Source organism: Clostridium paraputrificum (genome assembly GCF_900447045.1).
Lineage (GTDB): Bacteria > Bacillota > Clostridia > Clostridiales > Clostridiaceae > Clostridium > Clostridium paraputrificum.
This window is the reverse complement of the sequence record NZ_UAWH01000005.1, coordinates 115,344-230,686: the sequence shown is the minus strand read 5'-3', so window position 1 is coordinate 230,686 and position 115,343 is coordinate 115,344. Positions and strand designations below refer to the sequence as shown.

Annotated in this window: 102 protein-coding genes, 1 tRNA gene, 2 pseudogenes and 1 other annotated feature (2 of these 106 cut by a window edge); of the genes and pseudogenes, 23 read left to right on the top strand and 82 right to left on the bottom strand. The window is 29.1% G+C overall.

The annotated features are described in order from the left end of the window. Positions 1-496: the 5' portion of a class B sortase gene (srtB, locus tag DR024_RS01140; RefSeq protein WP_027097107.1), read on the bottom strand. It extends 278 nt beyond the left edge of the window; the window shows 496 of its 774 coding nt (coding positions 1-496); it begins with the start codon at positions 494-496; the stop codon falls past the left edge of the window. A 35-nt stretch (positions 497-531) separates the two neighbouring features. Beyond that, on the bottom strand, positions 532-1,239 hold the full coding sequence (deoD, locus tag DR024_RS01135; RefSeq protein ID WP_055184076.1) for a purine-nucleoside phosphorylase: 708 nt from the start codon (positions 1,237-1,239) through the stop codon (positions 532-534). A 168-nt stretch (positions 1,240-1,407) separates the two neighbouring features. On the opposite strand from deoD, the gene DR024_RS01130 reads away from it, so the two are divergent. After that, positions 1,408-1,941: a class IV adenylate cyclase gene (locus DR024_RS01130; protein ID WP_111918060.1), complete on the top strand. Its 534-nt coding sequence runs from the start codon at positions 1,408-1,410 to the stop codon at positions 1,939-1,941. Positions 1,942-2,046: 105 nt separating this feature from the next. Here the strand turns inward: DR024_RS01130 and DR024_RS01125 are convergent, their stop codons facing one another. The 12 genes from DR024_RS01125 to cls form a co-directional block, all read right to left on the bottom strand. Continuing rightward, a complete protein-coding gene (locus DR024_RS01125; protein ID WP_027097110.1) occupies positions 2,047-2,880 on the bottom strand; it encodes a prephenate dehydrogenase in 834 nt (277 codons plus the stop codon). Positions 2,881-2,900: 20 nt separating this feature from the next. Further along, positions 2,901-3,914, bottom strand: coding sequence for a 3-deoxy-7-phosphoheptulonate synthase (aroF, locus tag DR024_RS01120; protein WP_055184126.1), 1,014 nt, complete (start codon positions 3,912-3,914; stop codon positions 2,901-2,903). 124 nt (positions 3,915-4,038) lie between these two features. Next, entirely contained in the window at positions 4,039-4,467 is a 429-nt protein-coding gene (gene aroQ / locus DR024_RS01115; RefSeq protein WP_027097112.1) for a type II 3-dehydroquinate dehydratase, read from the bottom strand. A gap of 4 nt (positions 4,468-4,471) precedes the next feature. Beyond that, complete coding sequence (locus DR024_RS01110; protein WP_027097113.1) at positions 4,472-4,987, bottom strand: shikimate kinase; 516 nt, start codon at positions 4,985-4,987, stop codon at positions 4,472-4,474. A 15-nt stretch (positions 4,988-5,002) separates the two neighbouring features. After that, entirely contained in the window at positions 5,003-5,809 is an 807-nt protein-coding gene (aroE, locus tag DR024_RS01105) for a shikimate dehydrogenase (RefSeq protein WP_055184078.1), read from the bottom strand. A 10-nt stretch (positions 5,810-5,819) separates the two neighbouring features. Further along, positions 5,820-6,959, bottom strand: coding sequence for a prephenate dehydratase (gene pheA, locus DR024_RS01100; RefSeq protein WP_027097115.1), 1,140 nt, complete (start codon positions 6,957-6,959; stop codon positions 5,820-5,822). Next, positions 6,947-8,041, bottom strand: a complete 1,095-nt coding sequence (gene aroC / locus DR024_RS01095) for a chorismate synthase (protein ID WP_027097116.1) — start codon at positions 8,039-8,041, stop codon at positions 6,947-6,949. Before aroC ends, pheA begins: the two co-directional genes overlap by 13 nt. Beyond that, positions 8,019-9,317 carry a 3-phosphoshikimate 1-carboxyvinyltransferase gene (aroA, locus tag DR024_RS01090; protein WP_055184080.1) on the bottom strand — a complete coding sequence of 433 codons (1,299 nt, stop codon included), beginning with the start codon at positions 9,315-9,317 and terminating at the stop codon, positions 8,019-8,021. Before aroA ends, aroC begins: the two co-directional genes overlap by 23 nt. Continuing rightward, positions 9,317-10,381 (bottom strand): 3-dehydroquinate synthase, encoded by a 1,065-nt coding sequence (gene aroB / locus DR024_RS01085; protein WP_055184081.1) that lies wholly within the window; start codon positions 10,379-10,381, stop codon positions 9,317-9,319. Before aroB ends, aroA begins: the two co-directional genes overlap by 1 nt. An 18-nt stretch (positions 10,382-10,399) precedes the next feature. Next, entirely contained in the window at positions 10,400-11,413 is a 1,014-nt protein-coding gene (aroF, locus tag DR024_RS01080; protein ID WP_111918058.1) for a 3-deoxy-7-phosphoheptulonate synthase, read from the bottom strand. Between the two features lie 114 nt (positions 11,414-11,527). Beyond that, a complete protein-coding gene (locus DR024_RS18130; protein WP_271804954.1) occupies positions 11,528-11,659 on the bottom strand; it encodes a hypothetical protein in 132 nt (43 codons plus the stop codon). Positions 11,660-11,749: 90 nt separating this feature from the next. After that, the gene (gene cls, locus DR024_RS01075) at positions 11,750-13,183 is read right to left on the bottom strand and encodes a cardiolipin synthase (RefSeq protein WP_111918056.1); all 1,434 of its coding nucleotides are present in this window, start codon (positions 13,181-13,183) and stop codon (positions 11,750-11,752) included. Positions 13,184-13,345: 162 nt separating this feature from the next. Here cls and DR024_RS01070 point away from each other — a divergent pair, with 162 nt between their 5' ends. After that, positions 13,346-14,293: an alpha/beta hydrolase gene (locus DR024_RS01070; protein WP_111918054.1), complete on the top strand. Its 948-nt coding sequence runs from the start codon at positions 13,346-13,348 to the stop codon at positions 14,291-14,293. Between the two features lie 24 nt (positions 14,294-14,317). Here DR024_RS01070 and DR024_RS01065 read toward each other — a convergent pair whose 3' ends face one another. Together DR024_RS01065 and DR024_RS01060 are read right to left on the bottom strand one after the other, a co-directional pair. Continuing rightward, on the bottom strand, positions 14,318-14,860 hold the full coding sequence (locus tag DR024_RS01065) for an NADH peroxidase (RefSeq protein WP_027097123.1): 543 nt from the start codon (positions 14,858-14,860) through the stop codon (positions 14,318-14,320). Between the two features lie 270 nt (positions 14,861-15,130). Beyond that, positions 15,131-15,673 (bottom strand): NADH peroxidase, encoded by a 543-nt coding sequence (locus tag DR024_RS01060; RefSeq protein WP_111918052.1) that lies wholly within the window; start codon positions 15,671-15,673, stop codon positions 15,131-15,133. Positions 15,674-15,944: 271 nt separating this feature from the next. Between DR024_RS01060 and DR024_RS01055 the strand changes: the two genes are divergently transcribed. Further along, positions 15,945-17,273, top strand: a complete 1,329-nt coding sequence (locus tag DR024_RS01055) for an amino acid permease (protein ID WP_111918050.1) — start codon at positions 15,945-15,947, stop codon at positions 17,271-17,273. A gap of 46 nt (positions 17,274-17,319) precedes the next feature. On the opposite strand, the gene DR024_RS01050 is transcribed toward DR024_RS01055, so the two are convergent. Further along, a complete protein-coding gene (locus DR024_RS01050) occupies positions 17,320-17,682 on the bottom strand; it encodes a YccF domain-containing protein (RefSeq protein ID WP_111918048.1) in 363 nt (120 codons plus the stop codon). Between the two features lie 419 nt (positions 17,683-18,101). Between DR024_RS01050 and DR024_RS01045 the strand changes: the two genes are divergently transcribed. Both DR024_RS01045 and leuS read left to right on the top strand, forming a co-directional pair. Further along, positions 18,102-18,998, top strand: a complete 897-nt coding sequence (locus DR024_RS01045) for a TraB/GumN family protein (protein ID WP_111918046.1) — start codon at positions 18,102-18,104, stop codon at positions 18,996-18,998. A 48-nt stretch (positions 18,999-19,046) separates the two neighbouring features. Further along, positions 19,047-19,253: a binding site (T-box leader), on the top strand. A 53-nt stretch (positions 19,254-19,306) separates the two neighbouring features. Beyond that, positions 19,307-21,754, top strand: a complete 2,448-nt coding sequence (leuS, locus tag DR024_RS01040) for a leucine--tRNA ligase (RefSeq protein ID WP_111918044.1) — start codon at positions 19,307-19,309, stop codon at positions 21,752-21,754. A 97-nt stretch (positions 21,755-21,851) separates the two neighbouring features. Here leuS and DR024_RS01035 read toward each other — a convergent pair whose 3' ends face one another. Then, positions 21,852-22,607 (bottom strand): methyltransferase, encoded by a 756-nt coding sequence (locus DR024_RS01035; protein WP_111918042.1) that lies wholly within the window; start codon positions 22,605-22,607, stop codon positions 21,852-21,854. A 208-nt stretch (positions 22,608-22,815) separates the two neighbouring features. Between DR024_RS01035 and DR024_RS01030 the strand changes: the two genes are divergently transcribed. Further along, positions 22,816-23,148 (top strand): HesB-like protein, encoded by a 333-nt coding sequence (locus DR024_RS01030; protein ID WP_111918040.1) that lies wholly within the window; start codon positions 22,816-22,818, stop codon positions 23,146-23,148. A gap of 45 nt (positions 23,149-23,193) precedes the next feature. Here the strand turns inward: DR024_RS01030 and DR024_RS01025 are convergent, their stop codons facing one another. The 13 genes from DR024_RS01025 to yjbM all read right to left on the bottom strand — a co-directional run bounded on the left by DR024_RS01025 (position 23,194) and on the right by yjbM (position 37,712). Next, entirely contained in the window at positions 23,194-24,237 is a 1,044-nt protein-coding gene (locus DR024_RS01025) for a galactose ABC transporter substrate-binding protein (protein ID WP_081663516.1), read from the bottom strand. Positions 24,238-24,264: 27 nt separating this feature from the next. After that, the gene (locus DR024_RS01020; RefSeq protein ID WP_055184086.1) at positions 24,265-25,224 is read right to left on the bottom strand and encodes a substrate-binding domain-containing protein; all 960 of its coding nucleotides are present in this window, start codon (positions 25,222-25,224) and stop codon (positions 24,265-24,267) included. Next, positions 25,217-27,001, bottom strand: a complete 1,785-nt coding sequence (locus tag DR024_RS01015; RefSeq protein WP_111918038.1) for a sensor histidine kinase — start codon at positions 26,999-27,001, stop codon at positions 25,217-25,219. Before DR024_RS01015 ends, DR024_RS01020 begins: the two co-directional genes overlap by 8 nt. Positions 27,002-27,010: 9 nt before the next feature. Continuing rightward, the gene (locus DR024_RS01010) at positions 27,011-28,609 is read right to left on the bottom strand and encodes a response regulator (protein WP_027097133.1); all 1,599 of its coding nucleotides are present in this window, start codon (positions 28,607-28,609) and stop codon (positions 27,011-27,013) included. Between the two features lie 163 nt (positions 28,610-28,772). Next, positions 28,773-28,940: a hypothetical protein gene (locus tag DR024_RS17590; protein WP_155849277.1), complete on the bottom strand. Its 168-nt coding sequence runs from the start codon at positions 28,938-28,940 to the stop codon at positions 28,773-28,775. Between the two features lie 8 nt (positions 28,941-28,948). Continuing rightward, positions 28,949-29,971: a galactose/methyl galactoside ABC transporter permease MglC gene (gene mglC / locus DR024_RS01005; RefSeq protein ID WP_027097134.1), complete on the bottom strand. Its 1,023-nt coding sequence runs from the start codon at positions 29,969-29,971 to the stop codon at positions 28,949-28,951. Positions 29,972-29,987: 16 nt separating this feature from the next. Next, the gene (mglA, locus tag DR024_RS01000; protein WP_055254407.1) at positions 29,988-31,487 is read right to left on the bottom strand and encodes a galactose/methyl galactoside ABC transporter ATP-binding protein MglA; all 1,500 of its coding nucleotides are present in this window, start codon (positions 31,485-31,487) and stop codon (positions 29,988-29,990) included. An 88-nt stretch (positions 31,488-31,575) separates the two neighbouring features. Continuing rightward, positions 31,576-32,610, bottom strand: a complete 1,035-nt coding sequence (locus DR024_RS00995) for a galactose ABC transporter substrate-binding protein (protein ID WP_027097136.1) — start codon at positions 32,608-32,610, stop codon at positions 31,576-31,578. A gap of 241 nt (positions 32,611-32,851) precedes the next feature. Beyond that, positions 32,852-33,508 (bottom strand): hypothetical protein, encoded by a 657-nt coding sequence (locus DR024_RS00990; RefSeq protein ID WP_049179488.1) that lies wholly within the window; start codon positions 33,506-33,508, stop codon positions 32,852-32,854. 63 nt (positions 33,509-33,571) lie between these two features. After that, positions 33,572-34,918, bottom strand: a complete 1,347-nt coding sequence (locus DR024_RS00985; RefSeq protein ID WP_049179487.1) for a vWA domain-containing protein — start codon at positions 34,916-34,918, stop codon at positions 33,572-33,574. A gap of 17 nt (positions 34,919-34,935) precedes the next feature. Then, positions 34,936-36,012 carry an AAA family ATPase gene (locus DR024_RS00980; protein ID WP_049179486.1) on the bottom strand — a complete coding sequence of 359 codons (1,077 nt, stop codon included), beginning with the start codon at positions 36,010-36,012 and terminating at the stop codon, positions 34,936-34,938. Positions 36,013-36,028: 16 nt separating this feature from the next. Next, positions 36,029-36,808, bottom strand: a complete 780-nt coding sequence (locus DR024_RS00975; protein ID WP_049179485.1) for a hypothetical protein — start codon at positions 36,806-36,808, stop codon at positions 36,029-36,031. 109 nt (positions 36,809-36,917) lie between these two features. Further along, entirely contained in the window at positions 36,918-37,712 is a 795-nt protein-coding gene (gene yjbM / locus DR024_RS00970; RefSeq protein WP_049179484.1) for a GTP diphosphokinase, read from the bottom strand. A gap of 135 nt (positions 37,713-37,847) precedes the next feature. On the opposite strand from yjbM, the gene DR024_RS00965 reads away from it, so the two are divergent. Together DR024_RS00965 and DR024_RS00960 are read left to right on the top strand one after the other, a co-directional pair. After that, the gene (locus DR024_RS00965) at positions 37,848-38,522 is read left to right on the top strand and encodes a DUF2225 domain-containing protein (RefSeq protein WP_111918036.1); all 675 of its coding nucleotides are present in this window, start codon (positions 37,848-37,850) and stop codon (positions 38,520-38,522) included. A gap of 84 nt (positions 38,523-38,606) precedes the next feature. Then, positions 38,607-39,569 carry a methyl-accepting chemotaxis protein gene (locus tag DR024_RS00960; protein ID WP_111918034.1) on the top strand — a complete coding sequence of 321 codons (963 nt, stop codon included), beginning with the start codon at positions 38,607-38,609 and terminating at the stop codon, positions 39,567-39,569. Between the two features lie 116 nt (positions 39,570-39,685). On the opposite strand, the gene DR024_RS00955 is transcribed toward DR024_RS00960, so the two are convergent. The 3 genes from DR024_RS00955 to DR024_RS00945 form a co-directional block, all read right to left on the bottom strand. After that, positions 39,686-40,372, bottom strand: a complete 687-nt coding sequence (locus DR024_RS00955) for a metallophosphoesterase (RefSeq protein ID WP_111918032.1) — start codon at positions 40,370-40,372, stop codon at positions 39,686-39,688. A gap of 7 nt (positions 40,373-40,379) precedes the next feature. Next, entirely contained in the window at positions 40,380-40,643 is a 264-nt protein-coding gene (locus DR024_RS00950; protein ID WP_049179480.1) for an EscU/YscU/HrcU family type III secretion system export apparatus switch protein, read from the bottom strand. 64 nt (positions 40,644-40,707) lie between these two features. Continuing rightward, complete coding sequence (locus tag DR024_RS00945; RefSeq protein WP_111918030.1) at positions 40,708-42,576, bottom strand: transcriptional regulator; 1,869 nt, start codon at positions 42,574-42,576, stop codon at positions 40,708-40,710. Between the two features lie 128 nt (positions 42,577-42,704). Between DR024_RS00945 and DR024_RS00940 the strand changes: the two genes are divergently transcribed. Beyond that, complete coding sequence (locus DR024_RS00940) at positions 42,705-43,334, top strand: GntR family transcriptional regulator (protein WP_027097147.1); 630 nt, start codon at positions 42,705-42,707, stop codon at positions 43,332-43,334. Between the two features lie 107 nt (positions 43,335-43,441). Here DR024_RS00940 and tyrS read toward each other — a convergent pair whose 3' ends face one another. The 5 genes from tyrS to DR024_RS00915 all read right to left on the bottom strand — a co-directional run bounded on the left by tyrS (position 43,442) and on the right by DR024_RS00915 (position 49,348). Continuing rightward, a complete protein-coding gene (tyrS, locus tag DR024_RS00935) occupies positions 43,442-44,662 on the bottom strand; it encodes a tyrosine--tRNA ligase (RefSeq protein ID WP_049179477.1) in 1,221 nt (406 codons plus the stop codon). A gap of 143 nt (positions 44,663-44,805) precedes the next feature. Then, a complete protein-coding gene (locus DR024_RS00930) occupies positions 44,806-45,216 on the bottom strand; it encodes a hypothetical protein (RefSeq protein ID WP_027097149.1) in 411 nt (136 codons plus the stop codon). A gap of 400 nt (positions 45,217-45,616) precedes the next feature. Continuing rightward, on the bottom strand, positions 45,617-46,696 hold the full coding sequence (locus DR024_RS00925) for a sensor domain-containing diguanylate cyclase (RefSeq protein ID WP_111918028.1): 1,080 nt from the start codon (positions 46,694-46,696) through the stop codon (positions 45,617-45,619). 134 nt (positions 46,697-46,830) lie between these two features. Next, complete coding sequence (locus DR024_RS00920; RefSeq protein WP_034865805.1) at positions 46,831-47,946, bottom strand: Ger(x)C family spore germination protein; 1,116 nt, start codon at positions 47,944-47,946, stop codon at positions 46,831-46,833. After that, positions 47,927-49,348 (bottom strand): spore germination protein, encoded by a 1,422-nt coding sequence (locus DR024_RS00915; RefSeq protein WP_027097152.1) that lies wholly within the window; start codon positions 49,346-49,348, stop codon positions 47,927-47,929. Before DR024_RS00915 ends, DR024_RS00920 begins: the two co-directional genes overlap by 20 nt. A gap of 93 nt (positions 49,349-49,441) precedes the next feature. Here DR024_RS00915 and DR024_RS00910 point away from each other — a divergent pair, with 93 nt between their 5' ends. Further along, entirely contained in the window at positions 49,442-50,524 is a 1,083-nt protein-coding gene (locus DR024_RS00910) for a GerAB/ArcD/ProY family transporter (protein WP_099313566.1), read from the top strand. A 149-nt stretch (positions 50,525-50,673) separates the two neighbouring features. Then, positions 50,674-50,835, top strand: a complete 162-nt coding sequence (locus tag DR024_RS00905) for a zinc-ribbon domain-containing protein (RefSeq protein WP_027097154.1) — start codon at positions 50,674-50,676, stop codon at positions 50,833-50,835. A gap of 54 nt (positions 50,836-50,889) precedes the next feature. On the opposite strand, the gene DR024_RS00900 is transcribed toward DR024_RS00905, so the two are convergent. Continuing rightward, entirely contained in the window at positions 50,890-51,444 is a 555-nt protein-coding gene (locus DR024_RS00900) for an ECF transporter S component (RefSeq protein ID WP_099313565.1), read from the bottom strand. A 140-nt stretch (positions 51,445-51,584) separates the two neighbouring features. Between DR024_RS00900 and DR024_RS17585 the strand changes: the two genes are divergently transcribed. Beyond that, on the top strand, positions 51,585-51,743 hold the full coding sequence (locus tag DR024_RS17585; RefSeq protein ID WP_172458908.1) for a hypothetical protein: 159 nt from the start codon (positions 51,585-51,587) through the stop codon (positions 51,741-51,743). Between the two features lie 60 nt (positions 51,744-51,803). Here DR024_RS17585 and DR024_RS00895 read toward each other — a convergent pair whose 3' ends face one another. Genes DR024_RS00895 through DR024_RS00885 form a run of 3 tightly spaced genes read right to left on the bottom strand, consistent with a single transcriptional unit; the run spans position 51,804 to position 55,289 of the window. Beyond that, positions 51,804-52,487: a sugar phosphate nucleotidyltransferase gene (locus DR024_RS00895; protein ID WP_099313564.1), complete on the bottom strand. Its 684-nt coding sequence runs from the start codon at positions 52,485-52,487 to the stop codon at positions 51,804-51,806. A 12-nt stretch (positions 52,488-52,499) separates the two neighbouring features. Then, positions 52,500-53,426 carry a DMT family transporter gene (locus tag DR024_RS00890; RefSeq protein WP_394895914.1) on the bottom strand — a complete coding sequence of 309 codons (927 nt, stop codon included), beginning with the start codon at positions 53,424-53,426 and terminating at the stop codon, positions 52,500-52,502. A gap of 12 nt (positions 53,427-53,438) precedes the next feature. Then, a complete protein-coding gene (locus DR024_RS00885; RefSeq protein WP_099313563.1) occupies positions 53,439-55,289 on the bottom strand; it encodes a phosphotransferase in 1,851 nt (616 codons plus the stop codon). A gap of 176 nt (positions 55,290-55,465) precedes the next feature. Here DR024_RS00885 and trpS point away from each other — a divergent pair, with 176 nt between their 5' ends. Further along, entirely contained in the window at positions 55,466-56,470 is a 1,005-nt protein-coding gene (trpS, locus tag DR024_RS00880) for a tryptophan--tRNA ligase (RefSeq protein WP_099313562.1), read from the top strand. Positions 56,471-56,494: 24 nt separating this feature from the next. Here the strand turns inward: trpS and galU are convergent, their stop codons facing one another. Beyond that, positions 56,495-57,361 carry a UTP--glucose-1-phosphate uridylyltransferase GalU gene (gene galU, locus DR024_RS00875; protein WP_099313561.1) on the bottom strand — a complete coding sequence of 289 codons (867 nt, stop codon included), beginning with the start codon at positions 57,359-57,361 and terminating at the stop codon, positions 56,495-56,497. A gap of 236 nt (positions 57,362-57,597) precedes the next feature. Here galU and brnQ point away from each other — a divergent pair, with 236 nt between their 5' ends. Together brnQ and DR024_RS17940 are read left to right on the top strand one after the other, a co-directional pair. After that, positions 57,598-58,842, top strand: a complete 1,245-nt coding sequence (brnQ, locus tag DR024_RS00870) for a branched-chain amino acid transport system II carrier protein (protein WP_099313560.1) — start codon at positions 57,598-57,600, stop codon at positions 58,840-58,842. Between the two features lie 168 nt (positions 58,843-59,010). Beyond that, a pseudogene (locus DR024_RS17940) lies at positions 59,011-59,914 on the top strand (IS30 family transposase); the annotation flags it as partial. Positions 59,915-60,069: 155 nt separating this feature from the next. Here the strand turns inward: DR024_RS17940 and DR024_RS00860 are convergent. The 8 genes from DR024_RS00860 to DR024_RS00825 all read right to left on the bottom strand — a co-directional run bounded on the left by DR024_RS00860 (position 60,070) and on the right by DR024_RS00825 (position 71,699). Next, positions 60,070-61,137: a sulfotransferase domain-containing protein gene (locus DR024_RS00860; protein WP_099313558.1), complete on the bottom strand. Its 1,068-nt coding sequence runs from the start codon at positions 61,135-61,137 to the stop codon at positions 60,070-60,072. Positions 61,138-61,157: 20 nt separating this feature from the next. Then, positions 61,158-62,279, bottom strand: coding sequence for a glycosyltransferase family 4 protein (locus DR024_RS00855; RefSeq protein ID WP_099313557.1), 1,122 nt, complete (start codon positions 62,277-62,279; stop codon positions 61,158-61,160). Between the two features lie 6 nt (positions 62,280-62,285). Continuing rightward, on the bottom strand, positions 62,286-63,770 hold the full coding sequence (locus DR024_RS00850) for an oligosaccharide flippase family protein (RefSeq protein ID WP_099313556.1): 1,485 nt from the start codon (positions 63,768-63,770) through the stop codon (positions 62,286-62,288). Then, a complete protein-coding gene (locus DR024_RS00845) occupies positions 63,770-64,792 on the bottom strand; it encodes a glycosyltransferase family 2 protein (protein ID WP_099313555.1) in 1,023 nt (340 codons plus the stop codon). Before DR024_RS00845 ends, DR024_RS00850 begins: the two co-directional genes overlap by 1 nt. Further along, a complete protein-coding gene (locus DR024_RS00840) occupies positions 64,785-66,200 on the bottom strand; it encodes an O-antigen ligase family protein (protein WP_099313554.1) in 1,416 nt (471 codons plus the stop codon). The genes DR024_RS00845 and DR024_RS00840 overlap by 8 nt, the downstream gene beginning before the upstream one ends. A gap of 13 nt (positions 66,201-66,213) precedes the next feature. Continuing rightward, a complete protein-coding gene (locus DR024_RS00835) occupies positions 66,214-67,029 on the bottom strand; it encodes a LicD family protein (protein WP_099313553.1) in 816 nt (271 codons plus the stop codon). 145 nt (positions 67,030-67,174) lie between these two features. Then, positions 67,175-68,533: a sugar transferase gene (locus tag DR024_RS00830; protein WP_099313552.1), complete on the bottom strand. Its 1,359-nt coding sequence runs from the start codon at positions 68,531-68,533 to the stop codon at positions 67,175-67,177. Between the two features lie 436 nt (positions 68,534-68,969). Continuing rightward, positions 68,970-71,699 (bottom strand): N-acetylmuramoyl-L-alanine amidase, encoded by a 2,730-nt coding sequence (locus DR024_RS00825; protein ID WP_111918026.1) that lies wholly within the window; start codon positions 71,697-71,699, stop codon positions 68,970-68,972. Between the two features lie 223 nt (positions 71,700-71,922). On the opposite strand from DR024_RS00825, the pseudogene DR024_RS18265 reads away from it, so the two are divergent. Then, positions 71,923-72,069: pseudogene (locus tag DR024_RS18265) on the top strand (helix-turn-helix domain-containing protein); the annotation flags it as partial. Then, the gene (locus DR024_RS00815) at positions 72,024-72,530 is read left to right on the top strand and encodes an IS30 family transposase (protein WP_099313550.1); all 507 of its coding nucleotides are present in this window, start codon (positions 72,024-72,026) and stop codon (positions 72,528-72,530) included. The pseudogene DR024_RS18265 and the gene DR024_RS00815, both read left to right, overlap by 46 nt. A gap of 177 nt (positions 72,531-72,707) precedes the next feature. On the opposite strand, the gene galE is transcribed toward DR024_RS00815, so the two are convergent. The 16 genes from galE to DR024_RS00735 all read right to left on the bottom strand — a co-directional run bounded on the left by galE (position 72,708) and on the right by DR024_RS00735 (position 89,726). Next, on the bottom strand, positions 72,708-73,724 hold the full coding sequence (galE, locus tag DR024_RS00810; RefSeq protein ID WP_099313549.1) for a UDP-glucose 4-epimerase GalE: 1,017 nt from the start codon (positions 73,722-73,724) through the stop codon (positions 72,708-72,710). Positions 73,725-73,763: 39 nt separating this feature from the next. Then, complete coding sequence (locus DR024_RS00805) at positions 73,764-74,660, bottom strand: LCP family protein (protein ID WP_172458907.1); 897 nt, start codon at positions 74,658-74,660, stop codon at positions 73,764-73,766. Between the two features lie 124 nt (positions 74,661-74,784). Then, on the bottom strand, positions 74,785-75,891 hold the full coding sequence (locus DR024_RS00800; RefSeq protein WP_099313547.1) for a phosphotransferase enzyme family protein: 1,107 nt from the start codon (positions 75,889-75,891) through the stop codon (positions 74,785-74,787). Between the two features lie 239 nt (positions 75,892-76,130). Next, positions 76,131-77,369, bottom strand: coding sequence for a nucleotide sugar dehydrogenase (locus tag DR024_RS00795; protein WP_099313546.1), 1,239 nt, complete (start codon positions 77,367-77,369; stop codon positions 76,131-76,133). Between the two features lie 44 nt (positions 77,370-77,413). Then, entirely contained in the window at positions 77,414-78,700 is a 1,287-nt protein-coding gene (locus DR024_RS00790) for an O-antigen ligase family protein (protein WP_099313545.1), read from the bottom strand. Next, entirely contained in the window at positions 78,701-80,068 is a 1,368-nt protein-coding gene (locus DR024_RS00785; protein WP_278335503.1) for an oligosaccharide flippase family protein, read from the bottom strand. A 27-nt stretch (positions 80,069-80,095) separates the two neighbouring features. After that, the gene (locus DR024_RS00780) at positions 80,096-81,226 is read right to left on the bottom strand and encodes a glycosyltransferase family 4 protein (protein ID WP_099313543.1); all 1,131 of its coding nucleotides are present in this window, start codon (positions 81,224-81,226) and stop codon (positions 80,096-80,098) included. A 45-nt stretch (positions 81,227-81,271) separates the two neighbouring features. After that, a complete protein-coding gene (locus DR024_RS00775) occupies positions 81,272-82,087 on the bottom strand; it encodes a glycosyltransferase family 2 protein (RefSeq protein WP_143331507.1) in 816 nt (271 codons plus the stop codon). Then, complete coding sequence (locus tag DR024_RS00770; RefSeq protein WP_099313541.1) at positions 82,060-83,208, bottom strand: glycosyltransferase family 2 protein; 1,149 nt, start codon at positions 83,206-83,208, stop codon at positions 82,060-82,062. Before DR024_RS00770 ends, DR024_RS00775 begins: the two co-directional genes overlap by 28 nt. Positions 83,209-83,222: 14 nt before the next feature. Beyond that, the gene (locus DR024_RS00765; RefSeq protein ID WP_099313540.1) at positions 83,223-83,873 is read right to left on the bottom strand and encodes an acetyltransferase; all 651 of its coding nucleotides are present in this window, start codon (positions 83,871-83,873) and stop codon (positions 83,223-83,225) included. Positions 83,874-83,890: 17 nt separating this feature from the next. After that, positions 83,891-84,517 carry a sugar transferase gene (locus tag DR024_RS00760; RefSeq protein WP_278335500.1) on the bottom strand — a complete coding sequence of 209 codons (627 nt, stop codon included), beginning with the start codon at positions 84,515-84,517 and terminating at the stop codon, positions 83,891-83,893. 11 nt (positions 84,518-84,528) lie between these two features. Continuing rightward, positions 84,529-85,668: a DegT/DnrJ/EryC1/StrS family aminotransferase gene (locus tag DR024_RS00755; protein WP_099313539.1), complete on the bottom strand. Its 1,140-nt coding sequence runs from the start codon at positions 85,666-85,668 to the stop codon at positions 84,529-84,531. Between the two features lie 16 nt (positions 85,669-85,684). Continuing rightward, the gene (locus tag DR024_RS00750) at positions 85,685-87,523 is read right to left on the bottom strand and encodes a polysaccharide biosynthesis protein (protein ID WP_099313719.1); all 1,839 of its coding nucleotides are present in this window, start codon (positions 87,521-87,523) and stop codon (positions 85,685-85,687) included. A gap of 77 nt (positions 87,524-87,600) precedes the next feature. After that, entirely contained in the window at positions 87,601-88,365 is a 765-nt protein-coding gene (locus DR024_RS00745; protein WP_099313538.1) for a tyrosine-protein phosphatase, read from the bottom strand. Positions 88,366-88,377: 12 nt separating this feature from the next. Continuing rightward, the gene (locus tag DR024_RS00740; RefSeq protein WP_099313537.1) at positions 88,378-89,037 is read right to left on the bottom strand and encodes a CpsD/CapB family tyrosine-protein kinase; all 660 of its coding nucleotides are present in this window, start codon (positions 89,035-89,037) and stop codon (positions 88,378-88,380) included. 11 nt (positions 89,038-89,048) lie between these two features. Further along, positions 89,049-89,726, bottom strand: a complete 678-nt coding sequence (locus DR024_RS00735; protein ID WP_099313536.1) for a YveK family protein — start codon at positions 89,724-89,726, stop codon at positions 89,049-89,051. A 904-nt stretch (positions 89,727-90,630) separates the two neighbouring features. Between DR024_RS00735 and DR024_RS00730 the strand changes: the two genes are divergently transcribed. Continuing rightward, positions 90,631-91,059 carry a hypothetical protein gene (locus DR024_RS00730; RefSeq protein ID WP_099313535.1) on the top strand — a complete coding sequence of 143 codons (429 nt, stop codon included), beginning with the start codon at positions 90,631-90,633 and terminating at the stop codon, positions 91,057-91,059. A 69-nt stretch (positions 91,060-91,128) separates the two neighbouring features. Here the strand turns inward: DR024_RS00730 and DR024_RS00725 are convergent, their stop codons facing one another. Then, entirely contained in the window at positions 91,129-92,148 is a 1,020-nt protein-coding gene (locus DR024_RS00725; protein WP_099313534.1) for a glycosyltransferase family 2 protein, read from the bottom strand. A gap of 67 nt (positions 92,149-92,215) precedes the next feature. Continuing rightward, the gene (locus DR024_RS00720; protein WP_099313533.1) at positions 92,216-93,808 is read right to left on the bottom strand and encodes a peptide chain release factor 3; all 1,593 of its coding nucleotides are present in this window, start codon (positions 93,806-93,808) and stop codon (positions 92,216-92,218) included. Between the two features lie 109 nt (positions 93,809-93,917). On the opposite strand from DR024_RS00720, the gene DR024_RS00715 reads away from it, so the two are divergent. After that, positions 93,918-94,727: a Cof-type HAD-IIB family hydrolase gene (locus DR024_RS00715; protein ID WP_099313532.1), complete on the top strand. Its 810-nt coding sequence runs from the start codon at positions 93,918-93,920 to the stop codon at positions 94,725-94,727. Between the two features lie 60 nt (positions 94,728-94,787). After that, a complete protein-coding gene (locus tag DR024_RS00710) occupies positions 94,788-95,012 on the top strand; it encodes a hypothetical protein (RefSeq protein WP_027097196.1) in 225 nt (74 codons plus the stop codon). Positions 95,013-95,167: 155 nt separating this feature from the next. On the opposite strand, the gene DR024_RS00705 is transcribed toward DR024_RS00710, so the two are convergent. The 7 genes from DR024_RS00705 to DR024_RS00675 all read right to left on the bottom strand — a co-directional run bounded on the left by DR024_RS00705 (position 95,168) and on the right by DR024_RS00675 (position 109,015). Beyond that, entirely contained in the window at positions 95,168-95,722 is a 555-nt protein-coding gene (locus DR024_RS00705; protein ID WP_099313531.1) for an AAA family ATPase, read from the bottom strand. 91 nt (positions 95,723-95,813) lie between these two features. Further along, positions 95,814-96,578 (bottom strand): HAD-IIB family hydrolase, encoded by a 765-nt coding sequence (locus DR024_RS00700; protein ID WP_099313530.1) that lies wholly within the window; start codon positions 96,576-96,578, stop codon positions 95,814-95,816. Positions 96,579-96,598: 20 nt separating this feature from the next. After that, positions 96,599-97,414: an SGNH/GDSL hydrolase family protein gene (locus tag DR024_RS00695; RefSeq protein ID WP_099313529.1), complete on the bottom strand. Its 816-nt coding sequence runs from the start codon at positions 97,412-97,414 to the stop codon at positions 96,599-96,601. Between the two features lie 109 nt (positions 97,415-97,523). Continuing rightward, positions 97,524-105,902 carry a glycoside hydrolase family 94 protein gene (locus DR024_RS00690; protein ID WP_242983069.1) on the bottom strand — a complete coding sequence of 2,793 codons (8,379 nt, stop codon included), beginning with the start codon at positions 105,900-105,902 and terminating at the stop codon, positions 97,524-97,526. A gap of 108 nt (positions 105,903-106,010) precedes the next feature. Beyond that, on the bottom strand, positions 106,011-106,868 hold the full coding sequence (locus tag DR024_RS00685; RefSeq protein ID WP_027097200.1) for an ROK family protein: 858 nt from the start codon (positions 106,866-106,868) through the stop codon (positions 106,011-106,013). A 15-nt stretch (positions 106,869-106,883) separates the two neighbouring features. Next, complete coding sequence (locus DR024_RS00680; protein ID WP_027097201.1) at positions 106,884-108,260, bottom strand: aldehyde dehydrogenase; 1,377 nt, start codon at positions 108,258-108,260, stop codon at positions 106,884-106,886. Between the two features lie 20 nt (positions 108,261-108,280). Then, positions 108,281-109,015, bottom strand: coding sequence for a DUF3298 and DUF4163 domain-containing protein (locus tag DR024_RS00675; protein ID WP_051195895.1), 735 nt, complete (start codon positions 109,013-109,015; stop codon positions 108,281-108,283). 219 nt (positions 109,016-109,234) lie between these two features. Here DR024_RS00675 and DR024_RS00670 point away from each other — a divergent pair, with 219 nt between their 5' ends. After that, entirely contained in the window at positions 109,235-110,125 is an 891-nt protein-coding gene (locus DR024_RS00670) for a polysaccharide deacetylase family protein (protein WP_034865808.1), read from the top strand. 96 nt (positions 110,126-110,221) lie between these two features. On the opposite strand, the gene rluF is transcribed toward DR024_RS00670, so the two are convergent. Together rluF and DR024_RS00660 are read right to left on the bottom strand one after the other, a co-directional pair. Beyond that, positions 110,222-110,983: a 23S rRNA pseudouridine(2604) synthase RluF gene (gene rluF / locus DR024_RS00665; RefSeq protein ID WP_242829691.1), complete on the bottom strand. Its 762-nt coding sequence runs from the start codon at positions 110,981-110,983 to the stop codon at positions 110,222-110,224. Next, entirely contained in the window at positions 110,970-112,001 is a 1,032-nt protein-coding gene (locus DR024_RS00660) for an anti-sigma factor domain-containing protein (RefSeq protein WP_172458905.1), read from the bottom strand. The genes rluF and DR024_RS00660 overlap by 14 nt, the downstream gene beginning before the upstream one ends. 381 nt (positions 112,002-112,382) lie before the next feature. Here DR024_RS00660 and ispF point away from each other — a divergent pair, with 381 nt between their 5' ends. Next, positions 112,383-112,853, top strand: coding sequence for a 2-C-methyl-D-erythritol 2,4-cyclodiphosphate synthase (gene ispF / locus DR024_RS00655; protein ID WP_099329343.1), 471 nt, complete (start codon positions 112,383-112,385; stop codon positions 112,851-112,853). Between the two features lie 38 nt (positions 112,854-112,891). Here the strand turns inward: ispF and DR024_RS00650 are convergent, their stop codons facing one another. The 3 genes from DR024_RS00650 to DR024_RS00640 all read right to left on the bottom strand — a co-directional run bounded on the left by DR024_RS00650 (position 112,892) and on the right by DR024_RS00640 (position 115,064). Further along, the gene (locus DR024_RS00650) at positions 112,892-114,175 is read right to left on the bottom strand and encodes a Na+/H+ antiporter NhaC family protein (protein ID WP_111918020.1); all 1,284 of its coding nucleotides are present in this window, start codon (positions 114,173-114,175) and stop codon (positions 112,892-112,894) included. Between the two features lie 74 nt (positions 114,176-114,249). Beyond that, positions 114,250-114,325: transfer RNA gene (locus DR024_RS00645), tRNA-Lys, on the bottom strand. Between the two features lie 64 nt (positions 114,326-114,389). Then, positions 114,390-115,064 (bottom strand): hypothetical protein, encoded by a 675-nt coding sequence (locus DR024_RS00640; RefSeq protein WP_099329341.1) that lies wholly within the window; start codon positions 115,062-115,064, stop codon positions 114,390-114,392. A 214-nt stretch (positions 115,065-115,278) separates the two neighbouring features. Between DR024_RS00640 and DR024_RS00635 the strand changes: the two genes are divergently transcribed. After that, a protein-coding gene (locus DR024_RS00635; protein WP_111918018.1) for an HNH endonuclease signature motif containing protein crosses the window boundary here: on the top strand, positions 115,279-115,343 show its 5' portion. It continues 340 nt past the right edge of the window; 65 of the gene's 405 nt are visible here — the first part of the coding sequence; its start codon is at positions 115,279-115,281; its stop codon lies beyond the right edge, outside the window.

Sequence of the window (115,343 nt, the reverse complement as noted above, 5' to 3'; positions counted from 1 at the left end):
TTGCAAATTCACTATCCTTATAGCTATGAAGTGAACCAAACATACTCTTATCCTTCATATAATGTCCATGTATTATTGTATTTTTTTCATTGAAAGGGTCTGGATTATCACAAGATATAAATATTCCTCCACCAGCATTATATTCTTTCTTGAAGTTATGAGTAAGATAATAATCATTATCTTCTCCCTGAAGCACTGGATAATTAACTTTAGTGCCAGGTATCATAATCCATCCTTTAAATTCATTATTTATCTCATAAAGCTTATTATAATCTTCTTCCTTAAATACATATGCTTTAACATCTTCCTTATCTTTAGGATTATTATCATTATTCTCTACTACCTGTGGAGCATACTGTTCAATATCCTTATAACTACTAGCATTTTTCCTATACTCATTAAAAATAGTAAATAGCTCATAAGCTGACCATATAAAAACTATCAAAGCAATAACAAAAATAATTTTTCTAATAACTTCTCTCCATTTTTTACTCATATAAATCCCCCAAAATATCCTTTTATTTATAAATACTATTTAGCTAACTCTAATGCTATCTCCATCATTTCAGTAAAGCTATCTTGTCTTTCTTTTGGAGTAGTTTCCTCTCCCTTAAAAATATGATCTGAAATCGTAAGTATTGATAAAGCTTCTACACCATACTTAGCAGCTAATGTATATAATTCTGCACTTTCCATCTCTACTGCTAAACATCCATAATCTGCCCATAGCTTTATGGATACATCAGTATCATCATAGAATAAATCAGATGATAATATATTCCCTACCTTTACATTTGCTCCCTTACTTTTTGCAATATTATATGCTTCTAATAATAAATCAAAACTAGCTGTTGGAGCATAATCCATTCCATGAAATCTTCTTCTGTTAATTCCTGAATTAGTTGATGCACTTTGCGCTAAAACTATGTCTCTAACATTTACATCTTCATTCATAGATCCTGCTGAACCTATTCTTATTAATCTCTTAACTCCATAAAATCTAATTAACTCATTAACATATATAGAATGAGATGGCAATCCCATACCTGTACCTTGTACAGAAACTCTTTTACCTTTATATGTTCCTGTATATCCATACATTCCTCTAACTTCATTATAACACTTTGCATTTTCTAAATAATTTTCTGCTATAAACTTTGCTCTCAATGGATCTCCTGGTAATAATACAGTTTCTGCTATAGCTCCTTCTTCAGCCATTATGTGTAAATGTTTAGCCATAATAAAATCCTCCTAACAAAAATGTAATAAATTCTTTGTTTTTATTATATCCTATTTTAATATGTAAATTCTAATTCCTTTTAAAGTTAAATACAAGACTAGAAATTGTTAAATTTGAAAAACTATATGATATAATAGTAAATAAAATAATTTAATGGAGAGATTATTATGAAAGAACTAGAAACTAGAATAATAAAAATTGATGTAGCTGCCATTAGAAACACACTTGTTGAAAATGGTGCTCTTAAAGTTAAGGCTGAAAATCAAATAAACGATATATATGACTTTGAAGACGGAAGACTATTAGCTGAAAAAGGATATGCTAGAATTAGAACTGTATCTGATATATTAAATAATAAAGAAGTTATTTACATAACAGCAAAAAAAATGCTTTCCCAAGGTAAATTTAAAGAGATGGAAGAATATGAATTTGAAGTAGATAATAAAAAAACAGCAGAAGGAATGTATGAAGTACTAGGACTAAAATTACATCAATCTATAAAGAAATATAGGGAAAGCTATCAATTAGAAGATGGACTAGTAGAAATTGACATAAACGATACTACATTCTGCCCCTTTCCATATATAGAAATAGAAACTGACTCAGAAGAAAAGTTGAAAAGAATAGTTAGGTTATTAGGATATACTATGGAAGATACAACTTCTAAAACAATATATGAATTAATTGAAGAAAATGAATAATTAAGGTAGAGAAATTGCTAATGCAATTTCTCTTTTTATTTATAAAAACTCCGCAAAAGCGGAGTTTTCACCAAAGTTATTCATTATTTATTTTATAATTATACATTAAAGTTTCTCTCTTCTTTCAGAAGATTTTCTAAAATACTTCATAAGAGTCTCTTTATCGTTATCATGTATAGCCTTTTTTATCAAATCTAACTCTAACTCAAAATTATTGATAGCTTTCAACAAATTATTCTTATTTCCAAGGAAAAGTTCGCTCCATAATTCTTCATTAATATTAGCAATACGAGTTAAATCCCTATAACTATCCCCAATAAAACTTCCTGTATCTCTACCTTCTTCATCACTATTAATTAGAGCTACAGCCATAGCATGTGGTAATTGTGATGTAAAACCTATCATTTCATCATGAAATTCTGGAGTTATCCTTTTTACTCTTTTAAATCCCATTTTCAATGCTATATTTTCTACTAAATCTAAATTTTCTTTTTTATTTCTTTCTATTGGAGTTATTATATAATTTGCTCCTTTAAACACATCATTAGTTGCAAAATCTATTCCCTTTTTTTCTCTACCAGCCATAGGGTGTCCAAAAATAAAATCTACATTTTTAGGTAAAATTTCAATAATGTCTTTTATAAACATTTCTTTTATACCAGTTGCATCTGTTATTACAGAGCCAGGCTTGAAATTCTCCTTATTGTCCTCAATAAACTTCTTAACTAACTTAGGATAAATTGCTAGTATGGTCAAATCAGCTTCTTTAAAAAAACTTTCTCCAGTCTTGCACCCTTCTTTTATTAGCCCTAGACTTTTAGCCTTAGTCAATGTATGTTCATCTACATCGACACCAAATACGTTATTATATCCAGCCTCTTTTAGTCCCATGGCAAAGGAACCACCAATTACCCCAAGACCTACTATAACAATATTCATCTATAATCCCCCTAATAAGATTAAATATCTTTACCTTCCATCTTTGCTATAACCTTAACCTTATCCATTAAGTTCTTAAAGCTTTCAGGCTTAATAGATTGTTGACCATCACTTAAAGCATTTTCTGGATCATTATGAACCTCAATCATTAATCCATCTGCTCCTGCCATAATAGCTGCTTTAGCAAGTGGCTCCACAAGATACCAGTATCCTCCTGCATGACTTGGATCCACTATAATAGGTAAATGAGATAATCTCTTAACCATTGGAACTGCACTTAAGTCTAAAGTATTCCTAGTATATGTTTCAAATGTTCTTATTCCTCTTTCACAAAGAATAACATTTTCATTACCACCAGCCATTATATATTCAGCTGACATTAACCATTCTTCAATAGTTGCTGATAAACCTCTCTTTAAAAGTATAGGTTTATTAGTTTTACCTATTTGCTTCAATAAATCAAAATTTTGCATATTCCTTGCACCTATTTGAATTACATCTACATTTTCTACAAAATCATCAATATAATCTGTAGACATTATTTCTGTTACTATTTGAAGACCAGTCTCCTGTTTAGCTACCTTTAATAGCTTAAGTCCCTCTAACTCAAGACCTTGAAAGCTATAAGGTGATGTTCTTGGCTTGAAAGCTCCACCTCTTAAGAAGTTTGCACCTGATGCTTTAACACTCTTCGCTACTTCTACAATCTGTTCTTCGCTTTCAACAGAACAAGGACCTGCCATTATTCCCAAATGGCTTCCACCAATTTTAACTCCATTAACATCGACTATTGTTGGTTCTGGCTTAAATAATTTATTAGCTTTCTTAAATGGCTCTTGTACCTTCAATACTTTATCAACGCCATCAATTCTAAGCATCTTATCTGGATCTAATATTCCAGTATCTCCAACACATCCTATTATGCAATAAGTCGATCCCTTAGAAAGGTTGGTTTGTAACCCCTTTCCTTCAACTATATTTACCACCTTGTTAATTTGTTCATCTCCACATTTAGGGTTCATTATAATAATCATATCTATTCCTCCTATACTAACCATATTTATTACTACCACCTTTGCTTCATTTAAATTACATATTATAAATTATAATGCCACAAAGGTGTATAAAACAATCCTACTATCCTACATATTAGTTTTTTTACATACTTTCTAATGCATTAATTGCTAGTATGTATCCAACTTCTCCAAAACCAGCTATCTGACCTACACATGCTGGTGCAGTAACTGAAATCTTTCTAAATTCTTCTCTTTTATGTACATTAGATAAATGTACTTCAATAGTTGGTATGTCCACTCCTTTAATTGCATCATGAATGGCATAACTATAGTGAGTAAACGCGCCTGGATTTATTACTATCCCTTCGTATTTTTCAAAATAAGCTTTCTGAATAAAATTAATAATTTCGCCTTCTATATTACTTTGAAAAATTTCTACTTGGTGACCTCTTTTTTCACCTTCATTCACTATATATTTGCATACATCTTTATAATCTTTTGTTCCATAAATATTTTTTTCCCTTATACCTAACATATTTAAGTTAGGACCATTAATAACCATAATCTTCATAACTTTACTCCTTGATTCTGCCATTAAGGCTTTTCTTAATATTATCAATGGTATCTCTTATAAATCCATCATTTAAAACTTTTATATGTGAAGTTTCTTTATATAATTCATATCTTTCTTCATATAGCTTATAAACTTCACCAGCTCCATTTTTTAATAAAGGTCTTGTATTTATGTCTACATCTCCAATAATATTTTCAACAGGTCTATCTATAAACACTACTAAACTATTACTTCTTAGTATTTCTCTATTTATGGAAGTTTTTATCACTCCACCCCCAGTAGAAATTATGCTATTTCTCTTTTTAGAAAGCTCTTTACAAGCTTCTGTCTCCCACTTTCTAAATACTTCTTCACCTTCATTAAACAATTCATGGACTTCTTTTCCTGATATATCTACTATATATTTATCCATATCATAAAATGTATAATTTAGCTCTTTAGCAAGTACTTTACCTATTGTAGTTTTTCCACACCCAGGCATTCCTATTAAAAATACCCTATCCTTTAACATACTCATGAAAATTCTCCTTTTCTAGTTGAATTCACCATTAAGTTCTTCATAAATAATATTTGTTACCTTATTATCTATATTCATGTCTTGCCATATTTCTTGTGCCTTCACTGCTTGACCTACTAACATATATAATCCATCACAACTTTTTTTACCATTTAATTTAGCTAGCCTCAACAATTCTGTCTCTCTTGGGTTATATATTAAATCAACTATAGCTTCAAATCTTTTTATAACATTTTCACCCACAGGAGATTTTCCTACATTAGGATACATACCAACTGGAGTTGTGTTAATAAGTAAGTCACCTTCTAAACTCTGTAAGTCAGAATAATCTATTAGATTAACTTCACCACTCCAATTATTCTTCATCTTATTTCTACTTACTACAAATAGTTCCTTTACTCCTTTGTCTTGAAGATACGTAACAACTGCTTTTGCAGCTCCACCTGTTCCTAGTACTACTGCTCTTTTATCTTTAACTTCAATTTTACTAATATCTAGCATAAGGCCAAATCCATAATAATCTGTATTATAACCATAAAGTTTTCCATTCTCCAAACTTATAGTATTTACTGCCCCAATCTTTCTAGATTCATCCGATATAAAATCTAGCTGATCCATAATTTCTTTTTTATAAGGAATTGTTACATTCATACCCCTTATTCCAAATATCTTTATACTCTCTCCAACCTTCTTCACCTTATCCTTAGGTATAGGGAATAGTTTATAAGCCCCTTCAATTCCTATTAAATCAAATATTCTATTATGAATTTGTGGTGATAAACTATGAGATAGCTTTTCTCCTAATAAACCATAAAACTCCATACTACACTCCTTAGTTAGTTTTTCTTTCATAAGCACCTAACAATTTAAAGTATGCTGAATTTTCTTCTATAAGTCTTAGCGCATTCTTAACTTCTTTACCTTCTATATCTCCTTCGAAATCTAAGTATAAGAAATATCTCCAGGAAGTATCTTTCATTGGTCTAGATTCTATCTTTATAAGGTTAATATTATTTTCTGCAAAATGCCTTAATAATCTATATAATGTTCCAGCTTCATTTTCAAGTGAGAAGACTACACTCACCTTATTTGCCTCTTCTACCACCTTAAGCTCTCTTGATATAACAATAAATCTTGTAAAATTATCCTTTTGATTATTAATACATTCTTTTATTACTTTAAGTCCATAAATATCAGCTGCTCTTTTACTTGCAATGGCTGCCTTTGTATTATCACCAAGATCTTTAATAAGCTTTGCACTTATTGCGGTATTATGGAAAGGTATAAGTTTCCAATGATGATACTGCTTTAAAAATTCACTACTTTGCTCAATACCTTGTGGATGGGAATATATTTCATCTATTTCTTCTACTATAGAACCTTCTAATCCTACTAAGTGCTGTTCAATTCTAATGCATTCCTCACCTAAAATATAGAATCCATACTTTCTTAACAAATCATAAGTATCAGATATTCCTCCAGTTGAAGAATTTTCTATAGGAATAATTCCATAATCTACCTCTCTATTTTGAAGAGCAATAAACACATCTTCAAATTCTTCATAAGCACCTCTTTCACATTCTTCTCCAAAGAACTTTATTAAAGCTTCTTCTGTAAATGCACCACTTACTCCTGGAAATCCCACCTTCTTATTTTTATTAATACTTTCTCTTTCTATATTTATATCCTTAAACTTTTCCTCATCTTGGATTTTTCTTTTTTGCAGCCCTCTGCTTATTTCCATAGTCGCATTCATAAATCTAACTACTTCATCTGAATAGTCTTTATTATTTAATGTATCTACTGCTTTTTGTATTACTTCTGCTTCTCTTCCTTTTTGAAGAACTTCTAATTTATTATCTTTTTTATACTTAGCAACATTAAGTACGACGTTCATTCTTTTTTCAAACAAACTAGTAAGCTCTCTATCTATATCATCAATCTCTTTTCTATAGTCATCTAAAGCTCCCATCCATATCGCCCCTTTACTAAATCAAGAATTCCTATTGCACACACAGCCTCAACTACGGGTATAGCTCTTTGAACTATGCAAGGATCATGCCTGCCTTCAATGATTAAAGATTCATTTTTATGTTCTCTTATATTTATTGTATTTTGCTCCTTTATTATAGATGCAGTTGGCTTTATAGCACATTTAAATATAATAGGCATACCATTTGTAATACCTCCTAATACTCCACCATTATTGTTACTTCTTGTTTTTACTTCCTCATTTTTATAGTAAAACTCATCATTAGCTTCTGATCCATATAATTCAACAATATCAAAACCTAATCCAAACTCTACTCCTTTAACTGCTGGAACTGAGAATAAAAGATGCGATAATGTTGATTCAACTGAATCAAAGAACGGATCACCAAGTCCTGCTTCTATTCCTATGACACCACATTCAATTACGCCTCCAACTGAGTCTCCATTAGATTTAGCTTCCAAAATAACCTTTCTCATTTCCTCTTCCTTTTCAGGCTTTAATAAAGGTAATTCTTTCTTCCTAAGTTCATCTAATAGTTCTCTAGATATGTCGGTATAATCAAATGATTCATCACTTATACTCTTAATTTTCTTTACATGAGCACCAATATATATCCCTTTAGCTTCTAATATTTGTTTACATATAGCTCCTGCAAATACTAAAGGTGCTGTAATTCTTCCAGAGAAGTGCCCTCCCCCTCTGTAATCATTAAAACCAGCGTATCTTATATTACCTGTGTAGTCGGCATGACCTGGTCTCATTAAATCCTTTAACTTCCCATAGTCTTTTGATCTTGTATCTCTATTTCTTATCATTCCACAAAGAGGTGTCCCAGTTGTTTTGCCTTCAAAGAAACCACTTAAAATTTCAGGAACATCACCCTCTTTTCTAGGAGTAGATAATTTGCTTCTACCTGGTGCTCTTCTCTTCATTTCATCATCTACTTTATTTAAGTCTAATTCTATTCCCGAAGGAAGACCATCTATAGTTATTCCTATAGCATTTCCATGAGACTCTCCAAATATGGATACCTTTATGTTATTTCCCCATATGCCACTCATCTAATCTTCCTCCTAGCTTCTTAAAATCTTCAAAAAAGTGTGGGTATGATTTTGATACACACTCATAGTCTTTTATAATAATAGGAGCCTTACATCTTGTTGAAGCAATAGCTAAAGTCATTGCTATTCTATGATCCTTATGACTCCAAACTTCTACTCCACCTTCTAGTTCCCCAACACCTTCTATAATTAATCCCTCTGACTTTTCAGTAACTTTAGCTCCCAATTTATTTAATTCCTGTGTAACTGCTGCAAGTCTATCACATTCTTTAATTCTAAGTCTTCCTGCATTAATAATTTCTGTTTTCCCATTGCTTAATGCTGCCACAGCTGATAATACTGGTATAATGTCTGGACATTGAGATGCATCAATTAATGTAGAGTTTAAATGCTTAACTTGTCCATTCATTCCTAAATTAGTCTTTTCTATTACTACCCCCATTCTTTCTAATATATCAACCACTTCTCTATCACCTTGAAGAGAATCCTCTTTAAGATCAAGTATTGTAACCTCATTTCCTAAAGCATCGGCTGATAAAAAGAATGCACCTTGAGAATAGTCTCCCTCTACTCTATAGTCTCTACTTCTATACCTTTGATTACCTTTAATAATAAATTCTTTATATTCATTATTTATAACTTTTATGCCAAAGTCCTTCATAGCAGAAAGAGTTAAATCTAAATATCCTTTAGATTCTAGCTCTGTTGTAATAGAAATTTTAGAATCTCCATCTAGTAATGGTAATGTAAATAGCAAACCTGTTATAAACTGAGAGCTTATATTTCCTTCTACTTCATAAGTTCCTGCCCTTAATTTCCCCGATATAACTAAATCTAAAACACCATTTACATAGCTATACTCTATGCCTTGACTATCAAAAATATCATAGTACGTCTTTAACGGTCTTTTTCCAAGATTCCCTCTTCCAACAAATCTTGTTACACCTTCAAATGCTAGAGAAATAGGTACTAAAAATCTTAATGTAGATCCAGACTCATTACAGTCCACTACCCTTTCAAAATCTCTATTAACACTTAACTCTTTAGAGTTAATCCCTCTTACTTCTAAACATTCATTTTTCTCCTCAATAACAGCTCCTAAAGCTCTCATCCCATTTATAGTTGCTATTATGTCATCTGAATAATCTATATTACTAATTTTACTTAGTCCATCTCCTAATGCCGCACATATTACGGCTCTATGTGCCATACTCTTTGATGGTGGAATTTTCACTTCTCCATTAAGTCTACTTGGATATACCTTTATATCTGCCACTATCTCACCACCTTAAAGAAATCTGATGTTGTATCATATATAATGCTTTCACCTATACTCTTTAATAAAATTACCTTTAAAACATTTCCTATATTCTTTTTATCTAAAGAAATAGTATCTATAATCTTATTATTATCTTTAATATCAACTTTATATGGAAGGTCATAATTTATAAGAATTTCTTTTATTTCTTCAGCTACACCTTTTTCAGTTATCCCCTCATCTTCGCTTTTTAAAGAAATATTATACATTCCAATAGCCACTGCTTCACCATGACTATATCCAGTGAAATTATAATATTTTTCTATTGCATGACCTAAGGTATGACCAAAATTTAAAAGCATTCTTTCTCCTAAATCTTTTTCATCTCTTTCTACAACAGACTTTTTAATATAACAACATTTATATAAAATATCTTCTATATTATTCATAACTTCTTCTCTTGATTTTAATGATTTAAGCATATAGAAGAAATCTCTATCCTTAATACATCCGTATTTAATTACTTCTGCCATCCCATCTTTATAAAATTTTTCAGGCAAGGTATTAAGTACATCAGGATCTATAAAAACTGCTTTAGGTTGATAAAAACTTCCTACTAAATTCTTTCCCTTTTCCAGGTCTACAGCAACCTTACCTCCTACAGAACTATCTACTTGAGCAAGCAAAGATGTAGGAATCTGTATAAATGAAACTCCTCTTAGGAAAGTGGAGGCTGCAAAGCCTCCTAAGTCTCCAATTACGCCTCCACCTAAAGTAATTATAAGTTCTTTTCTAGTTAGCTTAAAATCTAAAAGTTCATTATATATACTTGGTAATGTGCTAAATGACTTGGTCTTCTCCCCTGGAGCTAAAACCATTTTTCTAGTTTTATAACCGATCTTATCTAATTCATCTTTAACCTTAGAACCATAATACTTATCTACATTTTCATCTGTAATTATAAATATCTTTTCACCAAAATATATATTCTTAAGTTCTTCACCTAACTTGTTTAACAATCCTTTTTCTATTAAGATGTTATAGCTATTTTCTTTTAGATCAACAAATAATTTTTTTTTCACTTATAATCATCCTTCTAATTAAATTTCTCTTCCCACTGCTTTAGCAATAACTCTTAACTCTTCTAGCAAGTTACCATATACATCTGGTTTAATTGATTGTTGTCCATCGCACCATGCATTAGCTGGATCATTGTGTACTTCAATTATTAAACCATCTGCGCCTATAGCTACTGCTGCTTTTGATAGTGGGTCTACCATCCACCACTTTCCTGCTGCATGACTTGGGTCTATTACAACTGGTAAGTGACTTAACTTTTTAACTGCTGGAACAGCACTTAAATCTAATGTATTTCTAGTATATGTCTCAAATGTTCTTATACCTCTTTCGCAAAGAACTATATTCTCATTTCCACCAGCCATTATATATTCAGCTGACATTAACCATTCTTCTATAGTTGCAGATAATCCTCTTTTCAAAAGAATAGTTTTTGATGTCTTTCCTAATTCCCTTAAAAGATCAAAGTTTTGCATATTTCTCGCACCAACTTGAATGACATCAACGTTCTCTTCAAATACATCTATATCATATGGTGACATAATTTCCGTTACTATTGGAAGTCCTGTCTTTTCTCTAGCTATCTTTAGTAATTCTAATCCATCATATTTTAATCCTTGGAATGAATATGGTGAAGTTCTAGGCTTGAATGCTCCACCTCTTAAGAAATTTGCCCCTAATTTCTTAACATCTTCAGCAATTGAACAAATTTGTTCTTCTGTTTCAACTGAGCAAGGCCCTGCTATCATAGCAAGCTTCTTTCCACCTATCTTATTTCCTTTTACATCAACAATTGTTGGTTCAGGGTGGAACATTTTATTAGCTTTTTTGAAAGGCTCTGCTACATGCATTACTCTTTCTACATTTCTATTTGCTTCAATTTGTGTAGGATCTAATCTACTTGTATCTCCAACCAACCCTAATATAATTAAATCTTTTCCTACTACAGGATTAACCTCAACTCCCTTGTTTTTAAGAGCCTCTGTTAATCTGTCAATCTCTTTTTGCTCTGTGTTTGGTTTTAAAATTACTATCATGTTTTTGCCCCCTTAAAATATATAATATTTAATTTTATTTAATAAAAAAGAGAGCCTTTAATGAGCTCTCTCTAATAATTACATATAAAAAATATTCAACCTTAACTTAAATTATTAAATACTCATTTGAAAAGAATTATTTATTTTTTTGCAGAAGAAGTAGCCAGCGCTAAAGTAAAAGCCCCAGAATATAAAGTATATAAAGCTATAAAATTTTGCTACTAATGCTTCTATAATTCCTTTCATAATATCCTCCATCCCATGTGAAAAACACGGTATCTTTTTTCATTAATTATATCAAACTCAATTCCAGTGTCAATATTTTTTTATATTTTTTTACAAAATTGGAGAAAGTAATCTTATTATAGATTCTTTCATTTTAAGCCAGTTGCTCCTTCCATTATATTCTGTTTTAGTAATTAGCTCTGAATCATTTATATCTACAAAAAATTGATTTTCCATATCCCTTGCTACATTTTCATTATATATAAAGACATTAACTTCAAAATTCAACTTAAAACTTCGTATATCCATATTAGCTGTTCCTACACTAGCTACTTGCCCATCAACAACAATAGTTTTAGAATGTATAAATCCATTTTCATAGGTATATACCTTACCACCAGCTTCAATAATATCTCCTATATACGCACTTGCAGCCCATTTCATAAATATATGATCAGGCTTTCCTGGTATTATTATTCTAACATCTACACCTGATAAAGCCGCTAACTTTAATGCTTCTAACATAGGTTCATCTGGAACAAAATATGGAGTTTGAAGATATATATTCCTTTTAGCATTATTAATCATTTTAATGTAAGCATGCTTAATATACTCTTCTTTATGGTCAGGGCCACTTGTAACTACTTGTATTCCTTTATCTCCATCTTTGTAAGGATGCTTTGGATAAAATACTGTAAAATCATCTATTTTTTCTCCAGAAGCATAACACCAGTCTAGAAGAAATCTTTCATTTAAATCATTTACTGCTTCCCCTCTTATTCTTACATGAGTATCTCTCCAAAATCCTATTTTTTCATCTAAATTAACATATTCTTTTCCAACATTAAAGCCGCCAGTATAACCATATTCACCATCAATAACTACAACTTTTCTATGATTTCTATAGTTAATACGGGTATTTATGTGAGGTAATATTCCTGGAAAGAATATTTCAAACTTCCCTCCATTTAGTATATACTTTTTTAAACTTCTTTTGGTAAGTTTATATGAGCCCATACTATCAACTAAAAATCTTACTTCTACACCTTCAGCAGCCTTCTCCTCTAATATTTTTATTATCTCTCTGCCTATACTTTCTTTTCTAAATATATAATATTGAATATGTATGTATTTCTTTGCACCTCTTAAATCTTCTAATAATCTTGCAAATTTATCTTCTCCATCATAATATATTTCAATATCATTTCCTATAGTATATTTAGCTCCTGAATGATTGTAATTCATTCTCATTAAATCTAAATATTCATCGTTTCCAGAATGACCTTCACTAGCCTCAGTAAACTGAATAGATAGTTCCCTTCTTTTATTTTCATCAAGAACTGTTTTTTCTTTAAACAATCTTTCTCTACTAAGATTTTGACCAAGAAGCAGATATATAATAAATCCTATTCCAGGAAGTAATATCATTATTAACAACCATGCCCATGTTGTTGTTGGATCTTTTCTTTCTATAAAAATAAGAGAAAAAGAAAAGACTATATTCATCACTAGAATAAGAACACCTATAGCAATTGCTATTTTCATAATAATTCTATCCTCCTAATTATACTAATTATTAAAATTATATCTTTTTTGAATATAGTAATCAAATTTAAATATATAACTTATGTAAACTTTCCATTAATATTATTGACATATTTTGTAAATTAAAAGTATACTAAAATTACATTATATAGGAGGTTTATTATGATTATTTTATTATACATTCTTTTAGTTTTAGTCATTTTATTAATTATAGGTTTAATATGCGAGGAACTCTTATCCTTTATTGAAAATAAAAATTTGAAAGCTCCTGGAGATATTATAAAGCTAAACACCGGTAATACTCATATATTTTCTAAAGGAAATGGAAATAATACCGTAGTATTTACATCAGGCTCTGGAGTAACCAGCCCTTATTGTGATTACTATAAACTTCAAGAAAATGTATCTAAGTTCTCAAAAACAGCAGTATTTGAACGGTATGGCTATGGTTTTAGTGACAATGTAGAATATGATGCTAATATAGATGACATTGTTGAAAATTTAAGACAATCTCTAAAAGCAGCAAGTCATACTCCCCCATATGTAATAGTTGCCCACTCTATGGCAGGATTAGAGGCATTACGTTTTGCTCAACTATACCCTAATGAAGTAAAAGGAATAGTTATGATTGATGCGCTAAACCCTTGGTTCATAGAACACAAGAAAAAGACAAGCATTGTATCAATTCGCTTTTTACAGATTTTAAAATATACTGGTATCTTAAGATTATTAACTTTGACTCCATATTTTAAAAAGAAGCTTCAGATTAATAATATGGCTGATGAAGTAAATAGAATAAAAAAAGCTTTATTTATAAGAAACTTTTGGAACGAAGATATGATTACAGAACTTAAGAACTTATCTTCTAATTGTACTAAAGTATTAGATAAATCTCAGTCTATTGGAGATATACCTTTAATTATTCTCACAGCAGAAAATGAAAAAAACTTCAGTAAAGAAGAAAAGGCAGCTTGGATTAACACCCAAAAAGACTTGATCACTTGGTCTTCACGGAGTAAGCAGGTATTTGTTAAGGGATCTGATCATTTTATTCATCGTACTCATCAAGATGTCGTTTTAATTGCAATAAAAGAAATCCTAGAAGATTAATCTTCTAGGATATTTTTCTATTTACTAACCGAAATATCTGTTTAATAATCCCTTGAATGCTTGACCATGTCTAGCTTCATCTTTACACATTTCATGTACTGTATCATGAATTGCATCTAGGTTTAATTGCTTAGCTAATGTAGCTAAATCTTTCTTACCTTGGCAAGCTCCGTGTTCTGCATCAACTCTCATTTGTAAGTTAGTCTTAGTATCTGCTACTACTACTTCTCCTAATAATTCAGCGAACTTTGCAGCGTGTTCTGCTTCTTCAAATGCTATTCTCTTATATGCTTCTGCAACTTCTGGGAATCCTTCTCTATCAGCTTGTCTTGACATTGCTAAGTACATTCCTACTTCTGTACATTCTCCCATAAAGTTAGCTTGTAATCCTTCTATAACTCTTGGATCTATATCCTTAGCTACTCCTACTCTGTGCTCATCAGCCCATGCCATATCCTCTGATTGTTCCATGAACTTTTCTGGTCCCACTCCACATAATGGGCACTTTTCTGGTGCGCTTTCTCCTTCATGAACATATCCACATACTGTACAAACAAATTTTTTCATATCTTTTCTCCTCCTATATTTTAAACCTTATATTTTAATCTTATCTAATAAAATCTTTGTGTTATTCTCTACAGTTTTTATTATATAATAATAATTATTACTTGTAAATAGTTTTTTGTTATTTTTTATATTATTTTTCTTTTTTCAATTTCAATTGTTGGTTTAAATTCTTTTTTAAACTTCTTAGGAAATACTCTAATTTGAAGTTAAGGATTTTCTTATTAAAATCAAAAAAGATAGACGATTGGTTCGTCTATCTTTCTCTATTTATTAACCAAAATATCTGTTTAATAATCCCTTGAATGCTTGACCATGTCTAGCTTCATCTTTACACATTTCATGTACTGTATCATGAATTGCATCTAGGTTTAATTGCTTAGCTAATGTAGCTAAATCTTTCTTACCTTGGCAAGCTCCGTGTTCTGCATCAACTCTCATTTGTAAGTTAGTCTTAGTATCTGCTACTACTACTTCTCCTAATAATTCAGCGAACTTTGCAGCGTGTTCTGCTTCTTCAAATGCTATTCTCTTATATGCTTCTGCAACTTCTGGGAATCCTTCTCTATCAGCTTGTCTTGACATTGCTAAGTACATTCCTACTTCTGTACATTCTCCCATAAAGTTAGCTTGTAATCCTTCTATAACTCTTGGATCTATATCCTTAGCTACTCCTATTCTGTGCTCATCAGCCCATGCCATATCTTCTGATTGTTCCATGAACTTTTCTGGTCCTACTCCACATAATGGGCACTTTTCTGGTGCGCTTTCTCCTTCATGAACATATCCACATACTGTACAAACAAATTTTTTCATATCATTCTCCTCCTATATATATAACATTAATTAACTTTTAAAATTCATCTTTTGTTTCTTAATATTTATTCTCTTCTGTTCTACATTTGTTATTATATAATAATAATTATTATTTGTAAATACCTTTTTTTCATTATTTTTTTCTATTTTTATCCTATTATATAATAGGATTCTTATTTTTTGCAAATAATTATTTTAATAGACATCTTTTATATATGAAGATATAATTTTATTGTTAATAAATTAATCATATTAAACTAAGGAGAAAAATATGGAAGATAATAATTTAAAAAGAGAACTTGGACTAACTGCAGCTACAGCTATTGTTGTCGGAAATATGATGGGATCAGGTATTTTTACTTCCCCCCAAAGTCTTGCTCAAGTGGCAAACCCAACAACAACAATTCTTGCTTGGATAATTACAGGAATAGGTTCTGTTCTGCTAGCTCTTTCTTTTGCTAACTTAGGAACCAAGTACCCTGCAACAGGTGGTCCTATAGTATATACCCATAAAGCATTTGGGGAATTTACTGCATTTTTAGTAGCTTGGACATTTTGGATTGGTTCATGGATTGGTAATGCTGCTATAATAACAGCAATAATTAGATATTTAACTCCTTTTTTTCCAATACTATCTTCAAATGGATTAATTGCTTTTTTAGTTTCTTCTGCATTCTTATGGATAATGACCTATATAAATTATAAAGGTGTTAAAGAAGCTGGAATTATTGGAATAATTACTACTACATTAAAATTACTAGTTATACTTGTATTCTTAATAATAGCTGTAATTGGATTTAACCCTGAATATCTTAAGACTTATTCTTCTTCTGAGGTTACTGGATTAGAATCTCTTGCACCTGCAATAGCTGTTACCTTATGGTCATTTGTTGGATTAGAAAGTGCTGTTGTTTCAGGTGGTGAAATAAAAAATCCTGAAGTTAATATTAGAAGAAGTACAGTAATTGGAACAATTTTTGCTTCTATTATGTACTTATTGCTTTCAATTTTAGCTATGGGTGGATTATCCCAAGCAGACCTTGCTTCATCTAATGCACCTTTATCATCTATAATAAACAATATAACTGGAGGCACTTGGGGTGGAGCATTTATATCTATCGGAGTAGTCATTTCAGCCGCTGGAGCTTGTTCAGGTTGGATAATGACAACAGCAAGAATGGCTTATGCAGCCGGTACTGATGGATTATTTCCTAAATTCTTCAGTAAATTACATCCAAAGTTTAAAACTCCTGTAGTAGCTTTATTTATATCCTCACTTTGTACTAACATACTTTTAATTGCTAATTATGTTTCAAGTTTAACTTCAGCTTTCGACTTTATGATAAATCTTGCAACTTTATCATTTATTCCAGCCTATGCTTTAAGTGCTTGTGCTGAAATTATCCTTACATATAAATCAGGAAATAGATTAAGCTTTGGTAGATTTATAAAGCATGCCTTCTTTTCCTTATTAGCATTTGCATATTCACTGTATATAATCTATGGATCAGGATCTGTTTCTGCAATGTGGGTGTTTATATTAATGCTTATCGGAATACCATTTTACGTATATAAAAAATTACAAGATAATAATAATTAATAAAAATAGCTGTAGTGCAATATATGTACTACAGCCATTTTTTATTTTATCTAATTTCTTTTCCAAAAGGCATTAATGATAACTTTGCCAGCTTAAAACATTGTGCAGCAAATGGTATTCCTACAATAGTTACACATAATAAAACTGCACTTATTAAATTACCTATACATAATGCTAAGCCACCAAATAATAACCATAATATATTCAACAGTAGATTTCCTGCACTATCGCTTACAGTAACTACTTCTTTACCAAAAGGTGCAAATTGTAAACTTGCCATTTTAAAACATTGCAATCCCACTGGTATTCCTACTATAGTTAAGCACCAAAGTAATCCTGCAAATAACCATCCCAATGCATTAAAGAATCCTCCAAATATAATCCATATAATATTGCCTAAACAACTCATCTTTATCCCCCTACGATTTTATTTATATATTATATACTACATTTTTAAGTTTTGAATAAACTTTTTCTTAATATAATATAAAAATTTGAAACACACTTAATTTTTTACGACTGTATATACAAAAGTACTTTCATACAATGTAAATATTAAAGGATATCATATATAAAAGTTTATTTTATTTAATATAAATATAAAGGAAAAGAAATTCAGATGATAGATGATTTAAATTTTGTAAAAACTCCAGAATTAAATGTTCTAAATACTATTCCAAGAAAAACTTTGTCTAAGCTTATACTTTTTATAATATCTGTTTGTAATATTTGTATTATTTAATACACTTGGGAATGTATAAAACCATGTGTCCCATGTAAATATTTGGTATAATAAACTTATCGATTTGATTATAGGGGGAATATAACATGAAGATTACTAAAAAGCTTATAAAACCATTTACTACTTTATTACTAGGTGTTTTTACACTTGTCGGTTTAATTGGATGTGGAGATAAAACACCTGTAGCTGAAGGATATTTATGGACTGCTACTAAAGGGGATATAACAATTAATTTAATTGGTACTATGCATCCTGCTCCTAGTACTCATAACTTCTTTAATAAAAAGGTAACTAAAATACTAAAAAATACAGATGTTCTATCTGTAGAAGCTGATATTACTGATATGGCTAAAGTTAATGCTTCTCAAGATAAATTGCTAAACACTTCTGATAAAACAGCTAAAAATCAATTGACTGAGGATGAAATAAAAAAAGTTAATGAAATATTGGCACCATCTAATATGAACATTAGTGCTTTATCTGTATTAACTCCTGCTGGTATAGTATCTATACTTGAAAGCACTATGTATCAAGGAGAAAATTATACTACTTCTTTTGATGAACTACTAATAAAAAAATCTCAAGAAAAAGGTATTGAACTTCATGAACTTGAAAGTGTTGACTTCCAACTTGATTTATTGAATAACTTATATACTTGGGATGATGTAAAAGCCACTATATCAACAGTTGCTGATTCTACAAAAAAAGAAGAAACTACTAAATATCTAAAAGATACTTTTAACGCATATGTTGATGGGAATATAGAATTTCTAGAAGAAGATGTTGCAAATATGAAGAAGGAAGTTCCTGAATTCTATGATGCGTTAGTTACTCAAAGAAATATAAAAATGGCAGAAAATATTGATAAGCTAGTGGAAGATGGAAAAAATCATACTATAGCTGTTGGATGCAAGCACTTTATTGGTGAAGATAGCGTTTTAAAAGAATTAGAAAAGAGAGGCTACACTATAAATAGACTATAGTTGACTTTAACTCATATAAAATATATAATTATTTATACTATTGAATATTTTAGTGCGTTGATTAGAAGTAGTACCATTTAATTATAACTTTAGAGAGCTATTGGTTGGTGGAAAATAGTGTTGTAAACTTGGGAACTTGTCTATGAGCATACTTGTAAAAACAAGTACGGGTAAGCCCGATATAGTTATTGAGTGAGGATATTTTTTTATCCTAATAAGAGTGGTACCACGGAAATTTTACCTTTCGTCTCTTAATATAGAGATGAAGGGTTTTTATTTTTATTACAGATTTTAAGGAGGATTTTTTAATGGGAAACTACGGAACTGCTGTTGATAAAAAATGGCAAGAAAAATGGGAAAAAGAAGAATTATATAAGTTTAATCCTGAAAATTTAGATAAGAAACTTTATACTTTAGAAATGTTCTCTTATCCTTCAGGTAGCCAGTTACATGCTGGTCACTGGTTTAACTATGGACCAGTTGATACTTGGGCTAGACTTAAGAGAATGCAAGGTTATAATGTATTCCAACCAATGGGATTTGATGCCTTTGGTTTACCAGCTGAAAACTTTGCAATAAAGACCGGTATTCACCCTCAAGATTCAACTTATAAGAATATAAAAACTATGGAAGAACAATTGAAGGCTATGGGAGCTATGTTTAACTGGGAAAGCGAAGTAGTGACTTGTGATCCAGAATATTATAAGTGGACTCAATGGTTATTCCTTCAACTTTATAAGAAAGGATTAGCTTACAGAAAGAATGCACCTGTTAACTGGTGCCCATCTTGTAATACAGTTTTAGCTAACGAACAAGTTGTTGATGGTGCTTGTGAAAGATGTAATACTGAAGTTACTAAGAAAGAACTTACTCAATGGTTCTTAAAAATAACTGATTATGCTGATGAATTATTAGATAAATTAGATGATTTAGATTGGCCTGAAAAAACTGTAGCTATGCAAAAGCACTGGATTGGTAGATCTACTGGTGCAGAAGTTACTTTCAAAGTTAAAAACTCTGATTTAAGCTTTGATGTATTTACTACAAGAGTTGATACGTTAAATGGTGTAACTTATGTTGTTTTAGCTCCAGAAAATAAGCTAGTAGATAAACTTACTGCTGATGAGAATAAGGCTGCTGTTGAAGAATATAAAGAACTTGCTGCTAAGCAAAGTGAAATTGAAAGACAATCAATCACTAAAGAAAAAACTGGGGTATTCACTGGTTCTTACGCTATTAACCCAATCAATGGTAGAGAAGTTCCAATATGGATTTCTGACTATGTACTTGCAACTTATGGTACAGGTGCAGTTATGGCTGTTCCAGCTCATGATGAAAGAGACTTTGCTTTTGCTACAAAGTTTAATCTACCAATTGAAAGAGTTATTGCAGCTAAAAATGGTGAAGAAACTGAACTTCCATACTGCGAACATGGTGTTTTAGTTAACTCAGGTGAATTTGATGGATTAGAAACAGCTGAAGCTAAGGAAAAGATAGTTGAAAAACTAGCTTCTCAAAACTTAGGTTCAATGAAGGTTAACTTTAGATTAAGAGATTGGTTAGTTTCAAGACAAAGATACTGGGGAGCTCCAATTCCTATGATCTACTGTGATAAATGTGGAACTGTTCCAGTCCCAGAAGATCAACTTCCAGTTAAGTTACCTTATGATGTTGAATTTGCTCCAGATGGAAAATCACCACTTGCTAAGAGTGAAGAATTTAAGAAGTGTACTTGTCCACAATGTGGTGGAGAAGCTACAAGAGAATGTGACACTTTAGATACTTTCGTATGTTCATCTTGGTACTACTTAAGATATCCTGATAGCAAAAATTCAGAAAAAGCATTTGATCCCGAAATAATTAATAAAATGCTACCAGTTGATAAATATGTTGGTGGTCCTGAACATGCTTGTATGCACCTTCTTTATGCTAGATTCATAACTAAGGCATTAAGAGATATGGGATATTTAACATTTGATGAACCATTTACATCTCTTACTCACCAAGGATTAATCCTAGGACCTGATGGTCTAAAGATGAGTAAATCTAAGGGAAACACAATTTCTCCTGATGATTACATCAAGCAACATGGTTCTGATGTATTTAGAATGTACCTAATGTTTGGTTTTGCTTACACAGAAGGCGGAGCTTGGAGTGATGACGGAATTAAGTCTGTTGCTAGATTCGTAGATAGAATTGAAAGAACTCTTGATTCTGCTAATGAAGCTATTAAAGCTGGAAATGGTAAGTCTTCTATAGATAAGGCTGAAAAAGAACTAAACTTCTGGAGACATACTGCAATAAAGGGTGTTTCTGAAGATGGAGATAAGATGCAATTTAACACAGCTATAGCAAGAATGATGGAATTCGTAAATGCATTATCAAAATACATGCAAGAAGAAACTAAGAATCTTGATTTCTTAAAGGAAGTTATCTTAGACTTCATCAGATTACTTGCACCATTTGCTCCTCACTTCTCTGAAGAACAATGGAACTTAGCTGGCAACGCTACATCAGTATTTAATGAAGCTTGGCCGACTTTTGATCCTAAGGCTTTAGTTAAGGATGAAGTAGAAATAGCTATACAAATTAATGGTAAGATAAAAAATAGAATAAATGTTGCTTCTGACCTTGATGAAGAAGGAATTAAAGCAGCTGCTTTAAACGATGACGTTATTAAACAAAATACTGAAGGAAAAACAGTTGTTAAGGTAATTGTTATAAAAGGTAGATTAGTTAATATAGTTGTTAAATAATTGAAAGAGTGTATCTAAAAATTTAGATACACTCTTTTATCTTTGTGTACTAACAACCATTAATTATAGCCGTAACTAATGGTTGTTCTACTATTAACTATTCCATCCCTTGGTTAAGTACTTCTTTAAATCCAGCTAAAACCTTACTTACTAGTTCTTCATCTAACTGCTCATAGAACTTAATATATCCTGATTGATCTAATGCTTCTGATAAATCCTTACACATAGCCATCCATGTCTCTGGTACATATACCCAAACTATTTCATCATATTTACAACTCAATAAAAAGTGTTCCATCCCAAAGAAGGAATATTCTTTAATATCATGTAATTTATTAAGCTTAATGTAATCTTCTACTACCTGCATAGATAGTTTATATTCATATATATCTGTATAAAAGAAATCAAAACTATCTTTTGAGGCATTGAATGCATCGCCTACTATAATTTCTATCTTTTCATTTTCTCCAAAATTTCTTTTATAAAGCTCAACTACATCCTTACTAATTTCATACACAACTACTTTTTCAACATCTTGCTTTTTAGCTAACTCCTGAGCTACATATCCTAATCCTAAACCTACAACACCAACTTTGCCAGTTGCAAACTTTATAAATTCATATGATCCTTCTATTTCTTTAGGACTTAATCTCATCCAAACTCTTTTATTTTCTCCTATTAACTCTGGTATTGGTCCAATAACATTATCATTTTTCGTATATAAGTATCCTTCAACTTTACCATTTAAAGAATCTCTTTTTAAAATTTCAAATCCCCCTATTGCTCCACTATCTATTTTATCTTCATACTCTTTTATTTTATCTATTATAAATTCTTTATTATACGGTAACATTAAATCAATTCCCCTTGCTGTAGTTATTTGTATTTCAAGTATAATAACTTTACATATTAGTTAAACTATACATGATAATATTATAACCATAACTAATAACTATGAATAGTATTAATATAAAAACTTCTTGAAAAAATTTGAAGTTATGTTATACTAGTTGTAGTGATATATATTATCAATTAATAGAAATTATAAGTAGGTGAAGTTAATGAAAAATCTAACTATAAACGAAGAAGCATATAAAGAATTTAAAGAATTCTTAGACGAAAATAAAGTTGAATCTTATAATATTAGAATCAACTTAGGAGGATATGCATGTAGCGGTCCTGTTTTTAATATTTCTGTAAGTGAAGCAACAGATGCAGATGTAACAGAAGTTGTTAACGACATTACTTTTATTATGGAAAAGAGCTTAGTTGATGAATTCGGTGGATTCATTATCGTTTCAAGCGAAGAAAATCAAGGTAGAGGACTTTCATTAAAACCAGTAATCGCTCCAGAAGGTAGCGGATGTGGAAGCTGCGGTGGCGGTTGTCACTAATTTAAGCATAAAAAGGATGTTGCAATTTTAGCAACATCCTTTACTCTATCTAATATATTCCCCTACATTTTCTTTTGTAACAATTACATGTGGAATTCTTATATATCTTGCATCTATACCGTTATCCTTATCTAATATACTTTCTGATGACACTCTCAAAGCAGTATCAAATATAGCTTTACCTTGTTTATAGGCATCACTAATTACTGTCCCTGTCATTTCTCCATTATCTATTGCTTTAAGAGCATCCTTAATTCCATCTACTCCTACAATTAAAGGCATATTATTTTTAATTTTAGACTTATTTAATACATCTATTGCTCCTAAAGCCATATCATCATTATTACTAATAATAAGTTCTACTTTATCGTTATATTTTTCAATCCATCTGGCCACTTTTTCTGACGCTTCAGTTCTTGACCAATTAGCAACCTCACTACCTAACTTTTCTACTTTAATTCCATTGTCTACTAATCTTTTTATGCTATATTCAGTTCTTATTGAAGCATCTTGATGTCCTTGCTCTCCCTCTAACATAACATACTGTATTTTTCCATCACCATTCTTATCAACATCACTTGGATTATTTTTATATTTTTCTATTACTATATCTCCCTGCATCATCCCTGATTGTTCTGCTTGCGCACCAACATAATATACTTTATTCCACATATTCATATCTTCTTCTACTGGCTCTCTGTTAAAAAAGATAACTGGTATATTAGCATTTTTTGCTTTATTAATTATTGTTGCCGCAGATCTTCTATCAACAAGATTTATGCACATTACATCATATCCTTGATCAATAAACATATCGACTTGCTCATTTTGATTATATTGGTTAGACTTTGCATCCTCTACATTTAAAGTTATACTATAACTCCCCTCACTTCTTTTTTCTTTTGTTATATTTTCTATATTAGATATAATGCTAGAAATAAAAATGTCATCTTGCTCATATACGCTTATTCCTATTTTTATATCATTTAAATCTTCCTCTTCATTATTACGGCTATTACATGAAATTAATGAACTATACATATAAATAGTTGATAATACTAATATAAATCTTCTCATACTCTTTCTCATCTTTATACCATCCTAACCATATTATTTCTATTTTATAAAAGGAAATAGTATTTTTTGATTATCATTCCAATACATATTACTTTTATTAATAATAGAAAAGTCTATTGTTTTGCCACTAGTATCTTTATTATTTAGTTTATCTACAGCTATCTTTACCCCCAAATAGCCTAAATTAAATTCATTTTGTACCGCAACTGAATTAATGATATCTTCTTCTAAATAAGATAATATTTTGTTTGTTCTCCCCATTCCATACAACTCTAACTCTAATTTATTTCCCTTTTTAATCTGAGCTAATTCTTCTAATATATCTCTTTCAAATGTAACTAAAACATCTATATCTTCTGACTTTATAAAACTATTTATCTGTTGACCAAAAGTACCAATATTTCTCTCTACATTTAACTCTTTACAATTATTTTTACTATAGTTCATTTCCGATAAAAATCCTCTGTACATATCCTGCAAATTACTTTTATTTTTATTAGTTACTATTATTCCTATGTTATTTCTTGTATTTCCGTTTCTAATAATTTCATCTGCAATCTCTTTACCAACTTCTTCATTATCACAGGATATTATAGGCATACTCTCAAAATCAGTAATCTCAGAATTTATTAAGACAATAGGAACATCTTTATATACTTCTTTAATCGTCTCAGTTAACTTATTACTATCTGATGGATCCAATAATATTGCATCCACCTTACTTCTAACTTCTTTTTTTATTAAATCTATTTGAGCTTCTACTTCATTATCATTAGCTAAAATATAACTTTTAACTTCTACTCTCATGTCTTTGGCAGCTTGATTTATGCCTTCTGCTATTACTTTTATATCTTCACTCTTGCTTGTATCCGATATATAAGCAATATTATATATTACTTCTCTATTATCACGTCTTAATAAAAAGTCTAGAATAAACAAAAATAGTATTATTGCTATTCCTATAAAAATTACAAATATCTTCTTCTTTTGTTTACTCATTTTTCTTGTTTCCCCCCTTTTCATAGTCATCATACTTTATTATAGGTATGTGTATTTTTATAGAGGTTCCCTCATCTGGCTCACTATTAATCTCTAGTCCATATATAGATCCAAAATATAATTTTATTCTTTCATTAACATTTCTTATTCCAACACCAGAGCCTTTTTTGCTAGCATGTACCTTTTTAAGCAATGATTCTACAATATCTTCTGTCATTCCAGGTCCATTATCCCTCACCTCAATAATAGCCTCATTATTTTCACTATAAGCCTTAATATCTATCTCTCCATCCCCATCCATATACTCCATACCATGATATATAGCATTTTCTACTAACGGTTGTACTACCAATTTGATACATGCTAAATCTAAAACATCATCTTCAGCTTGTATTTTATATGAAAACTTATTCTTATAACGTATATTTTGTATTGTTAAATAATTGCTTACATGCTCTAATTCATCCTTTAGCTTTATTACATTCTTTCCTTTACTTAAGCTTATTCTAAAAAATCTTGCTAATGCTGTAACCATAGTTACTGCTCCTTCATACCTTTCCCCTTCTACCATCCACACTATGGAATCTAATGTGTTATAAAGGAAATGAGGATTTATTTGCGCTTGAAGAGCATCTAGTTCAGTCTTTCTCTTTAACTCTTGCTCTCTAACTATATTATCCATGAGTAAATTCATCTGAGCCACCATTGAGTTTATAGCTTTACCTAGGTGTTTTACTTCATATGAACCTGATGTAGAAAAATCAATATCTCTTACACCCTCTTCAAATTTTCTAACTTTATTTTCTAAACTTTTTATAGGAGTTGCTATTCTAGATGATACTACTATATTTATTATTGTTAATATTAATACACCAAAGAATATAATTAGAACTAAAAATATTCTCATATGGCTATAATTTTCTGTAATATCCTTCATAGGGGTTACTGCTACTATCTTCCACCCAGTATACCCAACAGTTTTTGTTGTAACTACTCTTTCTTCATCATTAAAACTTTCTACTATAGTTCCATCTTCATAATTTACAGCTTCCTCATTATTTTCATTCATCAAATTGGAATAGATAAGCTGTTGCCTTGGATGATAAATTATCTCCCCCTTACTATCTACTAAATAAACATATCCTGATTTACTTATATCTATATTTTTAAATATTTGCTCTATCCCACTAAAATTCATATCTACTAATAATATACCTTGGCTTGTCTCACCATTATAGGTTAACTCTACAGCCCTACTTAATGAAACAACCCACCGATATCTATATGATGGATCTACAAAAAGATTCTGTACATGTGGCGTAGAAAAATGTAGATTTTCTTTTTTATTTACAGCATTAATAAACCAAGCGTTATCTCTAGGCTCTATGGATTCTTTTAATTCCTTAAAAGGATATCCTGCTACTATTTCTCCATACTTTGAAAATAACGTTATGCTTACAAGAAAATCTTTATTAGTTTCATATAATAAATTCAATTCATTATCTATACTATCTTTAGAAAAATCTACTTTTTTAATTACGTTATAGTACATTCCATCAGATATTTTCATTATATTTCTTAGGTAGCTATCTAAATTTAAATTTACCTGATTAACTATAGCTTTATTATTCTTAGATATTATTTCTTCATTTAATCTAACAAATCTAATATATAAAATTTCACCTAATGTAATCATTCCTATTACAGCAATTATTGTGAATGATATGGAAATTATGTATTGTATACTTTTGTTTTTATATAAATTTATCTTCTTCATAGTTATTACCTACTTAACGTTTCTATACTTTGAGGGAGATACTCCAAATTTCTTTTTAAATACATAACTAAAATAATTAGCTTCAGTATATCCAACTTTTTCTGCTATCATATATGACTTATAGTCTGTTGTATTAAGTAAATTTACAGCCTCATTTAATCTGATACTTGTTAGATAGTTTATAAAATTACTACCAGTCTCCTTTTTAAATAAAGTAGAAAAATAGGTTGGACTAACATGTAGCTGAGAACAAATAGCTTCAACAGATAGTTCAGGATTACTATAATTTTGGTTAATATATTCCTTTGCTTTTTCAATTAATAATTTGGAAGAATCCATTCTTTCTCTTTTAATTAAATTATTAATTCTTATTGATTTTTCTATAAACCACTCTTTAGCTTGATTTATAGAATTAAAATCATCTAAGTGACTATAACAATTAAAACCTTCCCCAAAAATCTCTTCCACTTTAATATTGTAAGCTTGTACCACTTTTAATAAGGATGTTGTTATTTCTATAAAATAAATTTTGTACTTATTAAAAGGCAATAGCAGCTTTTCTATTCTACAAAATAAGTTGCTTATAGAGTCCTTTATTTCTCCACCCGATTTTAACTTAATAACATTTAATAGCTCTCTCTCATCATTTTCATCAAATTGAAGTTGAACTGAATTATCTGGTTCCACATCTTCAATATATATAGCTTTTCCTGTTCCTAATACCATTCTGTAATGGAGTGCATTTCTGGCCATTTTATAGGAAAATCTAATTCCCTCATACTCTCTAACTATCTGTCCTATGCCGGCGGATACTTTCTGCCCTAATACTCTTTCACAATTTTTACAAACTTCATTCAATCCATTAATCAAATTTATAATTCCATCTTTATTATCTAAATTACTAATTATGATAACCTTTCCAGAATAGATAAAACTAATAGTTTCACAATAATTAACCAATATCTCATCAACTATTTGTTTAATTGATATATCAACAAAATCGTTTTCTTTGTGCTCATTACTAACTATAAGTTTATCGTTATATAGAACACCAATAGCAAAGTATGGAAAATTAAACTCTACTCCAACCTTCTTACCGGCTTGTACCCAACTGTTACCTTCTATTCTTCCCTCTATAGTCCCAACCAAAAACTTTTCTTTCATTATTGGAAGACTTTCAAGATAATATTTATTTAACTTCTCAAAATTCTTTTTTTCATTATACTCTTCATCCATAGTATTCTTTAACTTCTTTAAAACCTCAATTAATTCTATAGAATTTATAGGTTTCAAAACATATTCAACTACATTTATTTTAATAGCTTTATGGGCATATTCTAAATCATCAGAGCCTGAAAAAATTATAATCTTAGTTGATGGAGATTCCTTATATACATATTCCCCCAATTCCAATCCATCCATAAAAGGCATCTTAATGTCTGTCATAATTATATCTGGCTGAAACTTTTCAACTTTATCTATGGCATCCTTTCCATTTTCAGCATCACCTACTACTGTAAATCCATACTTCTCCCAATCAATCTTCTTTATTATTCCATGCCTTATTTCTTCCTCATCATCTACTATCAATACCTTATACAAGTTCATGAACCTACCTCCTATTTATGATAGATTTTTTCTTTTGATACATTTTATACCTGAAAATATTATCTCATCACATTAATATATATTCAACGTAATAATTTTATATTAAACTTATTTTTATACGACAAAAAGTAGAGAATATAAAATCCTCTACTTCTACTATCTATTAAAATATTGCTCCAAATAATATTGAGAACCCTAAAAGAACTAGAACTCCAACTATAAATTTGTCAACGCTTTCAACAGATACATCTATCTTTCCATATAAGCAATCTCTAAAATCTTTTTTTACTTCTTTTTCTGGTACATTTTCATCTGTAACTTCATTACTCATACTATCACCTACTTTTTAGTTAGATACTTTCTAACGTCCAATGAAACTGCTACTATAATAATTAAACCTCTTATTATAAATTGCCAATAAGCATTAACTCCAATGAAATTAAGACCATAGTTGATAACTTGAAGAAGTACTGCACCTATTAATACTCCAGGTATTGTACCTACACCACCTGTAAATGACACACCACCTACAACACAGGCTGCTATAGCATCAAGTTCATAGTTTAAACCAGTAGCTGTAGTAGTTGAACCAGCTCTACCTGCTTCCAAGAATCCAGCAACACCGTAAAGAATACCTGAAATTATGAATATTATCATTATATTCTTAGCTAAGTTAACACCAGATACGGCTGCTGCTTCTGGATTTCCACCTATTGCAAACATATTCTTACCAAGCTTTGTCTTATTCCAAATAAACCACATTATTCCTGCTACAACTGCTAAATATATTATTAAATAAGGAAGTTCAATTGGTCCTAACTTAATTGATCCGTTAACAAAATTTGTATATCTCTCATCTAAATTCGCAACTGGTTGTGCTCCTAGTGGAGGTCTATCTATATATAGACATGATATACCATAAGCAATAAGCTGAGTTCCTAATGTAATAATGAAGGCATGTACTTTAAGTTTAGCCACACCAAATCCATTAATTGCTCCAAAAATACCACCTATAATTACTGCTGCTAATAATGGTAGTATTAATGGTAATGCTGGTAAATCAGGATACATTCTTGCAGCATAAGTCGTAGATTGTAAAAGTGATGCTGATACAATTGCTGTTAGCCCTAAAATACGTCCTGCTGATAAGTCTGTACCTTGTAATACTATAAGTCCTGCAACCCCTAGTGCTAAGATACCACGAGTTGATGCTTGGCTTAAAATCTTTGTAAAGTTGCTAATTGATAAAAATGATGGCTCCTTTATTATAAAGAATACTATCATTGCTGCTAAAACTATATATAAAGCATAATTAACTAAAAAATTCGTTACCTTTTCTCTGTTTATTTTTGCTTGTTCCATCTTCTACACCTCAATCTTAAATATATTTAGCTGCTAAAGTCATTATCTTTTCTTGATCTAATTTATCTGTGTCCTCTATTCCTGCAACTTTTCCATTTGACATTACAAGAATTCTATCACATATACCTAATAACTCAGGCATTTCTGAAGATACCATAATTACACCTTTACCTTTATTAGCCAAATCAATTATTAGTTGATATATTTCGTATTTAGCTCCTACATCAATACCTCTAGTAGGCTCATCTAACAATAATATTTCTGGATTGGTTAATAGCCATCTACCTATGATTACCTTTTGTTGATTACCTCCAGATAAACTTCTAATGGCAGTTTTTTGAGTTGGAGTTTTAACCTTCATACTATCGATTGTCCACTTCGTATCTTCTGTCATTTTTTTATTATCTAAGACACCAAACTTACTATAACTATCAATATTGGCTATTGTTGCATTAAACTTTATATCTAAGCCACCAAATATACCTGTTGCTCTTCTTTCTTCGGTTAATAATGCAAATCCATTTTTAATTGCTGCTCTTGAATCTTTATTATTTACTGGTTTTCCATGTAGTAAAATTTCCCCACTACTCTTATGAGCTATACCAAATATAGTTTCTATTAACTCAGTTCTTCTAGATCCAACCAGACCTGCAACACCCAAAATTTCTCCTTTTCTTAACTTGAATGATGCATCAATTACTGATGGCTGATATGCACCTGTAAGATTCTTAACTTCTAATATTGTTTCTCCTGGCTTATTAGTTTTAGGAGGGAATCTATGAGTTAAATCTCTACCAACCATTAATTTAATAATTTTATCTGTTGTTAGCTCTTTTGCTGGCAACGTGTCTATCCACTTTCCATCTCTCATAATTGTAACATCATCTGAAATTTGAAGAATTTCTTCCATCTTATGAGATATGTAAATAAGACCACACCCTTTTGCCTTAAGCTTATTCATTATTTTAAATAAATGATCAACCTCTTCTTGAGTAAGAGATGAAGTAGGCTCATCAAGTACTAAAATCTTAGCATTATATGAAGCTGCTTTCGCTATTTCAACCATTTGTCTTTGTGAAACAGAAAGCTTGGCCATTTTTTCTCTTGGATCAACATCTATCTCTAAATCATCGAAGATTTTTTTAGTCTCTTCGTACATTATTTTCTGACTTACAATTCCATTTTTACTTGGATATCTTCCAAGCCATATATTATCCATTACATCTCTTTGTAAAACTTGATTTAATTCTTGGTGTACCATTGAAACACCATTCTCCATCGCTTGCTTTGGATTTGAAAACTTACATTCTCCTCCATCTATAAGAATTTTACCTTCATCTTCTATATAAACACCAAATAAACATTTCATTAATGTCGATTTACCTGCACCATTTTCGCCCATTAAGGCATGTACAGTACCAGGACGTACCTTAAGTTGTGCATGGTCTAAGGCCTTTACCCCTGGAAAGCTTTTGCATATATCAATCATCTCTAACACATACTTCGATTTTTCCATAACTGCTTTCACCACTCTTTTTGCATATTTTATAAGTTACACTATATTTTAAAAATATAGTGTAACTTTTAACTAACTTCTTTAAAGACTACTTCTTTATATATTCTTGATAAGGAATACGAACTGCTACACCTGTATCATCAAACTTATAGTCAGTACCTTCTGTAGCACTCTTACCAGATGCTAAATTCATACCACATTCATAAAGAGCTTTTGCCATAGCTGGAGCATCTTGAAGAACAGAACCTGTCATAAATCCTTTAGCTATCAAATCTTGAGCTGCTGCTGTTGCATCAACACCTACAACAGGAATAGTCTTAGCTGCATCACCATTGTTATATCCAGCTGCTTGAAGAGCTGCTATTGCACCTTGAGCCATACCATCATTATTAGCAATAACCACTTCAATTCCGTTACCATATCTTGATAACCATGCTTCCATGTTGTTTTGAGCTAAATCTTGTTGCCAGTTACAAACTTGGTTTGCTAATTCTTCTGTCTTAATTCCAGCATCATTTATAGTAGATACAGAGTACTTAGTTCTTGCAATAGCTTCTGGATTATCTGGTTCACCTTTAAGCATTACATATTGCATTACTCCATCACCATTCTTATCTAAAGATGGATTAGCTTTCCATTGGTCTGCAAGAATTTTACCTTGTAAAACACCTGCTTCTTGTGCATTAGTTCCTATAAATACAGCTTTATCATAAGCTTTTATAGACTCTGTAGCCGGCTCTCTATTAAATAAAACTACTGGTTTTCCTGCATCTTGTATCTTCTTAATTACTGTTGGTGCTGCACCAGTATCTACAAGGTTTACCATTAATAAATCAATATCTTTTTGTAGTATTGTATCTATAGTATCGTTTTGTATTGATTGGTCACCCTTACCATCAATAAATTCAAATTCAACCTTACCTTCATTTTCTTTTTGAATTTCTTGTAAGCTTTGACGTACTGTTGAAATATAAGTATCATCGAACTTGTATAGGAATACTCCTACCTTTACTGGATCACCAGATGCTGTACTTCCACCATCTTTACCTCCACATCCAACGAATAAGCCACCAATCATTAAAGTTGCTGTAGCCATAGCAAGTAATTTTTTAATCTTTCTCATTTTTTACCCTCCATCCATAATTGAAATCTTTTGAAATCTTGATTACGTTTTCATTTTAATTCTAATTTCCTTTTTACTCCATACAAAATTCTTAACACTTTTATCGAATTTCTAAGATGTTATATAAAAGCTGAGGCCGATATTTATTTTGCTTGTTCCGTCGCTGTACTCCAAGTAACAGAAATATAAATATCTATTACCATCGTACTTAAGGTAATAAAAAAGAGAGCCTTAAAGCTCTCTAAAATGTAAAATCACTATTTATGTACTTTTGATTAATTTCATTTATGTCTTCTAATATCTCTATCCAGTAATATTTTTTTATAATAGCTTTTTCCCTATCTTCTATATCTACTGAAGATAAGTTTTTATCATAAAATTCATTATAATAGCTATCTATATTGTTAGAAATTATCAGGATAGAATTAAAGTTTTCTAATGTTTTTCCTGTTAATTCAACTTTATATGATTGAGTTTTCATCTCTTCGTCCATTAAACTTCTAAAGTATTCTTCTATAGTTCCATATATATCATTAAACACTACATTATTTTTATCTATCTTTTTCTTACCAAAATCTAATATGGATATGTTCTCTTCATAAAAAGAATACTCATCCCAAAGGCTAACCATACTATCAGATAACTCACCATAGTTTTTATATAATTTTAACAATTCCATGTTATCTAGGCAACCAACCTTTATAGCATTATTTAATATTTCATTATTAGTTTTATTTGTAGATTTAATCTTCTCTATATTTGTATATGATTCTCTACCAATCCTATATTTAAATTTATAATTATTTATAGAAATATAAACGTTTACCAAAAAACTTATCAATAAAATAACAACTACAAATAACATATAGTCACCTGGTCTTCTGACCCTCTTAAACATATTATATCCCCCCTATTTTATTTAATTTTATCATAAATCTCCCCTTTTAACCATAGTTACTTTCTAAGTTGTTTCTCTATTCATATCTCTTACTACTTCTCTTACTAAATCTAAAGCAAAAACTTTGTCTTCATTTACCTTGCTTTTTTTATTTATTCTTTGTATTTCACCTACTGGATTCTTTAGTGAAAATTCTTCATTTCCAGTTAACACCCAAATAATTTTTTTATTTAATGGCCTAACCTTTAATTCCTTTTCACCAACTCCATCAGTAAAGTATATGACAATGCTATCCCCTAAATTCTTTTCTCTAATATATTGAAAAACTGGAGAAAATTCAGTTGAACCATTCTTTTCTGACCTTGGCTTTATATCCTTAGGAGACCTTAAAGAATATATTCTTCTAATCTCATTATCACATTCTACTACAGTAATTTTAGCTTCTCTATTTCTTACTATAGCTAATATTTCTACCATTATCTTTCTTATATCTTCATCAGTCATACTAGCACTAATATCTATAGCTATAATTAATTCAGGAATATGATTTGCAAGCTTTCCCCTTAAATCCATTCTATCGGGCTGTCTTCTATCTCTTCTAGTTATTGTTTTTCTATAACCCGATTTAACAGTAGGAATCATTCTCTTAAGTATATTCTGCCATGATAATTCTTCTTTCTCTTCAAATTTACTTATTAGCTTTAATATTTCATCTGGTTTCCCACTACTTTTAAGACTTAAAGCTATCTTTTTTACATTTTCTTTTACGTTATTATCACTTACATCTATGTTATCCCAAATTTCATGAGCCTTAGCAATATCTACTTCCCTTGCTAAACTATCACTATTTTTATCCTTTGATAACTTTTCTATTCGTTCTTCAATACCCTTCTGAATTTCTTTTGAATACTCCTCAATACTTCTATTTTCTTTTAATTCAATATTAAATTCTCTATTTACTCTATCTATCCTATAAGCTTCCATTGGCATGTTCTTTACAAACTGATTTATAGAAATATCTATAGCCATTGATATTACTTCATTGCTATATTTATTTTTAAGATCATTTACTCTTTCATAATGCATATACATCATGTGATATATTTCATGTTTAAATAAAGCTGCCATTTCTTTTTTATCACATTGTAGAAATAGTAATGGGTTAAAGTACATAGTAAACCCATTTATTTTGGGTATTGTTGCTAATGGCCATGTAATATCAACTCTTATTTCTCTTTCAATCTTTATCATAAAGCCACCAAAAAAGTTGTCTTCACTACTAAGCATATCTATTATTACTTTTCCAACAAGGTCAAAAAACTCTCTTTTAAAGTCATCTCGTATATCTTCATTTTTTTCAATTTTTAACGCCTTGCTAAACAAGGCATCTCTTTCTTCTATAAATGTCATATTATCACCTATTCAGACTATAGATAAATATTAAAGAAAGCATCTATAAATCCATCACAATCTAATAATTCTTCATATAAATATTTAGGATAATCCTTCTTTATTTCTTTCATTATTCCTAATCTTAAATCTCTAGGATATATCATTAATAAATCAGAGAATAATTCTATACTTGAATCTTTCATGTTATCTCCTAAATAGTTTAAGCAATTTTTAGCTAAAATATATAGTCTTGAATGGGACTCATTTAATAAATCAGCTCTTAATTCAACTGGTAAAACTTCATGATCAAATAAATCTTCCATTGATATTAATGGATTTTTAATATTAGAAATATAATTAGCAAAATCAGTAGATATACTTTCACCTACATTTCCTCTAACTACGTTTAATAATGTATTTATTGAATAGCTAGAACCTTTAGCTTTATATAACTTATAAGCCTTTGATATTCTCTCCCAGCTTCTTGGAGTAGCCTTTAAGCTTTCTCTTGAGTTTGGTGTATGAAGATATTCTGGGAATGTAGATATAAACTCAATTATATCAGGATGTATATTTCCATTATTCATCCCCCACTTTATCCACTCTTTAATATCTGATTCCATTTGTAGCCAAACAAATCTATCCTCTTGAGCTGGATCCATATCTACAACTTGATATTCACTTTCATAAAAACCTTCATATCTGTTAGATGGATTCATGGCAGCAATTATATTTACGCCTTTATCTAATTTATATCCATTAATTTCTCTATTAAGAATTAAATTCATAAGTTCTTGCTGAACTGCATGGTCACATCTATTTAATTCATCTATAAATAGTAATACTTCCTCCCCCTTTTTAACTGCTTCACTTATTTCAGCTAATTTATGATGAGTAGCATATACAGTAAATCCATTTATTACTGTTGGAAGCCCTCCAATTTCTCCTTCTTTTAAAAGGTTAGCATCAATAGTTACTAGATGATAATTGTATTCTTTAGCAACTCTATGAGCTAAGGCCGTTTTTCCTATTCCACTTTCACCTATAACAAGAGGTACTTCTCTAGATTCTATTACTAATTTAATTGTGTCTAATACTTCTGTAAACTTCATTTTTTCTTCCTCCTGATTATTTTGAAAGTATGTGATCTACCACTAGCTTTTTAGCTCTCTTACTACCAAATTCCCATACTAATTTACCTTTATCCATTTCAAGTACCTCTAAATCTAAGAAGTCTTTCATATACTCTTCATCTATATCATCTTTTTCTAACTTTTCCACCAATACTTCAACTACTAGTTCAGGTTCTATTGATTCATAAAGGTACTTTACTATATTTATGTTATCTCCAATAAAAATCTTCAAATCATCTAAATCATAATTGTTTATAAAGTGAATTGCTTCTTCACTTTTAATTATAGCTTCCCTATTTACTCTTAATGAAGGATTATTTATAAATCGTATAGCTCCCCAGTAATTATCAATAGCTCTTAGCTGCACCTCTTCAGATGGATTTTTTATATATTTAATAGAATCATAATCTTTTTCAACTGCAACAATACATAGTTCCTCACTTGGATCTTGTATGTATTGAATTGCCCATCCCTTTGTCTTTACAGCCTCTTCCTGAACTTTATATGATGGATTTTCTATTAATTTTAGTGAATTCCAAAGAAGTTTTACAGCCATTATTTGAAGTTCTTCTTCTAAATTCTCCATATATTCTATTGATAAAGGATTGCTTTTTATTGCTTCCTTTTTTAATTCAAAGGATGGATTATCTATAAACTTAATAGCAATTCCACTTTTCTTAACTGCTACCTTCAAAATCTCGTAACTTGGATTTTCTAAATTTTCTATAATCATTGGATTTTCTTTTACTTGTTTTAATAAAACTTTATCTTCCATTGCTTTTCTCCCAAAATATAATATATTATAATTTTATATTATTTAATAATTATTATCAAGTAATAAGATTAACAAATAAAAAGTTATTGCAAATTTGCAATAACTTTTTCTAACTGTCTCTATACTTTTCTATATCTTTCTTTATAGCATAAAGAAGATTATTTAATTCCCACACTTCTCCATCCTCAATCAATTTATTTAAAGCCTTTTCATGCCTACTTGCTTCTACTCCTCTGCCTAAAGATGTTAATGTAAGAATACCACTCATAATATTAGATATAATATCTGACTTAACCTCAAACAACTTCTGAGCATCCTTAATTTCATCTTTAATTTCAAGCATTTCTTCATCAAGTCTAAAAGCAGCATCTGCAGCACTCTTTAGTTTATCTTTTAATTCCTTAGGTATTTGTTGTTTATACTTATAATTTAAAGAATGTTCAATTGTTGCCCAAAAGTTCATAGATAGAGTTCTTATCTGAAATTCCGCTAAAATCTCTACCGGTCCACTTGCCATATTTACTGGATACTTAATTATCATATGATAGCTTCTATAGCCACTAGGCTTAACATTCATTACATAATCTTTTTCATATAATATCTGCATGTCTCTTCTGCCACGTAGTATTTGTACAACAGTGTCTATATCATCAACAAACTGACACATTATTCTTATTCCTGCTATATCTTCTAGCTCATATGCTACTCTATCTATAGGAATTCCAAATTTATTTACTTTTTCTAAAATACTAGATACCTCTTTCACTCTGCCTGTTACAAACTCTATAGGGGAATATTCATTTTTTCTTCTATATTCTTTTCTTATACTCTTCAGCTTTACCTTTAATTCCTCTACTGCTTGCTCATAGGGCATGAGAAAACTTTTCCAATCATTAATAGCCATAAAATCACCCTCGTATATTCCTTCAGATACATTATATCAAAAACTTATAATATTGTAGATAATCTTTTATCTTTAATAGATTTTTTAATATGTTATAATTTAGTATATATTATAGAAATATGTAGAGGTGTGTAAATGAAACAACTAGATATACTAGAGCATACTTTTGATAAAACAATAACTTGCCCTGTTTGTTCAAGTAAATTTGAAATCAAATGTGTAAAGTCTAAATCTCCAAGAATATTATCTAAAGATAGTGACTTTTTTATACGATATAAAAGTATTAACCCTTATTTTTATGATGTTTGGATATGTAACTCTTGTGGATATTCAGCAATGAAAATAGATTTTCTAAAAATAAAAAGTTACCAAAAAGATTTAGTTTTAAAAAATATAACATCAAAATGGAAACCTAGAATATATCCAGATGTTATGACTGCGGAACTAGCTATTGAAAAGTATAAGCTAGCTCTTATTACTGCTTTATCTATGGAAAAGCAAAACAGCACAATAGGGATGATATTAATAAAAATATCTTGGATGTATAGATTATTAAATAATAATCAAGAAGAATTAAAGTATCTTTCACAAGCATTAACTGCATTTGAAAATGCTTATATTAATGAAAACTTTCCTATGTATGGGCTTGATCGTGATTCCCTAACTTATTTAATTGGGGACTTGAATAGGAGATTAAATAATAATGATATAGCTCTCCAATGGTATTCAAAAGTAATCACTACAATTGGTGCTTCTTATCGCGTTAAAGAACTTGCAAGGACAGGTAAAGATTCAATAAAAGGTAACTAAACTTGAGAATTTTGTAATATTTTCAAGTTTTGTGACTTTTTTATGTTATAATACATTTTACAGGGATATAAAGGGAGGATTACTATGGGATTATTTACAAATAAAAAAACTACACCTACTTCTAATGTACCGGTTGAAAATACTGTTACTGAATCAAACACTACATCTGTAATAACAGATCAGGTAAAACAAGAAATTAATTCTTTAAGAAATACAAGCAATAATATTGCTTCATCAATAAACGAGGTAACTGATTCAGTAAATACTTTAAGTAACGCTACTGTTTCTCAAAGTCAAGAGATTGATACTGCTGCAACAATACTTAGAGACTTCAGTGATAACATGGAAAAGTTAGCTTATAATGTAACTAATGTTCAAATTAAAGTATATGATACTGATGAACTATCCAATAAAGGTATAACTTCTATTGAAAAATTAGATTCATCATTAAATGACTTGCAAAGTGCATTTACTGTATCAAGCTCAACAGTAAACGAATTAGTATCTAAGTTAGAATCCGTTAATACAATTACTGATTCTATTAGCCAAATAGCAGGACAAACTAACTTACTATCTCTAAATGCTGCTATAGAAGCTGCTAGGGCTGGGGAAGCTGGTAAAGGCTTCTCAGTAGTTGCAGGTGAAGTTAGAAAGCTTGCAGATAACTCTAAACAAGCAGTACAAAGCATAACTAAAATCCTTGAAGAAATTAAGAAGGATATACTTAATGCTTCTACAGCAATGAATAGAGGAAATGAAGCTATAAATATCCAACAAGAAACCTTAAGTGAAACCAAAGATAGCTTCCAATGTATAAAATCTTCTATAGATGATGCTACTAATGAAATTAATGATTGTATAGAAAACCTTGCTATGGCTTCAGCTCAAAAGGAAGAAGTATTAACTGCAGTAGAAAAAGCAAATTCTATTTCTCAAGAACATACTGCCTTAGCTGAAGAAATTGCTGCAACAATGGATCTTCAAACAAGTAACATAGAAGAATTCAATTCAACTTTAAATTCATTAGCAAAAAAAGTTGCTGAATAAATATATAAATATATAAATATATAAATATATAAATATATAAATATATAAACATATAAATATAACAATATATAAACATATAAATATATAAATAAAGAAGGTTTATTTCAAACCTTCTTTTATAATATCCTTTTAGGAGAAAAATTTATAAAATCTGCTGATGTTAATATATATTCAACTCCATCAATATTTCCATTTAAAACACGTGATAGCGCTACTCCATGCAAATGACCATAAATTACTTTCTCTACGTTATATTCTTTTAATATTTTTTGAACTTCAGACTCTTCAAACTTCTCATTTGTTGGAGGGTAATGTAACATCACTATAAACTTTTGATACCCAGCTCCTTTAGCTGCATCTAAAGATAATCTTAATCTAACTAATTCTCTTAAATATATTTTTTTATCCTTCAATGTAAATTTATCTGAACCGGGACATACCCATCCTCTAGTACCGCAAATTGCATAATCTTCATATACATAAAAGTTATTTTGAAGAAACTTGGTGTTCTCATATAATTTATTTAATTTTGTTATACTTCCCCACCAATAATCATGGTTCCCTTTGGAAATAATCTTTTTTCCAGGTAACTTATCAATCCAATCTAAATCTTCCTTACTTTCACTTGGATTCATAGCCCAAGATATATCTCCAGCAATTAGGATTAAATCATCCTCTGTAACTTTTTCTATCCAATTATTTTTTATTTTCTCATCATGTTGCACCCACTTCTCACCAAATATATCCATAGGTTTATCTGAACTGAAAGCTAAATGTAAATCTGATATAGCATAAATTGCCATTAAGTAATCACCTTTCTATTAGTTTATCTAAATCAGTAATATAAGCAATAACATGAGCTACAGCATCGTATAACTCTGGTGGAATATATTCACCTACATCTACATTGCATAAAAGATCTGTAAGTTCTTTATTATAAACAATAGGAACATCATTTGATTCTGCTTTCTCTATTATTTTATCCGCTATTACTCCTACCCCTGCTGCACTAACAACTGGTGCATCAAAGCCTTGTTCATAAGTTAAAGCTGCGGCCTTTCTTCTTTGCTTCATGTTATCCCCCTAAAATGATTCTCTTTTATATTATATCCTTAACCCTATCTGGTCAATCAAGATTCTAAACCTTAATATCTATTCCATTCATAGCTTTATCGTTAAAGAACTCTCTACAACTAGCTAAGGTTATATCTTCTTCTCTCATAGATACTTTAATATTAATATTAAATCCTAATTTCTGCAAATCATTTAATAATTTACTTTTTGATAGTTCTAAAACCTTAGTATAATTTTTATCACATTTTAACTCAACATCTAATCCTTTATCTTTTACAGACAAGAATCCATCTACTACTCCTAAATTAACAGTTTTTACTGTCACCACTATTTTAACATCCGTTCTATCAATCTTTTTGCCATCTTTTCTATTATCCTTGATAATTAACTTACAAGGATATTCAGTCATTTCTCTATTAATTGGAACATCTAAATAATAATACTCATTACTGATAGTATTAAACAATTTAAATTCACTTATATTATTTTTAAGTAATTGAATTACTTTTTCTGCGCCTTCACCTTCCCCCTTAGATGCTACTAAAAGTTCTTTTATTATGTCCTTTATACCATCTATCTTTTTGTTAATATCATTTTTTATAAGCTCATTTGCAGATAATATTTTTTTGTTCCCCCCTGTAATAACTTCTTGTTCCAAGGTAGTTATCGTCTTGTTAACAATATTATTACCTATTAATTTATCTTCATTAACCCCTTCATTATTTAACTCAAGTTCTTGAAATTTATATTCTATAACATCTTGTATCTTTCTTAATTCTGCTTCTCCCACTTCTATATCTTTTCCAAACAAACTACGTAAAACAATATTAACAGTATCCTTTGAAATCTCTTTTAGCTCTCCATTTTTCCCCAATACATCTTTCACTATATTTATAAATTCCTCATCTGATAAATTATTTATCTTACCTAAAGCAATATTATATTCATTTGTTGTAAACTGCTCTTTTTTTCCTATTAAAATATCTTTTATAGGCTCTCTTAATAAATTATCATCTCCACCAGTCATAGACTTAAGAACTGCCAACATACTTACTTTTCCTTTTGACATATCATTAGAATCATATAACTTAGATACTAAAGAATTATATCCTAACTTATCTTTATTTATTTCTTCCCCTAAAGCCTTAAGAGAGTTATCTAGATGTTTTTCTTCAATTTTAGAATTTGAAGTATTGTCTTCTAATTCTTTCATTTCCACTTCAATACCAGCAAAATCATTTTTTATATTATCAAAAAATTCTTTTAGTGTATTTCCATTAGAACTAAATAGTTTTTTAAAGCTTTCTATATTTTCAGATGTTAATTCAATATTATTCTCCAAGAAAAATAATATTTCTTCTGGCTTCAGATTCTTAAAATTAACAAAAAACTCTTTCAGAGTATTTATTATTTGTTTTCCTTGTTCACTTTCTCCACTTATTCCTTTACTATCAATATACTTTAATATAAAATTATCAATCTCATTATTGTCCATATTAATCTTTGTATTAAATTGAAGTAAACTCTTAACAAAAGTTATATTTTCTCTAGTCAATGGTATATTATGTTTCACCATTTTTTTTAGTATATCTACATCATCCTTACCTAACCCTTCCTTATCTATAACTTCTGAAAGGCTATCATTTGCAAGATTATTAGACTCTACTTCTTTCTTAACTATTTTTAATTTTAAATTTCCATCCTCATATCCCTCCACTTGCAATTGCAAAGGAACATTTTCTTCACTTTCTATACTTCCATCTATAGTTGCAGAAAATTGCCATCCATCAGCAAGTTTTACTGTGGCTTCATTTCCTTCACCCTTAGAAATAATTTTCCCACTAAATTTTTCTCCTACTTCAAAAGTTAACTTACTTGAATATTTTTTATTATTTACATTATAACTATTATTTACATTCCAAATTGCAGGCATAATTCATTCCCTCATTCTCTATTTGATATTATATTTATCGTGCTTAAGTAGTAAATATTTAACATACTATTATTTCTAATTCTTATATGGTAGAATTTATTATATAAAAGTTATGTGGAGGTATCATCATGTCAAGGCGAACAAATTCACCTGCCTATTTAAAGATTGCATTAGATATAGCATCAAGAATAGTAAATGGTGACTTTATTGAAGGTAAAAAGCTATCTGGTCGTTCAACTCTAGTTGGCATTTATAATGTTTCTCCTGAGACTATAAGACGATCTATCGCTTTACTACAAGATATGGACGTAGTAGTTGTTGAAGAGAAAAGTGGTATAACTATAAAAAGTAAAACCAATGCTAGTTCATTTCTTGAAAAATTTAAAACAAAAAATGAATTTGCTACAATTAAGCATGATATATATTCATTAATTGAAGATAAAAAGAAACTTGAAAGTAAACTTGAAAATAAAATTAATGATCTTATTGAATTTGCTACCCAACTTAGAAATGTAGGATTAATAGTTCCTTATGAAAGCTTAGTAGAACCTAACAGCTTAATTATTGGAAAAACTTTAGGTGAACTTAATTTCTGGAATAATACAGGTGCTACAATAATTGGAGTTAAGAGAGAAGGTAAATTATATCTGTCACCAGGACCTTATCTTGCTATAAAAAATGGAGATATTATTGTCTATGTAGGTGAAAGTGAAGTAATTGAAAACGTAAATAACTATATAACTTCACAAGTAAAATAGAAATTAAAATTTTATAATTTTCTAAAGAATAAAAAGGGCTGTTACACTAATTATTTAGTGTAACAGCCCACTTCTTTATACTTTTTATGAAATTCATATAATATAAACTATGCTAACTCAATTTTATTATAATTCTTTTTACCTCTTTTTATTAAAGCAGAACCATCTTTAAAGTCTTCTTCTGTTAATGCTCTAGATACCTCAACAACCTTTTCGCCATTAATTGATAATCCACCTTGTTGAATTAATCTTCTTCCTTCTGACTTAGATGGAACTATCTTATTATTAGCTAAAACATCAAGAAGTGAAGTTCCTAGTACATCTCTTGATACAGTAACTGTTGGAACATTACTCATATCTGCTCCACCAGAGAATAAAGCATTAGCCGCATCTTGAGCCTTTTTAGCTTCCTCTTCTCCATGAACTAACTTAGTTACTTCATATGCAAGAACCTTCTTAGCTTCATTTATTTGAGCACCTTCAAGTGAACCAAGTCTTCTTACTTCATCCATTGGTACGAATGTTAATAATGCTAAACATTTTTCTACATCTGCATCGTCAACATTTCTCCAGTATTGATAGAAATCAAATGGTGATGTTTTTTCAGCATCTAACCATAAAGCTCCCCCTACTGTTTTCCCCATTTTTTGACCTTGACTATTAGTTAGTAAAGTACAAGTCATTGCAAAAGCTTCTCCTTGTGCCTTTCTTCTAACTAACTCAACACCAGCAATCATATTAGACCATTGATCGTCTCCACCTAATTCCATTTTACATCCATATTTTTGATTTAATACGTAAAAATCATATCCTTGCATTAGCATATAGTTAAATTCTAAGAAAGATAATCCCTTTTCTAATCTTTGTTTAAAACATTCTGCTGATAACATTCTATTTACAGAGAAGTGAGTACCTACATCTCTTAAGAAATCAACATAGTTAAGATTTAATAACCACTCTCCGTTATTTACTAATATAGCTTTATCATCTGAGAAGTCTATGAATCTTTCCATTTGCTTCTTAATAGAATCAACATTATGTTGTATTTGCTCCTTTGTAAGCATCTTTCTCATATCAGTTTTACCACTTGGATCTCCTACCATAGCAGTTCCACCACCAAGTAAAGCAATTGGTCTATGTCCAGCTCTTTGCATGTGAGCCATAAACATTAACGCTATAAAATGACCAACATGTAAACTATCAGCTGTTGGATCAAATCCTATATAAAAAGTTATTTTCTCCTTTTCTAGCAACTCTCTTGTTTCCGCTTCATGAGTAAATTGCTTTATGTATCCACGATCCAATAACTCATCTAATACATTAGACATTTTTTTACCTCCTAATACAATTCCATTTTTCAATATATATTTATTAGTATAACCTTAATGACCTCTTTTATCAAGAAAGAAAAAGAGAGGGCTTCCCCCCTCTCTTTTAAAGCTAATCTATATAAAACGTAATTGTTTTCATTTTAAGCGACGTATTCTTTAATAAACTCCGGTATCTCTTCTTCTGCATAATTAATATTCATATACACATTAAAATTGTATTTATTTGATAAATCATATATTTTTTTAAATAAATAAGCTGTATCCTTTATACCACATGAAACAATGTTTAAAACCCCATCAATATAGATATTTTCTATATCATAGTTTTCTGAAATAATCCCACAAATCAAACCATAGAAACTTTCACAATCCATTATGCCAAATTCCCCTGTTGATATAAATCTAATCCTTCTGTCCACCTGCCTAATGTAACTGGAATCATCATCAATGTAAACTGAATCCCCCTTAGATCTTAATAGCTGACCATTTGCTAAATCAATTAGCTTCTTAGTTTTTCCTGAGCCTCTCTTGTTACAAAATACTTGAATCATTAGGACCACTCCTTATTTATTTTTTTACGATATAAATCGTTAGACTAATTATATAATATTCAGAATATTTTTACAATTTAAATTAAAAAAATATCCTTTTCTTCTAATACATTAAATACTACCCTAATCCCCTAGTTTATAACCACCTCTATATAGTTATTAATTTCTAAATAATTACTTGATATACGGCTACCTTTTCACCGATTCTATTTAACCTTAAACAGGATAATATTTATCAACATAAATTATACCTGAACTTTCTATCAGGAAACTTTTATTACCCTTACTAATATATATTCCCATTTTTTTAAAATATTTATCATTTAAATTCATATTTAAAAATCTATTTTACTTATATATAAACAATAAAAGCACTCCTATAAATTAAGAGTGCTTTTTTCTACTTCAAAAAATCTGATATTAATACCATATTCTTTCCCATTGCTTTACTTCTATATAAAAACTTATCTGCTACCTTTATTACTTCACTTATATCTTTTCCATCCTTAGGATAATATCCTATACCAAAACTTGCTGTAATACTTCTTGCTATATTATCTTTTATAACCTTATTATTCTCAACACTCTCTCTGATGGCTTCTATTCTATTATAAACATCCATTACACCTAAGACGTTATTAATATATATTATAATCTCCTCACCACCATAACGTGCTATTATATCATCAGGTTCTAACATATTTTTTATAACTTCAGTTGTTCTAATTAATATTTCATCTCCAAATTGATGCCCATATGTGTCGTTAAACTTTTTAAAGTTATCTAAGTCAACCATTACTATTGCATATTCTTTATCTGGATTTTCTTTATTATGCTTTTCTGCAACTTGAAAGAAATATTTCCTGTTATACACACCAAGTAATGGATCCATTTTTGCAGTCTGCTGTAACTCCCTATAAAGCATAGAATTTTCTATTGCAACAGCAATTTGATTTGCTATTGACCTTAAAAACTTTTCATGCTCTAAATCTAAGAAATTATAAACGCTATGTTCTACAACTATGAAACCTATAAATTTATCCCTAATTTTAATAGGCATCCCCATTGCTGATCGTATTTCCAAATCATATTCACTATAAACTCTTAGTGCTTCTTTAGAATTTATAAGATAACTCTTTCCTATCCTTATGTAATTATATTCATCATTGCTCCAACAAATATCCTTTTCTTTTATATTAGTAGCTTTAACCACTAATTCACCGTTCTCCTCTAGTAAAATTGTTGATTTAGAAACTCCCAATAAGCCAAGAATCATATCATTTATCATAGCAATTAAATTTTCATCACTTAAAAATGAATTTATATACTTACTTATTTCAACAATATTTGTTAAAGCATTCATATCTTTTTCTAACTTCATATTTCTATTAGATAGTTTTTGCATTTGCAGTTCAACAAAACTTTGATATGTTTCATATTCTTTCTTTAACTTCTCATATCTTTCTTTATATTCTCCCATTTTAACACCCCACCTAATATGGATTGAACTATAATATAATTTAATCACTCCATATACATATATAATACTTTATTTACCATTTATTTTCAATAACATCTAATTTTTTATTAAAATTTATTTTAATTATATGATTTTTATAAACTATCTCTAACCAAACTGCTTCCATCTATTACCAGGTCAATATTTAATTTTAATTCTGTGGAACCTAATATATCCTCAACACTATTTACAGGATAATATTCCTCTACCAACCTTCTAACTCCTAATATATCTATTCCTTTTTCCTTATAATTTTTAAAGAAATCATTTAAATATATCTTTATTTTTTCTTCTTCATCAACTTTTAAAGTTTCTAAAGCCTCATCATCAACAATCAAGCTTCCTTGTATTTCACCTATAGATACCTTTAAATTTATATTCTTTTCTAATATTACTTTATCCCCATCTATTCTTACCTTTGTATTAAGATTATCTTCTAATATATCTAGTGTAACAAACTTATCTTTTTCATCTGGATTAGGAATTTCTAAAGTCCCATCATTTACTCTCCTAGTTAAAAGATTATAACTTACTACATCCTTTTGTTCCAATCTATCTATCATATGGTTATCTTTCATTATAACTCCACCATTTAACTCTATCTTCTTATCTAAAGCATCCTCATTTATAATAAAAGCCCCCATATAACTTATATTACTTGCTACTAAACTTTTTGTTATATAATCATTAACATTTGCGCTAATTACTTTTGCATTATTTCTATTTTTCTCTACTAGTTGATCTAAATATAATCCAAGATATTCTTCATCATTACTAGTAACATCTAGTAATGTATCTACATCTCCAAAATACGTAAACATATATGGTTTAAACCCAAACTCTTGATCATTATTAATTAAGTCAATATACTTTTTTACACCCTTTCTTGCTGCTTGTTCTGTAAATATGTAAGCTCTTACTTGACTAAAGTTTATTCTGTTACTTGATTTTACGTTCATTTCCCTAATAGCCTCCAATGAAGTTTTACCTGTTCCCTTAAAAATAACTCTTCTACCTCTATCTGAACTTTCATTGGCATTTCTATATGGTCTTACACAGTCTATGTACAAAATCACATTATCATATTCATCTCTATCAAATATTATTGATGTTGCAAATGTAATTTTATTTATTTCTCTATAGTTAAAACAACCTATAAATAAAATTGAAAAGATAATAATAGATAAAATGCTAGCTAGTTTTCTTTTCATTATTATCTTCCCCTCCCTTTTCTACTACATGTTGTGATATATGCCTTAAATCCCCTCTAAATATAATATCTTTAAACTTATATGTTTCTACGCTACCAAGAGGGAACAAATAAGAATATCCTCCAGTATCTAAATCTGCTAATTTTGCAATTAAAACTAAAGCCACTATAAAGAATCCTGGCAATCCAAACATAGAACTTACCACAGTTATAATAAGAGACCATATGGACATAGCTCCATATAACTTAGGTGTTAAGAAATAACTTAATGTGCTAATTGCTACAACAATTATTGTTATTCTTGATGCTATACCTGCACCAACTACAGCATCACCTAATATTAAACCTGCAACTATACTCATTGCTCCACCAATTGGCTGCGGAAGCCTTAATCCTGCTTCCTTTATTAATTGAAAGGCCACCATCATGATTAATACCTCTACTATTGTAGGTAATGGAACTCCTGCTCTAGAAACAGCCAACCTAAATACAAATAAGGACGGTATTAATGCAAAATGGTGAGTTAATATTGCAACATACAAACCAGGCATAAATGTAGCTAAGAAAAATGCAATCCACCTAATTACTCTTGTGAAATTCACAAAATACTTATTTAAGTAGTAATCGTCTGGTGCTTGAAAATTTTCCAAAAAGAAATATGGTACAGTTATAACAAAGGGAGTCCCATCAACTAATATGGCAACTCTCCCTTCTAACATCTTAGCTGCTACTTCATCTGGCTTTTCAGTATATCCTACTGTATCAAATACACTTTTCTTCTTTCTAAGGGCATCTTCAATATAATTAGTATCTAATATAAATTTTAAATCTAATTTATTTACTATCTCTTTTACATGTTCAATTAAATAATCTGGTGCAATTCCTTTTATATAAGAAATACAGACAACAGTTTGACTCCTATTACCGACATATATAGGTTCAAACTTTAAATCAGAGTTCTTTATTTTTCTTCTAATTAAAGAAACATTATCTACAAATAACTCTGTGAACCCTTCTCTTGGCCCTTTAACTACTGATTCTGTAACTGGTATACCAACACCTCTTCTTACAAAACCTTTAACTTCACAATAAATTATTTTTTCATGGTCATTAAATAATAAAACTACGTCTCCTGATAACACATGAAGAATTGCATCTTCAACATCCTTTGCGTAGTTTGCAATATTTATCCCTAAAACATTAGGAATTACATCTTCCACACTCCAACATTTATAATCCTTCTTGCCTAAAGGCGTAACAATATACTCACTTATAAATTGAACACTACATAAGTCATCTATAAAGACTAAAGTGCACAATCCTAATGAAGTCATGATCTCCCTATATTTTACGTCAAATGCACCCTCAAATCTCTTTTTAACATATTCTACATCTTTTTTCATAAGCATCACCCAAAGATATTATTCCTCTATGAAGGTTTAATATTCCCTTTTTTGTTAATACTAATGTTGAATTAAAAGGAGGCAGTATTAATTATGGATAAATTATCAAGTAAACATTTTATGTTTTTTATATTAGGATGTAGCATGATAGCCCTTAGAAGCTATAGTTCTATATTTGTCCGATTAGGGGGAAGAGATACTTGGATTCTTGCTTTTTTTGCTTCAATAATTTTTATAATTATTACAATGTATCTTTTAAATATTTGCATTAAATCTCAAACATTTAATATAAAAGATATTTTCTTTTCATCATCCAATTGGTTAGGCCAAATATATATGTTTATATTTGCAGTAGGTTTATTTTCATGTGCTGTTGAATCTGCTTCTGTAGAGGCAAGTTCTATACACACTAATTTCTTTCTTTCTACGCCTAACTGGTATTGCTTATTGTTTTTGATAATTCCTGCAGCATATATATTAACAAAGCAAATGAACACAATTCTAATATTAGTAATTATTACTGTAACACTTACATTAGTTGGGGATGTCGCTTTATTAGCATTAGTAAGTAAATATCTAGATTTTAATTATTTACTTCCAATATTAGGAGAAGGTATGACTAAAGGAAATTGGATATGTATATTTTTAGTTCTTGGTTCACTTTCTTCAGTAGCTATCTCTTTTCCTTTCTTAAAATTCTTAACAAAGGAAAAAGGGTTAAAAACAGATGTTTCTCTTTCTTTAATTATTTGTGTTTCTCTAGTTATAAGCTCACTTATTTCTATAATTACTTTCTTTGGTCCTGCAAGAGCAGGAAATATATTCTACCCAGAATATATTGAAGCTCAAAGGGTACAAATTGCACACTTTTTAGAATTTGGTGAGATATTTTATATATTTAGAAGCGTATGCATGTGGTTTATAAAATACCTATTATCTTCTTATGGAATCCTATTACTATATGAAGATAAAATAAAAAATAAAAAAATATTTATAGGCATATTCAGTGTTCTTGTTTTTATATGTTCATGGTACTTAACAGAAGGTCAGTACTTTCTTTTTTATTCGCTGAAATTATTGCAAGGATTTTTGCTTATACCATTTATCATAATCCCTGTAATAGCCTTTACTACCCATTACTTTAAACACAAAAAATCTGTTAAAATATACAAATAGTTTGTTGAATTTAATTCCAATTATGGTATAATAAATATAATAAAAATAAGTAGGTATTTTTCTATCTGATACTAAGACTTCCCTTCAAAATTCAAGAGAGGTATTATTATCAAGTCAAATAATCCTATGAATTTTAAGGAGGTTTATCAATGGAAGATAAGAAGATTATATGTAAAGATTGTGGAAAGGAATTCGTATTTACTGTAGGTGAACAAGAATTCTTTAAAGAAAAAGGATTTGAAAATGATCCTGTAAGATGCCCTGATTGCAGAAGAGCAAGAAAAGCTCAAAAAATGAATTCTAGAAGATAATTTAATATGTTTATTTTGCTCTAGTCAATATTGACTAGAGCTTTTTTATATATTCTAATTAAATATTCTTTTCTTTATAGGTATTAATATCAAGCTTAAAGGCATAGCTAATACTATTCCAACAGAAACTTGAACAATATTAGTACCTATATCTTTAGCTGCTAATACCAGCCCCTGAATTAATCCTACATTACCTGTTAAAAAAGCAGCTATAATAGTTCCTGCTAAAAAGTAGGCTATTACCATAAATATACCACCTATAGAAAAGGCAATAACTTCATCCTTTTTTATCACTTTATGTTCTTCACCATTGTTTAATTTTTCAAGAACAGCTCCAGCTATATATGCCATTCCCCACTTAATAACAAATGTAAATGGTGCCCATACATAGTATCCAGATGTCATGTCAACTAAAGCCATACCTACAGCACTTGAAAAAGCTCCTCTTTTTTTACCAAGTACTACAACTGATAAAAATACCATACAATCCCCAAGATGCACATAGCCACCTACAGTTGGTATCTTTATAATCATAGTTGCTATAAATACAAATGCTATCATTAAAGCTGTAAGAATTAAATCCCTAGTTTTACTATTAATATTATACATATATCTAACCCCCTTAACTTATTTATATAAAGCATTATATTTTTAACAAATATCTTTTGCAAATATATCGATACAATGTTTATGTATCTTTTTTAAGATTATGAACATAATAATATTAATACATGTAAGGAGGGATATTTATGAAGGTAGCTAAATGGCTACTAGGATTAGTAATTTTTCTAACTCTATCATTTCTTATACTAGAGTATGGAGAAGTTTCTATTAATCTAATAATAATAATTGCATTTGGTGTTTTTATACTATCTCTCATCCAAAATAGAAGAAAAGAAAAAAGTTAATTTGCCTTGTATACAAACAAAAAGTATGACTAACATTTAACAGTCATACTTTTCTTACATTTATTCAACTATTGCTTTTACATTTTGTAAATCTTCTAAAGAATCAATTTCATATATATCACTACTATCAAGCATTTCAATTTTCAAATTAAGATTATCAACATTTTCTCTTACTATATCATCCCAATATAATTTATCAAATCCACCTTCATTAATTGCTTTTTCTAACATTGCTACAATTATTCTAGAATCTTCTTTTTTCCAATATGAAACTCCTGATAATATATAGCCGCTTCCTTCATTTACAACAGATATTTTTTCAACATATTTCTCATCATTAAACTGTATTTCCCACTCATTAAAGAACTTCTCTCTATAAGCTGAAAAATATAATGAACTTTTAGGTTCTTGAATAAAAAAGTTCTTATTTATATATACATCTGCATCTATAACATAACTATCTGATAAATAATCTTTTACTAAATACATTGTATATATATTATTATACACATCATACTTATCATTATTTACCAATTCCACTCCATACTTATCAATTAAATATTCAAATTTTTCTTTTAAATATCCTGTTACAACAACAATCTCATTAATTCCACATTCTTTTAAAAATCTAATTTGCCTTTCAATTAAAGGTTCATTATTTACAATTGTTAATGATTTTGGTGTTTCTAATGTTAGCGGTCTCAATCTTGTTCCCATTCCCGCTGCTAATAATATTGCTCTCATAATATCCTCCTTCTAATCTTCTTTAGCTACTAAAAATGACCCAAACATAACTGCTGTACCTAATAAAATAGTTTTAAAAGATAATGGGGTTCCTAAAAAAATAGTTTCTAATATTATTGCCCAAACAAAATATGTTATATTTATTCCCATTGCTTTTGTAGCTCCTATTTTGTATATAGCACTATAATAACATAAATATGATATAGTTCCAAAGCAAGCTGTAATAAGTATAACCATTATTACTGGATTAGATATTGTAATAGTTGCTAATTTTATTCCTCTAAATATAGGAATTATTATAATTCCATAACATATTGCTGAAATAAACTGTCTTACTTGTAACGAACACTCTGAATCTATTTCATCATCTTTCATTCCATAAGAACATACTACTGCTTCCGTTCCCCAACCAATTACACACATAGCTATAAACACAAAACCTAATAAATTTCCTATATCGCTACCCTTACTATACCCTAATGCAACTATTCCTGATATACTTACTAAAAGACCTAACCAAGCTCTTTTCTTAACTTTTTCTTTTAATATTATCGATGCTAGAATCGCTCCAACTGCTGGATAAAAGGATGATATTGATGCAGTATATGAAGGTCCTAAATACTTTATTGATAAAAGATATCCTGTCATTCCAACAGGGCCTCCTAATATTGCACCCAATGCCACATATCTAGCACTTTTGGTTTTTATTGATTTAAACAAAACATTAGTCTTCTTCTTTGTCCATAAATATATAAAGATCCATATTGAAGAAAATAAATCATGAAAAAACGCACTTACTATTGGTGCTAAAAATATTGCTTCTTCATTCTCTATAAAAGGAGCCATAGACAACACTATTCCCATCATTACGGTATCAGCTCCCCACATAACAGCCGAAACCATACCATTTCTAACTCCAGAATTAATTTTTTTCACCACTTTATCCCCCTTCTATAAAATATTAAATAAATTATTTAAGTTTATCTTAGCTCTATTATACCTATCTATGCCATAAGTTCCAAAATCCTCACCTTCAGCTTCTTTAATTAATGTCCATATTGCCCATAGAAAATCTTGACATATTTTATTTATTAATAATCTTACTCTTTCTTCTCTTGTAGCTTCTCTTCCAAAGTAATATCTTAAGAACTCTCTTTCCTCTTCTTCTGAAAATTCTGCTTCTAAAGTATGAGCAGCCAAATCCCACATTTCTTCATTAATACCGCTATATTCCCAATCAATTAAATATAATCTTCCATTTGTATCTTTTACAAAATTATCTGGTAGAGTATCATTATGAGATGGAACATATCTAGCACCATATTCTTTTATTAACGCCTTTAAATTCATAACTTTTTCTTTTACAATTATATAATCATCAAAAAACTTACCATTTAACTGATTTATTATATCTTCATATAACTCTATTTCTTCAAATACATTAAATTCATTTTCAAATACTATACTTGATTCATGCAATTGTTTTATTATTTGAGAAACTAGCTTCATATTCTCTTGTTTTTTACTACTTCTATTTGTTAAAGTTTCTGCATCTTCTATAAACTTCGATATCTTTATACCTGACTCTTCATTAAAATATGCAATATCTACATTAATTCCTTGTTCTGAAGCCAATTTAGAATTAATCATTTCATATTTTCTAGAAATCATTTTTTCTGTACCAACTCCTGGCACTCGCACAATATAATAATCTCCATCAACATTTACTTTATAATTATTATTAGTAAGTCCACCTGCAACACTTACTTCTTTTATTTTATCTCTATCTACCTGAAATACTTCTGAAGCTATATCTCTAACATAGTCATATTTACTATTTTTCTCTTTTCTCATTATCTTTGGATAGATATTATTCACAACCTTTCCATATTGATCTTCTGTATCAATTTCTCCCCAAGTAAGATCATCAATTTTTAAACATGGCACTTTATAATCTCTTGAAACATCTAATAACATATAATCATAATTTAAATATGGATTTACATTAGACTCAAACTCTTGTAACATTAATTTAAATAAGTTAATTGATATTTTAGATATACCTATCATTTCTCCATCAATTCTATTAAATTGATGAATATCTTTAGCTAATTTAAATAAATATCCATCCTTTAGTTGAACAAAACCTTCATCACCTGAGCCACTTTCATTTGTTATTATGATAGTATTTCTTTTATCATTACTTATTAGCTTAGAAATTACACTTTCTTCAAATATTAAATCTCCTTCAATTAGTATAAAATCATTTTCTATAATATTTTTAGCTAAAGCTAATGATTGCATATTGCCTGTCCAAGAATATCTATCATTATCTACTAGAATTACATCTTTTTCTTCTTTTAATAGATTATATAGCATCTCTTTATTATAACCAGCAATAACAACAATTTTTCTTATTCCATTATCTCTTAAAATCTTTATATTTCTTTGTATTATAGTTGTATCTTCTAAGCTAAGCGCAGCTACTGGAATATCAAAATCCTTTCTTTTACCAGCAGCTAATATAACTGCTTCAGTAACTACATTTACCTTATCTATATCAATTTCTAATTGATTTTCTTTTATATTCTTCAAGTTTTCTTCCAAACACTCTTTTCCTAAGTCTGTAATTCTATAAATTACTTTATTGCCATTTTTAATTATATCAATTTCTCTATTTTGAATAGATTCTTTTAATATTGAATTTACTTTTCCTAATGATATGTTTAATAACTCTGATATTTTTCTTTGACTTATACAAGAATCCTCTAATATAAGTTTTAATACATTAAATTTATCCATTTATCCCATCCCCTTTACTTTTTGTTCATTTATTGAACATGCTTTTATGATAATATATTTCTTATTACATTTCAAGGTTTTTTCCAAAATCTCGTAAAACTCAACTACATTGACAGTTATATTGGTAAATCCTATAATATAGTTATTATATTTAAGTTTAGAAAGGGGTGTTTCTATTGTCAGAAAACCTTAACAAAAAAATAATCTTTAGTGGCATTCAACCATCTGGCGACTTAACTTTAGGCAACTATCTTGGAGCATTAAAAAATTGGGTTAAGCTACAAGACGAATATGATTGTTATTTCTGTGTTGTAGATATGCACGCAATAACGGTTAGACAAACTCCTGCTGATTTAAGAAGAAGAACTTTAGAACTTTTATCAATATATATAGCTGCTGGAATAGATCCAGAAAAAAATACACTGTTTATCCAATCACATGTTCCAGCACATGCTGAATGTTGTTGGTTATTAACATGTAACACTTATATGGGTGAATTAAGCAGAATGACTCAATATAAAGATAAATCTCAAAAGATGGGTTCATCTATTGGTGCAGGGTTATTTACTTATCCATCACTAATGGCAGCTGATATTCTTCTATATAATACTGATTTAGTACCTGTAGGTAAAGATCAAACTCAACACTTAGAGTTAACTAGAGATTTAGCTGAAAGATTTAATAACACTTATAGTCCTACATTTAAAATACCAGAAGGATATATTCCTAAGGCTGGTGCAAAAATTATGGACTTACAAGAACCTACTAAAAAGATGTCTAAATCATCGGATAATCCAAACTCATTCATTTTAATTATGGATTCTCCTGATGTTATAAGAAAAAAAATCAGTAGAGCAGTTACAGATAGTATAGGAATTATAAACTATACTGACGAACAACCTGGTGTGAAAAACTTATTAAATATATTATCAGCTATAAAAGGTATCTCACCTGAAGATTTAGTTAAATCATATGAAGGAAAAGGATATGCCGATTTAAAGAAAGATGTAGCTGAAGCTATTATAGGGGAGCTTGCTCCAATCCAAGAAAAAGTAAAAGAACTTTTATCTAATAAAAAGTATCTTGAAGAAATTTATCAAAATGGTGCTCAAAAAGCATCTTACGTTGCAAATAAAACTTTAAGAAAGATGCAAAAGAAGATTGGATTTATACAAAAATAAAGGAAGGTTTTCACCTTCCTTTTTTTATTCCCAATCTCTACTTTTTAAGTAATCTAAAAATCTATCTCTTAATTCTTCTTTCTTAAGGGCAAATTCAATTGTAGCTTGTAAGAATCCAAGCTTATCTCCTACATCATATCTTCTTCCTTCGAAGTTATATGCATACATAGCTTCTTGACTAATTAAAGTCTTAAGGGCATCTGTTAACTGGATTTCTCCACCCTTTCCAGGCTCTGTATTTTCAAGAATATCAAATATTTGAGGAGTAATTATATATCTACCTAAGATAGCAACATTACTTGGTGCTTCATCTACTGATGGTTTTTCTACTAAGTCTTTAACCTTATATACTCTATCTTCTATATGAATACCATCCACAATACCATATTTATTAGTTTCACTTTCTGGAACTGTTTGAACTCCTAATATAGTAGTTTTATATTCTGAGTAACAATCTATTAATTGCTTTAAACACGGTACTTCACTATCAACAACATCATCCCCTAAAAGGACTGCAAATGGTTCATTTCCAACGAATGTCTTTGCACAATGAATAGCATGACCTAATCCTTTTGGTTCCTTTTGTCTTATATAATGAATATCAACCATATCTGATATATCTCTTACTAACTCAAGCAGCTCTGACTTTCCTGCTTTCTCTAACTCCATTTCAAGCTCTACTGACTTATCAAAATGGTCTTCTATACATTTCTTATTTCTTCCTGTAATTATAAGTATCTCTTCTATACCAGAAGCAACAGCTTCTTCAATAATATACTGTATTGTTGGTTTATCAACTATTGGTAACATTTCCTTTGGTTGTGCTTTTGTAGCTGGTAAAAACCTTGTTCCTAATCCCGCAGCTGGTATTATTGCCTTTTTAACTTTCATAATACTTCCCCTTCCTTCTTTTACATACAAGTATATTTTATCATATTTAAATCATTATGTTAACAATATATAATGAAACTAATAACATCATATATTTTTATACTTTAATAAAAATATATGATTTTTAATATTAATTTCTTAGTTTTTTGTCTTATATTGTATCTTTTTGTTGATACTTATAAAATTAAATGGTACTATTGTTAATAGTACAGTCAATTGTTTAAGGAGGACTTAAGATGAATAATAAAAATAAAGATATATTAATTATCGGTTTTGCACTATTTGCTATGTTCTTTGGTGCTGGAAATTTAATTTTCCCTCCATATTTAGGACACGCTATAGGAAGTGAATATATAATTGGAATGCTAGGATTTATAATAACAGGGGTAGGATTACCACTATTTGCTATACTAGCCTGTTTAAAAGGAGATGGAACCTTTGAAACAATAGCATCTAAAATAGGACCTAAATTTTCAATTATTTTTGCTTCAATTTTATTTATTGCAATTGGACCTATGCTAGGTATCCCTAGAACTGCAGCAACAACTTTTGAAATAACTATACAACCATTATTCCCATCATTCTCACCAATTTTATTTATGATTATATACTTTGCTTTTAACCTTATTTTTGTTTTAAACAAATCTTCAGTTATAGATACAATTGGTAAATATTTAACTCCAGCATTAATAGTATTGCTTTCTTTAGTAATTATTAAAGGAATCTTAGTTCCTCTTGGTGAAATCAGCACTACTGGTGCTACTTCTGTCCTATCAACTTCACTAATTGAAGGATATCAGACTATGGATGCTTTAGCTGCATTACTTTTCGCAGCAGTCATAACTAATAGTTTAAAAGAAAAAGGTTATGATAAAGATAAAATGATTCCTATGGCTTTAAGAGCTAGTATAATAGCAGCTTTAGGATTAGCATTTGTTTATGGTGGACTAACTATACTTGGTGCACAAACTACTGAACTTGTATCTTCAGATATTTCAAAAACTTCATTACTACTTTTTATAGCTCACGGAATATTGGGTAACATAGGAAAAACAGTAATTGCAATAGCTATGAGTCTTGCTTGTTTAACAACATCTATTGGTTTACTAACAGCTGGATCAAGCTTTTTTGAAAAGGTATCAAAAGGAAAACTTCCATACAAGATTAATGCAGTAATAATATCTATAATAAGTATAGTCATCGGTGCATTGGGCGTTGACAATATTATAAAAATATCTGGTCCTATTCTTAACATACTATATCCTGTAGCAATAACATTAATTGTTACTACATTATTAAATAAGTATTTTACAAATATTAAAGCTGTAAGGCTTGGAATTTATACTTCTCTTATTTTTGCTATTTTAGCTGAAATAAAAGTTTTTGATTTAAGTTTTATTCCACTTGCAAACCTTGGTTTTCCATGGTTAATCCCTACTGTAATTATGATAGGCATAGGACATTTTTTAGTGAAGAACTAGTAGAATGAATAGTGAACAATTCAAGAAGCAATTCCAAAGGAATTACAAAAACCAAATTGGCTAAGCCAATTTGGTTTTTAATTTTTAGAAACTCAGCTAGCTGAGTTTCATCATTCACAATTCATTATTTTCACTGTTAACTACTTTCTTTTTCTTGTTCCATTGTAAAATGAAATACGTCGTGGTACAACTACTCAAATAAAACAAGGAAAGCATGTTGAAGTTTACCTTGCCGATACTGACGAAGCTGTATATAGAAAGCATCGTTCAAATTCTTTCCGTACTTTCAAACTCTTAGAATGTAGTGATTTTATTAACTACACTATAGATAAAACCAAAAACAATTCATTGTCACCCGATGCTTGTGTTGGGGAAGCTATCGCTACCGGTAGGTTTAATCGCTCTCAAATGGTTTGCACCAAGACACTATACAACTATATAGATCTTGGATTTATGGATGTAAAAAATACAGATTTACCAATGAAACTGCGTAGAAATACAAAACTGGCTAGAGTAAAGAAGCATAAGAAAAAGCTTGGTACTAGCATATCTCAACGTCCAATAGATATAGATAACCGTACAAAATTTGGTCATTGAGAGATAGATACTGTTATTGGTGAAAAATCTAAGTATTATAATGTACTTCTTACTATAGTAGAGCGTAAAACTAGATATTCTATGGTTTTAAAAGCTATAGCAAAAACTGCTCCTGCAGTTACGGATGCACTTAACAGAGTCCGTAACTTATTTGGCGAGAAATTTAGTAAAGTTTTTTGAGAGTATAACTAGTTACAATTGCTCTGAATTTGCTGATTTGTCTCCAACTGAAACTTAAGCTAATACAAAAATATACCTTACTCATCCACCTTCTTCTTTCAAGAAAGGTACTAATGAGCGTCATAATGGATTTATACGTCGTTTCATCCCAAAGGAAAAACATATATCTGATTATCCCTATGACGATATTGCTTTTATAGAGGATTGGACAAATCCACCACCAAAAAGGATACTAAAATATAAAACTCCAGAAGAATTATTTGAGTTACACTTAGATCAAATAGATGCAATTTAAGTACCTTCAAGTGTTTAAATAACAAATATATTTTAGTTTATTGAGGCGTAATATAGCATAGAAAGAATTAATTAATAAACTATTTATATCACACCTCAATTTAAATAAACTATATTTTATAAATTCTAAAACCTTGCTCTAAAATTTAATCTATTTTAATCATCAAAGGCTTCTTCAATAGAAGTTCTTATTTCATAAGGAAATTCATAAACAAATTCTGGCAACTTATCTTCTATTAATTTAGCGTCTTTTTTTAGATTATCGGTAATAGTAAAATTTTGCGTATTTTTAATTGATTTTTCAGGATCAAATAACTTTTTCTTATTTACATGATCATTAGCTTCCAAGCCAATAAATTCTTCTATCTTTCTTACTGTATCTTCATAATTGTAGACTAGATCTTCAAATCTTAACCTAAAAATACGCTTATCATCTATAAATTTTTCACAGCTTTTCATTCTTCTCCAAAATTCTATAAACTCATTACACTCCTTAGGAAATGGTGCTGACGAATGTATCTTAGGCCATACATAAGTAGACAATGCATACATATCCCTAACATCCCTATCTACAATTATTAATCTAAAATCATCATCAAAATAGTTTGGTATTCTATATGCATTATGTGGTAGTACAAGATGATCATAAATTATATTCTTGTCTAAATTTTGACCAATCATATCTAAATAACCTTTCACAAACTTTTTAGCTGCTCTATAGAATTCATCTTCAGATGGAAAAGAAACAACCATTTTTCTATTTCCAGATATAATATATTGTCTCCCCCATTTATGAATTTTTCTATTTTGAATAATCTTTGCGCCAAGTTGTAATATTACTTTAATTAAAGAAAACCTCACCCCTTTGTATTGTCCATACCATTCTCCTTTTATATTAAAACAATTTAATTCACTTAAAAACTCATCCACCAATGTATTAAATTCTTTCCCATACATTTTTTCATAAGAACCAAACCATCCAAAATTATTTTTAGACAGCTTATTCATCTCCTTTTTAAATGATTTTATAGCCTCGTCAGTTCTATGAATATCCACTCCATTAATAAGCTTATCTTCTAAATCAAATATTCCATTTGGTGTATAGAACGGTATATGTTCGTATCTTATAAGCCCATTTGTAGTACAACTGCTATACTCAGATAATAAGTCTATTACAGCTGAAGAACCAGTACCACAATAACTTGTAACCGCAACCTTTTTCATAAAAACACTCCTCCATAAATCTAAGATTTAATATATCTTTTATAAATAGCTACCATGTCATTAAATACGACCTTTAGAGAATACTTATCAACAAGTTCTAAGCTTTTCTGTCCTAGTGACTTTCTTAAATTAATATCCTCATAAAGTATATTTATTTTTTCAGCCAATTCATTTTTTTCATCAATCCCGATTACATATCCATTTAGTTTATCACTTACAAGGTCTCTATTACCTCTCGAATTTGTTACTATAATTGGTAATCCTGTAGCCATTGCTTCCATTATATTACGTGGAAGTCCTTCTCTTCTAGAAGTTGAAATAGCAACATCTGATAACTTTAAAAGCTCATTAACATCATTTCTTTGACCTAACATATAAATATTGTTTTGTAGGCCCAAAGAAGTTATTTTTTCTTTATACTCTTCTTTTAAAATACCTTCTCCAACCAAAAGTAATTTTATATTTCCTATTTTATATCTTAATGTATCTATTGCATCTATTGCCATACCTTGATTTTTATTCGAATTTAACTCAGCTACATATATTAATACAAAATCATTATTAGATAGAAAATTCTTCTCTCTTAAAATTTTCTTTTCTTTTTCATTAGAAATAGTATATTTGTCAAGATCAACTCCAACTCCATTAACAAGCTTTATTTCTCCAGATTTAAAATTCTTTTTAACAGCCAAGTTGTAATCTTCCTGATTAATTGTAATCAAACAATCTGTATACTTTGCCAAAAATTTCTCTATTGGATAAAATATCAGCCAATTTATCTTTCCTCCACCATTAAGAAAATGGAACCCATGGGCCGTATATATAACGATGCAGCCATCTTTTCTTGCTTTCTTAGATGCTAGTCTAGTAAGAGCCCCCCCTATTGGTGTATGACAATGAATTATTTCATATTTATTATCATTAATTATTTGTTTTAGTTTAAAATAAACCTTTAAGTTTTTAAAACTTAAAGGATTACGTTCAAAATTCAAATTATATTTTACATCTACATATGGAATGCAACTATCACCATTACTAGCTACATGCACTTCATATCCCATATCTTTAAACCATTTAATATATGGAATATGAAAATTAGCAATATGACTGTCGACTTTCGCTGTAAACAGAACCTTTTTCATAAATTACTATTCCTTTCTATTAAATTTAAATCTCCTCATCACAATATCCACTATTTCGAAAAAAGCACAATCTTTTGTAATAAATAAAACACTAATATAAAAAGTTACACATGTAATAATTATTATAGCTATGTTAATAATAAATCTAATATCTATTACATATTGTATATTTAACACTTTTGATAGCACTCCACTTATAAAAAAGAACATAAAAGAAGTTAACAAATACTTAACCGTATATTTATTCATAACATGAATTCTTTTATTTATATTTTTCCTTATACATTTATTCATTAATATTATTAATAAAACTTCTGAAATAAATGTTGTTATTATTAATAACTCCGGACTCAATAAATTTAACATTACAAGTAAACTATTTAATATTAAATTAGTGATTCCACCAATAAAATACAATTTTGCTAGTCGCTTCTCTTCACCATGTACAAAAATCACTTGATTAGCTAAGGTTAAATCACACATCCCCATAATATATCTTAAAGAAAATAAGCTTAGTGTTAACCCAGCTCCTAGATACTCTTCTCCTGCATATAACAACATTATTTCCTTACCAAGTACACTTATTCCAATACACATTGGAATACCAATCATAAAAAATATACGCGATGATGAATAAAGCAACTTTATGTACTCTTCATCATCTTTTTCAGATAAATATCTCGATAATCTTGGTATTGTAACAATAACTAAAGACGAAATAACATTTATTACAAGTCCAGTAATTGCTTGAGAAAAAGTATAATATGTAACATAAATACCTTTAGAAAAAATGCTAAGATATAACTTATCTAAGTATGTATAAAACATACTTGCATTCGCTAAAAGTAGCATAATACATAAAGGTTTTATTAGATTTTTTAATTCACCAATATTTATCTTTTCAAAAGACACATGCTTCTTTATATGAAAATAACTTAATATATTATTTAGCAATACTACTATTGATGTTATCATAGCATAAGATACTATATCATCACTTTTCCTTATAAAAATAAAAATACTAAATACATTAAACAACCTAACAATCATAGTTTTGAATAAAATGAATCCATAACTTTCAAAAGCTTCATTCATCCACTCAACCATAAAAATATTAGCTATAATTTGAATAGAAAGAACAATATAAATTAAGTTGTTAACTTTATTAGGTTTAAATAAAACAAAAAGTAAATATATAAAAAATACAATAATAGTACTAATGCATCCCATAATAAATAATTGGGTGAAAATTTTTCTCGTCTTTTCCTTATCATTCTTATTTTGGCTAATTATACGAATCCCATAATTATATATCCCAAATGATGCAAATGGTAAAAACCAGGATAAAATTGAAAATGCTTTATTGTACTCTCCAAATAAATTACTATCCAATACCCTGGCTACATATGGCCCTGTAACTAATGGTAATACTATATTAAGAATATTTAATGACATTTTTGCCATGGCATTTCTCTTTACAGATGTGGCCATTATTTTTCACCTCTTAATTTCTTATAAATTTTTACACTACAAAAAAACAATTCTTTAAAATTGTAAAACAAACTCCACTCTAATTCTTTATATTTAGATATATACGGTTTTAATTCATTCAATTTAATTTTTTCTGGTATTATATCAAATTCTTTATATAACCTTCTTGCTTTTAAAAATGAAAACCCACCAATATTTTCAACTATATTTTTTGCGGCAGCTGTTGTAACATTTATATAATCAATATTGCATGCCAAAAGCATTTTTTCTTTATCTTCTTTAGACAAATCAGTTCTTTCACTAATTTGATTATATAATATTCTATTTAATTGAGATGCATGTATATATCCTGAATTTATACCACTTCTAGTTGCGGAACCTACTCTTGCAAGACAATTTATATAATTTTCATTTATATACTCAATCTCATTGGCATAACTTAAGCAGGCATTAATAAAATTCATATCTTCTCCATATCTATAACCTCTTCTAAAATATATATTATTATCTTTTATTAATGAGGTTCTAAACACACACGATCCCATACAAATCCATATTTCCCTATTGCATTTTAAAAAAAATGCCTCCTCTCCCCTTAATGGCTTATCTGGGAAAACTCGTGTTTTATTATATTCTCCTGATATATTACCTAATTCATCAATATCTTGATAACCGTATGCACATATATCTAAATCACTATTTGCTTCAAATTTATCTATAACTCTTCTAAAACAATCTAACTCTAAAAAATCATCCCCATCCAAAAAACAAATATATTCTCCTTTAGATTCAATCAAGCCTGTATTTCTAGCTACACTTACCCCTTGATTTTCCTGACTAATTAATTTAACTTTATTGGGATACATCTTTACATAATTACTGCAAACATTATATGACTTATCAGTAGATCCATCATCAACTATAATAATCTCCCATTCTTTATAGCTTTGATTTACTATTGATTTAATAGTTTTCTCTATATACCTCTCTAAATTATAGCAGGGTATTACTACACTAATCATTTTTCCCCTCTCTCTTTTCTTTACTAATTATAAACAACCCAAATCCCAAATATGTCCAAAACACTGTTGCCATATATGAAGCAGAATATAGTATATTAGCCTCAGCCATATTATTAATTAATAACATAATCAATATTAAAAATACTATTAATACTATTTTTGAATCTTGAGTTCTTAACTTTATATCAAAAAAATATTTAAAATACTCCCATAAACAAATTACTGCAAAAGTTGCTATTGCTATAAAGCCTATAACACCATTAGATACCAAAACTTGAATAACTATATTGTGCATTCCTCCACCTAAAATACCTGGCAAATCACTAATAGAAGCATAGTTTAAAGCTACTTCTGAAACATTTCTAGATCCAACCCCAAACCAAAAATTATCTTTTAATATTTGCATACCACAACCCCATAACTGTGCTCTCCCATTTAAAAATCCCATAGATATCTCTTTTTCAACTACTTCTGAAACATTTCCTGCACTCCCTGTCATATCTAACGGTTTATTATCTATATTATTTACATTTTTTCCAAGTGTTAACAATATGTAATACCTAGCTTTATTAAATGCAAATTTAGCAATAATAATAATATTATTAATACATATATATATATAATATAGAATGTTATTTACAACCTTTGATAAAAAATAAATACCAAAAACTCCAGAACCTGCAATAACTTTATCCTTTTTATCTTTAAAATAAAATATAGTAAACATGATTCCAAAAATTATAATACAATAAAGGGTTGCACGAGAATTTGTCATATAAATAAATATTAATTGTATTACGATATTTATTATATAAAATTTATTCATCTCACTCGACTTTTTCAATTCCATAATTAAAATAGAAGCCACAATTGATATTGCAGCTAAAGGACCTCCAGTATTAGCTCCTGTATAAACACCATTAAGCATACCATTTTCTACACCTATCACAAAATTTTTAAATTCAAAATTAATTCCTAATAGATATATTATTAACGAAATTAATGAAGTAATAAAAGTAACCTTGATTATTATATTATTAAATCTAATAATATGATTATATATATCGCACTTATCATCCTCATCATCAAAGGCAAACAATATAAAGAACTGTAAAGAAGTAAGTGCTAATATTTTTATATTCTCGAATAATCCCATATACCTATTAGAAATTATAGTAATAAAATAAGCAATAATAAAAAATATTAACGCAATAAACTTCTTCGATTTAAAAATAATTCTTTTTACAAGTAAATCCTTAATTATTATAATTGCTCCCCAAAGTAGCAATATTAAATTTAGTATACTACTCAATGGAGTAAAATAACTAATTGCAAATAAAATAGTTATAAAAATAAACACTTCTCTATACTTATTTCTATCAAATAATACATTTAAAAATCTTTTCATAATAATCCCTCAACTATAGCGTATATTTTTCATAAGAATTTTCAAAATCTACAATCCTATCCCCATGCCCAGTTCTTTCATTTTCAGGTGGCAATGTCATATAGTCCCCATAATATTCTTCTAAAAACTTTTCTGATTTATATGGAGCAAAAAATTCCTCATCCTCAAACTTTAACATCTTAGTTTTTTCAAATATATCACTATTCATAATTAATATTGCACTAACATCCATTACATAATTACTTTTCTTGCTTGCAGTACAATAAGTTATTTTTTTGGATAACTTCAACAACCAACTTTTTAAGAACCCTGGTAATATTTTGTATATCTTAGTATCTCTACTTCTTTTAAACTCATCATCAATAGCATTATGTGCCTTTTCAAACATAAGCAATCTATAAACATATGCACAAGATTTTTGAATATTTCTAAATACTAAATTATCTGAAAGATATATTATATCGAATACATCCATATCTATTCCATAATGAACTTTTAATCTTCTATATTCTCTTTCCATATTACAAGTATTGTTTATTCTAATTTTTGACCACATTCTAGGAAAATTTTTATCTGTTTTTTCATTTTGTAAAAAATACTTTTCAGGTAATTTCTTTTCACATAATTTATTAAATTTTATAAAATCATTATGTAACATTCCTATATCGATATCATCATCCCAAGGAATAAATCCCTCATGTCTTATTGCACCGAGTAATGTACCATAAAGAATATAATATTGTATATTATTCTCCTTACAAATCCTATCTATATCCTTTAACATTTCTAATTGTACAAGCTGAAGTTTTCTAATATCATAACTAACCATATTTCCTCCCAAATTTAACAATATCACTTGTAAATAATTATACTTTATTGACTTTTTGGTTTCAATGTCTGTGTAAGCATCTTTTACTTACATCTACAAAAAATACCTCTAAAAGAGGTATTTTTAGCAAAAACTCTATTCACAATTACTTTTCTGGTAGTATATTACCTTCATCTACACCTTCTGTACTTTCTGACATAAATAATATTTTTATAGTCATAAGCATAAGTTTAAAATCCAAAAACAATGAATATTTTTCTATATACATCAAATCTAAAAGTAATTTATCTTTTGGTGTTGTATTATATTTTCCTAAAATTTGAGCATATCCTGTAAGACCAGCCTTAACTTTCAATCTGTATGAGAATTCCGGCATTACTTTGCCATATTCTTCTGCAATCTCTGGTCTTTCTGGACGTGGTCCAACAATTGACATATCGCCTTTTAATATATTTAATAATTGTGGAAGTTCATCTAATCTAACTTTTCTTATAAACTTACCAATAGGTGTTATTCTATTATCATTTTTACTTGCTAATCTTGCAACACCATCTTTTTCTGCATCTACAATCATACTTCTAAATTTATAGACATCAAATATCTTTCCATCTATTGTTAAACGTTTTTGCTTAAATAACGCTGGACCTCCATCATACATTTTAATTAACAATGCAACTATAATCATTATTGGCGATGTAACTATTATAGCTAATAAAGACAATATTAAATCTATAGTTCGTTTCGCAAACCTATTCTCTATTGATAGACCTCTGTTTCTAAGTAGCAACATAGGAGTATCAAATAAATGTATAGTATCGCTATTATTTATTATTACATCTTGAATATTAGGTACTATATATACTCTTATACTTCTATCATAGCAATACTTAACTATTTTATCTCTATCTAACAATTCTAATCCACTTAATACCACAGCTTCGCAGTCTTTTAAAGTTTCAAATATATTTTTAATCCCTTCAGAAATAGATATCATAGAGCATATATTAAACTTTTCCTTATGTAAATTAATCTTTTTTAATACATCGTAATCTTCCTTATCTCCATATACTAACACAGTATTTCTAGGAGGATATATATAAAAATATAATTTATTCGTTAAATATGCCCATCCAATAATAATTATAACTTGAAAAAATGTCATATATAACATAGGTCTAATATCTAAAAATCTTCTACCAATTAAACTTATTTGCAAATACGTAATTGCATTAACAAATAGTAATGAAAGTATTTGAGAATAAACCAACTCTGAAAATTTTAAAACTCCAACTTTATATCCACTATATATCTTAGTAAAAACATATAGAAGAATTGCATATACAATAACAACTAATATATTGCCCTTGTAATAAAATGGTAAAACAATAGAGTTACTATAATAATTATTCCATACACTATAAAATGTTAATGTAGTCATTAATAATATCATACAAGTTGTTAAGAACATCACAGTTCTCTTAATTCCTAATAGCTTCTGTTTCATATTTCCTCCGCTAAGCCCTTATAATACTTTCATAAAACTTTTGTCCTCGTAACATTATAATGTTATCATATTAGATTAAAAAAAACAATAAAAATGCATTATTGTAATGAATTCATCATATTTATGTAATATTTTTTATTAGAATTATTTACTTTTCCAATTTATGCATTAACCTCATTTTTTGTATTTATAGAATTTTTTTGTAAAAGAACTTCTCCAAAGAAATCTTTCAAAACATTTTGACCATAATCTGCTGTTTTTATATTTAGATTTGCTTATATAAGTACTTTGATATCTTCTTTTGAAAGTAAAATAGTCTGCGTCCTTCTCATATAGATAATTTATTATACATTATCTTCTGAAGTTTACGCAGACTATTTTACACTCTAATGCCACACTAATAATTTAATGTAACATCTTATTCTACATAACTTTATCATTTTCTAAATAAAGTGTTTATATTTTCTACCAATAGTGATGCCATCTTACTTTGGTGCGATTTATCTGATATTTTCTTTGCTTCTGTTGGATTTGATAAAAACCCACATTCTATAAGCAATGAAGGCATCAAAGTATTTCTAGTTACATACCAATTCGCATATTTAGCTCCTCTATTTCTAATATTTAAACTATTAGGTAAGGATTTAGTAAGGTTTATCGCAAAATCTTTAGATATTTTAGCTGCTCTACTAGGAGATTCATCATATTTGTTTCCAGATGCATCCACCTTAACGCCTATATTATCTATATTAGGCCTATACGTATCATAAAATATTGTCATTCCATTAGCACTTGGGTCAGTAAAAGAATCTTGATGTATACTTATAAATAAATCTGCATTATTGTTATTTGCCAATACTACTCTATTTTCTAATGTATCTTTTAAGCCATAATCATTTGCAGTTCTAGTTAGCAACACTTCATATCCTTGTTCCTCTAATTTAGTTTTAAGAATTTCTGCCACCTGCATATTAATTACACCTTCTTCGTAAGTAATACCATCATGAGTCTTAACTGTTCCTTTATCTCCCTGATTATAATGACCAGGATCTATAACAATTCTATATTTATCTCCTTTGTCAGGATATTTTGCAACGCCATTTAAACCCACATATGTATTTCCTACAAACTCCAATTGAGCCATATTACATCCTTCATAAAAGAAATAATCATATCCATCTATATTGTTCCACCCTACTGCTGCACTACCGTCTTCTTTAAAGTAATATCGTATATCGTTAGATTTAAGCCATCCTTTTACCTGCTTTCCATCAGCCCCAAAATAATACCATTTCCCCTGTATCTGCTTCCAATAAGTTTGCATCTCACCATTTTCATCAAAGTAAAACTTATCTTCCAATAGGGTCAACCATCCTTTATGAAGCTTTCCATTTTCATCGTAATAGTACCATTTATCTCTATCTTGAAACCACCCTACTCTTATTTGAAGAACTCCATTTTTATCAAAAGTATATTGTTCTCCATCTATCTCTATAGTTTGTCCTACTACTGCTGCTCCGTATTCGTTAAAATAATACTTCTTACCACTTTCTTCATACCAGCCTTTTTTCATCACTCCATCTGAACCTAAATAGTATTTCCCTTCTGGTAATATAAGCCATCCTTTATGCAGCTCTCCATCTTCATTATAGTAGTACCAATTATAGTTATCATCATGATACCAGCCTGTAATAATACTTTTTATTAGCACACCATCTTTATCAAACTTATATTCTTTTCCATCTATCTCTATAGTTTGTCCTACTACTGCTGCTCCGTATTCATTAAAATAATACTTCTTACCACTTTCTTCATACCAGCCTTTTTTCATTACTCCATCTGAACCTAAATAGTATTTCCCTTCTGGTAATATAAGCCATCCTTTATGCAGCTCTCCATCTTCATTATAGTAGTACCAATTATAGTTATCATCATGATACCAGCCTGTAATAATACTTTTTATTAGCACACCATCTTTATCAAACTTATATTCTTTTCCATCTATCTCTATAGTTTGTCCTACTACTGCTGCTCCGTATTCATTAAAATAATACTTCTTACCACTTTCTTCATACCAGCCTTTTTTCATTACTCCATCTGAACCTAAATAGTATTTCCCTTCTGGTAATATAAGCCATCCTTTATGCAGCTCTCCATCTTCATTATAGTAGTACCAATTATAGTTATCATCATGATACCAGCCTGTAATAATACTTTTTATTAGCACACCATCTTTATCGAACTTATATTCTTTTCCATCTATCTCTATAGTTTGTCCTACTACTGCTGCTCCGTATTCGTTAAAATAATACTTCTTACCACTTTCTTCATACCAGCCTTTTTTCATTACTCCATCTGAACCTAAATAGTATTTTCCTGCTGGTAATATAAGCCATCCTTTATGCAGCTCTCCATCTTCATTATAGTAGTACCAATTATAGTTATCATCATGGTACCAGCCTCTTCTACTTTGTTCATTTACTTTTATTAACTCATTATAAAATCTGATTAATTTTTCGCCATAATTCCCAGCTGCCCAACTTCCAGAAAGATCTAAAGCAGTTTTTGCACTACCAGCCAAATAGGCAAAATGTCTTGGATCATAAGTCGATTCATTATCTAATCCATCTTCAACATAAGATTGCTCAATATTCTTCTTAGGATATCCATTTGAACCAGCATATAATGCTAAATGATCTAAATGAGCTAGCACTCCGTGCTCCCAACTATCGAATTTTTTATGAGCTTCTTTTATAGTATCATCATTGATTCCAGCATTAGTATTCTTCATACCGCAAGGATTATAATACGACTCATCTAAAACCCCACCAAATCTCCCAAATCCTGTCTCGTGAGCAGCTTGTACATATGCCAAAGCTGGATTTACATTTCCATTTGATTTTGAATACTTCCAGTACAGATCAGCTAGATTCACAAAAGTTTCTGTAGCCCCATTATTTTTTGCCCACTTTTTCGCATCTTGTACAGTTATCTCTGTATCAGATATTATATTTATATTTCTTATGTTTTTTTCAATAGCAAATTCTAAAGACAAATTATTATTTTGACTAGCATATACAATAATTCCAGAATTATATACAGTATTAATTGACATAATTATTGTTAAAGCTATAGTACACGCTAGTTTTTTATTTCTTTTATACATCACTATACCTCCATATTATTCTATTTTTTTACATAACAATTTTATCATATGATAAATTACAATATCAAGTGCAACACTAATTAAGCATAAAAACAACCCATCCGGGCACGTTCATGTTTTAAAGCAATAATTGACTAAAAAACCACTTTAAAGCACGTGACTGAATGAGCTATAAACATATTACTAGAAATTAACGTTGTTGTATAGTAGAGGCTGAAATGTATCTAAAATAGCTAAGGAGCTTAATAGAAACAAATCTACTATTTCAAGAGAAGTTAAAGAGCAAATTTCTGGTCGTGTTATAATTGATAGAACTGATAAAAAATTGCATTTAGTAGTATCTATAATTGGCTATATAATGGCGTATTAAATAAATGCTCTGTTGAGCTGCTACGCAGGAAAGGAAAATCCTTAAATCCTAAAGAAACACGAGGTAAGTTTAATATAGGAAAGACAATTAAGCAACGCCCTAAAGAGGTTAGAAAAAGAATAACGGTAGGTTATTGGGAATTAGACACTGTTGTTTCTAGCAGAGGTAAGTCTAAAGCTTGTCTTTCAACTTTTATTGAAAGGAAGACACGATTAACTAAAATTAGAGTAATGCCTAATAGGAAAGCTATCACTTTTAATGAACATTGCAAGATAACACTAAATGAATTTGATTCAAAATCCCTTAAAATTTTTACATTAGACCGTGGCAAAGAATTTGCAGACTATGTATATTTAGAATCCAATTTAAAAGTAAATGTATACTTCGCTGACCCTTATAGTTCTTGGAAAAGAGGAACCAATGAAAATACCAATAGATTAATTAGAGAGTTTTTTTCCTAAGAAATTTGATTTTTCTACCATTACCCAAAAAGAAGTTGATATTGTTGAAGGTTATCTTAACAATAGACTAAGAAAATGTCTTGGATATAAGCCCCCCCTTAGAAGTATTTAACGAATTGTCAAGCTAAATGTTGCACTTAGCTTGACAATTCGTCATATATAAAAACTTATTAGACTTTATTCATCATACCCTTTAGGATTATTTTTTTGCCATCTCCAAGAATCTTTACACATATCCTCTAGACCCTTTTCAGCTTTCCACCCTAACTCTTTTAACGCTTTAGATGCGTTTGCATAACAGATTCCTATATCTCCAGGTCTTCTTTCCATTATTTTGTAAGGCACCTTTTGACCAGACGCCTTCTCAAAGTTCTTCACTACATCTAAAACACTATATCCAATTCCTGTTCCTAAATTATAAGCTTCTACACCTTTAGTATCCATTATCTTCTCTACAGCCTTTAAATGCCCTTTTGCCAAATCAACAACATGAATATAATCACGTACCCCAGTACCATCTGGCGTATCATAATCATCACCAAAAACTCTCAAGAATTCCATCTTTCCTACTGCAACTTGAGTTATATATGGCATTAAGTTGTTAGGAATTCCATTAGGATCTTCTCCTATTCTTCCGCTTTCATGAGCACCTATAGGATTGAAATATCTAAGTAAAGCTATACTCCATTCATTATCTGATATAAAAATATCTTTAAGAATTTGCTCTATGAATAATTTAGTGCTACCGTAAGGATTAGTTGCATTTGCAGTAGGCATTTCTTCATTAAAAGGAACCTTATTTTCCATTCCATATACAGTTGCAGATGAACTGAATACTAACTTTTTAACATTATACTTTCTCATAACATCACACAATACTAATGTTCCTGTTATATTATTATTATAATATTCAATTGGTTTTTCTACAGATTCTCCTACAGCCTTTAATCCTGCAAAGTTAATAACAGCCTCTATATTATTTTCATCAAATACCTTAGATAAAGCTTCCCTATCTAAAACATCCACTTCATAAAACTTAGGTTTTACTCCACTCAATTCTTCTATTCTTTTCAATACTTCTGGTTTACTATTACAAAAATTATCTACTATGATAACCTTATAACCAGCATTAATAAGTTCTATACAAGTATGAGAACCTATATACCCTGTTCCTCCAGCCACTAATATTGACATTTAAATTCCTCCCTTTAGTTATTAATTTAAATAATGGTTTTAATTTTCGCCATATATAAAATTATGTAATGCTTTTTTGTTAACTTCTTCATCCCATCCAAGATAATAGATACCTTTATCCATTAGATCTTTTGTTGATCCATCTATAGGTATTCTAAAACCTTCTAATTGTTCTGCATTCATCGACATTATTCCCTTACCTAAATCAAGTAATTCAAAAGTTGACAAATTCGTTTCTATATTAGAAGATAAATCTGATATAATCTTTGGATAACTTGTTACTTCTATACTCTTCGCTTTATTAAAAATCGCCATTATAACTTTTCTTTGTCTATTAGTTCTATAATAATCATTATCTATTTTTCTTATTCTCGAATACTCTAATGCTTGCTTTCCATTCAATTTTACATTACCACTTTTATTTAACCCTATAATCCTACTTTCTTCTCCAGTAACACTTAATTCTATGCCTCCAATATAATCTATAACATTTTTTAATCCTTCAAAATCAATTTTAACATACTTGTTTATATCTAAGTCAAATAATTTATTTAGAGTAGAAACACTTCCTTCTACTCCTCCATAATGATATGCATAATTTATTTTATGAACCTTATTAGATTCACCTAAATCCACATTTAAATCTCTCATTATAGATGTTAGCTTTGCTGTATTATCATCCTTATCTAATGATAATACCATTATCGTATCTGAGGCATTTTCTTCCTTATCTACACCAAGCAATAATATATTTTCTATATTTTCCTTCTCACTTTTTTCCTGTGTCTCTTGCGATATCTTTAACTCTTCGTCAGAACCTTGTAACTTAACATTTTTTACTCTATTTATATATTTATAAGCTCCAAAAGCTCCTCCTAAAATTAACAATATAATTATACCAATTATTATCAAAAGCTTATTTCTTTTCCTCTTCATATGCATTCCCCCAATTTAATATTTTTCATTAATAAATTATACCATATATAACTTACTAGTTTATTACTTATTAATTAATAAAACAAAAAGATTTAGACTATTAATCTAAATCTTTAAAATATACCTAAATATACTTATTAACTATTTCCTTCATATTATACATAGCTTCTTCCATATCAGCTACAAGCTTTGGTTGATTTCTTGCTCTTTCTAGATTATGGTTTGGTCTATGTATTTGGAAATACTTATCCCCATTTATATGATCCATAAGAAATCTCATAGAAAGCTCTAAAGTTATAAGCTTAGCTGAAAAAGGCAAATATTCAATTTCTGTTTCAGTTAAGGCTTCACCACAGGATTCTAAGAAACCTTTTGTAAATAGTTCAAATAAGTTAATATCAAAGTGAACTTTTGATAAGTCTGCTTCATCTTCTAAAGCAGTAGTTGCTCCTGAACGTATAGAATCACCATAATCATATAATGATAAACCTGGCATAACTGTATCTAAATCTATTACACAGATTGCATCCCCTGTTTCATCATCTATCATTATATTATTATACTTTGTATCATTATGAGTAACTCTAAGAGGAAGCTTACCTTCATTTAATAAATCTACTAAAACTCCAGTTTCTTTTTCTCTTGTCATAATAAAATCAATTTCAGCTTGTACATCTTTAACTCTATCACACGGATCGTTTTTTACCGCTTCAAGAAAATCATTATATCTCTTTCTCGTATTATGAAAATCTGGTATTATTTCATATACAGTATCCGCTGGAAAATCTGAAAGTTGGCTTTGGAACTTTCCTAAAGCTTTTCCACATTTATAAAAATCCATTGGATTTTCTACCATCATATAAGTTGTTGCACCTTCTATAAAATGATAAGCTCTAAAACAGTCCCCTTCTTCTGTTCTATAATATAACTTTTCATCTACTGTTGGTACCAAACGTAACCCTTCTCTTGTTACGTCTCCACCTTCTTCTTGGACCTTTTTAGAAATATGTTTAGTAACCCTATCTATGTTATTCATTAGTTCATCTACAGCTGGAAAAACATCTGTATTAATTCTTTGAAGAATATATTTCTTTACTGTTCCATCAGATTGTTTAAAGTTTAATATATGAGTATCATTTATATGACCACATATATGTCTTTCTGAATTTATAAGTTCCCCACTAAATTTAAATCTTTCAGCTAACTCTTTACAGCTATACGTCCCCTTCATAGCTAACTCCCTTTCATTTTTAGTTCTTTGTAAAATGTTTACATAAATATATTTTACTTTTTATTTATTATAAAATCAAGTAATGTACCATATGAAACAGTTCATTTTTATAAGATACTAATTTTTTACGATTATATTGTTCATCATACCTGTCACACAAAATAAACCTGTGAACAATCACAGGTCTATATATAAGATATATTAACAGAAATAATCCTAACAATATATCTTTGAATATTCTAATCTCTTTTAAAAATATCTCTTGTATAAACTTTTGCTTTTACATCATCCAATATAGAATCATATCTATTGGCAATTATTGCTTGACTCATTTCTTTAAACTCACTTAGATCATTTACAACTTTTGATCCAAAGAATGTAGAACCATTTTCCAATGTTGGCTCATATACAATTACTGTAGCTCCTTTAGCCTTTATACGTTTCATAACTCCCTGAATTGATGATTGACGGAAATTATCTGAATTTGACTTCATCGTTAAACGATAAACTCCAATAACACATTCTTTTTCATTATCTGATGAATAATCTCCATGATTATAATAATCGTAATATCCAGCCATAGACAATACTCTATCTGCTATAAAATCCTTACGTGTTCTATTTGATTCAACAATAGCAGACATCATATTTTGTGGTACATCTTCATAATTAGCAAGAAGCTGTTTTGTATCTTTAGGCAAGCAATATCCGCCATATCCAAAAGAAGGATTATTATAATGAGAACCAATACGAGGGTCTAAACATACTCCATTAATAATTTGTTGTGTATCTAGACCTTTCATTTCTGCATAGGTATCTAATTCATTAAAGTAAGAAACACGAAGTGCTAAATATGTATTTGCAAATAATTTTACTGCTTCAGCTTCAGTAAATCCCATAAATAATGTATCAACATCTTCTTTTATTGCTCCTTCTTTAAGAAGTTCTGCAAAAACATGTGCAGCTTTTACTAAACGAGCATTTTCAACATCTGTTCCAACTATAATTCTTGATGGATATAAATTATCATATAAAGCCTTTGATTCTCTAAGGAATTCAGGACTAAATATAATATTATCACAATGATATTTTTCACGTACATGGGCTGTAAATCCTACTGGAATTGTAGATTTAATTACCATAATCGCATCAGGATTATGTTTTATAACAAGCTGAATAACTGCCTCTACTGCAGATGTATCAAAGAAATTCTTTTTACTATCATAATTTGTAGGTGCAGCAATAATAACAAAGTCTGCATCTGTATACGCACTTTCAGCATCAGTTGTTGCTATTAAATTTAACTTTCTATTAGTTAAATACTCTTGAATCTCTTTATCCACTATAGGCGATTGCCTATAATTAATCATATTCACCTTTTCTTCAATTATATCTACCGCTACCACTTCATTCTTTTGTGCTAGCAATATAGCGTTGGATAATCCAACATATCCTGTTCCAGCTATTGCTATCTTCATAATAATCCCCCCATTTATAATAAATTTATTATAATAATAAAATTTTATTTTTGTAAGTAAACTTTATAAAATCTACAATTAACCATCATGGTAATAATCCAAAAGTATTGAGAAAATGGATTATTGACATATAAATCATTAAATCCACTTCCTATACACAACCCTAGATATATAGATAAGAATACTCTGTATTCAATATTATATTTAGACAATTTAATTATCTTTTTAAGTGTAATAATTATTATAGTTAGATAAAAGACTAATCCGATAATACCCATTTCACCTAATATTGATATATATGAATTTTCAACAATATATACCGAATCTGTTTTCTGGCTTGAATCAGAATTAGAAGTTCCAAGCCCACCTCCCCAAGACATGTACAGTATATTATCTTTAAATGTTTCATTTAAATACCTATTCCAATTATCAACTCTTATATTTTCTGAAAGAGTTTTTATATTTATAGTTTCTACTCTTTTAGAAACAAAAGAACTCTTTTCTGTTAGATAACTACTGTTAAATATAAGGGAGCCAAATATTAATATACCTAAGATAGATATTATCATTTTTATAATGTTTTTTATTTTATTCATACTATAAATTATATATATTAATATAATTATGCCGGCTATTAAATAACTAGTTCTCGAAAAAGAAAGTAGAATTACAGCAATAATAAGTGGAATCAAAAAGTATCTTGTAATACCACTATATACAAATAAAAAATATGCTAATCCTACACATAATATAAGTGATAAATTGATAGGATTTCCAACAAAAGATACTAATCTCAATCCTTCTTGTCCTAAAAGATTTATATGTAGTCTTTCGTAATACCCTTTATATATTATTCTCAAAAATTTTTCTCCCATAATCATCTCTAGTAAACTTCCGCATATAAGTATCATTATTTGTATAAAAAAAATTTTTTTAATACCTTCAATATACTCATGTAATATTTTATACTTTTTGAAGTTAATTACATATAGACATATAAAGGTAAATACTATAGGATACAAAAAAACTGTTCTAAACTTATTAATACTTCGTATAGGAGTAACGTTACTTATAAAGATATGCATAACTCCATAAATAACAAAGCTAATTATTAACATTGAAAAATTATCTATACTTAACTTTCTTTTTTTTATTAACTTATAAATAATTAATAAACATATTAATATTAAGAATATATCTTTTAATACATTTATAAAACTTACATCACCTATTTGTAGCACTGGTAATTGTAATGATATTACCATAGAAAATGGAGTTATAAAAAATATTATCTGTAATATACAAATCACTATTTTATCGACTTTGTTCATTTAACTTTTCTCCTTAAATATACCTTTTATCTTAATACAAAAAAAAGAAATTGTGTATATTAATAATACTCCTAAAAATTTCATAACCGTATTTTTAATATTAATATCTACTGTTACATAACTAATTATCACTGAAAAAGTAAAAGCTATAACATTTACAATAATCACATATAATAATATTTTTTTATCAAGTTCTATATACAAATATTTTCTACCCTTGTAAATACTTAACGCAATATATATTAGATAGCTTACATTAGTCGTTACAGTAGCTGCTATAGCTCCATATATAGGTATGAACACTAAATTTAATAGTATATTTATAAAAGCTGATATTGATGTTATATATAACAGCTCATTTGTTCTCTTTTTCACTTCAAATGCTTTATTTGTATAAAACGATGTACAATAAATAAAAACTCCTATAACTATTAAAACTATATAATTTTCTGTACCAATATACTTTTTAAAAAATAAATGTGTTAAATCCTTCGAAAAAATGATCAATAAAACTGCCATTGAAAAAACAATTATCATGTGATAATTAAATAATTTACCTATTAAATTTTCCGTAGACTTCTTTCCCTTTTTATCATACTCCTTAATAATTGTTGGATAAAATATTACCATTAGCAAAGCATTAACATTTATCAACGATAATTCACTTATTTGGTAAGCAAACGAATAATAAGCCACTTCTACATCACCTCTAATAAATGAAATCATATATCTATCAAATGATGATAATAACAAATACCCTAAACTTGTCCCCACTAGTGGTAAACCAAACTTAATTGTATCGATAAACAATCCTCTATCAAAATTAAGTTTTCCATTTTTTAATATATAGCTTATACTTAAAATAGCAAATGATAATACTGTTGCTATAAGATAACTTATTGATGTATTACTAACACTATACATAGCAAAAATTATTGCTATCTTAAATACTGAATTTAAGACTTTATATAAGTTGTATTTATTTAACTTCCCCTCACATCTAAAATCATTTAATTGTAAATTAAATACACTTAAAAAAAAGGAATTGATAATTATTAAAAATATTACTTTGTTACTAAATCCTAATATAAAGTTAAAAATTATTAATACAATACTACTGACAAAGAACATTATAAATAAATATGTCACATAAGATCTTTTAAAATATTTTTTTTCGCTTTTACTATTATAATAATATCTTAAAAATGATTGTATTATAAAATTATAAAAAATTGTAGATGCAAAGGTTATAGTATTATTATAAATTGATAATTGCCCAAATTCCTCTGTTGTTAGCATATTAGTATTTAAAAATGTAACTATCAAACCTGCTAATAACGGAACTACTGTAGATGGTGCAATTTTTATTATTTTATTTAAAATAATAACACCCCCTTACCTAAAAAAATCATATAACTCATCGTGTAATTGTAAGTTTTTTTCCAGCCCAAAATTTTCTTTAAATCTTAAATAAAATTTTTCTTTTTCACTTTCCAATAATTCTTTATTGTATATAATTTTTTTAATTTTATCTAAAACTTCTTTCTTCTGCTCATATATATTATCACTAAATCCAATTACCTCTTTTAATCCATCTACATTTGTGCCAAATACTGCATTCTTTCTACTCATTGCTTCTATAGCAGTTCTACCAAATGATTCAACTTTAGAAGTAAGTATAAAAATATCACTTGAATAATATAATTCATTCATCTTTATTAAAGGAATATCTATAAATCCTCTTAAATTTTCTTCACCGGTATATGCAGATGCTTCTTTTATAAGTTCCATACATTCTTGTATATTTTTATTAGTTTTATTACTTCCAAGTGCCACTATAATTTTAGTATTCTTAATTTTAGATATATCTCTTATTATTTCTAAAGCTAGTGGCCAATTTTTATCTTTATTCATTCTTCCTGCAAACATTATTACAGTATCATCTTTAGTAAAGTTTAATTCATTTCTCCTGTTTTCTCTGATTTCTGGATAATACTTTTCGAACATATTACCTGCAGTATTATTTATTAAACTTAGCTTTTCCTCTTTAATATTTATATAGTTCCTATATAAATTCATATTATAATTTGTAGTAAGGATTATCTTTGAGAAGTATTTACTAAACTTTTTAATTCCATAGTACGTTTTTTTGCCATACTTATTTAGAACACCCCTATCTGTGTAAATTATTATAATATTATTATCAATCATTCTTAAATTTTTCATTATACCAATTAATAACATAGTTGCAGGCATTTGGACATGAATTATATCTATTTTATTATTCTCTATAATTTTTTTTATTCTTCGTATTATTTTTATTATATCTAAAATGCCCTTTCCTCTTAAACTTAAGTTTTTATATCCAGTAAGTTCACTCACATTATACTTATATTGTTTATCATTGCATGGTGTTATAATACTAAAATTATACCTATCAGCTAACCCATCCATAACAACTTTCATAGATTCTTGTGCTCCACCAATAATATCTAATGAAACATCACTCAAATAAAGTATATTCATCTTATATCCTTTCTTAAATACTGGAATAATTATACAATCTTCTAGTTACAGTAAAATTCTATTCGCAAATATTATTCCTTTAATTTTATTTCCCTCTATTTTAGATATATTTTTTAATAACAATGCATTTAAAAATAGAAATGCTTTATATTTTCCAAATAAAATTTTAAATAGCATACTTTTACTCTCAATATAACTTAAATTAAAAGTAACCTTTTGTTTTTTTTCATGATATACTAAAATCTTATTTTCATAAATTATAGAATAATTTAAATTTAATATATCCTTTAAAATAATATTTTCTTCTCCACTTGAATATTTGGCTCCCAGTCCAAACTCTTCATTAAATTTTAATACATCTACTCCGATTTTATCTAAATCAAAACAAATCTCTACTGACGACTTTTTCATAATTTGAAAATTATCTACTTTACTTTTATGATTAGTATAATTTTTATAATCTACTTGTTTTATAGGATCAAAGATTTTAAAACAAATTACATCAGCATTTATTTTATTAAAGCTATCTATCACAGTACTTATCGCATTTTGAGGATACCATGCATCATCATCAGATAATACCATCTTATCTCCTCTCACATATTTTAAGCCTAAGTTTCTTGCTAATGACAACCCCCTTTTATCTGATCTAACATGTATAAACTTAATACTATATTCTGATAATACTTTCTCAACATTCTCATGATTTCCTTGAGATATTACTACCACATCAAAATTTTTATTATCCTGTACTTCCAAAGATTTAAATAGCCTATGGAGTTCATATTCTCTTTCTCCTAATGTAGGAATTAATAAAGTTACCATTTTTTCACCTACCTTGTACTTTCTGCTTTTTCCCAAAACGGTTTTGACTTTCCACTTACTTCATTTATAGCGCCCTTTAATTGTGCAACTATCGTCAATGTATAATAATACGGTAAGTAAAACATTTTACTTTTATTCTTTATTCCTAGTATAGATAGAATATAGAAAATAGTTTGTCCGATAAATGCAACATAATATACTATACCTTCATTAAACAAAACTAAACTACTTATATATAATAACAAATGCAATATAAACAATGAATTTCTTAGGTATCTATGGCAGAAGTAAAAATAACTAAACCATCCACATTTAAATGGATTATATTTCTGAATATCCGAATATGATATAGCTATATTTTTTCTAGCCATTCTAATTTTTCTTTTAAACTCATCTTCTGCTGTTTCTCCAGCTTTTTCATATGCTATTGCATCTTTATTATATTTTGCTTTCTTATTGCAAATAACAGATTTTATTGGCATCATACTATCATGACAATACATGGGATCAAGATTTATATAATCTTTTTTTCTAATCGCATAAATTGCACCATTTCCAGCAGTAATTGAACTAATATTAGATTCATACTCTCTCATCATCAAATCATAATTCCAATAAGAATTCTCTGCCTCACTTGTTTCTGATATATTATTATTAATATATACTAACCTACCAGATACATATGCTACATCATCATCGCTAAAGTATTTTACTAATTGATACACTGAATCATTTTTTAATATTGAATTAGCATCAGAAAAAACTATTATTTCACCATTTGCTATCTTAACAGCTTCATTTTGTGCATTTGTTTTTCCTTTACGCTCTTTAACTTCATATAACCTTAAGTTATCAAATTGACTTTTTTCACAAAACTTTTTTATTATTTCATTTGTACTATCTGTACTATTATCTGATGCAATTATTATTTCTAATTTATCACTTGGATAATTTAAATGTGTAATATTTTCTAATTTTGATTCTATTACTAACTCTTCATTATGAGCAGGTATTACTATTGTTACAAAAGGACAATAATCAGAATCTATACTTATCTTATCTTTCTTAGCTATCTTATTTATTATTTTTAAACTTATTGGATATCCTATAAAACTATGAATTATTAGAATTACACATAGCCAAAATATAATTTCCATACATGTCTCCTTTACTATTTTTTAATTATAGCTGGTACTCCAACAGCTTTAACTTTATCTCCAAAATCATTTATAACTACTGCACCAGCTCCTATAATACTATCTTTTCCTATTATCTTATTTTGAATTATAGTTGCTCCAGAGCCTATTAAACTTCCTTCTTCTATAATATCGTATCCTGATACATTAACATTCCATAGTAGTGAAGCATAGTCATGAACTTTAGAATTATGTCCTATCCCACACTTAGGACTTACAATAACATGATTTCCTATCTTTATATCCACTGTCATTATTACTCCTGGATATATAATACAACCTTCTCCAATAGAATTGCTAATATGAACAAATACATCCGGATGAATTACTGTTGCAAAGTTAAACATATCTTTTAACTTATTTACAATTTCTTTTTTCACATTATAATTTGCTATTGCAATAACAACATACGGTCTATCTTCTTTTTTTAAGTTTTTATAAGTTTTTATAAATTTTTCTATATTTCCTATAACTTTGTACCCAATAATACTCTGCCCTTGAACTAATTTATTATCATCAATAAACCCAAGCAAATTCCATTTATCTTTTTTAATGTTAATCTGCTCAATAATCCAAGCAGTTTCACTTCCTACTCCACCAGCACCTATAATTACTATATCCTTCAATACACTTCACCCTAACATTAGTTAAATCCATTAAATCTTTCCATGGTAACATTGCCTTCCTGACTTATCCCATCCCTCTTAAATACTTTATAAATAGTTAAAAAGAAGATTTTAATATCAAGAGTTAAGGACCAGTTATCAACATACCAAATATCTAAGTTAAATTTCTCATTCCAGCTTAAACTATTACGCCCATTAATTTGAGCCCATCCCGTTAATCCAGGTAAAACATTATGTCTTCTTACTTGATTTTCATTATATAAAGGTAAATAATCAACTAATAATGGTCTTGGACCTATTAAACTCATATCCCCTTTTAGCACATTGATCAACTCTGGTAACTCATCTAAGCTTGTACTTCTAAGAATTTTACCAAACTTAGTTAATCTCATTTCATCTGGAAGTAAATTTCCGTTCTTATCCACTCCATCTTTCATACTTCTAAACTTTATCATCTTAAATACTTTGTTGTTCTTTCCCACTCTATCTTGAGTAAAAAATATAGGACTTCCCAAATTTAACCTAATTAATAATGCAACAACTATAAGTATTGGTGATAATAATATTAATCCACATAACGATGCAGTAAAATCAAATATTCTTTTTACTATATGTCCAAATTTCTTATTTCCTGCATTTTTCACAGAACACCTCTTTAAAACAATTCTTTTATTATAGAAATAACTCTATCCATATCTTCTTTTGTGTTTTTGCTATCAGAAGGTAAGCATAATCCTCTATTAAATATATCTTCTGCAACGCTTATCCCATCATCATTATGGATAAAGAACTTACATTCCTTATAATAAGGTTGCATATGCATTGGCTTCCATATAGGTCTAGATTCTATATTTTCTTTTTCTAAAGCTAATATTATATCCAATGGCTTAACCTTGCCTTCAGGTTTTAAAGTTATACAACTTAACCAATGATTTGACTTTCCATACTCGCATTCTGGCATCATTTCTATATCTTCTATATCTCTAAATGCTTCTTTATAAGTGTTATATATTTCTGTTTTTTGTCTCACTCTCTCATCTAATACTCTTAGCTGACCTCTACCTATTCCCGCCACAACATTAGACATTCTAAAATTATATCCTAATTCCTTATGCTCATAATGTCTTTCATTTTCTCTAGCTTGAGTAATCCAAAATCTTGTCTTTGCTATTCTTTCTTCATTATTAGAAACAAGCATTCCACCACCTGAGGTAGTAATTATCTTATTCCCATTAAATGAATAGATTCCATAATCTCCAATTGTTCCTGACATTTTATCTTTATATGTAGCTCCTAAGCTTTCTGCTGCATCCTCTATTATAGGAACATTATATTTATCACAAAGTTCCTTTATATGATCCATATCTGCACTTTGTCCATATAAATTAACAACAATAACAGCTTTAGGTATTTCTCCACACTTTTCTGCATCTTCAAATGCCTTTTTTAATGCTTTAGGTGACATATTCCAGCTTTCTGGCTCTGAATCAATAAATACAGGAATCCCACCTTCATATATAATAGGATTGCAACTTGCAGCAAAAGTTAAACTTGAGCAAAACACCTTATCTCCTGCCTTAACACCTACGCATTTAAGTGCCATATGTATAGCAGATGTTCCTGAAACTGTAGCTGCTGCTGATTTAATACCAACATACTCACTTAATTCTTTTTCAAACTCATTAACATTTGGTCCTAGAGGGGCTACCCAGTTAGTATCAAAAGCTTCTTGAACAAATTTTTGCTCCATCCCTCCCATATGAGGTGATGATAAAAATATTCTTTTCTTTTCCATTTTTTATTCCCCCGTTCTAAGCTTCTTTAGTAGCAGCCACTTCATTATCCTCATCAGGATTTTTATAAGTAGGTACTACCTCCTGTAGCTTTTCTCTTAACTTTTCCTTATTGCCAAGCTTAACTACATCTAAAAGCATATTTATGTTATTTTTAACTTTTTCAAGTTTGAATTCTCCAGGCCTTCCTATAAATATCTTCTTATGGGGTGTCTCACTTAATCCTTCTTCATCCATAAGAAGCTCTTCATACAGCTTTTCACCTGGTCTTAAACCAGTAACTTTTATTTCTATTTCTTCATTTGGCACATATCCTGAAAGTCTAATTAAGTTTTCTGCCAAATCATATATCTTAACAGGTTGTCCCATATCTAAAACAAATATTTCGCCACCCTTTGCATATGCCCCTGCTTGTAAAACTAGTTGTGATGCCTCTGGTATTGTCATAAAATATCTTGTTATATCTTTATGTGTTAAAGTAACAGGCCCTCCCTCTGCAATTTGCTTTTTAAATAAAGGAACCACTGACCCATTTGAACCTAATACATTTCCAAATCTAACTGCTACAAATTCTGTATCACTTTCTTTATCTATAGACTGTATAACCATCTCACACAATCTTTTAGTTGCACCCATTACATTAGTAGGGTTTACTGCCTTATCTGTAGAAATTAATACAAATCTTTCTACTCCATATTCACTAGCAAGTTCTGCTGTGTTTAAAGTTCCTAAAACATTATTTTTAATAGCTTCTCCTGGACTATCTTCCATTAAAGGAACGTGTTTATGGGCTGCTGCATGAAATACAACCTGAGGCCTATATTCTTTAAATATATTATTTAACCTTTTTCTATCTCTAACAGAACCTATTAATGTCTTTAAATTTAAGTTTTCATACTTTCTTAAAAGTTCATTTTGTAAGTCGTAAGCATTATTTTCATAAATATCAAATATAATAAGTTCTTTTGGATTAAATTTTGCTATTTGCCTGCACAATTCTGAACCGATAGAACCTCCTCCACCAGTTACCATAATTACTTTATTCTCTATATAACCAGAAATACCACTGAAATCTAGTTTAATTGGTTCTCTTCCTAATAAATCTTCCACATCTACATCTCTGATTTTTTTAACAGAGAACTTTCCATCTATTACTTCTGAAACTCCAGGCATTATTTTTACCTGAGCAGTTGTTTTCTTACATTCATCTAAAATTTTCTTTAGTTCTATTTCATTTAATTCTGATATAGCTATTATTATTTCATCAATTCTTTGTTCCTCTACTACTGTAGGAATATCATATCTATCACCAAGAACTTTTATTCCTGAAACATAAATTCCTTTTTTAGCCCAACTGTCATCTACAAAGGCTACCACTTTCTTTCTATATTGTGGATTTTTCTTATATTCATTTGCAACAAGAGCTCCTGCTCCTCCTGCACCTACTACTAAAACTCTTTTACAATTCCCATTACTTCTATCTGTAATAAATATTAAAGTTCTTCTTACAACTCTCCAACCTATTCTTATACCATTACAGAATACCATTATCATAATTCCAGCCATTATTGTAACCATTAGCGGAATTCTTCTTTCATCTAAATAAGATATTATTAAAACTACACTAGTAGCTAACCCTGTTGCTATAATTCCTCTTAAAAATTCATCTATGCTTGCAATAGACCAAATACTTTTATATTGTTTAAATGCCATAAATATCCCTATAAATATAAGAGACATTAAAAATATTTTACTTATATAACCTTCATACATTACTACAATTTCTGCTATACTGATGTCAGTATATTTAAACCTAAATATAAAAGCTATAAAATATGCACTAAATATTAATAACATATCTAAAATTACTAATATTGACGTTTTAGCTTTTTTATTTTCCAATGTTGTCCCCCCTATCTACACACGGTTTAATATTACTTTAAAAATGAGAAAATCCCCCTTTTTTCTTTGATCTTTTCTCCTATAAACTCTATATCTTCATTATTTAATAATCTTCTTCCACTTTCCCTAAAAAGTTCTTCATTTATTTTACTTTTCTTTTTAGCTAATTCTATTCCATTAGCTATGCCTGGACATCTATTTGTATCATTATGTGCATCAGAACCAATAAAATTGTATATATTATTATCCAATAATATCTCTGCAGTTTTCTTTACGCTATTTCCAAACTGACCTTCAACGCTTCCAGCATTCATTTGAAACAAAAATCCTTCTTTAATAAACTTATTAATTCTCTCTGGTTTTTCTATTATTGGTCTATATCTTTCTGGATGTGCAAGTATTGGAATTACTCCCTTTACTTGAAGTTCATATATAACCTCTAATGTGTCACTATCAAAACTTCTCATAGGAAACTCTATTAACATATATCTTGAGTTATTAATTGTACCTATAAGACCACTTTTATAATCATCTATTATTTGTTCTGAATAATAAACTTCTTGACCATAATGTATGTTTATATCTAGCCCTTCTCCTTTTGCAAGCTTATTAAATTCCCCTACTAAGTTCTTAACTTCATCATAAGGTGTTTCTCCATATCCCCTACAAAAATGAGGAGTGGCAACTATATCCTTTGTTCCACTCTTCACTGCCATCTTAATCATATGTAGTGTCATATTTATATTTTTTGAACCATCATCAATTCCAGGTAATATATGTGAATGTATATCAATCATTTAATCGCCCTCTTACTTACCTTCATTACCATAATAGTAGTAATATTTCTTTCTAGTGTTTTCAACACCATTAAGTACAGTTCCCAATATATTGGCACCTACTTTATCTAAAAGCGCTTTGGCTTGTTGTACTGAATCTCTTTTTGTTTTCTCTGCTCTAACTACCAAAATTGTTCCATCTACCTTTGTAGAAAGGATTTGAGCATCTGTTACAGCTTGTAATGGAGCACTATCTAGTATAATTATGTCATATTTGCTCTTTAGCTCTTCTAATAGTCTTCCCATTGCTTTTGATCCAAGCATTTCTGAAGGATTTGGAGGTAATTTACCTGATGTTAAAATATGAAGATTTTCACTATATTCATTTACCGCATCATTCATTTTTTCTTTTCCTATTAGTACATCAGATACCCCAACTAAATTAGATATTTTAAATTTTCTATGAAGTGAAGGCTTTCTTAAGTCACAATCTATTAAAATAACACTTTTTTCTGACTGTGAAAAGGATAAAGCTATATTACCTGCTGTAGTTGACTTACCTTCTCCAGGTTCAGAGCTTGTTACTACCATGGTTTTTATCTCTTTATCAAATGATGAATATTGTATATTAGTTCTTAAGGTTCTATAAGCTTCTGCTGCTATAGAATTAGGTTTCTTTTCTACTATAAACATATACTTCTCCTTTATTTAATCTTTTCTTGATTTGGAATAGCACCTAAAACAGGCACTCCTATAATATCTTCTAATGACTCTTTGTCCTTAAATGTGTTATCCATAAACTCTAATAACAATGCTAGTCCAACTCCAACCATTAATCCAAGCAACATAGCTATTGCTATATTCATTTTTTTATTTGGACTTACTGGATTTTCAGGTAACTTTACACTTTCAATTATCTTTACATCTGCATTTTTTATTAATGCTGATGATTCTTTAATAAATTCATCTGTTACTGCTTTTACTACATTGGCTGATTCCTCTTTATTTTTACTTATGTACTTAACTTCCATTAATTGAGTGTTTGTTATTTGTTCTGCAGTTAATGCGGATGATACTATTTTAGGATCTAAGTCTATATTATTATCCTTTAATGCTTTACCAACTAAATCTTCTGTTTTTATAAGGCTTGTATATGTTTTTACTAATTGTTGATACATTGTTATATCACTATTATTATAGTTTTCTGTTGAAGCTTCCTTACCAACAAATAGTTTTGCTGATGCTTCATATTTAGGTTTTATTATAAAAAAGCTTACAACTGCAGATATAATTGTTGCTATGAGAGTTATCGTAACTATTAATTGCCATCTCTTTTTCAACCCATCTACTATATCTTCAATTTTGATAATTTCTTCATTCATTCTACTTTCCTCCATAAATTTTAACATTATATTGTCGAATATACATACAGTATTTATTTTACCATCCCAAACTACATTTGTTAATAAATAATATACAATCTTTATTATAAATATATTTCCAATTGTTTTACTAATTATTCATTATAATAACGAACATTTAATATTATTTTTTATTCCATATTCTATTTTAAATTATAATCATAAAAATTCAATCATTCCCACCTTTTTTTCTTCGACAAAGATTTTTATAAATAAAAACTTTTTCGTACATTTACAATATTTCCAAACTTGTCTAGACCAGCCATTTTGTAAATGAAAACTTATTCACATATTTCTTTGCATTTGTCGAATCGCATTTTTTCTTGTCGTTCTTTTTTTATTATCTTTTTACCTAGGTGAACTATTTTTTATTGATAAATTAAATACTTCAATTTTATTATTAACATGGCTTTAAAAGTATGAACTGTTTTAATTTTACCCATAGTATTCTTAACAAACTTATTGCCTCTAGAAATTTAAAATTGAATAAACTTTTCCTATACAGCTTGGCCAATCTTAAAAACGTATATTCATTTATATTTTTTCATAGACTCTTATAAAATTTCAAAAGCAAATTCCAATTGATTTAAATTTAATGGCTAACTAGGATTTGAATTTAAAAACAAATTATTAGGATAGCTCTTTTAAAACTATAGCTCCCACATTAACATTTCTTTTTTCATTTTAAAAATTTCTAATGACTGATTTTTTACACCTCCCAAAGTTATTTATTTTTAAAATATTATTTTTATTATTAATATTTTAAAAGAATAAATATTCTTTTATTAAATAAATAATTTTATTGTTATAAGACATATTATTTATTATAATTATATTGTAAATATTTTCCAAAAGGAGTGGTGAAATGGCAAAGAAAAAACAGAACAGTGATATTTGTTCTGAGGATGTAGAAATATTAGATGATGTTTGGGATCAGGAGGAAAAAATTTTTAGAGATCCAACTGCAAGAACCGTTATGACTTTTAACTTTCAAGAGCCTGATGATGATAAACTATCTTCAAACGAAACCGAAAAGAACACTACTAATCAATTGAAAGAAAAATCCATATCTTATAAATCTAGAAATGATACTGTTTTTAACAACTTTACTGTAGGAGTAATTAACAATGATAGGGAACCCTTTGATTGCAAGAGAAGTTACGCCCTTAGAAAATCAACTGTAAAAATGTTAAATGAATTAAAGGGCTTTAGTCTAGATGTTAATATGCCTGTTGGAGAAATAGTAGATGACGCTATAAGGTATTATTACTATTATGTAACAAATCAACTTTAAGAAGATAGTATAAATCACAAAAAAAGGATGCAGAGAGTTTTATTTTACATTGCTCTCTCTGCATCCTTTTTATTTATATCCTTTTTTAATTATTCTTTTTACAAATTCAATACCCTTTTGTTTTATAAATTCGATCTTTTTCACAGTATATTGTTCAAAAAATATACTATTCACATAGTCACTATATTTACCTTGATAAATACAATTTTTCAAATACTTTTGAGCGCAAATACTAAATATACAATCTATATTAATATAATTAATCAGCTTCTCCAAATATTCTTTCTTTTCATCTAATGTATATGATAAATCCATCATATTTTGTACCATTGAAATTTCAAAATGCATATCAAGTTCTTTTTCCGTAGGATAAAAATCGAATTTTCCTAAATAGTCTTTATATATACTTTTAAACACTTGTTTTCTTTGTTCTAAATTTCTATTTGCAGTTCTAGTAGCACTAGTTTTAACAACTCTATAGTTTAACAACGCCTCATCTAAATTTGCTACTTTATATTTTAAAAGCATTCTGTTCCACAGACCATAATCCTCTGCGTATTTATCCTTATATTCATATTCTAAATTATCTTTTTTAATTATATCACTTCTCATAATAACTGTTGGATGTTGAAAAGAATTTTCAAATATACTATTTGCAATTAATTGACCATTACTAGTCAGAACGTTAATTTTCTTTTTTACCGCCGACCCATCTAAAAACATATTAACTGCCGTACCTAACAATGCAACATCTAGGTTTTCTTCCATATATGCAACTTGTTTTTCAATTCTATCATATAAAGCAATATCATCTGCATCCATTCTTGCAATATATTTCCCTTTTGCTTCACTTATCCCTCTATTTAAAGAGTATATTAACCCCTTATTCTCCTTATTGTCTATAATTTTGATTCTATGGTCATTTGAATAATATTCTTGCATTATACTAAAGCTCTTATCTGTACATCCATCATTAATTATAATAAATTCAATATTTTTATAACTTTGATTTAAAATACTTTCAATAGATTCATTCAAATATTTTTCACCGTTATATACAGACATTACTACACTAACTAAAGGTTGCATAACTTAAAATCCTCCATAAATTCATAAATATTATTTGGGTAATTTTATAATACTGTTTATACAATAATTATTCAGTTTTTCCTACACCTGAAAGAACAATTCCTTTATTATGATCTAAAGCCCATGATATTCCCCAGTCATTTTGGAATATAAGAAGGTTTCTATCCTTAAAGTCTTTAACCTTTTTAGTATCTGAAGTAAGATTTAAAGTATCTGGATCTAAATCCTTGTTTTCAATCCATCTTACATATCTATAAGGAAGTCTTTCCATCTTAATGTCTGTATTATATTCACTCTTAAGTCTGTATTCTAAAACTTCAAATTGAAGTACACCAACAACTCCAACTATTATTTCTTCCATTCCTATGTGAAGTTCTTTAAATACTTGAATTGCTCCTTCTTGGGCTATTTGAGTAACACCTTTTATGAATTGTTTTCTCTTCATAGTGTCTACTGGTCTTACTCTTGCAAAGTGTTCTGGAGCAAAGGCTGGAATACCTTCAAACTTGAACTTCTTTGATGGGGAGCATAAAGTATCACCAATTGCAAATATACCCGGGTCAAATACCCCTATAATATCCCCAGCATATGCCTCTTCAACTATTTCTCTATCTTGAGCCATAAATTGTTGAGGTTGAGCAAGCTTGATTTTTTTACCACCTTGCATGTGCATAACTTCCATACCTTTTTCAAACTTACCTGAACAAATTCTCATAAATGCAATTCTATCTCTATGAGCCTTGTTCATATTAGCTTGTATCTTGAATACAAATGCAGAGAATTTATCATCAAATGGGTCAATTTCTCCTATATCTGAATTTCTTGATAGTGGTGATGTAGTCATTTCTAAGAAATGTTCTAAGAATGGTTCTACACCAAAGTTAGTTAATGCTGATCCAAAGAATACAGGAGTTAATTCTCCACTTCTAACCTTTTCTATATCAAAATCATCTCCAGCAATATCTAAAAGTTCTATATCTTCCATTAACTTATCATGAAGAGCTTCTCCTAAAATTTCTCTGAATTTATCATCTTCTACATTACCTTCAATAGCTTCTACTTCTGTTTGTCCGTGATCCCCACCATTAAAAGCAATGATTCTTTTATTGTCTCTTTCATATACCCCCTTAAAGTCTTTACCTGAGCCTATAGGCCAGTTCATTGGGTATGTCTTTATACCTAATTCATTTTCTATTTCTTCTAATAATTCAAATGGATCTCTGGCTTCTCTATCCATCTTATTTACAAATGTGAAAATAGGCATCTCTCTTAAAGAACAAACTTGGAATAACTTTCTTGTTTGATCTTCTACACCTTTTGCTGCATCAACAACCATTACTGCTGAATCTGCTGCCATAAGTGTTCTATATGTATCTTCTGAGAAGTCTTGGTGTCCAGGAGTATCTAGTATGTTTATACAATGTCCACCATAATTAAATTGCATAACAGATGATGTAACAGAAATACCTCTTTGCTTTTCTATTTCCATCCAGTCTGACACAGCATGCTTAGATGCTTTTCTTGCTTTAACAGAACCTGCGAGTCTTATAGCTCCTCCATATAATAAGAACTTTTCTGTAAGTGTAGTCTTACCTGCATCTGGGTGAGAAATAATTGCAAAGGTTCTTCTTTTGTTAATCTCATTTATATAATCAGCCAAAGCTTATGCCTCCTCTATATTAACATTAAGTATATTTTTACACATCTTTAGATTATACCACATTTTACTGTATAATAGACATAGAATTTGTTGGTTTTGGGAGGTTCTTATGTATAAATTAATTGCTCTTGATATGGATGGAACTTTATTAAAAAGTGATAATACAATATCACAAGAAACAAAAAAAGCTATTAATCTAGCTAAAGAAAAAGGAATAAAAATAGTTATTACTACTGGAAGACCTATTCAGGGAGTTATGAATTATTTAGAAGAGTTAGATTTAATAAATGATGATGAATATGTTATTGCTTATAATGGTTCTTCTATTTATAATACAAAAACTTTAAAACCCATAGTTAGAAACGGGTTAACAGGAAAGGATTTTAAAGATATTTATAAGCTTTCTAAATCTTTAGGTGTTGAATTTCATGGTTTTACTGATGAGTGCTGCATTGCACCCAAAGAGAATAAATATACTGAAGCTGAAACTTTGCATAATAATATAGATGTTAAAATTATGAATATAGAAAATGATATAAATGATAATGATTTTATTATAAAAGCAATGATTTTGGGTGAAAAAGAAAAGCTAGATGAGGCAGTTAAAAAGATTCCTAAGGAATACTTTGAAAGATATAATGCATTAAGAACAGTTTCATTCATTTTTGAATTTATGAACAAAAATTGTAGTAAATCTAGTGCTCTAAAAGCTTTATGCAGTCACCTAGGTATTTCACAAACTGAAGTGATAGCTTTTGGTGATGGAGAAAATGATATAGACATGCTTCAATTTGCCGGGCTTGGTGTTGCTATGGGCAATGCTTCTAACTATGTACAGTCAAAGGCTGATTATGTTACTCTTTCTAATGAAGAAAATGGAATAGCAGATGTAATATATAAAAAGATTTTAAATATTTAACTGCATTTTTTTCTCTCCTTACGGTAAAACTATATATATAAATTTAAGGAGGGATACTTTATGAGCAAGAAAAAAGCATATTTGCCTAAAGTAAGAACAGACTATCATCCAACTGAAGATGAGATAAGAAGCTATGCTCCTAATGGAGATTCAACACCTCTTCCTAATCCTGCCGTTGATGATATAGCTGTAAATAATATAGCATGGCAAGAATTTGATTATACAGAAAGTCTTTTTGATGAAGGTGACGATATAATAGATGATAATCATAACTATGAAGACTAGGATAAGATAAAAAAGATAACCTAGTTAATAGAGATAAAAAGGATAAGGAAAGATCTCGGCTTATGCCGAGATTCTTTTTTAATATAAAAGAAACTCCACTACAAATTGGAGTTTCATCAACATCTTTATTATATCTATTATCTTTATTCACTTGATTATTCTAAATTAATTTTCTTTAATATTGCTTCTGCTCTTTCTTTTGTGTTGCCAGTTATAACATCATACTTAACATTTTCTGATTGTAAAAAGTTAAGTATTGCATTATCTACAGCAGATGCCATTTCTTCATTCTGCCATCTTACTCCATCCTTTGTGTAACCAAATTCTCTTGGAACAAAGAATACATAGTCATACTTAGGTAAATCTCTTAATGCAAGAACATATAAATCCTTTAAGATTTCAATTTCTTTCTTGCTTCTTTCTTTATCACCAAGCATAAATCTTCCATATATATATGGTACAAAAGTGGCATAGTCTGTAATTGCATAATCAAATTGTTCTAGCTCTTGTTCTAACTGTAGCTGACCTAAGTATATTCCATATTGTTCAGCTATATTTTCAATCATACCTTTATCTCTTAAATAATCGGTGCTATATTCTGAAGCTGCACCTACATTAATATCTCTAATTTTTAAATCTACATATAATTGTTGCATCAAAGTAGTCTTTCCACATCTAGGTCCACCTAGTATTGCTATTTTTACAGGCATATCAAACCCTCCATTACATTTTTGAAAAACATAGTCTATTTTATCAAAAATCATTCCAAAAAACAACAAATAAAAATTGGTTATCTTTATACTACTTTAAGCAATAATTTTTTATAGCTTCTGCAACACTATTAACAATATACTTAACTTCCTTTTTTACTCCATCTTCTGATGTTTCAAAAGTAAAACTATTTCCTGCTTCTTTAAACATTGGTATATCATTATAAGAATCCCCTATAGCATATGTATTTTTAGTATCTATGTTTTCTCTTTCCTTTACATAGCTTACTCCTTCTCCTTTAGAGCACCCCTTAGGAACAACATCAATAAAGCAAGTATTTCTATATGCAACTATTTCATCTGAATATTTTTCATTTATAAATCTACATATTTTCTCAACTTCCTCTATATCTGACTTTGGATAATAAAGAGAAATTAAAGATAGGTTTTTGTCTTTAATATTTTCTAACTCTTCATATTCTAACCCGTCCCAATCTATGTCTTCTTTATATCTTCCATGAACTACATAAGAGGTATATCCTGTTTCCACAGATATTACAGAATCATCACTTTTTATATCATTTATAATGCTATTTACTGTATTATAAGATATTTCTTTATGATGAACCACCTTACCATCCTTATCTATTATTAATCCACCATTTAAAAGAATTAGATAATCTGCTTTTATTCCATACTTGTCTTTTAAAAAAGCACAACTATTATAAGCTCTACCTGTTGCAACTGCTAGAAGCTCTCCTGAAATATTTAGTTTCTTAATTCCTTCAAGGTTTTCATCTGTCATATTATTATATTCAACTAAAGTTCCATCTAAATCAGTTACAAATAGCTTCATCCTTTGTTCCCCCTAGTTAATTAATTCATTGAGTTTTCTATATGCTTAGTTACAGCCTTAATATATAATCCATAACCTTTATCATTTGGTAATCCACCGTTACCTACAAGTTGATTTATTGCTACACCAGAATTTGCAAACTCATTGCTTACATCAATTGCATTAAGAGTGTTATTTTCAGAAATATTTTGTATAGCAACTCTATATGCGTTATCTGCAACTAATGTACTTGGTAATATAGGTAAAATTGTACCCTCGGGATTTTTCTCTTTTACCTTATTAATTATCCCCTGATAGTTAGCATTAAAAGTATTAATATTAGTTAGCTTATTATTATCATTTTGTCCAAAGCAAATAATGATTAAATCGTAATTGCTTATATCATTATTTGCAGCAACTTCATACCCTACTCCTGATGTTGCACCAGCCCTTGCAAGAGAAACTAATTCTACCTTGCTACCATAGGTATTAGTCATCCAATTAGCTATTTCTTTATCCCAAATACCAGCTGTAGTATTTCTACCTTGGCTAAGTGCCAATCCATCACCTAATACAAGCATTCTTACATCAGCCTTATTTTTTAATTTGCTATAAAGCCCCTTATACTCTTCTTTTGGTGCTTCTTGCTCTTCTTTTTTCTCTTCATTAGAAGGCTTTTCTTCTTCCTTCTTATCTTCTTTACTAGTACTGTTATCTTTTGACGCAACCCATTCTGAAGTTACACTCTCACTATCTTTTTGCATTTTCTTTTCTTTAAGAATACCAAGAGTTAAAACCCCTATTAGGACAATAAATAATACAATAATAATTCCTAATCCTTTTTTACTATTATTCACCAAAATTCACCACCTAACCAATTATATTTTACACATTTTTCTATACTCTGTAAACAATGAAAGAAAAGAGAAGCCATCAAAGCAGCTTCTCCTTACTCTATTACTCTTATTACTTAAACTCAACTTCTATTTTTAAAGTGCCTGCCTCTTTAGGGATTATATCCATTTCCTTACCATCTATTCTTATCTTGTTTTCTTTACCTCTTATAACCTTAATATCATAATGTTCTTTTTCATTATTAATCTTAATATTATATTCAGTCCAATCTGCTGGCACGCAAGGTTCTACCTTATATCCTTTTCCTTCTACATGTTTTAATCCTAAAATATCTTCAATACCTACTTTATACATCCAGCCTGAAGCTCCAGTATACCAACTCCAGCCTCCTCTTCCACCGTGAGGTTCTTTAATGTATACATCAGCTGCCATAACATATGGTTCAACCTTATATGTTCTACATTCAAGTTCAGTTTTTGAATGGTTAATAGGATTAATCATATTGTAATACTTCCAAGCCTTATCTCCTAAGCCTAGTTTAGTTAAGGCTAAGATTACCCATACTGCTGCATGAGTATATTGACCTCCATTTTCTCTAACACCAGCAACATAACCTTTAATGTATCCAGGTTCTAATGATGATTTTTCAAAGGGTGGTGCTAATAGTAGAATCATTCCCTTATCTTCTCTAACTAGGTTCTTATCTACAGCCTCCATTGCTTCAACAGCTCTTTCATTTTTACCTACACCTGAAATTAATGACCAACTTTCTGCTAAGGAATCTATTTGACATTCTTCATTTTCTCTTGAGCCAAGTGGAGTACCATCATCAAAGTATGCTCTTCTGTACCATCCACCATCCCAAGCATTCTTTTCAATATTTTCTCTAATAAACTCCTTCATTTCAGAATATCTATTTAGACTTTCCTCATCCTTCATATATTTACATATATCTTGGAAGTCATTTAATATATCACAAAGGAACCATCCAAGCCATACACTTTCACCTTTGCCCTTATTACCAACAGTGCTCATTCCATCATTCCAATCACCACTGCCCATTAAAGGTATATTATGTTCACCAAATTTCAATCCTTTTTCTATAGCTCTAATACAATGTTCATAAACAGTACCTTCAGTAGGAGAGTTATTTACAATTGTATATCTTTCATCTTCTCCCTCTCTTAGTGGTTCATCTTCAAGATAAGGGGCTTTTTCATTTAATATGCTATAATCCCCTGTTCTTTTTATATATTGAGCTGTAGCATATGGCATCCACAATAAATCATCAGAAAATCTTGTTCTTATTCCACTATTTACAACAGGATGCCACCAATGTTGTACGTCTCCTTCTAGATATTGTCTTGATGCATTCCTTATTATTTGAGCCTTAGCTATATTAGGGTTAACAATTCCTAAATTCATAGAATCTTGAAGTTGATCTCTAAAACCATAGGCTCCTCCTGATTGGTAGAAGGCAGTTCTACTTAAATATCTACAACTATAAGTTTGATATAGTAACCAACCATTAATCAAATAATCCATAGACTTATCTTTTGTCTCTACTTGTATATTTCCTAGGAAATTTGACCAATATTGTTTTACTTCCTCTAAGGCTTTGTAACATTCTTCAATATTTTTATACTTATCTATTAATTTTGATATATTCTCCTTACTTTCATCTTGACCAAATAGTATAATTATCTCCTTTTTCTCCCTTGGAGCTAATTTAACCTTAGTTTCAGTTGCTAAACAAGGATCATATATACTTCCTGTTTTATTAGATAAGTTTTTATAATTTAAAGCATTAGGAGAAGATATATCCTCACCTACTCCAAGGAATTCTTTTCTATCACCTGTAAAAGATAAGGTTTCTCCACCTAAAATAGTTAAGTAAGCTCTCATATTTCCAAAGTATTGGCTATATGGATTTTGCCCACAAATATAATTTTCTTCTAGCTCTGTAGAAATATATTTTGCACTTCCATAATTAAATACCCCTAATACTAATTGAGCATAGTAGTATATTGATACTTCTCTTTCCTTATCTAATAGATTTTCTAAAATAACCTTTTGTATTTTTAACTTTTCTCCCTTAGGACAGAAAACCTGCATCTCACCTTTTATGTTGTAGGCTGTATGAGTAAATGTAGAATATCCAAAAGAGTGCTTAATAATATATTCTCCTCCATCTCTAACTGGTTTAGGTGTTATAGAGAAATACACTCCACTGTTATTATCTCTAATATAAAGCGCTTCTCCTGGGGGATCTATTACCCAGTCATTACTCCAAGGAGTTATTTTATTCTCTCTACTATTTCCACACCATGTATATCCTGAACCCACTTCTGATATATGGAAGCCAAAGTCTTCGTTTGAAACTACATTTATCCATGGAGCAGGAGTATTATTATAGTCACTTAGCCTTATAACATAACTCTTATCTTCTGGATCAAATCCTCCATATCCATTCCAAAAATCTAATTTTTTACTTAAATCATCATTTCTAGAAACGCTATTTTTAGGTAGTTCTTCTATATTCCTAAGAATTTTTTCACCATAATCTATTTTTTCTTCTTTATTTATTTGTACATTTATCTTACTCTTTTCAACTAATTCCTTATGTCTTAAGAATTCAACCTCTTCACTTGTATCCACTTCTTTAATTTGAGTTATTATAGAGCCCTTTTCACCATCTACATATAGTGCTGATATTCCTATAATGAAGTCTTTTATATCTTCACCCATAGTGGATTTATTATGAAGGAATATTCCACCTGGTTTATTAAGAATGTCTCCTTCTTTAGATAAGTTTATTGCACTTATAATACTCTTTTGCATTGGTTGCTCGTAAGATGCCTCTTCATCATTGTAAATTAGAAAGTCTACTTTTAAACCTTTCATCTTCCAATAATAATGCATCTTTATCATCCCTCTAACCAAATCCATATCTTCTTCACCTTTAACTACTGCCATAGCTATAGGTAAATCACCAGATATTCCATAAGCCCATAAATCTTGCTGATGTTTACTAATATTTTTTATGTAATCTTCCCTATCTCTTCTACCACTGTGAAGGAATAGTATATATGAAGCTAAGCTTTGATAAATGTTTGCTTGTGAAGACTTTATTCCTAAAGCTTTTAACTCAAGTTGAATAGCTTTATTATATGAATTAAACACCTTATCTAATTTGCTAACTTCTCCATATTCTTCTGCAAGAGCTAAAGCTTCTTCTTTATCATTTGTTGTTCCGGTTATATAATAAACTTCCTTAACATCCCCTGGTTCAAGCCTTAATCTAACTCTCATGCTCATAATAGGATCAAGGACTATTCCTACTGTATTTAATAAGGATGAATCATTATCCATTGCACTAGGATTCCTTAAATCTCTATTTCTACCTATAAAATTAACCCTTGATGTTTCATAGGTAATTGCACCTTCCATCTCTGATGATGTAATAGCCTTGTGGAATATATAAGGTACAGTACCATTCTTAACTCTAGCCCTTCTATTTCCTAAAAGACATTTTCCTTCATCATTAAACTCTGTTCCTATAAATAAATTTGAGAAACTTGGATGAACAGCATCTCCCTCAAAAGATTGAAGGGTTACCTCCATATAACTTGTAACTTCAATGCTTCTTCCTTTATCTCCTGTATTTTTTAAAGTAATCTTTCTTACTTCAACATCATCCTCAGGAGATACAACCACCTCCATAGTTGTTTTAATAGATCCATCTCTTCTACTATATTTTGCTTTATCTAAAGTAAATTCTACATTATAATCTTCTCCACCATATTTACATGGCTCATATGTTGCACTCCAATAATCATTAGAATTTAAATTTTTAATATAGAAGAACATACCACTACTATCTGAAGTATTATCTCCCTTCCATCTATAAACTGTCATTCCATCCTTCTTACCATATCCACTACCTGATAGGGTTACCATAGTAGAATAACTTCCATTTGATAAAAGTAACACCTCTGGATTTTCTCTCTTTATTCCCTCATATATTCTAGGTACAAAGTTTTCTCTTTCTAGTATTTCCTTCTTTATAGCTAAATCTTGTTCATGTTCAAAGGTAATCTTCTCTGGAATCTTTTCCTTCAGTAATAACTCTGTTGCCTTAACCTCTGGAATTCTATGAAACCTCTCTTGAAATATGTTATTATTTAAAATATTATCTAGCCCCATCAAAGACATACCTAAATGATGCACCATATAACATCTAACATCTTTGCTTTCATTATTGTCTTCTCCACTATCCATTTTACTCACCCTATTAGGAGTATAATCTATAGCTTCAATAAAACCATATCTACCATAAGCACCCTTTTTCTCTAATTCTCTAAGGTTACTTATTCCTCTCTCTTTAGCGTAAGGTAAACTCATTAAGGTTGAATATGGCGAAATAACCAACTCATCTTCTAGCCCTCTTTTAAGTCCTACTCCAGGTACACCAAAAGCCTTATATTGATAATTATCTGCTACATCAAATTGATAATATGCTGACTCTGAAATTCCCCAAGGTATTTCTTTTGTCTTTGTGAAATTTTTCTGTGCCTTTATTACTGAATCATATGTCATTTGTAGCAAGGTATTAGGATAGCTTTTCATTATTAATGCTGGCATGAAATACTCAAACATAGTTCCACTCCATGAAACTAAGCTCTTTCCACCAAAAGCATTAGTCATAGCCCTACTTAAATTAAACCAATGTGAACTAGGAACCTCTCCCCTTGCTATTGTAATAAATGAAGTAGCCCTTGATTCTGATGCCAACAAGTCATAGTAGGAATTTCCCAATGAATTTTCCTCTAAGTTATATCCAATAGCAAACAATCCTCTTTCATTGTTGTATAAAAACTTAAAGTTCATATCATTCATCATATTATTAATATCTAACATGATGTTATCCATTCTTTCTTTAAGCACCTTTAAACTGTTTACCTTATCCTCTATAGCCTCCTTAAACTCATCTCCAGAGGAACCTAAAATCTCATCTAAATGATTTAGAAAACTTTCTATAGATGGTGCTTTCTTTATTGACTTATTATCTAATAATTTTTCTACTCCATCTAAAAAGTATTGATAATATGATATTTTCAACTTTATTTCTTTTTTTGTTTTTCCTATCCAATATATTTTTTCATTATCTTCTTCATTCTCTATATCAATTTCTTCTAATTCCAATAGAAGTTTCTCCAAGGTTGGAATATAATCTTTTACTTCCATCTTATTTAAAGCTTCTTTATTAATTAAACCTTCTATCCCAATTATTTTAAGAGAATCCCTTAATGCTAATATTTCTTGAATTCTTATTAAAGGGTTATTTTTATATTCCTCTAAAGTTGTATTTATAATCCACAAATACCCTAATAAGTTCCCACTATCTACTGTGGAAACATATCTAGGCCATAGTGGTTCACAACTTTTTGTATCATACCAGTTAAGAAAATGTCCTTCACATTTTTCTAGTTTTTTCATGCCCTCTAAAGTTAGTTCTATTCTATCAATAACTTCTCCTAAAGTTATATAACCTAGGTCATAGGCTACAATATTACTAATTAGCCCCATACCAATATTAGTAGGAGAAGTTCTATGGGCCACACCTTTATATGGTTGTTCTTGATAGTTATCTGGTGCAAGAAAATTATTTTCTTCATTAACAAAATCCTGATAATATGCCCATATTCTTCTTGTATTATCTCTTAAATATTCTTTATCCTCATATTTAAGCTTAAACACTTCCTCTTTCAAAGGAAGACTTATGTAGTAAGCTATGTATGGACTCACTATCCATAAAACAGCTAGAGGTAAATTTATTATACTTATTAAAAATCTTTCATCTATGGCTAAAACAGCTACTAATATTCCACAAAAAATAGAGAACCACATTCTCTTTGAGTAAGAACTTAATGAATTATTAGTTGTTCTTTCTGCCTCTTCTGCTGTCTGCCATTGTAGTCTATGTTTTTTAGATATTGTCATTCTATAAATAGTTCTTATGATAGCATCTACCATAAGATAAGCTTGATATGGTATAAAACTAATTATTAAGAGTATTTGTTGCATACTTTTAAATGTACCCCTAATCATATTCCTAGGAGTAACAACAAAGTCTGTTACTGTAAATACTAATGGTACTATGGCTCCTAAAAAGCATAAAAATGTCATCTGATTACTTCCATTTAAAAATGTAAGATTTAATATTATAGATAAAAGTAACACTGGAGCTAATAAGCTTCTTCTTAAATTATCAAATATCTTCCACTTAGATAATACTGATATCTTTTTAGAAAATAGCCACTTAAAAATTTGCCAATCTCCTCTTACCCATCTATGTATTCTCTTACAGCTTGATTCGTAACTAGATGGATAATTATCAATAAATTCTACATCTGTAACTAAAGCACACTTTGCATAAGCTCCCTCTAACAAATCATGACTTAATACAGTATTATCTGGAATTTCCCCTTCAAGAACTTCTTTAAAGGCATCTATATCTATTATTCCTTTACCTGTAAAGCTACCTTCTCCAAATAAATCTTCATATGTATCTGAATAAGCAATTGAATATCCATCAATTCCTCCTTCTCCTGCAAAAATTCTAGAGAAATCAGACTTATCTTTACTTTCTAAAGATATACTTACCTTAGGTTGCATAATCCCATATCCATGTTTTACAGAATTATTTTTAACACATGCTCTATTAAGAATATGACTCATAGCTCCAACTAATTTAATAGCTGAATCTCTTGGCATAAAAGTATCTGCATCTAATGTAATTATGTATTTTATATCCTTTAAGCTTCCTATATAACTACTCATTACACTGAAAGTATGGTTCTCTTCCCCTCTAAGAAGGTTCATGAACTCCATAAGTTTGCCTCTTTTTCTTTCATTGCCCATATACACCCCTTCTTTTGAGTTATATATCTTTTTTCTGCTTAAAAAGAAAAAGTGCTTTTCGCCACTAAAATACTTATTGTTCATTCTTAATGCTTCTTTAAATCCAGCTTCTATTATTTCTTCTTCATCTGAAGTTTTTTCAACCTTACTATCTTTAAAATCTCCTAACAAAGCAAAGTATAAATTTTTATCCTTATTACCTAGGTAAGATACTTCAAGCTGTTTCATTAATTCTTCAGTTCTCTTTGCATTAGGTACTATAGCTGGTATTACTATAATTGTCTTCTTATTATCTGGAATTCCTTCTGATAAATCTAGCTTAGGAACATGCCTTATTGGCTTTAACTTACTAACAGACCAATTAATAAGGGCTACAACTATTTCATTAGCTGGAACTATCATAAGTAAAGCAGATACAATCAGTTGTCCTGTAGAAAAATGTGCTCCTAGAATGTAACTGAATGCTAAAATTGATGAAACAATCATCATGGTACATACTATGTTTATAGTAATGTATAGCCCTTCTGAAAACTTATTATTTACTTTAACATGTAAATTCAACTCATTTGATATATCTTTAACTCCATCATCTATAATATAATATCCAACATGAGTCCTATAAGCTCTCTTTCCCTCCTCTTTAGCTCTAGTTGCAAGATAAAGTGCTTTTTCCGTTAATGTTATTTCATCTACCTGAAACTTTCTAGCTAATTTTTCTATACTATGTCTATAATAATCCTTAGACTTAAAGTCCATTTTTTCATATGTTCCATAGGGGTCTGTTTGCAACTTTTTTTCTACTATTGATGTAGAATCAAAGAAATTCTTCCAACTTATACTCTCTATACTTCTTAATGCACTTATATATGTACTTATATTTTGCTCAATGCTTCCTTCTATAAAATACTTTTTTACTGATTCCTTATCACTAGATCCACTAGATTTTTGTTCGATTAAATCATATACTCTTTTCTCTTCTATAGAATTATCTCTTAATACTTTTAATAACTCATCTTTAAACAATCCTTCTATATTTTCATAATGTTCATTAATATAAGCTAATATATTTTCTAAATCATTTTTATTTATAGAATCTATAATATTGTAAGCAATATCCTTTCCTAATTTCTTCTCATTTTGAACATTTTTAAGCATATCAGTCACATCTGATAATTCCAGTATAATAGCTATTCGTAGCATTATTGGAAATGCCCAAAGTTCTCCCATAGTAAACTTTTCGTCCTTACTTTGTATAAAGCTTATTGCTTTATCTTCAGTAACTATTCCTTCATACTTCTTGATAAATTCTTTAGCATAAGAATATATTCTTTGAACATTACCATCTAAATTTTTATCTGAATAAGGTAAATTATAAAAATAATCATGAGGCATATTTTCCTTTATTGACTTATACTCCTTTTCTACTAGATATATATTATCTAATAGCCATTCACCAGAACTTAAGACCTCTTCCCCCTGCTTTGACAAAGATTTAATATATTTATAATTATTTTTTATCTTAGAAAAACCATTATTTAGTTCACTTAAAACTTCTCTACCTCTCAAGGTCTTCACTCCTTACAAATAATTCTTAAAATAGTTTTCCCAAGATTTTATATTTAATTCCAAAGAAAAGAAGCCTTGCCTAAGCAAAGCTTCCTAACCAATTATTTGTTACTCATTAAGTAAATTATAAACAGCTCCTATCATTCCAGCATCATTTTTATGCTTACATCTTTCAATAACACACTTAACATCATTCCAAGCTTCTATCTTTTCCAATGCATTTACTACTTCTTCTATAAACTCTTCTCTTTCACTTACTCCTCCACCAATAAGTATTTTTTCTGGATTTAAAGTGGCACTTAAATTATATATTCCTGTAGCAATTAATCCATACCATTCATTTATAATTTCTTTTACCTTAGAATCTTTTTCTCCATCATTAAATACAACTTGTCCATCTACTGCTTTATCTAAATTCTTATATTTCATATATTCTTTTATCAATGCTAAAGTTGATGCTGTATTACTATACATTCCTTTTTCATTACATCTCATAAATCCAAACTCCCCACCTTGGAATGTACTTCCTCTAAGTAATTTATTATTTATATAGATTCCCCCACCTATGCCTGTTCCAATAGTAACACACACAAAATCAGAACATTCAGTAGCATTTCCATTAAACTTTTCTGCTAAAGCTACACATTTTCCATCATTCTCTACTGAAGTCTTTAGACCAGTCTTCTCTTCTATTATCTTAGTAATGCACTTTCCTTCAATACATCTTATTGCATAACAAACCTTTGGTATACCATTTATAGAATCAATAAATCCCGGCATACTTAGAGCTACACCCTCAACTTCATCTTTTCTTTCTAAAGCTATTTTTATTATATTTTCTAAAAATAATTCTTCACTTTCTGTACTTGTATCAAAGCTAGACTTTTCTAAAATAGCTCCTTCTTCATTTAATATTCCCCATTTAATTCTTGTTCCACCAATATCAAAAGCTAAATATTTTTTCATAAATCAAAAACCCCTTTATTTTAATATTTTCTTTATTAGCTTTAATTTATCATTATATGGAGCAAACCTAAAAGGCAATTCCATAAATGTTCCTCTTTTTAAAACAGACTTTCTATGACTAAATGTATCAAAGCTAGCCTTTCCATGATAAGAACCTATGCCACTATTACCTACTCCACCAAAGGGAAGATATGTTGATGCAACATGTATTACAGTATCATTTATTGTAACTCCACCTGATGATGTATTATTTAACACATATTCAATTTTATTTTTATCTTCAGAAAAATAATATAATGCTAGTGGCTTATCTCCATTATTAACCTTATACATTACCTCTTCTAATTTATTAAATTCATATACAGGGAAAATCGGTCCAAATATCTCTTCTTCAAGTATTTTTGACTTTTCTTTTATATTAACCAATATAGTTGGAGATATATATTTTTCTTCTATAGATACTTCTCCTCCATAGAATAGTTCTCCTTCGTTTAAATACTCAGAAAGTCTTCTAACTTCTCTTTCACTAATTATTCTTGGATAATCAGGGCTTTCTTTTTGTTCTTTTCCTAATTGCTTTTCTATTTCCTTAACTAACTCTTCTAAAAATTCTGCTTTTATATCTTTATGTACACAAAGATAATCTGGTGCCACACATGTTTGACCAGCATTTAAAAATTTCCCCCAAGCAATTCTCTTTGCACTCATCTTTATATTAGCATCTTTATCTACAATACATGGACTTTTACCTCCAAGCTCTAAAGTAACAGGAATTAAAGACTTAGAGGCCTTTTCCATAACTATCTTTCCTACTCTTACGCTACCTGTAAAAAAGATATAGTCTACAGGTTGCTCTAATAATTCAGAAACAACCTCTTTGCCTCCCATTGGATTAACTACCTTAATATATTCATCCTTAAAATTATTATTGATTATCTTTTCAATCAACATAGATGTATTAACAGAATACTCAGAAGGCTTTATAACTGCACAGTTTCCTGCCCCAATTGCTCCTATTAAAGGTGATAATATTAACTGAAAAGGATAATTAAATGGTCCTATAATTAATGCTACTCCATAAGGCTCTTTATATACATAGCACTTACTAGGATAATAATTAATTGAAGATTTCACTCTTTCTCTTTTAGACCACTTTTTTATACTTTTAATCATGATGTTTATTTCTTCATACACCATTCCTATTTCTGTTATGTATCCTTCAAAATTTGATTTTCCTAAATCCTTTTTTAAAGCATCTAAAATAATTTCTTCATTCTCTTTTATTAATCTTTTTAACTTTTTTAGATTATCTATTCTAAAATTAATGTCTTTTGTTTTCCCGGATAAATAATAATTCTTTTGTTTTAATATAATATCTTTTATATTATTCATATTATTTCCTTTCACCCTAACTATTTACTATTAATTTTATCATAGACATAGCCCTTTTTAAATATTTCTAAAGGAATCCTAAATTCAGGCATTCCTCCAGCATATGGTGCAATTTCATATTGTGCAAAAAATATTACTAAATTACTTCCTTCTATGAAAAAGCCTTGATTATCCTTTATTCCTTGAAATCCCTCTTTACCTGTAAAGTACATATCTTTATTCTTATCTATTTCGCTTTGAATTTGCTTGTTTATCAAACTTGCATAATCATATTTCTCTTTAAATAAATTATTAAGCTTTAAAATCTCTCCACTTCTTTTATCGATATTATAATACTTTCTTGTGGTGATTCCATGAGCACCACCTGTAAATTGATAGTAATCTATATAAAAACTTAATGGGTTTCTAGTACTCTTAACTTCATATCTAGCATTTGCTTCATAAGGCCCCAATGGTTTAACATTTGTATCGAAATTTTCTTTTGCAATCAGTCTAATGTCCTTAATCCATTCTAGAGTCCAATTTTCTATTTCTTTATTTATCTGAGCTTCTTTACTCTTATTAGATATACCACTTATCTGAGGTATAATTACATCCACATCCACGTAATCATCTTTCTCTTTTATAACTTTATCCACAATTCTAACTTCTTCTTCATTTTTCGACGTTTCACTTGCCAACAATACCTGTGGACAAAAACTGTTTATAATGTTGATAACTATTAAAGAAAAACTTAACAAAACTTTACTACTCATAACAAAAATCATTCCTTTCGTGCTTTTTTATATAGTATTCTCTTTTTTCTACATTTATCAACATTATAATTCACATTTTCTTAACAACTTATCCACACCTAAATGTGGACAATGTGGATAGTATCCATTTTTTTCTATATTTTCATTTGATTATTTACTTTACATATCTTGGTATGATAAAATTCATATACAACAAATATATTTTTAAAGGTGAATATTATGAGAAAATTTTCCAATAAAAAGCTACAAAATATTATCTTAATAGCACTTATAATAATTCTAGTAGGAGTTATATTTGCTATTTACATTAGAGAAAAAGAAGAAAAAAACATTGCAAGTAATGAAAACATTGAAGATTTACAACTAAATGAAGAACAAGAGGAACCTAAAATTGAACCAGTAGAAATTAATAGATTTGAAGGTTTAACACTTATTAACGATAATCGTGGGGTTCCTGTCCTGTATTATCACTCAGTAGAGCCTTCAGAGAAAAATGAAGTTATTATTTCTCCTGATAGACTTAGAGAGCAACTTCAATTTATTAAAGATTCAGGATACACTACCCTAACTATTAGTGAGTTTAATGACTATATTATTAATAAAAAATCAATACCAGAGAAAAGCATACTCATAACCTTTGATGATGGTTATATGGACAACTATACAAATGCTTTTCCAATACTTAAAGAATTAGATATGAAAGCAACAATTTTTGTTATTACTTCTGTAATTGACGAAGGTAGTTACTACTTATCAAGTGAAAGAATTAAAGAAATGTCTGACTATGGAATAGATATAGAGAGCCATACAGCAACCCACAGTCATTTAGATCAACTTACTTACGAAGAACAATTAAAAGAACTAAAAGACTCAAAAGAAAAGATAGAATCTATTACTGGTAAGAAAGTTCTATCTGTGGCTTATCCATATGGTGACTTAAATGAAGATAGCACTAAAGCTGTAAAGGAGGCTGGCTATTCATTAGCTTTCACTACTAATTTAGGTTATTCTGATAGAGATGATACTCCTGTAAAACTGGATAGAATTTATGTAAGTTCTAGATATACAATGGAAAGATTTAAAAGTAGATTAATTAATACAAATAAATAAAAAAGTGGAGTGGATATTTACTTTAAGTCACAGAAAGCAAATATTCACTCCATTCATATGAAAGTAAGGAAACTATAAAACTATTTTCCTTGCCTACTATTCTTTATAAACCTTTTGAGAATCTTTTATAAGATCATTTATACCTTCTAACTCCTTTATAGTTAAATCTCTCCAATTACCATTCTTTAAATTTCCTAAATGAATATTCATTATTCTAACTCTTTCAAGTTTAACTACTTTATACCCAAAGACTTCACACATTCTTCTTATTTGCCTATTCATTCCTTCAGTTAATATTATTCTAAATACCTTGCTTCCCTCTTTTTTAACAAAACATTTCTTCGTAACAGTACCTAGAATTCTAACCCCAGATGACATCTTCTTAATAAAATCATCAGTAATTGCCTTATTAACAGTTACCACATATTCCTTTTCGTGATTATTTCCTGCACGTAAAATTTTATTAACTATATCTCCATCATTAGTTAATAAAATTAATCCTTGGGAATCTTTATCTAATCTTCCTATAGGAAATATTCTTTTTTTATGCCCAACGAAATCAACAATATTTCCTTTTACTTTATGCTCAGTTGTACAAGTTATACCTACTGGTTTATTTAATGCTATATAGACAAGTTCCTCTTCCTTGGTTATATCTTTCCCATTTACTTTAACTATTTGCCCTTTTCCTACCTTCATACCCATAGTGGCCTTTACTCCATCTATTGTTACCTTCCCATTTTCTATAAGCTTGTCAGCTTCCCTTCTAGAGCAAATTCCAGTCTCGCTTATGTATTTATTTAATCTTATCTCTTCTTTTCTATCATTATGTACTATTACATTATTATTTCTGTTCATCCTTCGATTCCTTTTCATCATTTACCATGTCTTTAATATTATGTTCCTTACCTGAATTATTTACTAATACGCTTACTTTTTCTTCCTTAACATACCTTGCTGTATCCTCTAATAATCCATATTTTAAAGCTTCTCCACTTATAGTAATTAATATACTTTGATTTGGTATCATATCATTTTCCTTAGCATATCTTAGGCTTTCTTCTAAAGCTTTATCTATATTTTTATACTTTGGATTTACAGCATTTATAAGGTCTTTACCCTTTTGAGTTGGTGAATAAGTATATATTACTTTATTAAATCTATTAAGTTCATACTTTAACTGAGATGTTGTATCTATAACAACAGTCCTTACCCCCTTAGTATATTGATAAATTCCACCTGCCAAAATAAAAGTTAAAAATACAGCTCCTATGCATATTTGTAACTTATAATTTCTAATTCCTTTTTTCTCTTTCCCTCTATATTCTTGTCCTACTTTTAAATCGCCTTCCTTTTTTAACTTCAAGAACTCCCCTGCACTTGTAAATATAAAGACACTTCTTTTATTTACCTTAAGAACTATTCCCTTTTTTATATCATTATTTTTATTCTCTTTTGGAACTAATGCAGTAGTCTTACTTCTCTCTTCTATTCGTATACAATCTTGTATGTATTTATAATTAGGGTTAGAAAGAATTATTACATAAACTAATATATAATCTTGCCATATCTCTAAAAATGTTCTCGATACTCGCGTTCTCTTAGCCACCATTGCTACTGGTAACTCTCTTTTCTTTTGAACTTTCTCAAAAAGTTCATAGTCTTCATATATATAACTTGCTATATTCAAAATTAAATTTCTATCTCTATATGTTGGAAATATATTAACCAAGTCTTTTACAAGTATTTTATATAAAAATAATTCCTTAAGCATAAACGATATTTGCTTTTCCCTTATTCTTCTTACTTCTTCACCAACTTCAATAATAGCTGGGGTACTTGAAAAAATATATTTATTTCTATTAAACTCCGCCATACTTATCATCCTTTCATGATAATACGACAACTTAAGTCACATTATCAAATTATACTACCTCACATATAATGTATTATACCATATAAAAACCTACACCTACTCTGTATATATCAAAGGTTTTGCAAATATATTTTACTGAACCCATATAATTTGAAAGTGAGGTTTATCTATGAAAGGAAATGTTATTTACGTTGATTTTATCTATAGGCGTAAGAGGGTAAGTTATATCAGATTCCTTATTACTACAAAATCTTTTTCCTTTGTTAGATATTTTAAATTTCTTTTTTTAACAGAAGAAAGAAATTCTAATGTAAATATTAGAGTAAAAAATGTTCAATAATGGTATAATTCTTATATACATTTTTTACAGGAGATGATTATATGAGAATTGGACTTGGATATGATGTTCACAAATTAGTTGCTGATAGAAAACTTATTCTTGGCGGTGTTGAAATTCCATATGAGTATGGATTACTTGGTCATTCTGATGCTGATGTGTTATTGCACGCTATAATGGATTCTTTATTGGGTGCTTCTGCTTTAGGTGATATAGGAAAACACTTTCCTGATACTGATCCTAAATATAAGGGAATCTCAAGTATAGCTTTGTTGAAAGAAGTAGGAAAACTTTTATATGAAAATGGTTACAAAATTTCCAACATAGATTCAACAATTATAGCACAAAAACCAAAAATGGCACCTCACATCCAATTAATGAGAAAAAATATTGCTAATGCCTTAAACATAGACATTGATCAAATAAATGTAAAAGCTACAACTGAAGAAGGACTTGGATTTACAGGAGAGGGGCTTGGAATATCTTCTCAAAGTATTTGCCTTCTTTATAAATAATAAGAGAAATTGCATTTGCAATTTCTCTTAATCTTTATTTATTCACTTCTTTTTCTCCAGTAAAGGTAAATTGATACTAAAGCACAAATCCCCATTAAATATGGATAAACTGAATATTTTATTATTGCAAATGGTGATATCATAGCTAATCCTGAGGCTGAAATAAGTTGTGCCCCATAAGGAATCAATCCTTGAAATACACATGAGAACATATCCATTATGCCAGCTACTCTTCTAGGTTCCAATTCAAACTCATCTGAAATATCTTTAGCTATTGGTCCAACAGTTACTATTGCAATAGTATTATTAGCTGTACAAATATCAACTAGACTTACTAATGTAGCAATACCAAGTTCAGCTCCTCTTTTACTTTTAAAGTTCTTCATACCTTTATTTAATATATATTCTATTCCACCATTATTTTTAATTAACTCAATGGTTCCTGCTATTAATAAAGAAATTATTATAAGTTCGCTCATACCTTGTATTCCAGCTGAAATATTAGTAAACAATCCTATTATATCAAAGCTTCCATATAAAAGCCCTATTGCTCCTGCAAATACAATTCCACCTATTAAGATAAATATTACATTTATACCCATTAATGCAGATATCAACACAACTATGTATGGAAGTATCTTTATAAAACTATATTCATACTCTCCTAAAGTTTGTATAGATATTCCTTTTGTAAGAATCATAAATACAATAGCAGTAACTATAGCTGCTGGTAATACTATTTTGAAGTTCATTTTAAACTTATCCTTCATTTCACAACCTTGAGTTCTAGTTGCAGCAATTGTTGTATCTGATATCATAGATAAATTATCTCCAAACATAGCTCCACTAACCACAGCCCCTACAACTATAGCAACAGCTATTCCTGTCTTCTCTGATATTCCTACTGCTATTGGAACTAAAGCAACTATTGTACCCATTGATGTTCCTACTGATAATGCTATAAATGAAGCTATTATAAATACACCTGGTACAAGTATACTTGTAGGTAAAATTGAAAGTCCAAAATTTACTGTTGAATCAACAGCTCCCATAGCCTTAGCTACTTGCGCAAATGCTCCTGCTAAGACAAATATAAGAATCATTAATATAACATTAGAATTTCCTGCTCCCTTACAAAAATCCTGAAGCTTATCTTCAAATGTTCTCTTTTTATTCATTGATAAAGCAACTATTGCAGATATTAAAAATGGTACTATCACTGATACTGCATAAAAGTCTTTTGCTATAATCGATGTTCCTGCATAAACTATTAAAAAAATTGCTAATGGTAATAATGCAGTAACGTTTCCTTTTGTTTTCATATATTTCTCCTCTCAAATTAAGTCTCTTTTATTATACAAGAAAAAAAGGAATCTATAACTAGATTCCTTTCATTTGGTGCGCCATCAGGGATTCGAACCCGGGACACCCTGATTAAGAGTCAGGTGCTCTACCAACTGAGCTAATAGCGCTTATTTACATAAAATATTATAGCATCCAACTTTTTTATGGTCAAGATGCTATAATATTATTTTTTTATATTACTTCTGACAAATTCTTTTGCAATATTTCTTTAAACTTCTCTGCGCTCAATTCATTTTTTATTGCTTCACTACATATTTTCTTCCACTCACTTACTGTTACACCAGTCTTACTTATAAATGTATTTTCATCATTGGTTAACATAGTAGAATCTACAATAAAATTACCAAGTTCCTCTGGATTTCTAAATATCTTTAAATATAAAAATTCTTTATTATCACCATACCAAGTTTTATTAAATTCTCTACTGAACTTAATCAATTCAGGTATAACTCTATCTTTTGGTAGATCCCACATTTTTGATACTCTTGTATAGTGACTCAACATTAATTGTGCTTCACTTTTTGATATTTTCCCTTTCGATAATCCATCTCTTATAATTTTATCAACGGGAAGTGATGGAATATTAATTATTATCCTATCTTTACCATATATCCATTTATAAAAAGCTTCTTGCAAGAAAGAATATTGAATATATCCAAGTAGCACTTTCGCATCAGGGAAATATGCATAGATATTATCAATACCGTTATTTTTTGAAAATATCAAGGTATGAATATAAAGTGACTTTTCCTTTGGTGGATTATCCATAAACATATGACCTCTTATTGTTTTATTTTCATGAATTAATGATTCCCAATACTTAAAGGAGTTATAGTTTTGTCTCACCCTTATCACCTTTCTTTCCTTTATATAATATATTATATAGTAAGATATACCCCTTTATCAATACCATACTACGTGTTTACACGTTATTATAAAATATGTATTTGAATTACTATTCATACTGTTATTTAATAATTTTTATTGAAATTTTTGACAAAATTGAAGTTGTTTTTAATTTATTATATAATGAGTACATATTGAATAAGGAGGTATGTTATTGTTTTTTTGTGAAATATGTAATAAGCCAGCTGATATACACCATATAGTTCATAGAAGTGAAGG

What these genes read in the sequence shown, in the direction of transcription:
- aroQ (WP_027097112.1), bottom strand. Translation starts at nt 4,467, where the DNA reads ATGAAGATTATGGTTATTAATGGTCCTAACTTAAATATGTTAGGTATA.
- DR024_RS00700 (WP_099313530.1), bottom strand. Translation starts at nt 96,578, where the DNA reads ATGAAGCTATTTGTAACTGATTTAGATGGAACTTTAGTTGAATATAAT.
- DR024_RS00805 (WP_172458907.1), bottom strand. Translation starts at nt 74,660, where the DNA reads ATGAAGAGGAAAAGAAATAAGCTTTTGATAATAATTGGTATAATTATA.
- DR024_RS00990 (WP_049179488.1), bottom strand. Translation starts at nt 33,508, where the DNA reads ATGTTTAAGAGGGTCAGAAGACCAGGTGACTATATGTTATTTGTAGTT.
- DR024_RS01015 (WP_111918038.1), bottom strand. Translation starts at nt 27,001, where the DNA reads ATGAAGAAGATAAATTTATATAAAAACAAAAGTATACAATACATAATT.
- deoD (WP_055184076.1), bottom strand. Translation starts at nt 1,239, where the DNA reads ATGGCTAAACATTTACACATAATGGCTGAAGAAGGAGCTATAGCAGAA.
- DR024_RS00675 (WP_051195895.1), bottom strand. Translation starts at nt 109,015, where the DNA reads ATGAGTAGTAAAGTTTTGTTAAGTTTTTCTTTAATAGTTATCAACATT.
- DR024_RS00895 (WP_099313564.1), bottom strand. Translation starts at nt 52,487, where the DNA reads ATGAGAGCAATATTATTAGCAGCGGGAATGGGAACAAGATTGAGACCG.
- DR024_RS01125 (WP_027097110.1), bottom strand. Translation starts at nt 2,880, where the DNA reads ATGAATATTGTTATAGTAGGTCTTGGGGTAATTGGTGGTTCCTTTGCC.
- DR024_RS01010 (WP_027097133.1), bottom strand. Translation starts at nt 28,609, where the DNA reads ATGAACTTGTATAAGGTATTGATAGTAGATGATGAGGAAGAAATAAGG.
- DR024_RS00650 (WP_111918020.1), bottom strand. Translation starts at nt 114,175, where the DNA reads ATGAAAACAAAAGGAAACGTTACTGCATTATTACCATTAGCAATTTTT.
- rluF (WP_242829691.1), bottom strand. Translation starts at nt 110,983, where the DNA reads ATGAACAGAAATAATAATGTAATAGTACATAATGATAGAAAAGAAGAG.
- DR024_RS00795 (WP_099313546.1), bottom strand. Translation starts at nt 77,369, where the DNA reads ATGAAGATAGCAATAGCTGGAACAGGATATGTTGGATTATCCAACGCT.
- DR024_RS00680 (WP_027097201.1), bottom strand. Translation starts at nt 108,260, where the DNA reads ATGAATAATATAAAAGATATTATATTAAAACAAAAGAATTATTATTTA.
- DR024_RS00780 (WP_099313543.1), bottom strand. Translation starts at nt 81,226, where the DNA reads ATGAATATACTTTATTTGAGTGATGTTTCATTAGATATTATTGGTGGA.
- DR024_RS17590 (WP_155849277.1), bottom strand. Translation starts at nt 28,940, where the DNA reads ATGAGTAATGAAGTTACAGATGAAAATGTACCAGAAAAAGAAGTAAAA.
- mglC (WP_027097134.1), bottom strand. Translation starts at nt 29,971, where the DNA reads ATGGAACAAGCAAAAATAAACAGAGAAAAGGTAACGAATTTTTTAGTT.
- DR024_RS00745 (WP_099313538.1), bottom strand. Translation starts at nt 88,365, where the DNA reads ATGATTGATATACATTCACATATATTACCTGGAATTGATGATGGTTCA.
- DR024_RS00855 (WP_099313557.1), bottom strand. Translation starts at nt 62,279, where the DNA reads ATGAAAAAGGTTCTGTTTACAGCGAAAGTCGACAGTCATATTGCTAAT.
- DR024_RS00885 (WP_099313563.1), bottom strand. Translation starts at nt 55,289, where the DNA reads ATGGATAAATTTAATGTATTAAAACTTATATTAGAGGATTCTTGTATA.
- DR024_RS00755 (WP_099313539.1), bottom strand. Translation starts at nt 85,668, where the DNA reads ATGGAAAAGAAAAGAATATTTTTATCATCACCTCATATGGGAGGGATG.
- DR024_RS01025 (WP_081663516.1), bottom strand. Translation starts at nt 24,237, where the DNA reads ATGAGAAAGAGTATGAGAAGATTTATATTAGTATTATCAACTATTTAT.
- DR024_RS01030 (WP_111918040.1), top strand. Translation starts at nt 22,816, where the DNA reads ATGAAAAATCTAACTATAAACGAAGAAGCATATAAAGAATTTAAAGAA.
- DR024_RS00945 (WP_111918030.1), bottom strand. Translation starts at nt 42,576, where the DNA reads ATGCCTGCAATTTGGAATGTAAATAATAGTTATAATGTAAATAATAAA.
- DR024_RS00825 (WP_111918026.1), bottom strand. Translation starts at nt 71,699, where the DNA reads ATGTATAAAAGAAATAAAAAACTAGCGTGTACTATAGCTTTAACAATA.
- DR024_RS01110 (WP_027097113.1), bottom strand. Translation starts at nt 4,987, where the DNA reads ATGAGTATGTTAAAGGATAGGGTATTTTTAATAGGAATGCCTGGGTGT.
- DR024_RS00770 (WP_099313541.1), bottom strand. Translation starts at nt 83,208, where the DNA reads ATGGAAATTATATTTTGGCTATGTGTAATTCTAATAATTCATAGTTTT.
- DR024_RS00930 (WP_027097149.1), bottom strand. Translation starts at nt 45,216, where the DNA reads ATGATTCAAGTATTTTGTAACAAGAGAGGCTCAGGAAAAACTAAGAAG.
- pheA (WP_027097115.1), bottom strand. Translation starts at nt 6,959, where the DNA reads ATGGGAGCTTTAGATGACTATAGAAAAGAGATTGATGATATAGATAGA.
- DR024_RS00670 (WP_034865808.1), top strand. Translation starts at nt 109,235, where the DNA reads ATGAGAAAATTTTCCAATAAAAAGCTACAAAATATTATCTTAATAGCA.
- DR024_RS01035 (WP_111918042.1), bottom strand. Translation starts at nt 22,607, where the DNA reads ATGTTACCGTATAATAAAGAATTTATAATAGATAAAATAAAAGAGTAT.
- DR024_RS01055 (WP_111918050.1), top strand. Translation starts at nt 15,945, where the DNA reads ATGGAAGATAATAATTTAAAAAGAGAACTTGGACTAACTGCAGCTACA.
- DR024_RS00845 (WP_099313555.1), bottom strand. Translation starts at nt 64,792, where the DNA reads ATGATTAGTGTAGTAATACCCTGCTATAATTTAGAGAGGTATATAGAG.
- DR024_RS00925 (WP_111918028.1), bottom strand. Translation starts at nt 46,696, where the DNA reads ATGGGAGAATATAAAGAAAGATATGAGAAGTTAAAGAAAGAATATGAA.
- DR024_RS00985 (WP_049179487.1), bottom strand. Translation starts at nt 34,918, where the DNA reads ATGACATTTATAGAAGAAAGAGATGCCTTGTTTAGCAAGGCGTTAAAA.
- DR024_RS00705 (WP_099313531.1), bottom strand. Translation starts at nt 95,722, where the DNA reads ATGCCTGTAAAAATAGCAATACTAGGTGGACCTAGATGTGGAAAGACT.
- cls (WP_111918056.1), bottom strand. Translation starts at nt 13,183, where the DNA reads ATGAAAATAGCAATTGCTATAGGTGTTCTTATTCTAGTGATGAATATA.
- DR024_RS01130 (WP_111918060.1), top strand. Translation starts at nt 1,408, where the DNA reads ATGAAAGAACTAGAAACTAGAATAATAAAAATTGATGTAGCTGCCATT.
- galE (WP_099313549.1), bottom strand. Translation starts at nt 73,724, where the DNA reads ATGTCAATATTAGTGGCTGGAGGAACAGGGTATATAGGTTCTCATACT.
- mglA (WP_055254407.1), bottom strand. Translation starts at nt 31,487, where the DNA reads ATGGAAAAATCGAAGTATGTGTTAGAGATGATTGATATATGCAAAAGC.
- DR024_RS01065 (WP_027097123.1), bottom strand. Translation starts at nt 14,860, where the DNA reads ATGAAAAAATTTGTTTGTACAGTATGTGGATATGTTCATGAAGGAGAA.
- DR024_RS00910 (WP_099313566.1), top strand. Translation starts at nt 49,442, where the DNA reads ATGGATAAATTATCAAGTAAACATTTTATGTTTTTTATATTAGGATGT.
- DR024_RS00730 (WP_099313535.1), top strand. Translation starts at nt 90,631, where the DNA reads ATGGCAAAGAAAAAACAGAACAGTGATATTTGTTCTGAGGATGTAGAA.
- DR024_RS00715 (WP_099313532.1), top strand. Translation starts at nt 93,918, where the DNA reads ATGTATAAATTAATTGCTCTTGATATGGATGGAACTTTATTAAAAAGT.
- DR024_RS00725 (WP_099313534.1), bottom strand. Translation starts at nt 92,148, where the DNA reads ATGCAACCTTTAGTTAGTGTAGTAATGTCTGTATATAACGGTGAAAAA.
- tyrS (WP_049179477.1), bottom strand. Translation starts at nt 44,662, where the DNA reads ATGTCTAATGTATTAGATGAGTTATTGGATCGTGGATACATAAAGCAA.
- DR024_RS01020 (WP_055184086.1), bottom strand. Translation starts at nt 25,224, where the DNA reads ATGAGTAAACAAAAGAAGAAGATATTTGTAATTTTTATAGGAATAGCA.
- aroE (WP_055184078.1), bottom strand. Translation starts at nt 5,809, where the DNA reads ATGGAGTTTTATGGTTTATTAGGAGAAAAGCTATCTCATAGTTTATCA.
- DR024_RS00965 (WP_111918036.1), top strand. Translation starts at nt 37,848, where the DNA reads ATGAAACAACTAGATATACTAGAGCATACTTTTGATAAAACAATAACT.
- DR024_RS00685 (WP_027097200.1), bottom strand. Translation starts at nt 106,868, where the DNA reads ATGAAAAAATATTTAGCTTTTGATATTGGTGGAACAAGAATTAAATGG.
- brnQ (WP_099313560.1), top strand. Translation starts at nt 57,598, where the DNA reads ATGAATAATAAAAATAAAGATATATTAATTATCGGTTTTGCACTATTT.
- DR024_RS00660 (WP_172458905.1), bottom strand. Translation starts at nt 112,001, where the DNA reads ATGGCGGAGTTTAATAGAAATAAATATATTTTTTCAAGTACCCCAGCT.
- DR024_RS00950 (WP_049179480.1), bottom strand. Translation starts at nt 40,643, where the DNA reads ATGAAGCAAAGAAGAAAGGCCGCAGCTTTAACTTATGAACAAGGCTTT.
- DR024_RS00735 (WP_099313536.1), bottom strand. Translation starts at nt 89,726, where the DNA reads ATGAATGAAGAAATTATCAAAATTGAAGATATAGTAGATGGGTTGAAA.
- DR024_RS00975 (WP_049179485.1), bottom strand. Translation starts at nt 36,808, where the DNA reads ATGGAAGATAAAGTTTTATTAAAACAAGTAAAAGAAAATCCAATGATT.
- DR024_RS00850 (WP_099313556.1), bottom strand. Translation starts at nt 63,770, where the DNA reads ATGGCCACATCTGTAAAGAGAAATGCCATGGCAAAAATGTCATTAAAT.
- DR024_RS00995 (WP_027097136.1), bottom strand. Translation starts at nt 32,610, where the DNA reads ATGAGAAAGATTAAAAAATTACTTGCTATGGCTACAGCAACTTTAATG.
- DR024_RS00905 (WP_027097154.1), top strand. Translation starts at nt 50,674, where the DNA reads ATGGAAGATAAGAAGATTATATGTAAAGATTGTGGAAAGGAATTCGTA.
- DR024_RS00980 (WP_049179486.1), bottom strand. Translation starts at nt 36,012, where the DNA reads ATGAAGTTTACAGAAGTATTAGACACAATTAAATTAGTAATAGAATCT.
- DR024_RS00940 (WP_027097147.1), top strand. Translation starts at nt 42,705, where the DNA reads ATGTCAAGGCGAACAAATTCACCTGCCTATTTAAAGATTGCATTAGAT.
- DR024_RS01070 (WP_111918054.1), top strand. Translation starts at nt 13,346, where the DNA reads ATGATTATTTTATTATACATTCTTTTAGTTTTAGTCATTTTATTAATT.
- aroF (WP_111918058.1), bottom strand. Translation starts at nt 11,413, where the DNA reads ATGATAGTAATTTTAAAACCAAACACAGAGCAAAAAGAGATTGACAGA.
- DR024_RS00790 (WP_099313545.1), bottom strand. Translation starts at nt 78,700, where the DNA reads ATGAACAAAGTCGATAAAATAGTGATTTGTATATTACAGATAATATTT.
- DR024_RS00835 (WP_099313553.1), bottom strand. Translation starts at nt 67,029, where the DNA reads ATGGTTAGTTATGATATTAGAAAACTTCAGCTTGTACAATTAGAAATG.
- DR024_RS18130 (WP_271804954.1), bottom strand. Translation starts at nt 11,659, where the DNA reads ATGAAAGGAATTATAGAAGCATTAGTAGCAAAATTTTATAGCTTTATA.
- DR024_RS00860 (WP_099313558.1), bottom strand. Translation starts at nt 61,137, where the DNA reads ATGAAAAAGGTTGCGGTTACAAGTTATTGTGGTACTGGTTCTTCAGCT.
- DR024_RS00710 (WP_027097196.1), top strand. Translation starts at nt 94,788, where the DNA reads ATGAGCAAGAAAAAAGCATATTTGCCTAAAGTAAGAACAGACTATCAT.
- ispF (WP_099329343.1), top strand. Translation starts at nt 112,383, where the DNA reads ATGAGAATTGGACTTGGATATGATGTTCACAAATTAGTTGCTGATAGA.
- DR024_RS00955 (WP_111918032.1), bottom strand. Translation starts at nt 40,372, where the DNA reads ATGGCAATTTATGCTATATCAGATTTACATTTAGCTTTCAGTTCAGAT.
- aroF (WP_055184126.1), bottom strand. Translation starts at nt 3,914, where the DNA reads ATGATTATTATAATGAACCCTAAATGTGGAGATGAACAAATTAACAAG.
- aroC (WP_027097116.1), bottom strand. Translation starts at nt 8,041, where the DNA reads ATGAGTGGCATATGGGGAAATAACATAAAGGTATCCATATTTGGAGAG.
- DR024_RS01050 (WP_111918048.1), bottom strand. Translation starts at nt 17,682, where the DNA reads ATGAGTTGTTTAGGCAATATTATATGGATTATATTTGGAGGATTCTTT.
- DR024_RS00960 (WP_111918034.1), top strand. Translation starts at nt 38,607, where the DNA reads ATGGGATTATTTACAAATAAAAAAACTACACCTACTTCTAATGTACCG.
- DR024_RS00900 (WP_099313565.1), bottom strand. Translation starts at nt 51,444, where the DNA reads ATGTATAATATTAATAGTAAAACTAGGGATTTAATTCTTACAGCTTTA.
- DR024_RS00750 (WP_099313719.1), bottom strand. Translation starts at nt 87,523, where the DNA reads ATGTTATTAATATTTAGTGCATATTTTATAGCTTTTATATTTAGGTTT.
- DR024_RS00915 (WP_027097152.1), bottom strand. Translation starts at nt 49,348, where the DNA reads ATGAAAAAAGATGTAGAATATGTTAAAAAGAGATTTGAGGGTGCATTT.
- yjbM (WP_049179484.1), bottom strand. Translation starts at nt 37,712, where the DNA reads ATGGCTATTAATGATTGGAAAAGTTTTCTCATGCCCTATGAGCAAGCA.
- DR024_RS00840 (WP_099313554.1), bottom strand. Translation starts at nt 66,200, where the DNA reads ATGAAAAGATTTTTAAATGTATTATTTGATAGAAATAAGTATAGAGAA.
- DR024_RS17585 (WP_172458908.1), top strand. Translation starts at nt 51,585, where the DNA reads ATGAAGGTAGCTAAATGGCTACTAGGATTAGTAATTTTTCTAACTCTA.
- DR024_RS01060 (WP_111918052.1), bottom strand. Translation starts at nt 15,673, where the DNA reads ATGAAAAAATTTGTTTGTACAGTATGTGGATATGTTCATGAAGGAGAA.
- galU (WP_099313561.1), bottom strand. Translation starts at nt 57,361, where the DNA reads ATGAAAGTTAAAAAGGCAATAATACCAGCTGCGGGATTAGGAACAAGG.
- DR024_RS00800 (WP_099313547.1), bottom strand. Translation starts at nt 75,891, where the DNA reads ATGAAGGGGACGTATAGCTGTAAAGAGTTAGCTGAAAGATTTAAATTT.
- DR024_RS00740 (WP_099313537.1), bottom strand. Translation starts at nt 89,037, where the DNA reads ATGTTTATAGTAGAAAAGAAACCTAATTCTATAGCAGCAGAAGCTTAT.
- leuS (WP_111918044.1), top strand. Translation starts at nt 19,307, where the DNA reads ATGGGAAACTACGGAACTGCTGTTGATAAAAAATGGCAAGAAAAATGG.
- DR024_RS00830 (WP_099313552.1), bottom strand. Translation starts at nt 68,533, where the DNA reads ATGAAACAGAAGCTATTAGGAATTAAGAGAACTGTGATGTTCTTAACA.
- DR024_RS00920 (WP_034865805.1), bottom strand. Translation starts at nt 47,946, where the DNA reads ATGAAAAGAAAACTAGCTAGCATTTTATCTATTATTATCTTTTCAATT.
- DR024_RS01045 (WP_111918046.1), top strand. Translation starts at nt 18,102, where the DNA reads ATGAAGATTACTAAAAAGCTTATAAAACCATTTACTACTTTATTACTA.